The 110,074-nt window shown below is 65.3% G+C and carries 113 protein-coding genes and 4 tRNA genes (2 of these 117 only partly in view); 31 read left to right on the top strand and 86 right to left on the bottom strand.

Translation table 11 applies throughout. The annotated features are described in order from the left end of the window. Positions 1-261 carry the 5' end (the start) of an acetyl-CoA hydrolase/transferase family protein gene (locus RM190_RS08210; protein WP_311759060.1) on the bottom strand. Its footprint begins 1,242 nt before the window's first position, so only the first 261 of its 1,503 coding nucleotides appear in the window; it begins with the start codon at positions 259-261; its stop codon lies off the left edge, out of view. Between the two features lie 131 nt (positions 262-392). Continuing rightward, positions 393-818: a DoxX family protein gene (locus RM190_RS08205; RefSeq protein WP_311758930.1), complete on the bottom strand. Its 426-nt coding sequence runs from the start codon at positions 816-818 to the stop codon at positions 393-395. Positions 819-925: 107 nt separating this feature from the next. Between RM190_RS08205 and RM190_RS08200 the strand changes: the two genes are divergently transcribed. Further along, a complete protein-coding gene (locus RM190_RS08200; protein ID WP_311758929.1) occupies positions 926-1,840 on the top strand; it encodes a LysR family transcriptional regulator in 915 nt (304 codons plus the stop codon). On the opposite strand, the gene RM190_RS08195 is transcribed toward RM190_RS08200, so the two are convergent. The 10 genes from RM190_RS08195 to coxB form a co-directional block, all read right to left on the bottom strand. Then, positions 1,800-3,215, bottom strand: a complete 1,416-nt coding sequence (locus RM190_RS08195) for an FAD-binding oxidoreductase (RefSeq protein WP_311758928.1) — start codon at positions 3,213-3,215, stop codon at positions 1,800-1,802. The two genes, RM190_RS08200 and RM190_RS08195, sit on opposite strands and share 41 nt — an antisense overlap. 3 nt (positions 3,216-3,218) lie before the next feature. Beyond that, entirely contained in the window at positions 3,219-3,800 is a 582-nt protein-coding gene (locus RM190_RS08190; RefSeq protein WP_311758927.1) for a GNAT family N-acetyltransferase, read from the bottom strand. Then, entirely contained in the window at positions 3,800-5,065 is a 1,266-nt protein-coding gene (locus RM190_RS08185; protein WP_311758926.1) for a M16 family metallopeptidase, read from the bottom strand. The genes RM190_RS08190 and RM190_RS08185 overlap by 1 nt, the downstream gene beginning before the upstream one ends. Then, positions 5,062-6,450, bottom strand: a complete 1,389-nt coding sequence (thrC, locus tag RM190_RS08180) for a threonine synthase (protein ID WP_311758925.1) — start codon at positions 6,448-6,450, stop codon at positions 5,062-5,064. The genes RM190_RS08185 and thrC overlap by 4 nt, the downstream gene beginning before the upstream one ends. Before the next feature lie 9 nt (positions 6,451-6,459). Beyond that, positions 6,460-7,131, bottom strand: coding sequence for an SURF1 family protein (locus RM190_RS08175; protein ID WP_311758924.1), 672 nt, complete (start codon positions 7,129-7,131; stop codon positions 6,460-6,462). 65 nt (positions 7,132-7,196) lie between these two features. Continuing rightward, a complete protein-coding gene (locus tag RM190_RS08170; RefSeq protein WP_311758923.1) occupies positions 7,197-8,021 on the bottom strand; it encodes a cytochrome c oxidase subunit 3 in 825 nt (274 codons plus the stop codon). A gap of 33 nt (positions 8,022-8,054) precedes the next feature. Next, on the bottom strand, positions 8,055-8,639 hold the full coding sequence (locus RM190_RS08165) for a cytochrome c oxidase assembly protein (RefSeq protein WP_311758922.1): 585 nt from the start codon (positions 8,637-8,639) through the stop codon (positions 8,055-8,057). Next, positions 8,636-8,905, bottom strand: coding sequence for a hypothetical protein (locus RM190_RS08160; protein WP_311758921.1), 270 nt, complete (start codon positions 8,903-8,905; stop codon positions 8,636-8,638). The genes RM190_RS08165 and RM190_RS08160 overlap by 4 nt, the downstream gene beginning before the upstream one ends. Then, the gene (cyoE, locus tag RM190_RS08155; protein WP_311758920.1) at positions 8,905-9,822 is read right to left on the bottom strand and encodes a heme o synthase; all 918 of its coding nucleotides are present in this window, start codon (positions 9,820-9,822) and stop codon (positions 8,905-8,907) included. The genes RM190_RS08160 and cyoE overlap by 1 nt, the downstream gene beginning before the upstream one ends. 9 nt (positions 9,823-9,831) lie before the next feature. Next, entirely contained in the window at positions 9,832-10,728 is an 897-nt protein-coding gene (gene coxB, locus RM190_RS08150) for a cytochrome c oxidase subunit II (protein WP_311758919.1), read from the bottom strand. Between the two features lie 161 nt (positions 10,729-10,889). Between coxB and tldD the strand changes: the two genes are divergently transcribed. Further along, positions 10,890-12,311, top strand: coding sequence for a metalloprotease TldD (tldD, locus tag RM190_RS08145; protein ID WP_311758918.1), 1,422 nt, complete (start codon positions 10,890-10,892; stop codon positions 12,309-12,311). A gap of 92 nt (positions 12,312-12,403) precedes the next feature. Beyond that, positions 12,404-13,585, top strand: a complete 1,182-nt coding sequence (gene dprA / locus RM190_RS08140) for a DNA-processing protein DprA (protein WP_390908130.1) — start codon at positions 12,404-12,406, stop codon at positions 13,583-13,585. 165 nt (positions 13,586-13,750) lie between these two features. Here dprA and RM190_RS08135 read toward each other — a convergent pair whose 3' ends face one another. Further along, complete coding sequence (locus RM190_RS08135; protein WP_311758916.1) at positions 13,751-14,980, bottom strand: hypothetical protein; 1,230 nt, start codon at positions 14,978-14,980, stop codon at positions 13,751-13,753. Positions 14,981-14,998: 18 nt separating this feature from the next. On the opposite strand from RM190_RS08135, the gene RM190_RS08130 reads away from it, so the two are divergent. Then, entirely contained in the window at positions 14,999-16,093 is a 1,095-nt protein-coding gene (locus RM190_RS08130; RefSeq protein ID WP_311758915.1) for an OmpA family protein, read from the top strand. Between the two features lie 58 nt (positions 16,094-16,151). Here RM190_RS08130 and phoB read toward each other — a convergent pair whose 3' ends face one another. From phoB to RM190_RS08045, 17 genes are all read right to left on the bottom strand, one after another. After that, complete coding sequence (gene phoB / locus RM190_RS08125) at positions 16,152-16,841, bottom strand: phosphate regulon transcriptional regulator PhoB (RefSeq protein WP_311758914.1); 690 nt, start codon at positions 16,839-16,841, stop codon at positions 16,152-16,154. Positions 16,842-16,844: 3 nt separating this feature from the next. After that, entirely contained in the window at positions 16,845-17,567 is a 723-nt protein-coding gene (gene phoU, locus RM190_RS08120; protein ID WP_311758913.1) for a phosphate signaling complex protein PhoU, read from the bottom strand. 19 nt (positions 17,568-17,586) lie between these two features. Further along, on the bottom strand, positions 17,587-18,384 hold the full coding sequence (gene pstB, locus RM190_RS08115) for a phosphate ABC transporter ATP-binding protein PstB (protein WP_311758912.1): 798 nt from the start codon (positions 18,382-18,384) through the stop codon (positions 17,587-17,589). A gap of 20 nt (positions 18,385-18,404) precedes the next feature. Beyond that, positions 18,405-19,760 carry a phosphate ABC transporter permease PstA gene (gene pstA / locus RM190_RS08110; RefSeq protein WP_311758911.1) on the bottom strand — a complete coding sequence of 452 codons (1,356 nt, stop codon included), beginning with the start codon at positions 19,758-19,760 and terminating at the stop codon, positions 18,405-18,407. Further along, on the bottom strand, positions 19,757-20,947 hold the full coding sequence (gene pstC / locus RM190_RS08105; protein WP_311758910.1) for a phosphate ABC transporter permease subunit PstC: 1,191 nt from the start codon (positions 20,945-20,947) through the stop codon (positions 19,757-19,759). The genes pstA and pstC overlap by 4 nt, the downstream gene beginning before the upstream one ends. A 69-nt stretch (positions 20,948-21,016) precedes the next feature. Beyond that, complete coding sequence (locus RM190_RS08100; RefSeq protein ID WP_311758909.1) at positions 21,017-22,045, bottom strand: substrate-binding domain-containing protein; 1,029 nt, start codon at positions 22,043-22,045, stop codon at positions 21,017-21,019. A gap of 147 nt (positions 22,046-22,192) precedes the next feature. Next, on the bottom strand, positions 22,193-23,293 hold the full coding sequence (gene aroC / locus RM190_RS08095) for a chorismate synthase (RefSeq protein ID WP_311758908.1): 1,101 nt from the start codon (positions 23,291-23,293) through the stop codon (positions 22,193-22,195). 97 nt (positions 23,294-23,390) lie between these two features. Then, positions 23,391-23,558, bottom strand: a complete 168-nt coding sequence (locus RM190_RS08090; protein ID WP_311758907.1) for a hypothetical protein — start codon at positions 23,556-23,558, stop codon at positions 23,391-23,393. A 426-nt stretch (positions 23,559-23,984) separates the two neighbouring features. Continuing rightward, positions 23,985-24,353 (bottom strand): COG4315 family predicted lipoprotein, encoded by a 369-nt coding sequence (locus RM190_RS08085; protein WP_311758906.1) that lies wholly within the window; start codon positions 24,351-24,353, stop codon positions 23,985-23,987. Between the two features lie 256 nt (positions 24,354-24,609). Next, positions 24,610-27,942, bottom strand: coding sequence for a carbamoyl-phosphate synthase large subunit (gene carB, locus RM190_RS08080; RefSeq protein ID WP_311758905.1), 3,333 nt, complete (start codon positions 27,940-27,942; stop codon positions 24,610-24,612). 200 nt (positions 27,943-28,142) lie between these two features. Beyond that, positions 28,143-28,712, bottom strand: coding sequence for a hypothetical protein (locus RM190_RS08075; RefSeq protein ID WP_311758904.1), 570 nt, complete (start codon positions 28,710-28,712; stop codon positions 28,143-28,145). 174 nt (positions 28,713-28,886) lie between these two features. After that, entirely contained in the window at positions 28,887-29,606 is a 720-nt protein-coding gene (locus RM190_RS08070) for a sulfate/molybdate ABC transporter ATP-binding protein (RefSeq protein ID WP_311758903.1), read from the bottom strand. A 7-nt stretch (positions 29,607-29,613) separates the two neighbouring features. Continuing rightward, positions 29,614-30,513 (bottom strand): sulfate ABC transporter permease subunit CysW, encoded by a 900-nt coding sequence (cysW, locus tag RM190_RS08065; RefSeq protein ID WP_311758902.1) that lies wholly within the window; start codon positions 30,511-30,513, stop codon positions 29,614-29,616. Further along, positions 30,506-31,348, bottom strand: a complete 843-nt coding sequence (gene cysT, locus RM190_RS08060) for a sulfate ABC transporter permease subunit CysT (protein WP_311758901.1) — start codon at positions 31,346-31,348, stop codon at positions 30,506-30,508. The genes cysW and cysT overlap by 8 nt, the downstream gene beginning before the upstream one ends. A gap of 3 nt (positions 31,349-31,351) precedes the next feature. Then, on the bottom strand, positions 31,352-32,497 hold the full coding sequence (locus tag RM190_RS08055) for a sulfate ABC transporter substrate-binding protein (protein ID WP_311758900.1): 1,146 nt from the start codon (positions 32,495-32,497) through the stop codon (positions 31,352-31,354). Positions 32,498-32,762: 265 nt separating this feature from the next. Then, entirely contained in the window at positions 32,763-33,125 is a 363-nt protein-coding gene (locus RM190_RS08050; RefSeq protein ID WP_311758899.1) for a cell division protein ZapA, read from the bottom strand. A gap of 3 nt (positions 33,126-33,128) precedes the next feature. Next, complete coding sequence (locus RM190_RS08045) at positions 33,129-33,713, bottom strand: hypothetical protein (protein ID WP_311758898.1); 585 nt, start codon at positions 33,711-33,713, stop codon at positions 33,129-33,131. 255 nt (positions 33,714-33,968) lie between these two features. Here RM190_RS08045 and hisB point away from each other — a divergent pair, with 255 nt between their 5' ends. Beyond that, positions 33,969-34,556, top strand: coding sequence for an imidazoleglycerol-phosphate dehydratase HisB (gene hisB / locus RM190_RS08040; RefSeq protein ID WP_311758897.1), 588 nt, complete (start codon positions 33,969-33,971; stop codon positions 34,554-34,556). After that, positions 34,556-35,185: an imidazole glycerol phosphate synthase subunit HisH gene (gene hisH, locus RM190_RS08035; protein ID WP_311758896.1), complete on the top strand. Its 630-nt coding sequence runs from the start codon at positions 34,556-34,558 to the stop codon at positions 35,183-35,185. The genes hisB and hisH overlap by 1 nt, the downstream gene beginning before the upstream one ends. Positions 35,186-35,270: 85 nt before the next feature. Here the strand turns inward: hisH and RM190_RS08030 are convergent, their stop codons facing one another. Next, positions 35,271-35,657: a DUF2147 domain-containing protein gene (locus tag RM190_RS08030; protein ID WP_311758895.1), complete on the bottom strand. Its 387-nt coding sequence runs from the start codon at positions 35,655-35,657 to the stop codon at positions 35,271-35,273. Positions 35,658-35,824: 167 nt separating this feature from the next. Here RM190_RS08030 and hisA point away from each other — a divergent pair, with 167 nt between their 5' ends. Genes hisA through RM190_RS08010 form a run of 4 tightly spaced genes read left to right on the top strand, consistent with a single transcriptional unit; the run spans position 35,825 to position 38,124 of the window. Then, positions 35,825-36,541: a 1-(5-phosphoribosyl)-5-[(5-phosphoribosylamino)methylideneamino]imidazole-4-carboxamide isomerase gene (hisA, locus tag RM190_RS08025; protein WP_311758894.1), complete on the top strand. Its 717-nt coding sequence runs from the start codon at positions 35,825-35,827 to the stop codon at positions 36,539-36,541. Positions 36,542-36,555: 14 nt separating this feature from the next. Next, positions 36,556-37,317, top strand: coding sequence for an imidazole glycerol phosphate synthase subunit HisF (hisF, locus tag RM190_RS08020; protein ID WP_311758893.1), 762 nt, complete (start codon positions 36,556-36,558; stop codon positions 37,315-37,317). Next, complete coding sequence (locus RM190_RS08015; protein WP_311758892.1) at positions 37,314-37,625, top strand: phosphoribosyl-ATP diphosphatase; 312 nt, start codon at positions 37,314-37,316, stop codon at positions 37,623-37,625. Before hisF ends, RM190_RS08015 begins: the two co-directional genes overlap by 4 nt. Before the next feature lie 4 nt (positions 37,626-37,629). Then, positions 37,630-38,124, top strand: coding sequence for an MgtC/SapB family protein (locus RM190_RS08010; protein ID WP_311758891.1), 495 nt, complete (start codon positions 37,630-37,632; stop codon positions 38,122-38,124). Here the strand turns inward: RM190_RS08010 and rnd are convergent. From rnd to RM190_RS07995, 3 genes are all read right to left on the bottom strand, one after another. After that, complete coding sequence (gene rnd / locus RM190_RS08005) at positions 38,121-39,293, bottom strand: ribonuclease D (protein ID WP_311759059.1); 1,173 nt, start codon at positions 39,291-39,293, stop codon at positions 38,121-38,123. The two genes, RM190_RS08010 and rnd, sit on opposite strands and share 4 nt — an antisense overlap. A gap of 127 nt (positions 39,294-39,420) precedes the next feature. Further along, positions 39,421-40,551, bottom strand: a complete 1,131-nt coding sequence (gene tgt / locus RM190_RS08000) for a tRNA guanosine(34) transglycosylase Tgt (protein ID WP_311758890.1) — start codon at positions 40,549-40,551, stop codon at positions 39,421-39,423. A gap of 44 nt (positions 40,552-40,595) precedes the next feature. Then, positions 40,596-41,354 (bottom strand): GNAT family N-acetyltransferase, encoded by a 759-nt coding sequence (locus tag RM190_RS07995; RefSeq protein WP_311758889.1) that lies wholly within the window; start codon positions 41,352-41,354, stop codon positions 40,596-40,598. A gap of 110 nt (positions 41,355-41,464) precedes the next feature. Between RM190_RS07995 and msrB the strand changes: the two genes are divergently transcribed. Continuing rightward, positions 41,465-41,857, top strand: a complete 393-nt coding sequence (gene msrB / locus RM190_RS07990) for a peptide-methionine (R)-S-oxide reductase MsrB (protein ID WP_311758888.1) — start codon at positions 41,465-41,467, stop codon at positions 41,855-41,857. Positions 41,858-41,906: 49 nt separating this feature from the next. Here msrB and RM190_RS07985 read toward each other — a convergent pair whose 3' ends face one another. Next, positions 41,907-42,362 carry an outer membrane protein assembly factor BamE gene (locus RM190_RS07985; protein ID WP_311758887.1) on the bottom strand — a complete coding sequence of 152 codons (456 nt, stop codon included), beginning with the start codon at positions 42,360-42,362 and terminating at the stop codon, positions 41,907-41,909. A gap of 114 nt (positions 42,363-42,476) precedes the next feature. Between RM190_RS07985 and RM190_RS07980 the strand changes: the two genes are divergently transcribed. Further along, complete coding sequence (locus tag RM190_RS07980) at positions 42,477-42,992, top strand: YceD family protein (protein WP_311758886.1); 516 nt, start codon at positions 42,477-42,479, stop codon at positions 42,990-42,992. A 9-nt stretch (positions 42,993-43,001) separates the two neighbouring features. Here the strand turns inward: RM190_RS07980 and betA are convergent, their stop codons facing one another. The 3 genes from betA to betI form a co-directional block, all read right to left on the bottom strand. Next, positions 43,002-44,654, bottom strand: coding sequence for a choline dehydrogenase (gene betA, locus RM190_RS07975; protein ID WP_311758885.1), 1,653 nt, complete (start codon positions 44,652-44,654; stop codon positions 43,002-43,004). A 66-nt stretch (positions 44,655-44,720) separates the two neighbouring features. Next, on the bottom strand, positions 44,721-46,166 hold the full coding sequence (gene betB / locus RM190_RS07970; protein ID WP_311758884.1) for a betaine-aldehyde dehydrogenase: 1,446 nt from the start codon (positions 46,164-46,166) through the stop codon (positions 44,721-44,723). Further along, positions 46,163-46,732: a choline-binding transcriptional repressor BetI gene (gene betI / locus RM190_RS07965; RefSeq protein WP_311758883.1), complete on the bottom strand. Its 570-nt coding sequence runs from the start codon at positions 46,730-46,732 to the stop codon at positions 46,163-46,165. Before betI ends, betB begins: the two co-directional genes overlap by 4 nt. 118 nt (positions 46,733-46,850) lie before the next feature. On the opposite strand from betI, the gene RM190_RS07960 reads away from it, so the two are divergent. The 4 genes from RM190_RS07960 (at position 46,851) to RM190_RS07945 (ending at position 50,439) form a co-directional block, all read left to right on the top strand. After that, the gene (locus RM190_RS07960; RefSeq protein ID WP_311758882.1) at positions 46,851-47,804 is read left to right on the top strand and encodes a choline ABC transporter substrate-binding protein; all 954 of its coding nucleotides are present in this window, start codon (positions 46,851-46,853) and stop codon (positions 47,802-47,804) included. Positions 47,805-47,979: 175 nt separating this feature from the next. Then, positions 47,980-48,831: a choline ABC transporter permease subunit gene (gene choW, locus RM190_RS07955; protein ID WP_311758881.1), complete on the top strand. Its 852-nt coding sequence runs from the start codon at positions 47,980-47,982 to the stop codon at positions 48,829-48,831. After that, the gene (gene choV / locus RM190_RS07950; protein WP_311758880.1) at positions 48,824-49,867 is read left to right on the top strand and encodes a choline ABC transporter ATP-binding protein; all 1,044 of its coding nucleotides are present in this window, start codon (positions 48,824-48,826) and stop codon (positions 49,865-49,867) included. Before choW ends, choV begins: the two co-directional genes overlap by 8 nt. Positions 49,868-50,214: 347 nt before the next feature. Further along, positions 50,215-50,439: a hypothetical protein gene (locus RM190_RS07945; RefSeq protein ID WP_311758879.1), complete on the top strand. Its 225-nt coding sequence runs from the start codon at positions 50,215-50,217 to the stop codon at positions 50,437-50,439. 6 nt (positions 50,440-50,445) lie between these two features. Here the strand turns inward: RM190_RS07945 and RM190_RS07940 are convergent, their stop codons facing one another. Together RM190_RS07940 and RM190_RS07935 are read right to left on the bottom strand one after the other, a co-directional pair. Further along, entirely contained in the window at positions 50,446-51,360 is a 915-nt protein-coding gene (locus RM190_RS07940; protein ID WP_311758878.1) for a DMT family transporter, read from the bottom strand. A 40-nt stretch (positions 51,361-51,400) separates the two neighbouring features. Continuing rightward, positions 51,401-51,997, bottom strand: coding sequence for a LysE/ArgO family amino acid transporter (locus tag RM190_RS07935; RefSeq protein ID WP_311758877.1), 597 nt, complete (start codon positions 51,995-51,997; stop codon positions 51,401-51,403). 83 nt (positions 51,998-52,080) lie between these two features. On the opposite strand from RM190_RS07935, the gene RM190_RS07930 reads away from it, so the two are divergent. Next, complete coding sequence (locus RM190_RS07930) at positions 52,081-52,941, top strand: LysR family transcriptional regulator ArgP (protein ID WP_311758876.1); 861 nt, start codon at positions 52,081-52,083, stop codon at positions 52,939-52,941. A gap of 39 nt (positions 52,942-52,980) precedes the next feature. On the opposite strand, the gene RM190_RS07925 is transcribed toward RM190_RS07930, so the two are convergent. The 11 genes from RM190_RS07925 to RM190_RS07875 form a co-directional block, all read right to left on the bottom strand. Then, the gene (locus RM190_RS07925; RefSeq protein ID WP_311758875.1) at positions 52,981-53,721 is read right to left on the bottom strand and encodes a YebC/PmpR family DNA-binding transcriptional regulator; all 741 of its coding nucleotides are present in this window, start codon (positions 53,719-53,721) and stop codon (positions 52,981-52,983) included. 68 nt (positions 53,722-53,789) lie between these two features. Next, positions 53,790-54,035 (bottom strand): ribbon-helix-helix domain-containing protein, encoded by a 246-nt coding sequence (locus tag RM190_RS07920; protein WP_311758874.1) that lies wholly within the window; start codon positions 54,033-54,035, stop codon positions 53,790-53,792. After that, on the bottom strand, positions 54,028-54,237 hold the full coding sequence (locus RM190_RS07915) for a DUF4169 family protein (RefSeq protein WP_311758873.1): 210 nt from the start codon (positions 54,235-54,237) through the stop codon (positions 54,028-54,030). The genes RM190_RS07920 and RM190_RS07915 overlap by 8 nt, the downstream gene beginning before the upstream one ends. A gap of 1 nt (position 54,238) precedes the next feature. Beyond that, complete coding sequence (fumC, locus tag RM190_RS07910) at positions 54,239-55,633, bottom strand: class II fumarate hydratase (protein ID WP_311758872.1); 1,395 nt, start codon at positions 55,631-55,633, stop codon at positions 54,239-54,241. Between the two features lie 83 nt (positions 55,634-55,716). Then, positions 55,717-56,271 (bottom strand): class I SAM-dependent methyltransferase, encoded by a 555-nt coding sequence (locus RM190_RS07905; RefSeq protein ID WP_311758871.1) that lies wholly within the window; start codon positions 56,269-56,271, stop codon positions 55,717-55,719. A gap of 65 nt (positions 56,272-56,336) precedes the next feature. Then, a complete protein-coding gene (locus tag RM190_RS07900; RefSeq protein ID WP_311758870.1) occupies positions 56,337-56,816 on the bottom strand; it encodes an SspB family protein in 480 nt (159 codons plus the stop codon). A gap of 194 nt (positions 56,817-57,010) precedes the next feature. Beyond that, positions 57,011-57,087, bottom strand: a tRNA-Asp gene (locus tag RM190_RS07895). Positions 57,088-57,114: 27 nt separating this feature from the next. After that, positions 57,115-57,191: transfer RNA gene (locus RM190_RS07890), tRNA-Asp, on the bottom strand. Between the two features lie 27 nt (positions 57,192-57,218). Beyond that, positions 57,219-57,295: transfer RNA gene (locus tag RM190_RS07885), tRNA-Asp, on the bottom strand. Between the two features lie 170 nt (positions 57,296-57,465). Beyond that, entirely contained in the window at positions 57,466-58,227 is a 762-nt protein-coding gene (locus RM190_RS07880) for a PRC-barrel domain-containing protein (RefSeq protein ID WP_311758869.1), read from the bottom strand. Between the two features lie 164 nt (positions 58,228-58,391). Beyond that, the gene (locus RM190_RS07875; RefSeq protein ID WP_311758868.1) at positions 58,392-59,510 is read right to left on the bottom strand and encodes an anhydro-N-acetylmuramic acid kinase; all 1,119 of its coding nucleotides are present in this window, start codon (positions 59,508-59,510) and stop codon (positions 58,392-58,394) included. A 56-nt stretch (positions 59,511-59,566) separates the two neighbouring features. Between RM190_RS07875 and tyrS the strand changes: the two genes are divergently transcribed. Further along, the gene (gene tyrS, locus RM190_RS07870) at positions 59,567-60,811 is read left to right on the top strand and encodes a tyrosine--tRNA ligase (RefSeq protein ID WP_311758867.1); all 1,245 of its coding nucleotides are present in this window, start codon (positions 59,567-59,569) and stop codon (positions 60,809-60,811) included. Positions 60,812-60,842: 31 nt separating this feature from the next. Here the strand turns inward: tyrS and RM190_RS07865 are convergent, their stop codons facing one another. From RM190_RS07865 to RM190_RS07855, 3 genes are all read right to left on the bottom strand, one after another. Next, positions 60,843-61,412 carry a DUF2585 domain-containing protein gene (locus RM190_RS07865; RefSeq protein ID WP_311758866.1) on the bottom strand — a complete coding sequence of 190 codons (570 nt, stop codon included), beginning with the start codon at positions 61,410-61,412 and terminating at the stop codon, positions 60,843-60,845. Positions 61,413-61,521: 109 nt separating this feature from the next. Continuing rightward, on the bottom strand, positions 61,522-62,079 hold the full coding sequence (locus RM190_RS07860; protein ID WP_390908172.1) for a peptidylprolyl isomerase: 558 nt from the start codon (positions 62,077-62,079) through the stop codon (positions 61,522-61,524). Positions 62,080-62,104: 25 nt separating this feature from the next. Further along, entirely contained in the window at positions 62,105-62,614 is a 510-nt protein-coding gene (locus tag RM190_RS07855) for a peptidylprolyl isomerase (protein ID WP_311758864.1), read from the bottom strand. 164 nt (positions 62,615-62,778) lie between these two features. Between RM190_RS07855 and RM190_RS07850 the strand changes: the two genes are divergently transcribed. The 3 genes from RM190_RS07850 (at position 62,779) to ftsY (ending at position 66,554) form a co-directional block, all read left to right on the top strand. Further along, entirely contained in the window at positions 62,779-63,975 is a 1,197-nt protein-coding gene (locus tag RM190_RS07850) for a phosphoglycerate kinase (protein ID WP_311758863.1), read from the top strand. A 403-nt stretch (positions 63,976-64,378) separates the two neighbouring features. Beyond that, positions 64,379-65,308: a class I fructose-bisphosphate aldolase gene (locus RM190_RS07845; protein ID WP_311758862.1), complete on the top strand. Its 930-nt coding sequence runs from the start codon at positions 64,379-64,381 to the stop codon at positions 65,306-65,308. Between the two features lie 136 nt (positions 65,309-65,444). Beyond that, a complete protein-coding gene (gene ftsY, locus RM190_RS07840) occupies positions 65,445-66,554 on the top strand; it encodes a signal recognition particle-docking protein FtsY (RefSeq protein ID WP_311758861.1) in 1,110 nt (369 codons plus the stop codon). Between the two features lie 57 nt (positions 66,555-66,611). Here the strand turns inward: ftsY and RM190_RS07835 are convergent, their stop codons facing one another. The 4 genes from RM190_RS07835 to hisS are packed head-to-tail and all read right to left on the bottom strand — an operon-like array spanning position 66,612 to position 70,260. Next, positions 66,612-66,986, bottom strand: coding sequence for a hypothetical protein (locus tag RM190_RS07835; protein WP_311758860.1), 375 nt, complete (start codon positions 66,984-66,986; stop codon positions 66,612-66,614). A gap of 51 nt (positions 66,987-67,037) precedes the next feature. After that, positions 67,038-67,715, bottom strand: a complete 678-nt coding sequence (gene hisG / locus RM190_RS07830) for an ATP phosphoribosyltransferase (RefSeq protein WP_311758859.1) — start codon at positions 67,713-67,715, stop codon at positions 67,038-67,040. Next, a complete protein-coding gene (locus tag RM190_RS07825) occupies positions 67,712-68,779 on the bottom strand; it encodes an ATP phosphoribosyltransferase regulatory subunit (protein WP_311758858.1) in 1,068 nt (355 codons plus the stop codon). The genes hisG and RM190_RS07825 overlap by 4 nt, the downstream gene beginning before the upstream one ends. Beyond that, positions 68,776-70,260, bottom strand: coding sequence for a histidine--tRNA ligase (gene hisS / locus RM190_RS07820; RefSeq protein ID WP_311758857.1), 1,485 nt, complete (start codon positions 70,258-70,260; stop codon positions 68,776-68,778). Before hisS ends, RM190_RS07825 begins: the two co-directional genes overlap by 4 nt. A 48-nt stretch (positions 70,261-70,308) precedes the next feature. Here hisS and RM190_RS07815 point away from each other — a divergent pair, with 48 nt between their 5' ends. Then, entirely contained in the window at positions 70,309-70,524 is a 216-nt protein-coding gene (locus RM190_RS07815; RefSeq protein ID WP_311758856.1) for a SlyX family protein, read from the top strand. 55 nt (positions 70,525-70,579) lie between these two features. On the opposite strand, the gene RM190_RS07810 is transcribed toward RM190_RS07815, so the two are convergent. The 4 genes from RM190_RS07810 to RM190_RS07795 form a co-directional block, all read right to left on the bottom strand. Further along, entirely contained in the window at positions 70,580-71,122 is a 543-nt protein-coding gene (locus RM190_RS07810) for a DUF4177 domain-containing protein (protein WP_311758855.1), read from the bottom strand. A gap of 257 nt (positions 71,123-71,379) precedes the next feature. Continuing rightward, entirely contained in the window at positions 71,380-72,894 is a 1,515-nt protein-coding gene (gatB, locus tag RM190_RS07805) for an Asp-tRNA(Asn)/Glu-tRNA(Gln) amidotransferase subunit GatB (RefSeq protein ID WP_311758854.1), read from the bottom strand. Positions 72,895-72,964: 70 nt separating this feature from the next. Further along, entirely contained in the window at positions 72,965-74,866 is a 1,902-nt protein-coding gene (locus RM190_RS07800; protein WP_311758853.1) for a cation:proton antiporter domain-containing protein, read from the bottom strand. Then, the gene (locus tag RM190_RS07795) at positions 74,867-78,154 is read right to left on the bottom strand and encodes a hypothetical protein (protein WP_311758852.1); all 3,288 of its coding nucleotides are present in this window, start codon (positions 78,152-78,154) and stop codon (positions 74,867-74,869) included. It lies immediately after the preceding gene. 192 nt (positions 78,155-78,346) lie between these two features. Here RM190_RS07795 and RM190_RS07790 point away from each other — a divergent pair, with 192 nt between their 5' ends. Further along, positions 78,347-79,144 carry an SIMPL domain-containing protein gene (locus RM190_RS07790; RefSeq protein ID WP_311758851.1) on the top strand — a complete coding sequence of 266 codons (798 nt, stop codon included), beginning with the start codon at positions 78,347-78,349 and terminating at the stop codon, positions 79,142-79,144. Between the two features lie 158 nt (positions 79,145-79,302). Here the strand turns inward: RM190_RS07790 and pgi are convergent, their stop codons facing one another. The 5 genes from pgi to RM190_RS07765 form a co-directional block, all read right to left on the bottom strand. Beyond that, a complete protein-coding gene (pgi, locus tag RM190_RS07785) occupies positions 79,303-80,907 on the bottom strand; it encodes a glucose-6-phosphate isomerase (protein WP_311758850.1) in 1,605 nt (534 codons plus the stop codon). A gap of 6 nt (positions 80,908-80,913) precedes the next feature. Continuing rightward, positions 80,914-81,582 carry a 6-phosphogluconolactonase gene (gene pgl / locus RM190_RS07780; protein ID WP_311759058.1) on the bottom strand — a complete coding sequence of 223 codons (669 nt, stop codon included), beginning with the start codon at positions 81,580-81,582 and terminating at the stop codon, positions 80,914-80,916. A 2-nt stretch (positions 81,583-81,584) separates the two neighbouring features. Further along, positions 81,585-83,036 carry a glucose-6-phosphate dehydrogenase gene (gene zwf / locus RM190_RS07775; protein ID WP_311759057.1) on the bottom strand — a complete coding sequence of 484 codons (1,452 nt, stop codon included), beginning with the start codon at positions 83,034-83,036 and terminating at the stop codon, positions 81,585-81,587. Between the two features lie 68 nt (positions 83,037-83,104). Continuing rightward, the gene (locus tag RM190_RS07770) at positions 83,105-83,677 is read right to left on the bottom strand and encodes an RSP_2648 family PIN domain-containing protein (RefSeq protein WP_311758849.1); all 573 of its coding nucleotides are present in this window, start codon (positions 83,675-83,677) and stop codon (positions 83,105-83,107) included. After that, the gene (locus RM190_RS07765) at positions 83,674-84,870 is read right to left on the bottom strand and encodes an RSP_2647 family RNA methyltransferase (RefSeq protein ID WP_311758848.1); all 1,197 of its coding nucleotides are present in this window, start codon (positions 84,868-84,870) and stop codon (positions 83,674-83,676) included. Before RM190_RS07765 ends, RM190_RS07770 begins: the two co-directional genes overlap by 4 nt. A 115-nt stretch (positions 84,871-84,985) precedes the next feature. On the opposite strand from RM190_RS07765, the gene edd reads away from it, so the two are divergent. Continuing rightward, positions 84,986-86,788 (top strand): phosphogluconate dehydratase, encoded by a 1,803-nt coding sequence (edd, locus tag RM190_RS07760; RefSeq protein ID WP_311758847.1) that lies wholly within the window; start codon positions 84,986-84,988, stop codon positions 86,786-86,788. Positions 86,789-86,806: 18 nt separating this feature from the next. On the opposite strand, the gene RM190_RS07755 is transcribed toward edd, so the two are convergent. The 6 genes from RM190_RS07755 to RM190_RS07730 form a co-directional block, all read right to left on the bottom strand. Further along, the gene (locus tag RM190_RS07755; protein WP_311758846.1) at positions 86,807-87,286 is read right to left on the bottom strand and encodes an arsenate-mycothiol transferase ArsC; all 480 of its coding nucleotides are present in this window, start codon (positions 87,284-87,286) and stop codon (positions 86,807-86,809) included. 3 nt (positions 87,287-87,289) lie between these two features. Then, a complete protein-coding gene (locus RM190_RS07750) occupies positions 87,290-87,784 on the bottom strand; it encodes a UPF0262 family protein (protein WP_311758845.1) in 495 nt (164 codons plus the stop codon). Then, positions 87,781-89,091, bottom strand: coding sequence for a histidinol dehydrogenase (hisD, locus tag RM190_RS07745; RefSeq protein ID WP_311758844.1), 1,311 nt, complete (start codon positions 89,089-89,091; stop codon positions 87,781-87,783). Before hisD ends, RM190_RS07750 begins: the two co-directional genes overlap by 4 nt. A gap of 134 nt (positions 89,092-89,225) precedes the next feature. Beyond that, the gene (locus tag RM190_RS07740; protein WP_311758843.1) at positions 89,226-89,705 is read right to left on the bottom strand and encodes a DUF2948 family protein; all 480 of its coding nucleotides are present in this window, start codon (positions 89,703-89,705) and stop codon (positions 89,226-89,228) included. Beyond that, a complete protein-coding gene (murA, locus tag RM190_RS07735; RefSeq protein ID WP_311758842.1) occupies positions 89,698-90,981 on the bottom strand; it encodes a UDP-N-acetylglucosamine 1-carboxyvinyltransferase in 1,284 nt (427 codons plus the stop codon). The genes RM190_RS07740 and murA overlap by 8 nt, the downstream gene beginning before the upstream one ends. Continuing rightward, the gene (locus tag RM190_RS07730; protein WP_311758841.1) at positions 90,982-91,173 is read right to left on the bottom strand and encodes a hypothetical protein; all 192 of its coding nucleotides are present in this window, start codon (positions 91,171-91,173) and stop codon (positions 90,982-90,984) included. Between the two features lie 133 nt (positions 91,174-91,306). Here RM190_RS07730 and RM190_RS07725 point away from each other — a divergent pair. Beyond that, positions 91,307-91,381: transfer RNA gene (locus tag RM190_RS07725), tRNA-Thr, on the top strand. Positions 91,382-91,687: 306 nt separating this feature from the next. Then, complete coding sequence (locus tag RM190_RS07720) at positions 91,688-92,038, top strand: RidA family protein (RefSeq protein ID WP_311758840.1); 351 nt, start codon at positions 91,688-91,690, stop codon at positions 92,036-92,038. Here RM190_RS07720 and lpxB read toward each other — a convergent pair. The 9 genes from lpxB to RM190_RS07675 all read right to left on the bottom strand — a co-directional run bounded on the left by lpxB (position 92,013) and on the right by RM190_RS07675 (position 102,133). After that, positions 92,013-93,176 carry a lipid-A-disaccharide synthase gene (lpxB, locus tag RM190_RS07715; protein ID WP_311758839.1) on the bottom strand — a complete coding sequence of 388 codons (1,164 nt, stop codon included), beginning with the start codon at positions 93,174-93,176 and terminating at the stop codon, positions 92,013-92,015. The two genes, RM190_RS07720 and lpxB, sit on opposite strands and share 26 nt — an antisense overlap. Before the next feature lie 87 nt (positions 93,177-93,263). Continuing rightward, positions 93,264-94,061, bottom strand: coding sequence for an LpxI family protein (locus RM190_RS07710; RefSeq protein WP_311758838.1), 798 nt, complete (start codon positions 94,059-94,061; stop codon positions 93,264-93,266). Continuing rightward, a complete protein-coding gene (gene lpxA / locus RM190_RS07705) occupies positions 94,058-94,846 on the bottom strand; it encodes an acyl-ACP--UDP-N-acetylglucosamine O-acyltransferase (RefSeq protein ID WP_311759056.1) in 789 nt (262 codons plus the stop codon). Before lpxA ends, RM190_RS07710 begins: the two co-directional genes overlap by 4 nt. Next, positions 94,839-95,318, bottom strand: coding sequence for a 3-hydroxyacyl-ACP dehydratase FabZ (gene fabZ, locus RM190_RS07700; RefSeq protein WP_311758837.1), 480 nt, complete (start codon positions 95,316-95,318; stop codon positions 94,839-94,841). Before fabZ ends, lpxA begins: the two co-directional genes overlap by 8 nt. 66 nt (positions 95,319-95,384) lie before the next feature. Beyond that, entirely contained in the window at positions 95,385-97,493 is a 2,109-nt protein-coding gene (locus RM190_RS07695; RefSeq protein ID WP_311758836.1) for a hypothetical protein, read from the bottom strand. After that, on the bottom strand, positions 97,490-98,326 hold the full coding sequence (locus RM190_RS07690) for a DUF4159 domain-containing protein (protein ID WP_311758835.1): 837 nt from the start codon (positions 98,324-98,326) through the stop codon (positions 97,490-97,492). The genes RM190_RS07695 and RM190_RS07690 overlap by 4 nt, the downstream gene beginning before the upstream one ends. Then, entirely contained in the window at positions 98,323-100,266 is a 1,944-nt protein-coding gene (locus RM190_RS07685) for a BatA domain-containing protein (RefSeq protein ID WP_311758834.1), read from the bottom strand. Before RM190_RS07685 ends, RM190_RS07690 begins: the two co-directional genes overlap by 4 nt. Then, complete coding sequence (locus tag RM190_RS07680) at positions 100,266-101,135, bottom strand: DUF58 domain-containing protein (protein WP_311758833.1); 870 nt, start codon at positions 101,133-101,135, stop codon at positions 100,266-100,268. The genes RM190_RS07685 and RM190_RS07680 overlap by 1 nt, the downstream gene beginning before the upstream one ends. After that, a complete protein-coding gene (locus tag RM190_RS07675) occupies positions 101,132-102,133 on the bottom strand; it encodes an AAA family ATPase (protein ID WP_311758832.1) in 1,002 nt (333 codons plus the stop codon). Before RM190_RS07675 ends, RM190_RS07680 begins: the two co-directional genes overlap by 4 nt. A 62-nt stretch (positions 102,134-102,195) precedes the next feature. Between RM190_RS07675 and RM190_RS07670 the strand changes: the two genes are divergently transcribed. Together RM190_RS07670 and RM190_RS07665 are read left to right on the top strand one after the other, a co-directional pair. Then, positions 102,196-102,750: a DUF1285 domain-containing protein gene (locus RM190_RS07670; protein WP_311758831.1), complete on the top strand. Its 555-nt coding sequence runs from the start codon at positions 102,196-102,198 to the stop codon at positions 102,748-102,750. Position 102,751: 1 nt separating this feature from the next. Further along, the gene (locus RM190_RS07665) at positions 102,752-103,507 is read left to right on the top strand and encodes a hydroxypyruvate isomerase family protein (protein ID WP_311758830.1); all 756 of its coding nucleotides are present in this window, start codon (positions 102,752-102,754) and stop codon (positions 103,505-103,507) included. Here RM190_RS07665 and RM190_RS07660 read toward each other — a convergent pair. From RM190_RS07660 to RM190_RS07645, 4 genes are read right to left on the bottom strand one after another with little or no spacing between them, the layout of a single operon-like run. Further along, on the bottom strand, positions 103,504-105,825 hold the full coding sequence (locus RM190_RS07660) for an aldehyde dehydrogenase family protein (protein ID WP_311758829.1): 2,322 nt from the start codon (positions 105,823-105,825) through the stop codon (positions 103,504-103,506). The two genes, RM190_RS07665 and RM190_RS07660, sit on opposite strands and share 4 nt — an antisense overlap. Before the next feature lie 6 nt (positions 105,826-105,831). Continuing rightward, on the bottom strand, positions 105,832-106,791 hold the full coding sequence (gene deoC, locus RM190_RS07655; RefSeq protein ID WP_311758828.1) for a deoxyribose-phosphate aldolase: 960 nt from the start codon (positions 106,789-106,791) through the stop codon (positions 105,832-105,834). A gap of 59 nt (positions 106,792-106,850) precedes the next feature. Further along, on the bottom strand, positions 106,851-107,510 hold the full coding sequence (locus RM190_RS07650; RefSeq protein ID WP_311758827.1) for a DUF1523 family protein: 660 nt from the start codon (positions 107,508-107,510) through the stop codon (positions 106,851-106,853). An 11-nt stretch (positions 107,511-107,521) separates the two neighbouring features. Then, positions 107,522-107,803, bottom strand: a complete 282-nt coding sequence (locus RM190_RS07645; RefSeq protein ID WP_311758826.1) for a hypothetical protein — start codon at positions 107,801-107,803, stop codon at positions 107,522-107,524. A 135-nt stretch (positions 107,804-107,938) separates the two neighbouring features. Between RM190_RS07645 and RM190_RS07640 the strand changes: the two genes are divergently transcribed. The 3 genes from RM190_RS07640 to RM190_RS07630 form a co-directional block, all read left to right on the top strand. Continuing rightward, positions 107,939-108,232 carry an FtsB family cell division protein gene (locus tag RM190_RS07640; protein WP_311758825.1) on the top strand — a complete coding sequence of 98 codons (294 nt, stop codon included), beginning with the start codon at positions 107,939-107,941 and terminating at the stop codon, positions 108,230-108,232. A gap of 130 nt (positions 108,233-108,362) precedes the next feature. Then, complete coding sequence (pdhA, locus tag RM190_RS07635; protein ID WP_311758824.1) at positions 108,363-109,394, top strand: pyruvate dehydrogenase (acetyl-transferring) E1 component subunit alpha; 1,032 nt, start codon at positions 108,363-108,365, stop codon at positions 109,392-109,394. A 15-nt stretch (positions 109,395-109,409) separates the two neighbouring features. After that, a protein-coding gene (locus RM190_RS07630) for a pyruvate dehydrogenase complex E1 component subunit beta (RefSeq protein WP_311758823.1) crosses the window boundary here: on the top strand, positions 109,410-110,074 show its beginning. 700 nt of this gene lie beyond the right edge of the window; only the first 665 of its 1,365 coding nucleotides appear in the window; its start codon is at positions 109,410-109,412; its stop codon lies beyond the right edge, outside the window.

Here is a 110,074-nt window from a genome sequence, read left to right as displayed (position 1 = left end):
GCGCGCAGTCACATGCGCCTCGGCCAACTGCTTGTCCAGGTCATTGCCCAGTGAAGCCCCGGTCATCAGCGTGACCTTCAGCGGCGCACGCCGCGCCCGTTCGGCCAAGGCCAGCGGAACCGCCTTGGCCTCGCCCGCGCGGGTGAAACCGCTCATCCCCAGGACCATCCCGTCCCGGATCAGGTCGGCGGCCTTCTCGGCCGTCACCACCCGCTCGCGCAGGGCCTTGTTGCGGATGCGGTGAAGATAGTCCTCGGCCATGTTCGCGTCCTCCGTCGCCAGTTCCCGCGTGATTATGGTCAAGCCGTGTGACTGACAAATCAAGGCAGCCATGCACGCAGGGAAAAGCCGGCCCTGAGGCCGGCTTTTCCGTCACGATCATAAGGGTCAGGTCAGCGGCGACGCGCCAGCGACCAGGCGCCGTCACCCAACAGGGACAGGGCGAACATCACCACCGCCCAAAGCACGGGGTATTCCCAACCGCCGCCCTGGTTGCTGAAAGTGAAGCCATTGCCGCCATGGCCAAAGACCGCGGCGCCCAGCAGCACCGGCACAGTCAGCAGCGCGACCCAGCGGGTATACAGGCCCGCGATCAGGGCAAGCCCGCCCAGAACCTCGATCAGGATCGTCAGGTAGCCAAGTGCCCCCGGCAGCCCAATCGATTCGAAATATCCGGCCGTGCCCGCCGGGGTGAAGATGAAGACCTTGATCAGGCCGTGGACCAGGAAGAACAGGCCCGTCGAGACGCGAAGAACGAAGGCGGCGATGTCGGCGCGATTTTCCGCGGTCGCCGTTCCGGAAAGTGAAAGATCGGACATTTGGGAGACTCCCTTGAACAAGCTGTCGATGTCCGGGATATGGCGCTTTCCTCTTATCGCGGAAACGGACATTATCGACGAAATATTGTCGCCACTTTGGGGATAGAATGGATCGACTGGACGGAATCCGCGCCTTCGTCGCGGTGGTGGATGCCGCCTCGTTCACGCGGGCGGGCAATCGGCTGGGCATCTCGAACAAGTTGGTCAGCAAGTATGTCGCGGCGCTCGAGGCGCAGCAGGGCATCACGCTGCTCAACCGCACGACCCGTGCCCTGTCGTTGACGCCTGCGGGGGAACGTTTCCTGGTCGCAGCGCGGCGCGTGCTTTCGGCGGTCGAGGAGCTGGACGCGCAGGCCCGCGCCGATGAAGGTGTGCTCAGCGGGCGGTTGCGCGTCACTGCCCCCGTCACCTTCGGCGAGATGTTCGCCCCTGTCCTAACACGGGACTTCATCGAGGCGCATCCTGGCATCTCGATCGATCTGCGATTGACCGACCGCTATGTCGATCTGGCGGCCGAGGGGTTCGACCTGGCCCTGCGCATCGGGGTGCTGGGCGATTCCAGCCTGATCGGGCGCAGGCTGGGGCGCACGGAATCCTTTGCCGTGGCCAGTCCAGCGTATCTCGCCACGCATGGCCGTCCGAAACATCCCGACGATCTGCGCGACCATGCCAATGTCCGCGACAGCAACGCGGCCTCGCCCAACCGTGCGACCTTCGTGGTCGACGGCAGGGCCATCAGCGTGCCCCTGCCCGGCCGCATTACGATGAACAGCCCGCAAGCGGTGCGCAAGCTGGCGTTGGAGGGTGCAGGGATCGCCCTGATCCCGCGTTTCGTCATCGACCATGACATTGTCGAGGGCCGGCTGGAGCGGGTGCTGGCGGACTTCCCAGGACCGCAGCTGGACATCCAGGCGCTTTACCTGCCGCAGCCCTTCATTCCCCCGCGGCTGACCGCCTATCTTGAGCATCTGCGGGCAAAGCTTAGCCCGTTGCTTGGGAAAGCACCGCCCCAGGGTTCATGATCCCCAACGGATCAAGAGCCGCCTTGATCGCCCGCATGGCCTGAAGGCGGCCGGGATCGCCCCAACGCTCCAGCTCGGCCACCTTCAAGCGACCGACGCCGTGTTCGGCCGAAAACGATCCACCACGCGCCACCGCCATTTCATGGACCAGCAGCGAAAGAGCGGCACGCTGGTCGTCGTATTCGGCGCGATGGCGACCCGGCGCGGGGAACAGGTTGTAATGCAGATTGCCGTCGCCCAGATGGCCGAAGCAGTTCACCCGGACATTGGCCCGCGCGGCCAGCGCCTGCCCGGCATCACGGATGAAACCCGCGATTTCCGACAGAGGCAGGCTGATGTCATGGCTTGCGACCGCGCCGATGCGGCGGTTCGCCTCGGGGATGTTTTCGCGCAGGTGCCAAAAGGTCGCCGCCTGCTGCCCGGACTGGGCAATGACGCCGTCGATCACCAGATCCTGCTGCAAGGCCGCCTCGAACAACTCTTCCAGCGCGGCATCGGCTGGCAGGCCCTGCGGCAAGCCGACCTCGATCAGGACGGACCACGCCGCCCCCGGCAGCGGTTGTCGGATCTCGGGCAGGGTTTCCGCCAGAAAGGCCAGCCCCTCGCCCCCGATCAGTTCGAACGCGGTGACACCCCCGGCCATGTGCCGCTCGGCCAGCGCGAGCAGGCTTAGCGCGGCTTCGGGTGACGACACCTGCAACATGGCAACGCCGGTATTCGGCGGCGGCAGGACCAGCTTCAGACTGGCCGCGGTGATGATCCCCAGCGAGCCTTCGGCCCCGATCAGCAGGTCGCGCAAATCGTAGCCGGTATTGTCCTTGCGCAGCCGCTTGAGATCATGGACCACGCTGCCATCCGGCAGCACGGCCTCGACCCCAAGGCAAAGAGCGCGTGCGGTGCCATAGCGCAGCGCGGTCACACCGCCCGCGTTGGTGGACAGGCACCCCCCGATTGCCGCGGTTCCCTGACTGGCAAGGGACAGCGGAAACAGGCGCCCCTGCGCCTCTGCCGCGTCCCGCACGGCCTGAAGCGTCATCCCCGCCTCGGCCACCAGCACGTTTTCCTCGGGCCAGATGCCGCGCAGGGCTGTCATCCGCTCAAGCGACAATACCAGCGGAGCGGGCCCGTCGGGCATCACCTGCCCCGCGACCAGCCCCGTTCCCCCTCCCCGCGTCACGATCCCGACCCGTGCCGCGCCACAGGCCCGGACGATCTGGGCGACCTCCTCGGTCGTGCGGGGGGCGGCGACCAATCCCGCCTGCCCCTGATAGCGGGCGCGCGGCTCTTCAAGATAGGCGGGGGTGACGGGTCGCAGGACACCCGGCGGCAACCGGTCCGCAAGCGCCTGATCCGCAGGGTTCAGGGGCGACGCCATGGGTCAGCGGACCTCGGTCTTGCCGCGCCGGTCATGGCGCAGGTTCGCGTAAAGGACGTGGTTCCGCCAGCGCCCGTTGATCTGCAGATAGCTTTGTGCGACCCCTTCATATTTGAAGCCCGCCTTTTCCAGCACCCCGCGAGAGGCTGCATTCTCGGGCAGGCAGGCCGCCTCGATCCGGCTGAGGTCCATGACGGAAAACGCATGACCGACCAGCCCTGCGATGGCCTCGCGCATGTAACCCTGCCGGGCATGAGGCTCGCCGATCCAATAGCCGATGGTTGCGGATTGGGCAGGACCACGGCGGATATTGTCCAGCGTGATCGCCCCCAGCAGCACATCGTCGTTCCGGATCAGGAACAGCGGAAGTGCATTGCCATTCCGATTCGCCCGCTGCGCCCAATAGACACGGTTGGTGAAGCTTTTCTTGGACAGGTGATCTGGCGCCCAAACGGGTTCCCAAGGGGTCAGGAAATCCCGGCTGTGGACCCGAAGCGCGGCCCATGCCTCGAAATCGGCATGGACCGGCAGGCGCAGCACCATCCGCTCGGTTTCAAGACGAGGCGGACGGCGGCGGTTGAACATCAGGCAGCAAGCCTTTGACTGAGCTTCTCTCTGGACGGAGCAGAGCGCACCGGGCCGTAGAGTGCAAGAGCCGGTCTTGCATTCTGGATCAGACGCTCGGCATGGGCGCGGACATCTGCCACAGTCACCGCGTCGATACGCTCGGCGACTTCGGCAGGTTCCGAAATGCGACCCCAGATCGCCAGCGACCGGGCCATCCGTTCGGCCTGCCCGGTCGGGCTTTCCAGCCCCATCAGCAACCCGGCCTTGAGTTGCGCGCGGGCGCGCGCGATCTCGGTCTCGGTCATATCCTCGGCGGCGCGTTTCATCTCGTCGATGGTCAGGTTCGCAAGATCCGCGACCTGTTCGCCGGAGGTCCCGGCATAGATCGTGACCATGCCGGTATCGTCATGGAAACCCGATTGCGCGAAGATCGAATAGCAAAGGCCCCGCTCCTCGCGGATCTTCTGGAACAGGCGCGACGACATTCCGCCCCCCAGCGCCGAAGTCCAGATTTGCGCGGCATAGAAATCCGGGTCCATGTAACCCGGCCCCTCGAAGGCCAGCGCGAAATGGGCCTGTTCCAGTTTCTTGACGCGCCGCGTCTCGGCACCCTGCCAGCGGGCAGGCTCGCGCGAAGTCAGCGGGCGGGCCGGAGAATGCGAAAAGATCGTTTCGACCTGACGCAGGATGCGGTCGTGATCCACCGCACCGGCAGCGGCCACGATCATCCGTTCGGGGCCGTAATGCTCGGTGATGAAGCCAGACAGATCCTCGCGGCTGAAATTGCTGACACGCTCGGCCGGGCCAAGGATCGTGCGCCCCATGGGCTGGTCCGGATAGGCCGCTTCTTGCAGCCAGTCGAAGATCACGTCATCGGGCGTGTCCAGGGACTGCCCGATTTCCTGCAGAATCACCCCACGCTCGACCTCGATCTCGCGCTGGTCAAAGATCGGGTTCAGCACGATATCCGAGATCACGTCCAGCGCCAGTTCGACATCGCCCGCCAGAACACGCGCGTAATACGAGGTCACGTCACGCGAGGTATAGGCGTTGATATAGCCGCCGACATTCTCGATCGCCTCGGCGATCTGCAGCGCACTGCGCGTCGGCGTGCCCTTGAACGCCATATGCTCAAGGAAATGGGCAATGCCGTTCTGCTCGGCGCGTTCGTCGCGGCAGCCGGCACCGACCCAGATCCCGATGGTGGCCGAATGCAGGCCAGGCATGTCGCGCGTCACGACGCGCAATCCGTTGGGCAGGGTGCTGATGCGGGTTTGGTTCACACTGTTCTCCGTTCAAGGATCAGCGACTTAATCTTGTCGGCATCGTTTTCAACCCGCGTGATCCGTTCGTCGCGGTCGAACAGGTCGGCCATATGCGCCGGAAGCGCCGGACGAACGGCGATGGCCGCCTCGACCGCATCCGGGAATTTGGCGGGATGGGCCGTCGACAGCGAGATCATCGGCACGCCCGGCCGCAGGTGTTCGCGCGCGACCTTGATCGCGACGGCGGTATGCGGGCAGATCACCTCGGCCGTTTCGGCATGGATGGTGGCGATCATCTCGGTCGTCTCATCCTCGGAGGCGCGGCCCGAGACATAGGTTTCGCGCAAGTGCTGTAGCGCGCCCTGGCTGACGGCGAAGCCCCCGGATTTCAGTTCGTCCATCAGCTGGTTGACAGCGGCGCCGTCGCGGCCATAGGCCAGCCACAGCGCGCGTTCGAAATTCGAACTGACCTGAATATCCATCGACGGGCTGATCGAGGGTTCAACCGTGCCGACGCGGTATTCGCCGGTCGAAAGCGCGCGGTGCAGGATGTCGTTCTGGTTCGTCGCAACCACCAGTTTGCCGATCGGCAGGCCCATCGCCTTGGCAATGGAACCGGCAAAGATGTCGCCGAAATTCCCGGTCGGAACGGTGAAGTCGATCTCGCGCAGCGGCGCGCCAAGGCTGGCAGCAGCCGTGAAGTAATAGACGATCTGCGCAAGAACACGCGCCCAGTTGATCGAGTTGACGCCGGCCAGCCCGACCGCATCACGGAATTCGTGGTCGTTGAACAGGTCCTTCAGCCGTGCCTGGCAATCATCGAACGTACCGTCGACGGCCAGCGCATGGACATTCGCATCGGCGGGCGTCGACATCTGCCGGCGCTGCACCTCGCTGACGCGCCCATGCGGGTACATGATGAAGACATCGACATTCGAAAGCCCGCGAAACGCCTCGATCGCGGCCGAACCGGTATCGCCCGAAGTCGCGCCAAGGATCGCCACCCGATCCCCGGATTTCGCAAGCGCCAGCTGGAATAGCTGGCCGATCAACTGCATCGCGAAGTCCTTGAAGGCCAGCGTCGGCCCGTGGAACAGTTCAAGCAGGAAATGCCCCGGGGCCAGCTGGACCATCGGCGCGCGGGCGACATGGTCGAACCCCTGATAGGCGCGGGCAATGGCCCCCTTGAGTTCGTCCTGCGAAAAGCTGGTGCCGACGAACGGCGTGATCACGCGCAGCGCGACTTCCTCGTAAGGCAGCCCGTCCAACGCGGCTATGTCTTCGCGGGTGAAGGTCGGGATTGTCTCGGGAAGATACAGCCCCCCGTCACGGGCAAGCCCGGTCATCATGGCCTGCGCGAAATCCAGAACCTCTGCCCGGCCGCGGGTCGAAACGTAGCGCATCGTGATCCTCTAGAATTGACGTTGCCTGATACGCCAGATCAGCGCAACTGTCATCCCTGCCCAAACCGCAGCGATCATGAACCATTGCACCGCATAGCTCAGGTGGTTGTTCGGGATGCCCTGAATCGCGACCGGAATCGGCTCGATCCCCTGCGCGTCGCCCGAGACCTGGGCCGCGACGACCAGCAGCGGCTCGGTCCCCAGTTTCTCGGCCATGGCGGGCACGTCGCGGGCGAACCAGATATTCTCGGACAGGTTCGGCGCGGGCGTCGATGAGCTTTTTTCCTCGGGCCAATGCAGGTTACCGATGACGGCAAGATCGACCGGGGGGCGTGGCGCGTGGCGGTGATCCTGATCGACGAAGCCGCGGTCCAGAAGGATGCGCCGCCCGTCGCCGGTGACGAAGGCCGAGACGATCTGATAGCCGCCCCCGCTTTCACGCGTCCCCGACAGGACGTCGATTTCATCACCGGTGGTGCGACCCGACAGCGTGACCGGCGTGTATTTCATCTCGGGCTCGTACCGGGCGGGCAGTGGCCGGGGTGGCCCCTCGATCCGGCTTTGGATCTGGGCCAGCATGTCCTCTTTCCATTCAAGGCGGCCAAGCTGCCAGACACCCAGGGAAATCAGGATCGCCGTGCCAAGCACACCGATGATCAGCGGAAAAAGATAGCGGCGCATCAGCCCATCCAAAAGAAAGACGGCGCGAGGGTGCTTCCCCGCGCCGCCATGAATTCCTGCGGGGTTCAGCGGCCCCAGATATAGATCACGACGAACAGGAACAGCCAGACAACATCGACGAAGTGCCAGTACCACGCCGCCGCCTCGAAGCCGATATGCTGCTTCTGGGTCATCTGGCCGCGCAGCAGGCGGATCAGGCAGACGAACAGGAAGATCGTACCGATGATGACGTGGACGCCGTGGAAGCCCGTGGCCATGAAGAAGGTGCCGGCATAGACCGTGTCGGCCAGCCCAAAGGCGGCGTGGCTGTATTCATAGGCCTGCAGCGCGGTGAAGCAGAGGCCAAGGATCACGGCGACGATCAGGCCGTTGATCGTGGTCTTGCGATCACCATCGTGGACAAAGGCGTGGTGCGCCCAAGTCACGGCGACGCCCGAAAGCAGCAGGATCAGCGTGTTGATCAGCGGCAGGTGCCAAGGGTCGAAGGTGGTGATCCCTTCCGGCGGCCAGACGCCGTCCTTGATCGGGCTGTCCGGTCCCATCGGGTAAAGCGCGTTCTTGATGAAGGCCCAGAACCAGGCGACGAAGAACATCACCTCGGACATGATGAACAGGATGAAGCCGTATTGCAGGCCGATCCGCACGACAGGGGTATGTTCGCCCGTCTCACCCTCGGTGATGACATCCGACCACCAGCCGAACATGACGTAAAGAACCCCGACAAAGCCGATCAGGAACATCCAGGGCCCTTCGATCGGGGCACCGAAAAAGGTGATCCCTTTCATCCAGGCCACAGCGCCGGACAACATGATAAAGGCGCCGATCGCGCCCAAGAGCGGCCAGATCGAAGGCGGAAGGATCTGATAGTCGTGGTTCTTTACATGGGCCATGGCTGCGTTCCGCTGTTGCTGCGTCTTGTTGCTTTAGTTGAACTTCTGGTCGGTCCCCTGCGTCAGCGCCGCCTGTTTCGGCGCCGCGGACTCGGTCCGGTGGAAAGTATAGGAAAGCGTGATATCGCGAATGCGGCTTGCGTCCCGGTCATCCACGATCCCCGCATCGACGAAGAAGCTGACGGGCATCTCGACCCGCTCGCCCGGTTGCAGGGTCTGCTCGGTAAAGCAGAAACACTCGATCTTGTTGAAGAAATAGCCGGCCGCGTCGGGTGCCACGTTGTAGCTGGCCGTGCCCGTGATCGGCTGGTCGGTGTTGTTGATCGCCTCGTAGAAGGCGATGGCGTTCTCGCCAATGCGCAGCTGCATGTCGCGCTGCATCGGTCGGAAGGTCCAGCCCATATTGGGATCGACATTGGCGTCGAAGCGGACACGGACCTTTTCATCCAGGATGACGTCCGAGCTTTGCTCGGCGACGTTGGTCGTCCCGCCATAGCCGGTGACGCGGCAGAACCAGTCGTAAAAGGGAACGGCAGCCCAGGCCAACGCCCCCATGGTGACGACGACGCCGACCAGCATCCCCGCGGTGCGACCATGCGAGCGTGGGTTCTGCGTCATTGCTCCACCTTTGGTTGCGACAGGGCGGCCGCGCCGGGCGTGCCGGGGGCTGCGATCGGGCCGGAATTGCGTGCCGGCGGGTTGGGATCCTTGGGCAGCATCGACGAACGAGGGCGGTGGTCAAACCCCTCCATCTGGTCGCCGTTGGTGATCTTGACGATCGAGAGTCCGAAGACCAGCGCCACAAAGGCCAGAAGGACGACCAGAAGGCCAAGGTTCCGGCCGCGTCGACGCTTGTGAAGTTCGTGTTCAACCTGCGGAAACATCACCATGCCCCCACCCAATGCTGCGCAAGAAGCGCAAGGAAATGCAGGAACAGGTAATACAGCGACAGGCGGAAATACTTCTTCTCGACACGATAGCCATCGGCAATCGCCTGGTCTTCACTGCGGCGCAGGATGCGCCAGCCGCCCGCGATGAACAGCAGGTTCAGCAAGGCGGAGACAGACAGATAAAGCCAGCCGCCGACCGAGGTGAAGCCCAGCCAGATCGCAAAGGGCGCAAGCACCAGCGTATAGCCGAAGACGTGACGGCGGGTCGCCGCACGGCCATGGGTCACCGTCAGCATGGGGATCCCGGCCTTGTGGTAGTCTTCCTTCATGAACAGCGCCAGCGCCCAGAAATGGGGCGGCGTCCAGAAGAAGACCAGCGCAAACATCAGCAGCGATTCCAGCCCGATACCGCCGGTGGCGCAGGCCCAGCCGATCATGGGCGGGAAGGCCCCCGCCGCACCTCCGATGACGATGTTCTGCGGGGTCGAGCGTTTCAGCCAGATCGTATAGACCACGGCATAGAAGAAGATGGTGAAGGCCAGGAAACCCGCGGCGAACCAGTTCGCAGCCAGCCCCAGCATCATGACCGACAGCAGCGACAGCCCAAGGCCAAGCGCCAGGGCGTCCTGCTTGGGCACCAATCCGGCCGGGATCGGCCGGTTGGCAGTGCGTTTCATCACCGCGTCGATATCCGCGTCATACCACATGTTCAGCGCGCCGGATGCCCCGCCCCCCAGCGCGATGAACAGCACCGCGCAGAAGGCCACGAACGGGTTCATCGGCTGTGGCGCGATCCACAGGCCGACAAAGGCCGTGAACACCACGAGGGACATCACCCTCGGCTTGAGCAGGGCGACATAGTCGCCAAAGCCAGCCTCGGCCGGCCCGTGATATGCGTCGATATCCGTCACGTCCTGTCCTTATTCCGCCCGGGCCAGCCTGATCGGCTGGGCGGGCAGGTAATCAGAGGCGTCGGCCGCGAACTCTTCTTTCGCGCCGGCCAGCCATGCATCGTACTTCTCCTGGCTCACGGCCTTCACGACGATCGGCATATAGGCGTGGTTGATGCCGCAAAGTTCGGAGCACTGACCGAAATACACGCCTTCTTGATCGACTTCGAACCACAGTTGCGCGATCCGGCCGGGAACGGCGTCCTGTTTGACGGCAAAGGCGGGCACGGTCCAGGCGTGGATCACGTCGGTCGCAGTGACCTGAACCAGGACCTTCTTGCCCACGGGAACCACGACGGGGTTGTCCGCGGCAAGCAGATATTCATCCTCGGTATAGCCTGCGTCCGCAAGCGCGTCCTTTTCCAGCAGCATCGCGTCAAAGGCGATCCCGTCATTCGGATATTCATAGGACCAGTACCACTGGTGGCCGATGGCCTTGATCACCAGATCCGGATCGTTTGGCATTTCCTGGCTGCGGAACAGGATCGGCAGCGAGAAGGCGCCAATCGCCACCAGGATCAGCACCGGGATCAGGGTCCAGGTGATTTCCAGGGGCGTGTTGTGCGTGAAGCGCGCCGGGACCGGGTTCGCGCGGTGATTGTAGCGCACGATGCAGATCAGAAGCAGCAGGCAGACGAAGATCGTCACCGCGGTAATGATATACAGGGTGAAGTGGTCCAGCCATTGCTGGTCATGGGCCAGAGGGCTGGAAGCCGGCTGGAATCCCATGCCGCCATTATGCGGCTTGCCGATCACAGGCAGGTCGCCAAGTACCTCCTGTGCCGCAGCAGGAAGCCCCGCCACTGCCGTCAGTCCAAGGCCAAGTCCCACCGCAGCAGCGCGGCGCATCGTCGCAATTGCCATCATCCCATCCCGTTGCCTACGTCCCGCCGGCGGGCTCAGGTCCTCCTGCCCGGCCGACATTGGTATCGTTTGACAAGCATATCTTCCCATCACGGGCAAGTCATACCTATCGACTTGCGACCAAAAAACCCCTAGTCGATGCCTTCTGGCACAAGGACTTTCGCATGACCGACTCGCCGTTTTCACCCTTCGAAACCCACCTTGACCGCAACCGCGCGTTGCGGATCCTCAAGGATGCGCTGGATGGTGCGGACGATGGCGAGCTGTTCCTTGAGCGTTCGCGCGCCGAGACCCTTGCCTTTGACGACGGTCGCCTGCGCACCGCAAGTTATGATGCCGAGCAGGGATTCGGCCTGCGTGCCGTGCGTGGCGAAGTCACCGGCTATGCCCATTCGACCGAGATCGAGGAGAGCGCGCTGAAGCAGGCAGCGCAGACGGTCCGCCTTGCCGTGGGCGATGGCGGCGGCACCCTTGCCCTGCCCCCCAGCGGCGCCATCACCCCGCTTTACCAACCGATCGACCCGGCCGGAAATGTCAGCTTCGCCGCGCGCGTTGCGCTTTTGCGTGAAATCGACGCCTTCGCGCGCGATCTTGACCCCCGCGTCGTTCAGGTTTCGGCCAGCGTCTCGACCTCGGTGCAGGAAGTCGCGATCCTTCGTCCGGAGGGCGGGCTTGCGACCGACATCCGCCCGATGGCGCGACTGAACGTCTCGGTCATCGTGGAATCGAACAGCCGCCGCGAATCGGGCAATGCCGGCGGTGGCGGGCGTGTCGCGCTGGACGGGCTGATCGCGCCCGAGCAGTGGCAGGCACAGGTACGCGAGGCCCTGCGGATCGCCCTGGTCAACCTGCGCTCGGTCCCGGCCCCGGCGGGTGTCATGGATATCGTCCTTGGTCCCGGCTGGCCCGGCATCCTGCTGCACGAGGCCGTGGGTCATGGGCTTGAAGGCGACTTCAACCGCAAGGGACATTCCGCCTTTGCCGGGCTTTTGGGCCAACGCGTCGCCGCACCCGGCGTGACCGTGATCGACGACGGCACCATTCCCGACCGCCGCGGATCGATCTCGGTCGATGACGAGGGCTCGGCCCCCGGCCGCAATGTCCTGATCGAGGACGGCGTCCTTGTCGGTTACATGCAGGACCGCCAGAACGCGCGGCTGATGGGGGTCGAACCTACCGGCAACGGGCGACGCCAAAGCTATGCTCATGCGCCGATGCCGCGCATGACCAATACCTTCATGCTGCCGGGCGCTGACGACCCTGCTGCGATCCTGTCGGATCTCAAGGACGGGATCTATGCCGTTGGATTCGGCGGCGGTCAGGTCGATATCACCAACGGCAAGTTCGTCTTTTCCTGCACCGAGGCCTATCGCGTGAAGAACGGTCAGGTCGGCGATCCGATCCGGGGCGCAACGCTGATCGGGGACGGAGCGACCGCGCTGCATCAGATCCGCGCCATCGGCAACGATCTCGCGCTGGATCCGGGGATCGGCAACTGCGGCAAACAGGGCCAATGGGTTCCGGTGGGCGTCGGCCTGCCCAGCCTGATGATCGGCGGTCTGACGGTCGGCGGCTCGGCCTCGTGATCCTGCCGGGCTGGTTCGTCCTGGCACGCTAACCCGTTGTTAACCTTTTCCATGTCATCACCTGCGGGCGGATGAGGCTGAGGCGTGGAACAATGGCAGGACGGCTTCCCTTCGACCCCCACCACGGATGCGCCATACCTCCGGACGATGGAGGACTTGCCGTGCTGCGTCTCATCCGCTCGCGCAAGGTCGGCCCCGCGACCTTCCACCGCCTGCTGGCCGAACACGGATCTGCCTCAGCCGCGCTGGACGCCCTGCCGGAAGTCGCGCGGATGGCCGGGATCAGCGACTATGCCCCCTTCTCCATCGCCGAGGCAGAGGCCGAGATCGCAGCAGGCCAACGGGCCCGAGCTCAACTGTTGACCTGGGACCACCCCGCCTATCCCCCAGCCCTGCGCGACATCCCCGAGGCCCCGCCGATCCTGTGGATCAGGGGCCGGACCGAGACGCTGGACCCGCCATGCGTCGCGGTCGTGGGGGCGCGCAATGCCTCCTCGTTGGGTTTGCGCATGGCGCGCGGGCTTTCGCTGGGGCTGGCCGAGGCAGGTGTCACGGTGATTGCCGGGCTGGCCCGCGGCATTGACACCGTCGCCCATGAAGCCGCGCTTGGCCCCGGCACGGTCGCGGTCATGGCAGGCGGCATCGACCGCATCTATCCGGCCGAGAATAGCGCGCTGGCCGAGGCGATCTGCCAGACAGGCCTGCTTGTCTCGGAACAGCCGCCGGGAACCGATCCGGTGGCCCGTCATTTTCCCGCACGGAACCGAATCATCTCGGGCCTGTCGCGCGCGGTGGTGGTGATCGAGGCCGCGCATCGCTCGGGCAGCCTGATCACGGCCCGCGCCGCACTGGACCAGGGGCGCGAGGTGATGGCGGTGCCGGGCCATCCGATGGATGCCCGCGCCGCTGGCTGCAATGCGCTGCTGCGCGACGGCGCGCTGCTGATTCGCAATTCGCAGGACGTGCTTGCGGCGCTGGGGACCGAGGCGGTCCCAACGCGGCCGGTGACTGCCCCCGATGCGGCGGCACCCGTCCTGCCCCCGCCTTCCACCCAGCCAGATCGGCCTTTGCCAATGCGGGGGCGCGATCAGGGCGGCCCGGTCGGCCTTGAAGGGCGGATCCTCGCCATGCTGGGGCCCAGCCCGACCGAGGAGAACCTGTTGATTCGGGACCTTGGCATTCCTGCCGCGACGATGGCCCCGGTGGTGCTGCAACTGGAACTGGCAGGCCGCATCCAACGCCTCAGCGGCGGACGGATCGTGCGGCTGGCCTGAACCGTCAGCCCCGCCGCCGACAAAACGCTCAAATTTCCCAGAGATATGCATTTCGGCCAGCTATTCCTGCCGATGCGCCATCGGCGGGATATGGCCCGTCGACGCCAGGTAACGGGTTTGTTGGGGAACTGGGCATCCGCAACAGTGGTTTTTCATGCAATCCCATCAGGCGTCATCGGAAGAGGAACCGACATGCGTCGCATCTTGAAAACTACCACCGCCATCGTGGCGAGCCTGTCCCTGATCGCGCCGCAGATTGCCCCCGCATTCGCGCAGGGCGCTCCGGCGCAGGAACAGGTCATCCTGCCCCAGAAAGCGCTGCAGGAGCGCCAGCAGCAACAGCAACGCAAGCAGCAAGAGCAGAAGCAGAAAGAGCAGAAGGCGCGGGCCGAGCAGCAGCGCCAACAGCAGCAACGCCAGCAGCAGCGCAAGCAGCAAGAGCAGAAGGCTCATGCAGAACAGCAGCAGCAACAGCGCAAGCAGCAGGAACAGCAGCAGCAGCAGCAGCAGCAGCGACGCGAACGCGCCGAGCAGCAGGAAAAACAGCAGCGTCCCAAGCCTCAGGTCCAGCAGGCGCAGCAGGAACAGCCGCGCAAGCCGAAGCCCGCCGAGCAACAAAAGCAGGCGCAGCCCGAACAGCGCCGGCCCCAACCGCAGCGTGAACAGCGCCAGCCCGAACAGGCCAAGCCGCGTCCGCAGCCCAAGGACCAACCGGGGGCACCGGACCGCGCGCGCGATTCGCGTGACGCGGCACGCAACGCGGTGATGGGCGACGAAGGTCAACGCCCGCAGCGCAATACCCAGCAGCAGCCCCCGCGCGCCGAACCGGGTCGCCAGCAGAAGGCGCCGCCAGCAAACGCGGACGAACTTCGCCGCGCGATGGAAGAAAAGCAGCGGCCGCGGCAAAATCCCGATCAACAGCGCATGGATCAACAGCGCCGCGCCGGTCAGCGGGGCGATGCGCAGCGCGCGGACGAGGCGCGGCGCCGACAGCAGCAGGCCAATCAGCAGCGCCCGAACCCGCCGCGCCCCGATGGCCAGCGCGCGGTTCAGCCGGGCAATAACGCCCAGCCCCGCCCGTTGACTGCTGAGCAGCTGCGCCAGCGACAAGAACAGCAGCGCGCGGCCAATCAGAACACCCGGCCCCAGCCCCAGCAGTTGACCTCCAAGGAGATGTTCCGCAAGATCCAGACGGGTGAGGGCAAGGCCGCCCTGCCCGCGCCCGAGGCCCGTCACACGCCTCCGAACGCATTGGCGCGCCAGGCTGCGGAACGCAACCGCGCACCCGCTGCAGCCGCTCTCACCGCGGCCGCCGCAGGCAACCAGGCGCGTGGCGAGGTCAGGGAACGCCGGATCACGCAGGAGAATGCACGCCGCTCGAACCAGGATTTCCATAACCGGATCGAGGACGGGATGCAGGCCCGCGACGCACGCCGCAATGAGCAGATCCGCCGCAATCTGGACCGTCGGGAGCAGGAATTGCGGCAGGACGAACGTCGGGTCGACCGGCGCGAACGCCAGCTGGATCGTCGCGACGACTACCGTGACGACCGCTACTATCGCGACAACCGCTATTATGACGACGATTACTGGAACGACCGTGACGACGATGATGATGATGACGACCACGGCAGCGACATCGCCAAGCTGCTTCTGGCGGGCGTCGCAGGCTATGCCGTCGGCAGTATGTTGAGCGGCAACCGTCAGGTTGCCCTGAACACCGGCGACCGGGCCGTGCTGACCCTGCCTGACGGCAGCCAGCAGATCGTGCGCGATGACAATGCGCTGCTGTATCAGCCGGGTTCGGACGTGCAGACCGAGACCTTCAACGACGGCTCGACCCGGACCACGGTGCTGCGTGCGGACGGCAGCCGTGTGGTGACGATCCGCGACGCCGACACGAATGTCTTGCAACGCACGCTGATCCGGCCGGACGGCACGGCCACGCGCCTGATGGACAACACCAATGTCCGCCCCGTCCAGGTTTCGACCCTGCCGGCGCCGCAGCCGGTGGAATACAGCAGTCAGCCTTGGAACGAGGATGACCTGCGGACCGCGCTTCTGCGCGAATCCGGAACGGACCGTCGCTTTACCCTGGGCCAGATCCGCGACATCCCCGAGGTCCGCTCGCTGGTTGCGCCGGTCAACGTGCCCGACGTGACCTTCGACACCGGCTCGGCTGCGCTGTCCTCGGATCAGGCCGAGCAACTGGCGACGCTCGGCAAGGTGATCCGCGACTCGATCGATCAGAACCCGAACGAGGTCTACATGATCGAGGGCTATACCGACGCCGTCGGCTCGAATGCCGCGAACCTTGCCCTGTCGGACCGCCGCGCCGAATCCGTCGCGCTGGCCCTGACAGAGTATTACCAGGTGCCGCCGGAAAACATGGTGGTGCAGGGCTATGGTGAAGAGTTCCTGCTGGTTCCGACCGAAGGCGACACCCGCGACAACCGCCGCGTCGCCATCCGCCGGATCACTGATCTGCTGGAACAAAGCGGGTCGTGACGGCATGTGAAAAGACCGCGGGCGTTCAGCCCGCGGTCTTCAGGGTTTCCCCGGTCTTTCAACCTAGCGCATAGCCGGTTCCCCGGACGGTGCGCACGGGATTGTCACCCCCGTTCACCATCAGCGCCTTGCGCAACCGCCCGACATGCACGTCGATCGTGCGCGTGTCGACATAGATGTCCCGTCCCCAGACCCGGTCCAGAAGCTGCTCGCGCGTCCAGACGCGGCCGGGCTTTTCCATCAGCGTCGACAGAAGCCGAAATTCGGTCGGGCCAAGGTGCAGCGCGGTTCCGGCGCGAAAGACGCGATGCTCGCCCGCATCCAGAATGATATCCGCAAAGCTCAGCCTTTCGCCCATCGAGGCGGGCCGCGTGCGGCGCAGCTGCGTGCGCAGGCGGGCCATCAGCTCGACCACCGAATAGGGCTTGATGACATAGTCATCGGCGCCGGTTTCCAGCCCCCGGACGCGGTCGACCTCTTCCGAGCGGGCCGACAGCATGATGATCGGGATCTGGCGGGTGTTGGGGTCCGCCTTGACGCGGCGGCAGACCTCGATCCCGCTGACATTCGGCAGCATCCAGTCCAGGACGATCAGATCAGGCTGTTCCTCGGCGACAAGAAGCATCGCCTCATCGCCATTCTCGGCCAGAACGACCGAGAAGCCCTCTGCCTCGAGATTGTATTTCAGGACTTCCCGCTGCGCGCCCTCGTCCTCGACCACCAGAACGCAGGGTTGTGCCTGGGCCATGTCTCAGTCCTCTCCCTGGTTCAGGGTGGCGCGGGTGACGCTTTCGCTTTTCGGGCGCGCGTCATCGGGCAGCTCGCCCGTCGCGAGGTAGATCACCTGCTCGGCAATGCCGGTGGCGTGGTCGCCCATGCGTTCGATGTTCTTGGCGATGAAATGCAGGTGCATGCAGGCCGTGATGTTGCGCGGGTCTTCCATCATGTAGGTCAGGAACTCGCGGAACAGCGCGTTATACATCTGGTCGACTTCAAGGTCGCGCTTGCGCACGTCCGCGGCCAGTTCCGGGTCGCGCTGGATATAGGCGTCCAGAGCGTCCTTCATCATGCCCTCGACCGTGCCCGACATGCGGCGCAGCGCCATGCCCGAGCTTTCGACCGCGGGCATGTGGACCAGCACATGGCTGCGCTTGGCGATGTTCTTGGCGTAATCGCCGACCCGCTCGAGGATGGCCGAGATCTTGATCACGGTCAGCGCGGTGCGCAGGTCGGTCGCGCGAGGCGCGCGCAGGGCGATCAGGCGGGCGGCCTCTTCGTTGATCTGGTGCTCCAGCGCGTCGATCGCGGCATCGCGGCGGCGCACTTCCTCGGCCAGTTCCTCGTCGCGGGTTTCAAGCGCGATGGCGGCGTCGTGGATGGCAGTCTCGACCATGCCGCCCATCTTGACGACCAGCGCCTGGACGGTCTCCAGATCGCGGTCGAATGCCGACATGATATGGCGTTCGCTGTTCATGATAATATCCTTTTCCGGCTCAGCCGATGCGGCCAGAGATATAGCTTTCCGTGCGCGGATCGCGCGGCCGGGTGAAAATGTCATCGGTGTCGCCGTATTCGACCAGGTTGCCCAGGTGGAAGAACGCGGTCTTCTGGCTGACGCGCGCGGCCTGCTGCATCGAGTGGGTGACGATCACCACCGAATATTCCGAGCGAAGCTGGTCGATCAGATCCTCAACCTGGCTGGTGGCAATCGGGTCAAGGGCTGAACAGGGTTCGTCCATCAGCAGCACTTCCGGCTGGGTGGCCACGGCACGCGCGATGCAAAGACGTTGCTGTTGGCCGCCGGAAAGGCCGGTGCCGGGTTCGTTCAGGCGGTCCTTGACTTCATTCCACAGCGCGGCGCCGCGCAGCGACTTCTCGACGATCTCGTCAAGCTCGGCCCGGTTGCGGGCCAGGCCGTGGATGCGCGGGCCATAGGCCACGTTCTCATAGATCGATTTCGGAAAGGGGTTCGGCTTCTGGAAGACCATGCCGATCCGGGCGCGCAGCTGCACCGGGTCGACGCGCTTGTCGTAGATATCCTCGCCGTCCAGCGTGATCTTGCCTTCGACCCGGCTGCTGTCGATGGTGTCGTTCATCCGGTTCAGGCAGCGCAGGAAGGTCGACTTGCCGCAGCCCGAGGGTCCGATGAAGGCCGTGACCGTCTTGTCGAGGATGTCGACATCCACGTCCTTGATGGCCTGCTTTTCACCGTAATAGACCTGCACCTTGCGGGCGGAAATCTTGATATCGGTCTGCTGCACGGCGCGCTCCAGAATTCTCATGTCGTTCATATTGGCAACTCCTTCTGGATTTACCACCGCCGCTCGAACTTGCGACGCAGGAAGATGGCGAAAAGGTTCATGCAAAGCAGGAAGATCAGCAGCACGATGATCGCGCCCGATGCCCGCTCCATGAAGGCGGGGTCGGCGCGCTGGGTCCAGTTGTAGACCTGGACCGGCAGGGCCGATGCGGGATCGAAAAGCCCTGCGGGCGGGGCCGCCGGGAAGTTCTTGACGAAAGCGACCATGCCGATCAGCAGCAGGGGCGCGGTTTCACCCAGCGCCTGTGCCAGCCCCAGGATGACGCCGGTCAGGATGCCGGGCGTCGCCAGCGGCAGGACGTGGTGAAAGACCGACTGCATCTTCGAGGCCCCGACCCCCAGCGCCGCGTCGCGGATCGAGGGGGGGACCGACTTCAGTGCCGCGCGGGCGGGAATGATGATGCGCGGCAGCGTCATCAGCACCAGCACCAGCCCGCCCACGATCGGCGCCGATTGCGGCAGGTGGGCAAAGTTGATGAAGGCAGCAAGGCCAAGGATACCGAAAACGATCGAGGGCACCGCCGCAAGGTTCGAGATGTTCACCTCGATTATGTCGGTCAGGCGGTTCTTCGGCGCGAATTCCTCAAGATAGATCGCGGCGGCCGTACCGATCGGGACGGCAAGGAAAAGCACCACCAGCATCATGTAAAGCGAGCCGAGAATGGCCACGCCCACGCCTGCGGCCTCGGGGCGCTGGTCCGATGCGTCGGGATTGGTCAGGAATGACCAGTTCCACTTGGTCGCCAGCATCCCCTTGTCCTTCAGCGCCTCGGCCAGTTGCAGCTGCGCCGGCGAGGTATTGCTGTCACGTGCGGCCGACTCCATCGTCACCCGGCCCTTGTAGAAACCGTCGACGCGGCCGTTCACCAGGACGCGCGCCTGGATGGTCTGGCCGATCAGTTCCGGGTCGGCCAGCACCTGCGCGCGCAGCTGGGCCGAGGCTTCTTTCGAAATCAGGTTCGAAACATCCTTGTCGGCGATCCCCTCGATCGCGATGCCGTTCTGCGCGATGACTGCCTGAAGCGACTGGTCAAGGATCTTGCCATAGGCCAGCGTCAGGACTTTCTTGATCTCTTCGGGGTCGCGGTTGCCTGACTTGTCAAGCTGCGCCGCGTCCAGCGTGACGGGGATCGTCAGATAGGTCTGGCGGAACGCGCCGATGCCACCGCCGAAGATGGTGAACAGCAGCACCACCAGCGCCAGAAGCGAGATGATGATCGCGCCAAGCCCATAGGCCCGGAAACGCGCTTCGGCGGCATTGCGCTTGCGGGTGCGGGCGTCCGGGACCAGCAGCGAGGCCCTGGGTTGGGAAGCCGGGGCGCCGGCCGAAATGGTGGCGTCGCTCATTCGTATTGCTCCCGGTATTTGCGCACGATGTAGAGCGCGAAGATGTTCAGCCCCAGCGTCAGGACGAACAGGGTCAGGCCAAGCGCAAAGGCGACCAGCGTTTCAGGCGCGGCGAAGTCGGTGTCGCCGGTCAGCTGGCTGACGATCTTGACGGTGATGGTGGTCATCGCCTCGAACGGGTTCAGCCCCATCTGGGCCGAGGCGCCTGCCCCCAGCACCACGATCATCGTCTCGCCGATGGCGCGGCTGGCGGCCAAAAGGATAGCGCCCACGATGCCCGGAAGGGCTGCGGGCAGCACGACCTTGCGCACGGTCTCGGACTTGGTCGAACCAAGGCCAAGCGCGCCGTCGCGCAGCGATTGCGGGACGGCGTTGATGATGTCATCGGAAAGCGAGCTGACGAACGGGATCAGCATGATCCCCATGACCAGTCCCGCGGTCATCACTGACGACCCCGAACTGCCCAGCCCCAGCGGCTGCGCGAAATAGTCGCGAAGCAGCGGCCCGACGATGGTCAGCGCGAAAAGGCCATAGACGATGGTCGGGATCCCGGCCAGCACCTCGATCAGCGGCTTCACGATGCCGCGCATGCGGGGCGTCGCGTATTCGGACATGTAGACTGCCGCGAAAAGCCCGATCGGGATCGAGACAGCCAGCGCGATCATCGAGATGTAAAGCGTGCCCCAAAGCAGCGGCAACATCCCCAGTTGCGACCCACCACCAAAGCGCGGCGACCAGGTCGTGCCGAAGAAGAAATCGCTCCACGAATATTGGCGGAAGAATTGCCCCGTCTCGAACAGCATCGACAGGACGATGCCGGCGGTGGTCAGGATCGCGATGCTGGAGCACAGGATCAGCAGGCCGCGCACAACCGCTTCGACCGCGATGCGGGCGCGGAACTCGGGCGTGCTGCGGCCCAGCGTCATCACAAGACCCGCGATGGCCAGGACCAGCGCCACGCCCGCGAGCAGCGTGCGATTCACGTCCGGTTGCGCAAATATCCATATCGCGATCAGGAACAGGGCAGGCAAAACGGTAAACAGCGCGACGTTCCAGCCGTAATAGCTGGTGCGCGAATGCAGCCGACGGGAATCGCCACCGGCCGCCGCGAGAACACGCGAACGGCCCATGAAGAATCCCGCAACTGCCATGGCCAGGACGATCAGCAGGGTCCAGGAGACAGGCATGTGAGCCTCGGGGCGTTGGGAAAGGAAGAAGGGCGGCGCGGGGCGTCATCGCACCCCGCGCCGACCGGATCAGTTGGTCAGGACGGTTTCAGCCGAAACCGCAGCCTGGGTCGCGGCCAGTTCGGGGTCCGAGACAAGGCCATAGGCAGCCAGCGGCCCGTCAGGACCGGCCAGTTCGTCCGAGACGAAGAATTCCACGAATTCCTTCAGGCCTTGGATTTCACCGATATGGGCCTTCTTCACATAGAAGAACAGCGGGCGCGACACGGCGTATTCACCCGTCGAGATGCTCTCGGTCGAGGGGGTGACGCCGGCGAAGGTTGCGACCTTCAGCTTGTCGGTGTTGTTCTCGTAGAAGGACAGGCCGAAGACGCCGATGCCGTTCTTGGCCGACTGGATGCGGGCCAGGGTCTCGGTATAGTCGCCGTCGATGTCGACCGACTTGCCGTCGGTGCGCAGCGCCATGCACGCCTCGCCGGCCTTCTCTTCGCCCAGCTCGGCCTTGAAGGCATCGGCAGCGCCCGATTCCTTGCAGCCCGCCGCGATCACCTTTTCCTCGAACACTTCACGGGTGCCGTGCTTGGTGCCCGGAACGAAGGCCAGGATGTCCTGCTCGGGCAGATCGGCGCGGATCTCGTTCCACTTGGTATAGGGGTTGGCGACGACCTTGCCGTCCTTGACGACCTGTGCGGCCAGCGCGTTGAACCAGTCCTGCGCGGTGAACTGGAAGTCATTGCCGGAAATGTCGCTGGCAAAGACGATCCCGTCATAGCCGATGCGGACTTCCATGATGTCGGTGACGCCCGCGCCCTTGCAAGCCGCGATTTCCGATTCCTTGATCGGCCGCGACGAGTTCGCGATGTCGATGGTGTTTTCACCCACGCCCTCGCAGAATTTCTTCAGGCCGGCCGAAGAGCCACCCGATTCCACGACCGGGGTCGGGAAGTCGGTGTTCTCGCCGAAAGCCTCGGCAACGATGGTGGCATAGGGCAGAACGGTCGACGAACCGGCGACTTGGATCTGGTCACGGGCAGAGGCGATGGTCGCCGAAGCGGCGATCATTGCAAGGGCCGAAACAGCGAGTTTCGCGGATTTCATAGGATGACTCCTGACATTTCCTGGGGGCCGTGAAGGGCCTGCGCGATCCCTAGTGTCGAGATGCGACGCTTATGCAAAGGAAGTGTGACGGCTATGTGACAATAACCCGGAAAACCGCATCGCCGCAAGAATCCCGTGGATAACCCGTCAGCCGATGGTGCCGCGGACACCACCGGTCTGGGCGCGATCCAGCATCAGGTGATCCAGGATCACGCAGGCGGTCATGGCCTCGGCGATCGGAACGGCGCGGATGCCGACGCAGGGATCGTGCCGCCCCTTGGTGATCAGCTCGATTTCCTCGCCCTGCTGGTTGATGGTCCGGCGAGGCGTCAGAATCGAGCTGGTCGGCTTCACCGCAAAGCGCAGGACAATGTCCTGCCCGGTCGAGATGCCGCCCAGGATGCCGCCCGCGTGGTTCGACAGAAAGCGCGGCCCGTCATTGCCCATGCGGATCTCGTCCGCGTTCTCGGTCCCGGTTAGCGCGGCGGCGCCCATGCCTTCGCCGATCTCGACGCCCTTGACCGCGTTGATCGACATCATGGCCGCGGCCAGATCCGTGTCGAGCTTGCCATAGACCGGTGCGCCAAGGCCGGGCGGGCAACCCTGGATCAGCACCTCGATCGCGGCGCCGACGCTGTTCTGGTCCTTGCGGATGCCGTTCAGGTACTCCTCCCACGCGGGCACGGCTGTCGCATCGGGCAGGAAGAACGGGTTGTTCGGGATTTCGGACGGATCGAAATTCGCCCGATCAAGGTGAAGCGCACCCATCTGGACCATGTAGCCGGTGATCTTCAGCCCCGGCACAAGCGCCAGCAACGCCGCCTGCGCGACGCCCCCCGCCGCGACCCGTGCCGCGGTTTCGCGCGCGCTGGAGCGTCCCCCGCCGCGATAATCGCGGATCCCGTATTTCAGGTGATAGGCAATGTCGGCATGACCGGGACGGAAGGCCTGGGCAATGTCGCCATAATCCTTGCTGCGCTGGTCGGTATTCTCGATCATCAGCTGGATCGGGGTGCCGGTGGTCTTGCCCTCGAACAGGCCGGACAGGATGCGGACCTGATCCGGCTCTTGCCGCTGCGTGGTGAATTTCGAGGTTCCGGGACGCCGGCGATCCAGAAATTGCTGCACGAAGGCTTCATCCAGCGAGACACCCGGCGGGCAGCCGTCCACGGTGACGCCAAGCGCCGGTCCGTGGCTTTCGCCCCAGGTGGTGAAGGTGAAGACGCGGCCGAAACTGTTGACGCTCATGGGATCCCGAACCTTTTGGACTGCGATAGCGGCGCGAGGCGGCGCGGGCAACGGGAAATGCCGTCCTTATCCACCTGTACAAGGTCCAGACGAATCACTATTCGGCGCCAATCCCGGCTTTTATCAGTTCTTTATTCGATTTCACGTCGCGTTCACGACCGAATGTGACTATCCTGATCGCAATGAGATCGGGACGAAAGGACGCGCGGTTGCCGCAGAAGATCGGCAGGATTCGGGCAAGTTCCTTCAACCCACGGTCGTGCATTGCAGTTCCCGTTAGAAGTTTAACGAGTATTTGGTATCATCCCTTCTGCTCCGTGGCCCTGCGCGAAGGTTCTGGCGCAATGCTCGACTGCGACAGGGTTGCAGGGCATGATGCGGTGATCGATTCCTTTACGAGACAGTCGCTCTTTCGTGCTTGTGGTGGGGTGCGCTCGAGCGACGAGGGAGGGCGCGGGCCGGAGACACCCGCGCCCTTTCCCCATTCAAGCCTTTGAATCCGCGATAGTGGGCGCCATCCGATGGATGGGATGTGCCCGGTCCTTTCCGGTGAACGCCCAGGCGCCGCGCCGGTTCCCTTGCCGACACGACAGGCAGAAGCGGCCGAAGACCCGCGTCCCCGGCCGTTCTTCATGTGCACCGGTCAGGTCAGGTGGGACGGGCCACAATCGCCGGCCAGCCCCTGCCCCCTTCAGGGTCGAGCAAGGTGCCAGACCTCCTTCACGCCATCGCCGGTAATGTCGCCGGGCGCCTTGTCCTTGATCCAGGTATAAAGCGGCTTGCCCTTGTAGGCCCATTGGGCCGAACCGTCGGCCCGCGCGACGGGAGCGAAGTCACCCTCGGCCTTTGCGTCGGATGCGGCGGGCAGCGGCGGCCAGTTCACCGCGCATTCGCCCACACAGGCCGAGGCGCCGCCGCCGTCCTTGTCAAAAGTGTAAAGCGTCATGCCCTTGGCATCGACCAGCACCTCGCCGCTGGCGGTCTTGGCGACCATCGTGGGCTGGGCCAGCGCCGGGGCGGCAGACAGCGCCAGCGCAGCCAGGATCATCAGGGTCTTCATCGGTCATCCTCCTGAGTTGGGCGGGATTTCTGGTCCCAGCCATCCCCATCTGGCGCCGCGCCCTGCGATTGCTCCAGCCTGTCCGGACCCCTGCGCGGGGTCGTCAGACCTGATGCGCAGTGTCCCTGACCCCAAGGTCTGAAAATACCTGAGACCAAGGTCCGAAAACGCGATTGCCCCAACGCAAGAGGCAAATGGCAAGGGGCCCCGCTTGCGCGGGGCCCCCAAGGAATTTCAATCGGATCCGGCGTGCGGATCAGGCTTGCAGCGAACGGACGCTGACCTCTCCCTCTTCGCGCGACTTGATCGCTGCCACCGCCGCGATGCTTCCGGCAGCGGTGGTGAAGTAGGGGATCTTGTCGTTCAGCGCGACGGCCCGAATGTCGCGCGAGTCGGCAATGGCCTGCGCGCCCTCGGTGGTGTTCAGGACCATGACGATCTCACCGTTCTTCAGACGGTCGACAATGTTCGGGCGGCCCTCATAGACCTTGTTCACCAGTTCCGTCTCGACCCCTGCCCCGCGCAGGAATTCCGCGGTGCCGCTGGTCGCCAGCAGCCGGAAGCCCATTCCGGTCAGATCGCGGGCCGCCTCGGCCAGCGCATCGGACTTGTCGGCGTCCTTGACCGAGACGAAGACCAGACCTTCGGTCGGCAGGTGCGTGCCCGCGCCCATCTGCGCCTTCAGGAAGGCGCGTGCAAAGGTGCGATCCCAGCCCATGACTTCGCCCGTCGAGCGCATCTCGGGGCCAAGCAGCGTGTCGACACCGGGGAAGCGCGCGAATGGCAGCACCGCTTCCTTGACCGAGAACCAGGGCGTGTTCGGGTCGGCCAGCGTCAGCGGGTCGGCAAAAGGCAGCGCGGTTTCGGGGCCGACATTCGCCGGATATGCCTCGCGCGCGGGGAAGTTCGACATCGGCTCGCCCGCCATCAGGCGCGCCGCGATCGAGGCGATGGCGCTGTCGGTGGCCTTGGCCACAAAAGGCACGGTGCGCGAAGCCCGCGGGTTCACCTCGAGAACGTAGATCGTGCCGTCCTTGATCGCGAATTGCACGTTCATCAGGCCGACGACGTTCAGCGCCTTGGCCATGGCCACGGTCTGGGACTTGATCTCGGCAATGGTGGCAGCATCCAGCGTATGCGGCGGCAGCGAGCAGGCACTGTCGCCGGAATGGACCCCGGCTTCCTCGATATGCTCCATGATGCCCGCGACATGGACGGTCTTGCCGTCGGACAGCGCGTCCACATCGACCTCGATCGCGCCGGACAGGTAGCTGTCGAGCAGCACGGGGCTGTCGCCCGACACCTTCACGGCCTCGCGGATATAGCGGTTCAGCTGATCCATGTCGCGCACGATCTCCATCGCGCGGCCGCCCAGCACGTAAGACGGGCGGATGACCAGCGGGAAGCCGATCCGGCCCGCGATCTCCAGCGCCTCGGCATCGCTGCGGGCGATGCCGTTGATCGGCTGGCGCAGATCCAGATCGTTCAGCAGCTTCTGGAACCGCTCGCGGTCCTCGGCCAGGTCGATGGCGTCGGGGCTGGTGCCCAGGATCGGGATGCCCTCGGCCTCAAGCGCGTTGGCAAGTTTCAGGGGTGTCTGGCCACCGAACTGGACGATGACCCCGTGCAGCGTGCCGTTTTCCTGTTCGATGCGCAGGATCTCAAGCACATGTTCCAGCGTCAGCGGTTCGAAGTACAGCCGGTCCGAGGTGTCGTAGTCGGTCGACACGGTCTCGGGGTTGCAGTTGATCATGATCGTCTCGAAGCCGGCCTTGGTCAACGAGAAACAGGCATGACAGCAGCAATAATCGAACTCGATCCCCTGACCGATACGGTTCGGACCACCACCAAGGATCACGACCTTCTTGCGGTCGCTGGGACGAGCCTCGTTTTCGACATCGCCCATCGCGGGCGCTTCATAGGTCGAATACATATAGGGGGTCTGTGCCTCGAACTCGGCGGCGCAGGTGTCGATGCGCTTGAAGACCGGATGCAGTTCCAGCGCGCGGCGGGCATGGCGTACGGCCGTTTCCGAGCGCCCCGAAAGCGCCGCAAGGCGGGCATCGGTGAAGCCCATCATCTTCAGCTTGCGCAGCCCGTCCAGATCGGCGGGCAGGCCCGAGGCGCGGACCACGTCTTCGGCATCGACGATCTCGCGCAGGCGGGCCAGGAACCAGGGATCAAAAGCGGTCGCATGTCCGATCTCGTCATCGGTCAAGCCGTGGCGCATGGCTTGCGCGATCAGGCGCACACGGTCGGGGGTCTGGGCGCTGATCGCCTTGACGATGGCCGATTTCTCGGGCGCGCCGACGATCTCGATCTCGTCAAGACCGGTCAGCCCATTCTCCATCGAGGTCAGTGCCTTCTGCAGCGACTCGTGGAACGTCCGGCCAATCGCCATGACCTCGCCCACGGATTTCATCGCCGTGGTCAGTTCCGGCTTCGATCCGGGGAATTTCTCGAAGGCAAAGCGCGGGATCTTGGTCACGACATAGTCGATCGAGGGCTCGAATGAGGCCGGCGTCACCTTGGTGATGTCGTTGTCCAGCTCGTCCAGCGTATAGCCGACGGCCAGCTTCGCCGCGACCTTCGCAATCGGGAAGCCCGTCGCCTTCGAGGCCAGAGCCGAGCTGCGCGAGACCCGCGGGTTCATCTCGATCACGACCATGCGGCCGTCCTTGGGGTTCACCGCCCATTGCACGTTCGAGCCGCCGGTTTCCACGCCGATCTCGCGCAGCACGGCGATGCTGCCGTTCCGCATGCGCTGGTATTCGCGGTCGGTCAGGGTCAACGCCGGAGCGACGGTGATCGAGTCGCCGGTATGCACGCCCATCGGATCGACGTTCTCGATCGAGCAGACGATGATGGCGTTGTCGGCGCGGTCGCGGACGACCTCAAATTCGTACTCTTTCCAGCCCAGTAGCGATTCATCGACCAGCACCTGCGCCACGGGCGAGGCTTCCAATCCCGAGCGCACGATGCGTTCGTAATCGTCGCGGTTATAGGCCACGCCGCCACCAGTGCCGCCAAGGGTAAAGGCGGGGCGGATGATCGCGGGCAGGCCGATTTCTTCAAGATCGGCCAGCGCCTGCGCGATGCCCGACTGGATGTCGTATTTGCCATTGGCCAGTTTCGGTGCGGCGACGATGGTCGCGCGCGGGTTCTCCAGCCCGATGCGGTCCATCGCCTCGCGGAACAGTTTGCGGTCCTCGGCCATCTCGATGGCTGCGCGCTGCGCGCCGATCAGCTCGACACCATAGCGGTTCAGCACGCCCATGTCAGCCAGTGCCAGCGCCGTGTTCAGGCCGGTCTGCCCGCCCATCGTCGGCAAAAGCGCGTCGGGGCGTTCCTTGGCGATGATCTTTTCGACAACCTCGGGCGTGATCGGTTCGATATAGGTGGCATCGGCCATTTCCGGATCGGTCATGATCGTCGCCGGGTTCGAGTTCACCAGGATGACCCGGTAGCCTTCTTCCCGCAGCGCCTTGCAGGCCTGGGCGCCGGAATAGTCGAATTCGCAAGCCTGCCCGATGACGATGGGGCCGGCGCCGATGATCAGGATGGATTTGATATCGGTTCTTTTCGGCATGATGTCCTCGGGCTGGCGGCTGATAAATCGTCCGGGGTTATAGCGGTGGCAAGCCAAGGCGCAAGGGTCCGAGACGGTCCTGCGCGAAATTTCCCCGCTCCGAAGCTGTCGGACGGGCTGGGCTGGGCGACATGCCGGAGACCGGCCTCGCAGATGCGCAGCCTAGATGCGGGCCGCGCCGGACTGCAAGCGGAAAGGCGTCAGTCAAGCCCGTCATAGCGCCGGATGATCCAGCTGAGGTCATAGACCAGCCAGGCCAGCCCGATCAGCCCGACCGCACGCGAGCTGCGCGCACGCAGTGCCAGGATTGCGGCCAGCACCCCAAGCCCAAGCCGGATCGGATATTCCGGCCCCAGACCCTGCAGATGCGCCGTGCCCTTCAGCAGGGTGTCCCCCAGGTCGAAGGCAAAGGACAGGCCAAACAGCCCAAAGAACAACCCGCGGCGGCGCATGAAGAAACGCTCGCTTTCGGCATGGTCGGGCAGCGCATCGGGGTAAAGCAGCGTCGCCATCAGGAAATGCAGCGAGGCATAGGACAGCACGAAGACATAGGCGCCGAAATGCCAGGTATCGACACGACGCAGCGCGAATTCCCACCACCAGAAATGCACCGCCCCCAGCAGCAGCACCAGCGACCAGACGATCTGGGAAAACATGCCCTCGGTCCAGGCAGGTTGCTGGACGCGACGCGACAGCCCCGACAGCACGCGGGTGATCGCAAGCCCAAGGATCAGGCTGATCAGGATCTTGAGATGGGGATAGGCATCCATGCCGCCGCTCCGGTCGCTTCCCGCGACCAGCCTAGGCAGCGGCGCGCGCCCTGCAAACAGGAAATCGACGACGCCACCCGGCAACGAAAGACCGGGACGCGTCGCCGCCTCCCGGTTTCACCGTTTTTCAAACACCCCTGCGCCATCGCGGTCAGGCGCGGCGCGCGAGGCGGGTCACGCCTCGATGAATTCGCGCACAAAGGGCGTAGCCGGGCGGGCGCGAATGTCCTGCGGGCGACCGACCTGCTCGATCTTGCCCATGGACATGACGACGACCAGGTCGGCCAGTTCCATTGCCTCGTCCTGGTCATGGGTGACGAAAACGGTGGTCAGGCCGGTGGTGTCGTGGATCTCGCGCAGGCCGTGGCGCAATTCCTTGCGGACGCGGGCATCCAGCGCGCCAAAGGGTTCGTCCAGCAGGAGCATCCGCGGCTCGATCGCCAGCGCGCGGGCCAGGGCGACCCGTTGGCGCTGGCCGCCCGAAAGCTGGTTCGGAAAGCGCTTGGCGATCTGCGGCAACTGGATCAGGTCCAGCAGCTTCGTCACCCGGCGCTCGATCTCGGCCTCGGGCGGGCGGGTGCGACGGGGCCGCGCACGCAGGCCATAGGCGATGTTCTCGAACACGGTCATGTGGCGGAACAGCGCGTAGCTTTGAAAGACGAAACCCGCGCGGCGTTCCTGCACGGAAAGGCCGGTCGCGTCCTGCCCGTCGAACAGCACGCGGCCCGAGGTCGGAAATTCCAACCCGCCCAGAATGCGAAGCAGCGTCGTCTTGCCCGACCCGGATGGTCCAAGCAGCGCGACCAGCGCCCCAGAGGGGATGGCCAGGCTGACCGGGCGCAGCGCATTGGTGTTGCCGAAGCTCTTGGCGATTTCGTCGATTTCGATATGCATGGGAACCTCAATGGCGACGGGTTGCGGCAAGCTGGTCGGCATGGCGCCATTCCAGCCCGGTCTTCAACACCAGCGTCAGCAACGCCAGCGCGGCCAGGACACCCGCCAGGGTGAAGGCGGCCACCGAAAGATACTCGTTATAGAGCATCTCGATGGTGATCGGCATGGTCGCGGTCTGGCCACGGATCTTGCCAGAAACGACCGCCACCGCGCCGAATTCGCCCATGGCGCGGGCATTGCACAGTAGGACACCATACAGCAGCGCCCATTTGATGTTGGGCAGCGTCACGGTCAGAAAGACCCGCCATCCCGAGGCGCCCAGCGTCAGCGCGGCCTCTTCCTCGGCACGGCCTTGCTCGATCATGACCGGGATCAGTTCGCGCGCCACAAAGGGGAAGGTCACGAAGACCGAGGCGAGAACGATCCCTGGCAGCGCAAAGATGATCGGGAAACCCGAAGCGACCAGCCAGCCGCCCAGCAGACTGTTACTGCCGAACAGCAGCACCAGAGCCAGCCCCGCCACCACCGGCGAAACCGAAAATGGCAGGTCGATCAGGGTGATCAGAAAGGCCTTGCCGCGGAAATCGAACTTGGTGATGACCCAGGCGGCGGCGACGCCGAAGACTGCGTTGACCGGGACCGAGATCCCCGCGACCAGCAGCGTCAGCTTGATCGCCGAAAGCGCCTCGGGCTGCGCGAGCGAGGCAATGGCCGCGCCTGCGCCCTTGGCCAAGGCCTCGGCAAAGACCACGGCCAGCGGCGCAAGGACCAGCACCGCAAGTCCGCCCAGCGCTACCGCGATCAGGATCCAGCGGGTCAGCGGGCTTTCCTCGGTCACCGGGCGCCACTTCGAAGCGGGACGTTCGGCTGGCCGGACGAAGGACTCGTTGAGTGTGCTGTCAAACATGACCAATCCTCCGGCGGCTCCAGATCTGGATGAGGTTGATGACGAGAAGCATCGAGAAGCTGATAAGCAGCATGGCGATGCCGATGGCTGCCGCGCCGTTATAATCGAACTCTTCAAGCTTGATGACGATCAGCAGCGGCGCGATTTCGGTCTTCATCGGCAGGTTGCCCGCGATGAAGATGACCGAACCGTATTCGCCGACCGCGCGGGCAAGCGACAGCGCAAAGCCGGTCAGCGCCGCCGGCAGCAGCAGCGGCAGGATCACCCGGCGCAGCGTATAGAGCCGACCCGCCCCCAAGGTTGCCGAGGCCTCCTCGACCTCGCTCTCGATCTCGGCGATGACGGGCTGGACCGTGCGGGTGACGAAGGGCAGCCCGACGAAGATCAGCGCGATCAGGATGCCCCATTCGGTATAGGCGATCTTCTGGCCCAGCGATTTCGCGATGCTGCCAAATGCGCCGTTGGGGGCGTAAAGGGCGGTCAATGCAATCCCCGCAACCGCGGTCGGCAGGGCAAAGGGCAGGTCCACCACCGCATCGACGATACGGCGGCCGGGGAATTCGTAACGGGCCAGCACCCAGGCCAGCAGCGTCCCGAAGACCAGGTTGAAGACCGCTGCGACAAAGGCCAGGCGGAAGGACAGGTATAGCGCCGCCCAGACCCGCGGCGTGTTGACCGTGGCCCAGACGCCTTCGGGACCATAGCTGATGCCCTTGGCCAGCAGCGCCCCGATCGGCAGGATCACGATCAGCGACAGCATGGTCATGGTAATGCCCATGCCGAGCCCGAAGCCCGGCATGGGGGATTTCTGCGAGCGAAGAAGCGCCAGCGCCATCCGTTACATCCCCGTATAGATCTGATCGAAGATGCCGCCGTCACCGAAATGCTCGGGCTGGGCTTTCTGCCAGCCGCCGAAATCGGCAATGGTGACGAGGTCCAGTTTCGGGAAGCGCTTCACATCCTCGGGGTTCGCGGCGCTGTCGTCCCATGCACGGTAGAAGTGCTTGAAGGCCAGCGCCTGCCCTTCGGGCGAATACAGGAAGTTCAGATAGCCCTCCGCCAGCGCCTTCTGTTCGTCATCCGCGATGTTCTTGTCGACCAGCGCGACCGGCGGCTCGGCCAGGATCGAGACCGAGGGGACCACGATGTCGAACTGATCGTCGCCCAGCTCGTTCAGCGCAAGATACGCCTCGTTTTCCCAAGCCAGCAGCACATCGCCGATCTCGCGTTGGGTGAAGGTCGTGGTCGAACCGCGCGCACCCGAGTCGAGCACAGGCACATGCTTGTAAAGATCGGCCACGAACTGTTTCGGGTCCTTGCCGTTCTTCTGCGCCCAAGCCCAGGCCGCCAGATAGTTCCAGCGCGCTCCGCCCGAGGTCTTCGGGTTCGGCGTGATGACCTCGATGTCATCCTTGACGAGATCGCCCCAGTCCTTGATGCCCTTGGGGTTCCCTTCGCGCACCAGGAAGACGATGGTCGAAGTATAGGGCGAGCTGTTATGCGGCAGGCGAGCCTGCCAATCCGCGGGCAGAAGGCCCTTTTCGGCGATCTTGTCGATGTCCGATGCCAGTGCCAGCGTCACGACCTGTGCCTTCAGCCCGTCGATCACCGATCGTGCCTGCGCGCCCGAACCGCCATGCGAGGCTTCGATGGTGGGGGCCTTGTGTCCCTCGGCCTCCCACTTGGCGGCGAAGGCAGCGTTCACGTCGCGGTAAAGTTCGCGCGTCGGGTCATAGCTGACATTCAGCAATGAGTTGGCGGCCTGCGCCGTTCCCGAGACCACGGCCAGCCCGGCCACCGTCAGCATGACCGCGAATGCCCGACGCCCCGTCACCCCCAGGCAACGCCGCAGCAGGCCGGGGCGCAGGGGAAAGCCTGTCAGGCGCTTAGTGCCGTCTTCGACGGTCATGCGACCGTCGAGATGCCGGCGGACGACGCGGCCGTGGGCCAGCTGAGTGTCGTTGACGCGGATGGTGCGGATCATGGCGACATTACCTCGTTATCGAATCCTTCAGGGCACGCGCCCTTAACGGCAATTACGACAGGGTTAGTCGTTAATTTCAAGAAAAAAGACGAATAAATCTGTCGTTTTTAATATAACGTTATTTCAATAACTTATTAGCGCTAATGCGACATGTGACGCAGGAAAAATCGGGCCATTGCGCCGGCCTCACCCCGGAATCGCCGCCATTTTCGCATGAAAAAACCGCGCCTCGACGGGCGCGGTTCCTTTACGATTGGTGCTGCGATCAGCCGCGAAGCTGGTCTTCGGCCTTCTGGGCCAGGGCCTCTGCGCGGGCAGCGATCTCGGCCATCCCCTCGGCCAGGCTGGGGGGCAGGATCGGAACCTCGACACGTTGCGGATTGGACTTCAGCCGCCCCAATTCGCGCTCGGCCGAGATAGCGCGATCCTCGAAGGTAGAGGTCCGGTCGGCAAGCATCAGCCCCGCCAGCAGCAGCAGGCGCGGTTCGGGCATCCGCCCTGCCTGTTGCAAGATCGCCTGCGCCTCGGTGTCAAGAAGGGCTGCGGCGCGCTTCAGAAGACGCTCTTCCCCCGGCTGACAGCTGAGCGTGTAGGATTTGTTTCCTACGGTGAATTCGACCTGTGCCATGTCTCAGCCCCTGTTCTCGTCAGCTGCCTGGGTTTCGCGCGCGTCGGACAGCGTGTCGCCGCCCAGGTCAAGATCGCCGGCGTCATCCGGAGATACCGGCGTCTCGATAACCGCGGGAGCGCTGGCCTTGGCTTGCGCGGGCTTTCGCTCGACTGCTGTCGGCGCGCCCAGCATCCGGTCAAGCGTCCCGGCAATGTCGGACATCTGCCCGATTTCGGCTGCGCGCGCGGCGCGCAGCGAATCAAGTTCAGCCTGCAGCGCATCGCGAATGTCGTCGCGGGCCGAGGCGGGCTGCGCCGCGATCAGCGCGCGATTGGCGCTGACCAGCGCTTCGTTTGCGGCGGCAAGGCGGGCAATTTCCTCTCCGGCCGAGTCGAGCCGTTCATTCGTCGCCGCCAGCCTCTCCTCAAGCTGGGTCAATTCCTCGGCCTGCTCGTCGAAGCGCGCCGCAAGATCGGGATCCGGAGCATCCTGCCCGCTGTCCGGGCCGGGCGCAGCGGCGCGATCCGCCATGCGGTCGATGAAACTGTCAAGGCGGTCCAAAGCGGCGATCAACCGCTTTTCGCTGGCATTCAGGTCGTCTTTCATCCGCCGGAATTCCTTTTCGGGTCGATCATCACACGCACAGATTTGTGACTTTTTCGCATCGCTTGCCCCTTATGACAAGGACGGGGATGCGACGACGCCGCAAATCCGCGCAATCATGCCAACAGCCGGGGTCGGGAACCCCATCCGGCGCAGCCTTGGGGCGAGTTTGCACCGATTGTGCCCCCTGCCCCTTGTCCGGCTTTTCAGTCGAAGCCTGCTTGCCTATAAGGCCATTGGTCCTGAACGGAGATCCATATGCGCCGCGCCACAATCACCCGCGACACGTCCGAGACCCAGATCGAGGTCGAGCTGAATCTGGACGGGACTGGGAAATACGACAACCAGACCGGCGTCGGCTTTTTCGACCACATGCTGGACCAGTTGTCGCGCCACGCGCTGATCGATCTGACCGTTCGCGCCAAGGGCGATCTGCATATCGACGACCACCACACGGTCGAGGATACCGGCATCGCAATCGGTCAGGCCCTCACCCGCGCTCTTGGCGACAAGAAGGGCATCCGCCGCTATGGCAGCTTTCACCTGGCCATGGATGACGCGCTGGTGCGCGCCGCGCTTGACCTGTCGGCCCGACCTTTCCTGGTCTGGAACGTCGATTTCCCGACCCAGAAGATCGGCACCTTCGATACCGAGCTGGTGCGTGAGTTCTTTCAGGCGCTGTCGACCCACGGCGGGATCACCCTGCATGTGGACCGTCTGCACGGCGTGAACAGCCATCACATCGCCGAAGCCGCCTTCAAGGCGGTGGCCCGCGCATTGCGCGAGGCGGTAGAGCCCGACCCGCGCATGGCAGGCGTCCTGCCCTCGACCAAAGGGGCGCTTTGATGCGCGTCGCTCTGGTCGATTACGACAGCGGAAACCTGCATTCCGCCGAAAAGGCCTTTGCCCTGATGGGACGCGAGGCCGGGGCCGATGTCATCGTGACCAGCGACCCGGCAGTGGTGGCGGCGGCCGACCGGATCGTCCTGCCGGGCGATGGTGCCTTTCCCGCCTGCCGCGCGGCGCTGGACGCGGTCCCCGGCATGGTCGAGGCGCTTTGCGATGCGGTCCTTGAGCGCGGCGTTCCATTTCTTGGCATCTGCGTCGGCATGCAGATGCTGGCGGATATCGGCCATGAATACCGCGACACCAAGGGACTGGGCTGGATCGGCGGCGAAATCGACGCCATCAAGGGTCGGGACCTGAAGGTGCCTCATATGGGGTGGAACGATCTGTCGATCCTGCACCCGCACCCTCTGCTGGAGGGGATCAGCACGGGCGACCACGCCTACTTCGTGCACAGCTGGCAGTTCCGGGTCGCGGACCCGGCGCATCTGCTGGCGACTGCGGATTATGGCGGCCCTGTCACCGCCATCGTCGGGCGCGACAATATCGCCGGCACCCAGTTCCACCCCGAAAAGTCGCAGGATGTCGGCCTGCGCCTGATCGCGAACTTCCTGCGCTGGAAACCCTGACGCCCTAGGGGTTGCTGGCGCATGGACCGGGGGCGCTGCCCCCGGACCCCCGGGGTATTTCAGAAACGGTGAAACTGGCGGCCTGTCACTGGGCGCGGGTCCATTTCTGGGTCTTGCAGAAAATCGCGACGCAGCCGGACACATCGAGCGTCTTTCCGTTCAACTGCATCTTCGACTTGTAGGTCTTGTCCGAGCCGGGATCCCAGATTGTGCCGCCGCCGAACTTGCCGTCGCCCTGGTCGGTCATGTTCGAGACGATGTTCTTGCCGATGTTCTTCGACGGGATCTCCTTGCCGGAACTGTCGAACGAACGGACCAGCTTGCCGCAGTATTTTCCGCCGCAGTCAAAGAACTGCACCATGCCGATCTGGCCCTGGTCGTTCGGCTGGGTCTGGAAGACCCCCTCGATGCCCTGTGCCTGCGCGGCGGTCGCGCCCGCCACGAAAAGCGCAGCGAGTATTGCTGATTTCATTCCCATATCCTCCCTTCGGCCGTCCCGGCCGTTGGCCAAGCTTCGAACGGCTCCACGTGAGCGATCAAGCCTGACGTGGCGTTGCGCCTGCTTTGCCGCCAGGCGCCCTGCCCCTTTCGATTGTCGCAGGTCTGTGGCAAAGGGGCGCCAACTACAGGAGAGACGCAATGATCCTTTATCCCGCCATCGATCTCAAGGACGGCAATTGCGTGCGCCTGCTGCGCGGCGACATGGAGGCGGCGACCGTCTTCGGTTCCGATCCCGCAGCGCAGGCGAAAGCCTTTCAGGATGCGGGTGCGCAATGGCTGCATCTGGTCGACCTGAACGGCGCCTTCGCCGGTCGCCCCGTCAATGCCGACGCGGTGGAGGCGATCCTCGCCGCCACGGATATCCCCGCCCAGCTGGGCGGCGGCATCCGTGACATGGAGACGATCGAGCATTGGCTGGACCGGGGCCTGGCCCGCGTGATCCTGGGCACCGTCGCGGTCGAGAACGCAGCCCTCGTCCGCGAAGCGGCACTGGCATTCCCCGGCAAGATCGCAGTCGGCATCGACGCCCGTGGCGGCCGTGTCGCCACCCGCGGCTGGGCCGAGGAGACCGATGTGCTGGCCACCGACCTTGCGCGGCAATTCGAGGACGCTGGCGTGGCGGCAATTATCTATACCGATATCGACCGCGACGGCGCGATGCAGGGGCCGAACATCTCTGGCACCGAGACGCTTGCGCGGGCGGTCAATATTCCCGTCATTGCCTCGGGCGGGGTCAGCTCGATGCAGGACCTGCTGGCGCTGCGCGATGCGCGGGTGATTGCGGGTGCGATTTCGGGCCGGGCGCTTTACGATGGTGCGATCAACCTGGGCGAGGCGCTGCGCGCGCTGGCCTGAACGAAGGTGGCAGGATGCTGAAAACGCGGGTGATCCCTTGCCTTGACGTGGCCGATGGCCGCGTCGTCAAGGGGGTGAATTTCGTCGATCTGATCGATGCCGGCGATCCGGTCGAGGCCGCGCGCGCCTATGACGCGGCCGGCGCGGACGAGATCTGCTTTCTCGACATCCATGCCACGCATGAAAATCGCGGCACCATGTTCGACCTGGTGACGCGCACCGCCGAAGCCTGCTTCGTGCCCCTGACCGTGGGCGGCGGCGTGCGCAGCCACAAGGATGTGCGCGACCTGCTGCTGGCCGGCGCGGACAAGGTCAGCTTCAACTCGGCCGCCGTGGCCAATCCCGATGTCATCGCCGAGGCCGCCGACCGCTTCGGCAGCCAATGCATCGTCTGCGCCATCGACGCCAAGACTGTCGCCCCCGGCAAGTGGGAGATCTTCACCCATGGCGGGCGCAAGCCGACGGGCATCGACGCGGTCGAGTTCGCGCGCACAGTTGCCGCCAAGGGCGCGGGGGAAATCCTGCTGACCAGCATGGACCGGGACGGCACCAAGTCGGGTTTCAACATCCCGCTGACGCGGGCCGTGTCGGACGCGGTCAGCGTGCCCGTCATCGCCTCAGGCGGGGTCGGCGCGCTGGAACATCTGGCCGAAGGCGTGATCGAGGGGCATGCCTCGGCCGTGCTGGCCGCCTCGATCTTCCATTTCGGAACCTTCACCGTGCGCGAGGCCAAAGAGCACATGGCCGCCGCCGGCATCCCCGTGAGGCTGACATGACCGGATTGCAGCGCCTGGCCGAAACCATCGAATCCCGCAAGGGCGCCGATCCTGACACCAGCTGGACCGCCAAGCTTCTGTCCCGCGGCCCCGAGAAGTGCGCCGAGAAATTCGGCGAAGAGGCCGTCGAGGCGATCATTGAGGCCGTTAAGGGCGACCGTGACAGGTTGGTTTCCGAGGCTGCGGATACGCTTTACCACCTGCTCGTCATGCTGGCGGCGCGCGACGTGACGCTGGCCGATGTCGAAAATGAACTGGATCGTCGCGAAGGACGTTCGGGGATCGAGGAAAAGGCTTCACGGAAGTGACCGCATGCTTGATCAGCTGGCTGGGGAATTCTCGCGCCCGATGAGCCTGCCCTTTGGGGTGGTGCTGCTGCGGCTGTTCATGGCCGTGGTGCTGGGTGGAATCGTCGGCTGGGAGCGCGAGGTCAAGAGCCGCGAGGCCGGCCTGCGCACGCATATGCTGATCTCGCTGGCTGCGGCCAGCTTTACCCTGGTCGCGCTGGAGCTGGTCGACTTTTCAGACGTGAACGAGGATCGGCAGCGCACAGATCCCTTGCGGCTGATCGAGGCAGTCACAGCGGGCGTGGCCTTCCTGGCCGCCGGGTCGATCGTGATCAACCACGGCAATGTCCGCGGGATCACCACCGGTGCCTCGATGTGGCTGTGCGGGGCCATCGGCCTGTGCTGCGGGACCGGTGACCTGCGCCTTGCCATGATCGCGACGGCAATGGCGCTGGTCGTGCTTTACCTTGTCCGGGTGCTGGTCACGCCCGTCCTGCGCGGCGGGGACGATTCCGACTAGCCCGCGACCGGGACCACCTTGACCGATCCGTTATGGGCGGACAGTGCGATTTCGCCTGCGGCAAGCCGCAGCGCATCCTGGCCGAACACCTCGGCCCGCCAGCCATGCAGTGCGGGCAGATCGCGCGCGCCCGAGGCGATTGCGTCAAGATCCGCGGCCGAGGCGATCAGCCGCGAGGCGACCCCCGCCTCGTCCGACTTGGCCTTCAACAGGACGCGCAGCAGTTCCGAAAGCGCGGCGTTCCCGGGGCGTCCGGGTTCGTCCGGCGCGGGTTTCGGCAGGTCCTTGGTCTCGGTCCCGACCTTGACCGCGTTCAGAATGCCATTCGCGATATCGCCACGCCGGGCGTCGCGCAACAACAGCCGCGACTTGCCAAGATCGGCCTCGGACAGTGGCTTGGTCGAGGCCAGCTCGATCAGCGCATCGTCCTTGAACACGCGGGCGCGCGGAATGTCGCGTTCCTGCGCAAAGGTTTCGCGAAAGCGCGCCAGTTCACGGACCACCGCCAGGAACCGGGGCGAGCCCGAGCGCGTGCGGACACGCATCCATGCTTCATCCGGGCGGGTGATATAGGTTTCGGGGTTCAGCAGAACCGCCACCTCTTCCGCAAGCCAGGGGGCGCGGCCGGTCTTGTTCAGCTGCTCGACCAGGAATTCATAGATAGCCCGCAGATGGGTCACGTCGGCCAGCGCATAGGCGGCCTGTGCATCCGAAAGCGGGCGGATCGACCAGTCGGTAAAGCGAGAGGATTTGTCGAGCGGCTGGCGCGCGATTTTCTTGACCAGGGTTTCATACCCCACCTGCTCGCCAAAGCCGCAGACCATCGCGGCAATTTGGGTATCGAACAGCGGATCGGGCAGGACACCGGCGTCGTGGAAGAAGATTTCCAGATCCTGCCGTGCGGCGTGGAAAACCTTGACCGTCGCGGTATGGCGGAACAGGTCGTAAAGCGGCTCCAGCGACAGATCCCCGCCCAGCGGGTCGATCAGCACTGCGGGTCCGCCCTCGGCCTTGGTTCCCGATGCCGGCGGCAGCGCCGCCTGAATCAGGCAAAGCTTCGAATAATAGGTCCGCTCGCGCAGGAATTCCGTATCGAGTGTGACATAAGGCTGCGCCTTGGCCAATTCACAGAACTCGGCCAGTTCGGCAGTCGTCGTGATGGTGCGAATATCTTCTCGGCGGGCGGGTTTCGGGCTGGCGGACATTGATCGCTTTCGGTCATGGGCGGGGCATCCGCCGTATGTTTCCCCGGCCTTCCATCAGTGACAGGGGAAAATCAAGGCACGACGTGACGAATCACAACGGTTCTATGTCACCCTGTGCTCGCTGCGCCTCGAATTCGGCGACAAAACCCGCCAGATCACCCGCAGCAATTGCCGCGCGCATCCCTGCCATCAACTCCTGGAAGTAATGCAGGTTATGCCATGTCAGCAGCATCCCCGAGATCATCTCTCCGGCGCGGAAAACGTGGTGGAGATAGGCGCGGGAATAGCCGGTGCAGGCCGGGCAGGTGCAATGCTCGTCCAGCGGGCGCGGGTCATCGGCATGGCGGGCGTTCTTGATGTTGACCTGGCCGCGGCGGGTCCAGGCCTGTCCGGTCCGGCCCGAGCGTGAAGGCAGGACGCAATCCATCATGTCGACGCCGCGTACCACCGCGCCGACGATGTCGTCGGGCTTGCCGACGCCCATCAGATAGCGCGGCTTGTCTGCGGGCAGGAACCCCGGCGCGTGGTCAAGCACGCCAAACATCGCCTCTTGCCCCTCGCCCACGGCAAGGCCGCCGATGGCATAGCCCTCGAAGCCGATGGCCTTCAGGGCCTCGGCCGATTCCTCGCGCAATTCGCGGTTCACCCCACCCTGCATGATCCCGAACAGCGCATGACCGGGGCGGTCGCCAAAGGCGTCGCGCGACCGCTGCGCCCAGCGCATCGACATGCGCATGGATTTCGCGACCACCTCGTCCGTTGCAGGCAAGGCCGGGCATTCGTCGAAGCACATGACGATGTCCGAACCAAGCAGTCGCTGGATTTCCATACTGGTTTCAGGCGACAGGAAGTGCTTGCTGCCGTCGACATGGCTGGCAAAGGTCACACCCTCTTCGCTCAACTTGCGCAGGCTCGACAGGCTCATCACCTGGAACCCGCCCGAATCGGTCAGGATGGGACGTTCCCAGTTCATGAATTTGTGCAAACCGCCCAGGCGGGCCACCCGCTCGGCGCCGGGGCGCAGCATGAGGTGATAGGTATTGCCCAGCAGGATGTCCGCGCCGGTTGCGCGGACCGATTCGGGCATCATCGCCTTGACCGTGGCGGCGGTGCCGACGGGCATGAAGGCGGGGGTGCGGATCTCGCCCCGCGGGGTCTGGATCACGCCCGTGCGGGCACGGCCATCGGTGGCCGAGACGGAAAACTGGAATCTGTCGCTCATGGCCGGGCCTCATAGGCGCTTTGCGCCGCCAATGCAAAGGCGGCTTATGCGCCTGCCGCGCGCAGCAGTTTCGCGCGCGCCGGGGGAATTGCCCGCACCTCGAGCCCGGTAAAGACATGCAGCGTGTCCAACTGCCGATCAACGACGGCATGGTCGCTGACCCACCCCCCCATCGCGAGGTAAGAGCGCAGCAAGGGCGGCATCGCGGCCATGGCCCGGCGCGGATCGGCCTTTCGCAGGTGCAGCGCACGGGCAAAGCGGAAGACATTGGGCGCCTTCACCCGCGGCAGCCAGCGCTTGGGCGCAAGATGGCGTTCGCGCAGCATGGCAAAGGCATCCTCGTAGCTATGCGTATCCGTGCCCGTGAAGCTGGAGCAGCCGAACAGCATCTCGACCCCCTGCTCATCCACGTGACGGGCGAGCGCTCCCCAGGCAAGGCGCAGGATGTCGGGATCCTGGCGTTCGGGATGGATGCAGAAGCGCCCGATCTCGACCATCTTGCCCTGGAAATCGCGCAAACGTGACAGGTTGTAGTAGCGCGCTGAATAGCTGTCGCCGATCTCGGCCCCGCCCGATAGCGCAAGCATGCGGAAGCAGGCCACAAGCTGGCCGGATGCCACGTCGCGAATCAGCACATGCGTGCAGCGGCTGTCGTAATCATCCGCATCCAGCGCCTGCTGGACCGGGGATGGATCGCCCCGACGACCGACAAAGCACAGCCACCGCAGGCGCTGCGCTTCACGGATATCATCAAGACACTCGGCAACCAGGACTTCGTAACGGCCTTTGCGCAATGCCATCATGGCACCTCTGCCCAATCCGGAAGACCGGAGGCGGGCGACCACCCCCCGTCTTGTTCCCGTCCTCCCTGCACCTATCTTGTAACACGGGCGCAACATTATGAAGGGCAAAGATGACGGATCGCGTGATCAAATCCGATGCGGAATGGCAGGCCGAGCTTGATGCCGAAACCTATCGCGTGACGCGGCAGGCCGGTACCGAGCGCCCGTTTTCGCATCCCGGGTTCCCCAAGGGACCGGGCCATTACGAATGCGTCTGCTGCGGGGCGCGCCTGTTCGACGGCGATGCCAAGTTCGAAAGCTTCTGCGGCTGGCCCAGCTTTTCGCGCCCGGGCGGTGCAATCGACGAACACCGCGACTCCAGCCACGGTATGGTCCGGACCGAGGTGCGCTGCCATGGCTGCGACGCGCATCTGGGCCACGTCTTCCCCGATGGTCCGCCCCCGACGGGCCTGCGTTACTGTATCAACGGCGTCTCACTTCGCTTCGTTCCAGACGCCGTATGATGAAAGGGGCGCCCGATGCGGCGCCCCTTTCGCTTGATCGCATACCGCGTCAGTCGCGAAGGATATCGTCGGCGGACACCCGGCCCACGTTGCCCATAAGCTGGTGCACGACGCTCATGCTGGGAATGCCGGAATCGGTCACGCGGCGCGACAGGACCACGACCTTGCCGCGCTCAAGCCCGAAGCGTTCCACATTGGCCACCGTGCCCCCTTCGGAGAAGCTGATTGCCACAACCTGCCGGTCGATCTCGCGAGGTTCGCGGGCACCGAACGTCTCCCAGCGCGAGCCGACGTAATACCATGCCGATCCGGTCAGCAGCCCCTGCGAGCTGGGCCGGCCGATCAGCCCCTCCAATTCGGTCTGGTTGGTCTTTCCGACCACAACCTGCATAAGCTCGTCTTCTGCCGGCACATAGCCGTGATTTCGATAGATGGGCGTGCAGGCGGCAAGCACAACTGGAACAGTCAACGCGAAGCCCATGATCCGTCGCCGGGAAATCTTCATCTTTCACCTGTCCCTTACGCGCCTGTTGACGCCGCGCGACCGACTTAGCAAACTCATGCCCCGCGCTCAAGAATATCCCAGCAACGGCAGCGCGCGCATCGGAAAGGCCCCATCATGTCGCAAACTCCCCGCAGCCAGAACCGATTCCGCGTCGCGCAGCTCAATCCCCGGCAGCCAACGCCGTTCGAGCTTGCCCCCGATGCCGAGGGTCGCGCCGCCATCGCAGCCGAGCTTGGGCTGAGCGCATTGCCCGCCCTGCGCCTGACCGGCGAGATCCGCCCCGCCCCCAGCGACGCCTGGGAGGTCGTGGCGCGCCTTTCGGCCAAGGTTGTCCAACCCTGCGTCGTGACCCTTGCCCCGGTCAAGACTACGCTGTCCGAACAGGTGCACCGTGTCTTTTCGCCCCATGCCGCCCAGCCCGAGGGGGACGAGACCGAGATGGGCGACGAAGAAATGGAGCCTCTGGGCCAGTTCATCGACGTCGAGGCGATGATGATCGAGGCCCTGTCCCTGGCCCTGCCGCTTTACCCGCGCGCGCAGGGTGCCGCGCTTGACGAGCCGGAATCCGAGACCGAGGAGGAAACCCGCAAGCCCTTCGCCGGGCTCGCGGATCTGCTGAAGAAGGAATAGGTCGGGCGTTCAGGATGGGCGCTGCTGGCTTTCCCAGTCGGCGCCTATTTCAGGACCAAGGTTCAAGGGGGCCAGCATCCCCTGCCCCAGCACATGGTCGGCCGCCTTTTCGCCAGTCATGATCGACGGTCCGTTCAGATTGCCGTTGGTAATGCGCGGAAAGATCGAGCTGTCGGCGACGCGCAGCCCTTCGACCCCGATCACCCGCAACTCGGGATCGACCACTGCCATCGGATCGTCCGCCCGCCCCATCCGCGCCGTTCCGCAGGGATGGAAGGCCGATTCCGCGTGATCGCGGATGAAGGCGTCGATCTGTTCGTCGGACACCACGCCATCGCCAGGCTGGATCTCATATCCCTTGTATTCCGTGAAAGCGGGCTGGTCGAAGATCTCGCGCGTCAGCCGCACGCAGGCGCGGAACTCTGCCCAGTCATCGGCATGGGACATGTAGTTGAAGCGGATCTCGGGCGCTTCCTTGGGGTCGGCGGAACGCAGGCGCACCGTGCCTCGCGACTTTGATCTCATCGGCCCGACATGGACCTGGAAGCCATGCCCCTCGGCCGCGGCCTTGCCATCATAACGCACGGCCAATGGCAGGAAATGATACTGGATGTCGGGATATTCGACGCCCGCGCGCGACCGGATGAACCCGCAGCTTTCGAACTGGTTCGAGGCGCCAAGCCCGGTCCCCGTCGCCATCCACTGCGCCCCGATCGAGCCCTTCCCCCAAAGGTTCCAATGCTTGTACAGCGTGATCGGCTGGGTCGCGCTGTATTGCATGTAGATCTCAAGATGATCCTGCAGGTTTGCGCCGACCCCCGGCCGATCCGCCCGGACCTCGATCCCGTTTTCGGCCAGATGCCCTCCCGGACCGATCCCGGACAGCATCAACAGCTTCGGGGTATTGATCGAGCTGGCCGAAAGAATGACTTCATGTTTCGCACGAAACACATTGACTCCGCGCGTATTTTTCACCTCCACCCCAACCGCTCGGCCATCTTCGAAGACCACGCGCTGCGCCAGCCCCCGCCGAAGCCGCAGCAGCCCGGTTTCCTGCGCCGGGCGCAGATAGGCATTGGCCGCCGACCAGCGGCGTCCCTCCCAGATCGTCGCCTCCATCGCGCCAAAGCCTTCCTGACGCGCCCCGTTGTAATCCTCGGTGACCGGATAGCCCGCCTCGCGACCGGCCCGGATGAAGGCGTTGAACAGCGGATTCTTGCGCGAGCCCCGCGTGACGTGCAGCGGCCCCTCGGTCCCGCGATAATCGCTGACCGCGCCATGCGACGTCTCCATGCGCCGGTAATAGGGCAGCACATCGGCATAGGACCAGCCGTTGGCCCCCATCTCGGCCCACGTGTCGAAATCCCGCGCATGGCCCCGCACGAAGACCATCCCGTTGATCGAGGACGAGCCACCGATCACCTTGCCGCGAGGAGTAACCAACCGCCGCCCGCCCAGGTTCGGCTCTGGCTCAGACGAAAAGCCCCAGTCATAGCGCCGCATGTTCATGGGATAGCTCAGCGCGGCGGGCATCTGGATGAACGGCCCGACGTCAGAGCCGCCATATTCGATGATATCGACGCGCTTGCCCGCCATGACCAGCCGATAGGCCAGTGCACACCCCGCCGAACCCGCACCGACGATGACGTAATCGGGGATCATGCACGGCCCCGCATTTTCACCGCTTTCGAAATACCCACCGCGTCCCTCGAAGCCACGCGGCGATGGTCAATAGGGCGCATCGACCGCCCCCATTCCGACATAGACGGATTTCAGCTGTGAATAGTGATCTATCGCGGCGGCCGAGTTCTCGCGCCCGATGCCCGACATCTTTACCCCGCCGAAGGGTGCCTCGACCGGCGTCAGGTTATAGGCGTTGATCCAGGTCGTGCCCGCCTGCAGGCCGGCAGCCATCCGGTGCCCGCGCGCAAGGTCGCGTGTGAACACCCCCGCCGCCAGCCCATAGGGCGTGGCATTGGCACGGGCGAGAACCTCGGCCTCGGTCTCGAAGGCAAGGACCGACATGACCGGGCCAAAAATCTCTTCGCGCGCGATCCACATCGCATCCGCGACATCCGCAAAGACCGTCGGCGGCACGAAGGCACCGTCGCCGGCCCCGCCGCAGACCAGCCGCGCCCCCTCTGCCTGCCCCTTGGCGATGGCGGCGCGGATCTTATTCGCCTGCGCAGCGCTGACGATGGGGCCATGCTGGGTCGCCTCGTCCAAGGGGTCGCCGATCCGCACTTCGGCGGCGCGTTCCGACAGCCGCTTCAGGAATTCTGGCAGGATGCCCCGCTGGACAAAGACCCTCGTCCCGTTCGAACAGATCTGGCCCGAGGAATAGAAATTCGCAAGAATCGCGGCCCCCACCGCATCCTCGACCGAGGCATCGTCAAAGACGATCAGCGGCGACTTTCCACCCAGCTCCATCGTGACATGGCGCATCCCCGCGGCAGCGGCGGCATAGACCTTCTGTCCCGTCGCGACCGAGCCGGTGAGCGAGACCTTGGCCACGCGCGGATCACTGACCAGCGCGGCGCCGACCGCACCCCGCCCCTGCACGACGTTGAAGATCCCGGCAGGCAATCCCGCCTCTGTCAGGATCTCGGCCAGCTTCAACGCGCCAAGCGGGGTTTCCTCGCTGGGCTTGAACACCATCGCATTGCCCATCGCCAGCGCCGGCGCTGCTTTCCAGCAGGCGATCTGGCTGGGATAGTTCCAGGCCCCGATCCCCGCGCAGACGCCCAGAGCCTCGCGGATGGTATAGACAAAATCGCTACCCAGCGGAATCGTCTGGCCAGTCACGGTGGGTGCAAGACCGCCGAAATACTCCAGTGCGTCCGCCCCCGAGGGCCAATCTGCGACGCGCGTTTCCTGGATGGGCTTGCCGGTATCCAGCGTTTCAAGCCGGGCCAGCTCCTCGGCACGTTCCCGGATGATCTGCGCGGCGCGGATCAGGACGCGTCCGCGCTCGACCGGGCGAAGGGCGGCCCAGGCGGGCTGCGCGGCAGCCGCGGCAGCCGTGGCCTGGGCGACCTGCGCCACGTCCGCTTCGCGCAACCTGGCGATCACCTCGCCGGTAAAGGGATATAGCACGTCCAGGTCCGGTCCCCGCCCCTCGACCGGCGCGCCGTTGATGTAAAGGCTCGCGCCGGGTTGCGCGTCATGGGTCATGGCAGCACCTTTTCAAGATAGGCAAGGATCAGCCCTTCGGCTGCGTCGGCATCTGCCTCGTCCGACAGGGCCGCACGCAGATAGACGCCGTCAATCAGCGCGCCCAGCGTGCGCGCCGTCGCCTCGGCCTCGGCCCCCACCAGCGGACGCAGTGCCACCAGCAGGTTCGAGCGCAGGCGGCGGTGATAGACGCGCAAAAGGCGCGCCGCCTCGGAATCGACAAGCGCAAGGGCATAGAAATTCAGCCAGGCCGCAATTGTCTCGCGCTCGAAATTGGCCTGTCCGAAATTCGCTCGGATCAGCGCCATCAGGCGCGAATGCGGACTGTCCACATCTTTTAGCTCGCGCGCTGTTGTCTCTCGATACTGGGTCAGGATATGCCGCATCGCGGCAAGGAAGATCCGTTCTTTCGAGCCGAAATAATGATGGGCAAGAGCCGTGGACATTCCTGCTTCGCGCGCAATCTGCGCGACCGTCACATCAAGCGATCCGGCCCGGCCGATGGTCGCTATGGTGGCGTTGATTAATGCGGCCTTTCGGATAGGCTCTGCACCAAGTCTGGGCATATGGAGACACCGGTCTTTTCAACGGCTCGATACATCTGGAGCTAGCCGTCTTTTGATTGACTCGTCAATCAATAAAAGCCTTAATTCCTTCCAACAACAATACAGGGAGAAGAACGAGATGACATTTTGTCGCACCCCCGCGCTCGTCGCTGCCGCTCTGGCGATCACCGTATCTGGCGTCGGCGCCGCAATTGCGGAAGAGCCTGCATCCTGCCGCGACGTGGTGTTTTCGGACGTGGGCTGGACCGACATCTCCTCGACCACGGCGCTGGCCTCGACCACGCTTCAGGCGCTTGGCTACAAGACCGAGACCAAGATCCTGTCGCTGCCCGTGACCTATACCGCGATGGCCAAGAACGACGTCGACATCTTCCTGGGCAACTGGATGCCCAGCCAGGAGGCCGACCTGAAACCCTATCGGGATTCCGGCACGGTCGAGGTCGCGCGCACGAACCTGACCGGCGCAAAATACACGCTGGCCACCAACGAGGCCGGGGCCAAACTGGGCATTGACGATTTCGCCAAAATCGCCGCGCAAAAGGACGCGCTGGACGGCAAGATCTATGGCATCGAGCCCGGCAATGACGGCAACCGCCTGCTGCTTGAAATGGTCGCGGGAAATAAATTCGACCTTGGCACTTTCGAGATCGTCGAAAGCTCGGAACAGGGGATGCTGGCGCAGGTCGCCCGCGCCGACGGGGCGGACAAGCCGATCGTGTTCCTGGGCTGGGAACCGCATCCGATGAATACCCAGTTCAAGATGACATATCTGGGTGGCGGCGATGACGTTTTCGGACCGGATTTCGGCGGCGCTCGCGTCGATACCAATATCCGCGCCGGCTATGCGACCGAATGCCCGAATATCGGCAAGTTCCTGCAAAACCTGGAATTCACCCTGCCCATGGAAAACGAAGTCATGGGCAAGATCCTGAATGACGGTGAAGAGCCGGCGAAAGCGGCCAAGGAATGGCTGAAGGCCAATCCCGAGGCGGCCAAGCCCTGGCTGGCAGGCGTGACCACCTTCGACGGCGGCGATGCCGTCGCGGCCCTCGACAAGGCGCTTTCGGAATGATGAAGGGCGGGCAGACGGGATCATCCTCTGCCCGTTTCTCGTCGCGCGTGCCTGACGAATTGATCCACCTTTGCCGGGATCCCCGGATCCGCTGCGCCCCCGCCTTTGCCGTCCCCGGCAGACGCGGGACCGCAGGCGCGTCCGCATCTCCCGAACGGCAGAAAGTAATGGACGCATGGACCAACTGACCGATCTTTTGACCGGGACCAAGATCCCGGTCGGCAAGACAGCGAAAGCGATCTTCGACTGGCTGAACGCCCATGCCGCGTTCATCTTCAACGCGATCTCCAAGGGCCTCGAATGGCTGATCAACGGGATCCTTGCGGTGCTGGAGTTTCCACATCCGCTGGTCTTCACGCTGGTCATGGTGGCAATCGCCTGGGCGCTGCAGCGCAACTGGAGGGTCTGCCTGCTGATCGGTCTTGGCTTCCTGTTCATCCTGAACCAGGGCTACTGGGACGAGACGATGCAGACGCTGACGCTGGTGCTTGCGGCTTGCGTCGTCTGCATGGCGATCGGCGTGCCGATGGGCATCGCCGCGGCGCACCGGCCCCGGCTTTATGCCTGGATGCGTCCGATCCTGGACCTGATGCAGACCTTGCCGACCTTCGTCTATCTGATCCCGGCCATCGTGTTCTTCGGGATCGGCACGGTTCCGGGCCTGATCGCGACCGTCATCTTCGTGCTGCCCGCCCCGATCCGGCTGACCCACCTGGGCATCAGCTCGGCCCCACAGGCCCTGGTCGAAGCCGCGACCGCCTTTGGTGCGACGCCCCGCCAGCTTCTGTGGAAGGTCGAGCTGCCCTCGGCCGCGCCGCAGATCATGGCCGGCCTCAACCAGACCATCATGCTGTCGCTGTCGATGGTGGTGATCGCGGCCCTTGTCGGCGCATCGGGCCTAGGGGTTCCGGTCGTGCGGGCACTGAACAGCGTGAACACGGCGCTGGGTTTCGAAAGCGGTTTCATCATCGTGGTTGTCGCGATCATGCTGGACCGGATGCTACGGGTGGGGAAGCGCAATGATTGAACGCAACGCCGTCGAATTCGACAATGTGAACATCGTTTTCGGGGACGAACCCGATGCCGCCCTGCCGTTGATGGATCAGGGGTTGGAGCGGGGGCCGATCAAGGCTGAAACCGGGCAGGTCTTGGGCGTCCACAACTGTTCGCTGACCGTGCGCGAGGGCGAGATCCTGGTCCTGATGGGTCTCTCCGGTTCGGGCAAGTCGACATTGCTGCGTGCGGTCAACGGGCTCAACTCGGTCTGTCGGGGCGAGGTGCGGATCTGGGACGGAGACCACATGGCCTCGGTCACAAGGGCCGCAGAGCCGGAACTGCGGCGGCTGCGGCGCAGCCGCGTCGCCATGGTTTTCCAGCAATTCGGCCTGCTGCCCTGGCGCAGCGTACGCGAGAATGTGGGGCTGGGCCTGGAACTGGCGGGCGTTCCCGCCCCCGAACGCCAGAAACGTGTCGAGGCGCAGCTTGCCACCGTGGGCCTTTCCGATTGGGCCGACCGTAAGGTGGGCGATCTGTCAGGCGGAATGCAGCAGCGCGTGGGCCTGGCCCGCGCCTTTGCGACCGAGGCGCCGATCCTGCTGATGGACGAGCCCTTTTCGGCGCTGGACCCGCTGATCCGCAACCGGCTTCAGGGCGAATTGCTCGAGTTGCAGAAGCAGGCGCAGCGCACCATCATCTTCGTCAGCCACGATCTGGACGAGGCATTCCGCATCGGCAATCGCATCGCGCTGATGGAGGGCGGGCGCATCGTCCAGATCGGCACCGCGCGTGAAATCATCGCCCAGCCCGCGAATGCCTATGTCGAGGATTTCGTCGCGCACATGAACCCGCTTGGCGTGCTGATGGCCGAAGACATGGCCGAACCCGAGGATGCCCCCGGCGCCCCCATCGACCGCCAGATGCCGATCCGGCAGGTCATGCGGATCATGACCGAAACCGGGGTCGAGATCCTGCCCCTGTCCGGCGGCGGGCGGGTGACGCAGCAAGGGATCATGCAGCGCCTGATCGATCCGGGCCCGCGCGCGGGCGGTGCCGTCGAACACTAGGCTGCCAACCCCATTGCGGGCCTGTCACAGCCTGTTTCGCGACAATCGCGAAACAGGCTTGCCACGAATCATTTTCCATGCCTATCAATCCCTTGTTCCGTAACCACAGCGAAAGGGCCCTGGCATGACCAATATCTCCGCCATTCCGGCTGCCTTTTCCGGCGTCACTCGACGCGACCGACGCCTTTCGCGTCGGGGCTGACGGAACGCGATCAGATCCGCCCAAGGGGCATTTTTCCGATCATTCCTGACGCTCGCCCGCCGCGCTGACACGCGTCGGTCCGCGTCCTTCTGACTTCAATCCACAATACAGGAGCCGCCCTGCCTTGCAGGCGGCGGACACAGATATGAGTGTTATATCACTGCGCCCCGCGCGGGATCTTCGCGCACCTTTGGACGAACTGATCCGGGACCACGGGCTTCTCTCGGTCACGCTCGCGCTGATGCGCGCGGCGCTGCGGCGGGGCAAAAACCGCCCTCCGCCAGCCGAGGGGCTGTCGGAATACCTGCGCCGGGATATCGGCCTTGGGCCGGGCCGGCACAAGGGACCGCGCGATTGGGACCGGCTCTGACTTCTGTCAGGCCGTCTCGGGCGGCGGGGTGACCATGCCCCGCCGCAGCCGGGCCTCTCGCCAGGTGATGTAGCAGATCGCGCCAATCATCAGCGCGCCCCCGATCAGCACCCAGATATCGACCGGCTCGGCAAAGACCAGCGCGCCCAGCAGGCTGGCCCAGATCAGTTGCAGGAAGACGACCGGCTGCGTCACTGTCAGCGGCGCGGCGGCAAAGGCCCGCGTCATGGCATAATGCCCGGCCGTCGCGAAAAAGGCGGTGCAGGCCAGGACGCCGCATTGCGTCACTGTCGGCGGAACCCAATTCAGCGCGGCGACTGGCGCAAGGCCAATGCACACGGTCAAGGACATCATCCCGACGACCACGCTTGCGGGCACCTGCTCGGACAGGCGCTTTGCCAGCAGATAGGACGCCCCGAACGTGACCGAGGCGCCAAGCTGCGCCAGATGCCCCGGCTCCAGCGCGCGCAGTCCGGGTCGCAGCACCACCATGGCACCGATCAGCGCGACCAGGATGGCCAGCGCCCGGCGCCACGAGATGCGCTCGCCCATCAGCAGCGCGGCGCCGATCGTCACCACGATGGGGTTGAGAAAGCCGATGGCCGTGACCTCGGCGACGGTGATCCGCGCCATGGCAAAAAACCACAGGATCACGGCCACCGAATGCAGCGCGCCCCGCAGCGCGAACATCCCCCAGATCCGGGGGGCAAAGCCGCGACGCAGCGCAGGCAGCAGCGCCGGGATCAGGAAGATCAGCCCGAAAGCGAACCGGATGAACGCCCCCTCGGGTGCAGGCAGCGCCTGACCCAGCCAGCGGACCGAGCCATTCACGGCGACGAAGCTCAGGCCTGCGCCCAGCATCCAGAAGATGCCGGCAAGGTCCTGCCGAGAGGATGGGTTGATGGTGCTCGCGCTTGTCATGACCCAAAGCCATGACCTGTTGCCCGCGCTTGCGCAAGGCTCAGCCGGCAAGCATCAGCCCGACGGCGATGGCGATCATGACAATCCCGACACACAGGTCCAGCACCCGCCATGCGGCGGGCCGCGCAAACAGCGGCCCCAGAAGCCGCGCACCATAGCCAAGCGCAAAGAAGAACAGGACCGAACCGCTGATCGCGCCAATGGCAAAGCCCGCCCTGTCCCCGAAACCGGTCGCGACCGATCCGATCAGCACGACCGTATCCAGCCACACATGGGGGTTCAGCCAGGTCAGCGCCGCAAGAATCGCCAGCGTCCCCCGCAGACCTGCCGAATCCGCGCCGGTGGGCATCCCCGCCCCTCCCCGCCAGGCCGCGCGCAGCGCCCGACCGCCATAGACGATCAGAAAGGCCGCCCCACCCCAGCGCATGACCTCCATCAGCCAAGGCGCGCGCGCGGCCAGCGTACCGGCGCCCAGGACACCCGCCACGATCAGCACCGCATCCGACAGGGCACAAAAGGCGCAGGTGACGAAAACATGCCGCCGCAGCAGTCCCTGTCGCAGCACGAAGGCGTTCTGAGCACCGATCGCGACGATCAGCGACATCGTGGTTGCGAACCCGGCAAGATAGGCCTGCATGATCATTCTCCTTTTGCGGCTCTCTTGCGGCATGAGGCGACATCAGGCAAATTCATAATTCTGATCGCAGTTAAGATTCTCTAATGCTCGACTACCCCGCCCTTGCCGCCTTGTCCGAGATCATTCGCCGCGGTTCGTTCGAAGCCGCGGCCGCAGCACTTGGGGTCACGCCTTCGGCCGTGTCACAGCGGATCAAGGGACTTGAGGAGCGGCTTGGCCAGGTCCTGATCCATCGCGGACCACCGGCGCGCGGCACCCCGCACGGAATGCGCCTGATGCAGCATCTGGACCAGGTGCGCCTGCTCGAACAAACCCTTGGGACAGAGGGGACGGATCGCGCGGCCACGCTGCGGATCGCCGTCAATGCCGACAGCCTTGCCACCTGGTTCCCGCCGGTAATGACAGCGCTCGACGTGATTTATGATCTCGTGGTCGATGATCAGGACCATGCCCGCGACTGGCTCGGCAAGGGGCAGGTTTCGGCTGCGATCTCGTCGGACGCAGACGCGGTGCCGGGCTGTGACGTTCACGCCCTTGGACACATGCGCTATCACGCATTGGCGACGCCGGAATTTATCGCACGACATTTCCCCGACGGCGTGACCCGCACCGCGCTGAACCATGCCCCAGCGGTGATCTTCAACAGCAAGGATGCCGCTCAGACCCGTTGGGCCACCACCCTGACGGGCCGACGACCGCAGCTGTCCGGTCACCACGTTCCCGCGTCCGAAGCCTTCGCAAGGGTCGTGGAACTGGGACTGGGCTGGGGCATGATCCCCGAATGCATGTCCAACGTCACGCGTACATCGGGAAAGCTGGCGCTGCTGGACCCACTGCCGCTGGACATTCCGCTGTTCTGGCATGTCCAGCGCGCCATGGCTCCCGCGCTGGCCCCGCTGACGCAGGCGATACGAAAAAGGGCCGCATCGGAATTGCGGCCCTGATTTCATCGTTTTTGAAATACCCCCGCCGGAGGCGGATCTTCAAAGCTGCGCCGCAACCTCTTCGGGGATGTCGAAGTTTCCGGTGACGTTCTGGACGTCGTCATCATCCTCCAGCGCATCCAGCAACTTCATCAGCTTCTGCGCGGTCTCAAGGTCGATCTCGGTCGGTGCCTGCGGCTTCCAGATCAGCTTGGCATGCTCGGATTCGCCAAGGCTCGCTTCCAGCGCGGTCGAGACCTCGGCCAGATCGGTGTCCGAAGTATAGATCCAGTGGCCGTCCTCGTCGCTTTCGACATCCTCGGCACCGGCCTCCAGCGCGGCCATCATGACGGTATCCGCATCGCCGGCGCTGGCGGCGTACATGATCTCGCCCTTGCGGTCGAACATGAAGTTCACCGAGCCGGTCTGACCCAGATCGCCGCCATGCTTGGTGAAATAGCTGCGCACGTTCGACGCGGTGCGGTTGCGATTGTCGGTCATCGCCTCGACGATGATCGCGATGCCGTTCGGGCCATAGCCCTCATAGCGGATCTCGTCATAGTTCTCGGCATCACCGCCCTGCGACTTCTTGATCGCGCGGTCGATCACGTCCTTCGGAACCGAGCTCGACTTGGCTTCCTTGACCGCAAGGCGAAGGCGGGGGTTCTTGTCGGGATCGGGATCGCCCATCTTCGCGGCGACGGTGATTTCTTTGGCCAGTTTGGAGAACAGCTTGGAACGGAGCTTGTCCTGCTTGCCCTTCCGGTGCTGGATGTTGGCCCACTTGGAATGGCCTGCCATGGTTCTACCCAATATCTGCTGTGGATTGTTGCACGGCTTTTAGTCACCCAGACCCGCCGCCGCAAGCACTACGCCAGCGATTGGCGTTTCAGGACTTCGGACAGGACGTAAAGGCGAAGCGCGGTGGCAAGCCCTACCTCGGGCGGGCGAGCCGCGTCTATGGCCGCGATCAGGGCCGCAGTGGTCTCTGCCCTGCCCTTCGCGATCTCGCGCAACTCCCGCCAGAACGCATCCTCCAGACTGACCGAGGTGCGATGGCCGCCGATGGTGACCGAGCGTTTCACCGGGTGGGACATCGCGGGAAGGTCAGGCATCGCCATCCTCGGGCAGATCGCGCCGATGCTGGTCAAGATGGCGGCTGGCGCGGGCCTTGGCATCCTGATCGGAAAGCTTCTCGGCCTTGCTGCGGCCGAACTTGGCGGCATTCGCGTCGCCTTCGCGGCGGGCGACGTCGCGGGCGGCGCTTTTGCGCGCCGTCCGCAGGTTGATGATCTTTCCAGATCCGGTTCCGGTCAACTCAGTCCTCCGGGCCGACCATCAGTTCCGGGCGCACGACCCGGTCGAAGGTCTCACCATCGACAAGACCCAGGGCGATCGCCTCTTCGCGCAGCGTTGTGCCGTTCTTGTGCGCCGTCTTGGCCACCTTGGTCGCATTGTCGTAACCGATGGTGGGCGCCAGCGCCGTCACCAGCATCAGCGATTCTTTCATTAGCTTGTCGATGCGCGGCAGGTTGGCCTGCGTGCCGACGACCATGTTGTCGGTGAAGGAACCCGCCGCATCGCCCAGAAGCTGCATCGATTGCAGCACGTTGTAGGACATCATCGGGTTATAGACGTTCAGCTCGAAATGGCCCTGCGAACCGGCGAAACCGATGGCCGCGTCATTGCCCATGACATGGGCGCAAACCATGGTCAGCGCCTCGGCCTGGGTCGGGTTGACCTTGCCCGGCATGATCGACGAACCCGGCTCGTTTTCCGGCAGGATCAGTTCGCCCAGACCCGAGCGCGGACCCGAACCCAGCAGGCGCATGTCGTTCGCAATCTTGAAAAGCGAAGCCGCGACCGTTTTCAGCGCACCCGAGAAGAAGACCATCGCGTCATGCGCGGCCAGAGCCTCGAACTTGTTCGGCGCGGTGACGAAGGGAAGCCCCGAGATCTTGGCGATTTCCGCCGCAATCGCCGTGTCCCAGCCTTTTTTCGTGTTCAGCCCAGTGCCGACGGCGGTGCCGCCCTGCGCCAATTCATAGATGTCACCCAGCGCGAGCTTCACACGCTCGATGCCCTTGGCGACCTGATGGGCATAGCCGCCGAATTCCTGACCCAGCGTCAGCGGCGTCGCGTCCTGGGTGTGGGTGCGGCCGATCTTGATGATGTCCTTGAATTCTGCGGATTTCGCGACCAGCGCGGCGTGCAGTTTTTCAAGGCCGGGGATCAGGACGTCGCGCGCCAGCATCCCGATCGCGACGTGCATCGCCGTCGGGAAGGTGTCGTTGGACGATTGGCCCATGTTCACGTGATCATTCGGGTGAACCGGCTTTTTCGAGCCCAGTTCGCCGCCAAGGATCTCGATCGCGCGGTTCGAAATGACTTCGTTCGCGTTCATGTTGGACTGGGTGCCCGAGCCGGTCTGCCAGACGACCAGCGGGAAGTTGTCGTCGAACTTGCCGGCCACGACTTCCGAGGCAGCCTGCACCATCGCGTTGCCCAGCGCCGCATCCAGGTTGCCGGTCGCCATGTTCACCTGCGCGGCCGCCTGCTTGATGATGCCCAGCGCCCGGATGATCGGCACCGGCTGCTTTTCCCAGCCGATCGGGAAGTTCTGGATCGAGCGCTGCGTCTGCGCGCCCCAGTACTTGTCGGACGGAACCTGAAGCGGGCCGAAGCTGTCGGTCTCGGTGCGGAAATCGGTCATGTCATATCCCTCGCGGTTTCGCGGGCGTTCTACCGCCAGCGCACCGGATTCGCAAATGGTATGCGAATGTATGCCGTTAGCGATCACAGGTTCTGGCGAAAGACATAGACCCGCGCCGGGGGCAGGTTCGCCCAGATGCGCCGGCTTTTGCGATGCACCAGACCAAAGCGCGCCCGCACGGCTTCCGAGAGGGGCGCGACCGGACCGTAGGTGATCTGCACGAAAGGCGCGCCCGGCTTCATCATCGCAAGCGCGGCGCCGACGATCGCCGATTGCAGCTCGTCAGGCATCGGCAAGGTCGGCACACCTGAAATCACCGCATCCAGCCCCGCATGACCGACATTCACCATTTCCTGCGCAGGCAGGTTGTGAACCTCGGTCCCCGGAAAACGCTGCCGCAAACGGTCGCAAAAGGCGGCGTTCAATTCGTAAAGCTGCAATCGCTCGGGCGGAAGGCCGCGCGCCAGAATGGCCCGCGTGATCGTACCGGTTCCGGCCCCGATCTCGGCCACCGCCTGCATGTCCGGGGTGACAAGCCGCGCCATTTCGCGCGCGACGGCCTGCCCCGTGGGTGCAATGGCACGGATTTCCGAGGGGCGGCGCAGGAACTGACCAAGGAACAGCGACAGATCGGACAAGGCGGCCTCCAGCTTATTCGCCGAGACCGCCTCTAGTGTTTGCCGGTGACAGGGTTATGACGACCTTACTTGCGCCACTTGTCCAGACTGACGACCTCGGCCCCGCCCTTGGGCGCGTCATCGCCGCCGTCATCGTCGTCGTCGGTATCGTCTTCGTCCTCGACGTCTTCCTCGTCATCCTCGTCATCGTCATCCTGGTTTTCGAAACGCAGGCCGAATTCGACCGAGGGATCGACGAAGGTGCGGACCGCGTCGAAGGGAATGTAAAGCGGTTCGGGCGAATTGCCGAAGTTCAGCGTGATGGTGAACCCGTTCGGCCTGACGTCAAGATTGTCGAACCAGTGCTGGATCACGATCGTCATCTCTTCGGGATAACGCTCGCGCAGCCAATCGGCCATTTCGACATCCGCATCGCGGGTATCGAAGGTGATGAAGAAATGATGTTCGCCGGGTAGACCTTCGTCGGCCACGGCCCGAAGGACGTCAGCAATCAGCCGTTGCATGGCCCGATGCATCATCCCGCCGTAATCTATTCCTCGCGCCATCGGCATCCCCCTTCGTTCTCGGGTCAGCATAGGGAATTGCGTCCCGATGAAAAGGCCCTAACACCTGTCCCACGGGGTCCGACAGGCAACTGCCCGCCACCTTTGCGGCCGATTGCACGACAGCACCACGACAGCGCAAACATCCGCCAGATGCGCCCGAAGGCATTGAATTTTCTGGATCAAAAAAGAGAAGATGGCGCGGTTGACGGGGCTCGAACCCGCGACCCCCGGCGTGACAGGCCGGTACTCTAACCAACTGAGCTACAACCGCGCATCATCTTGGCGATATTGAAAGTGTTGGCGCGGTTGACGGGGCTCGAACCCGCGACCCCCGGCGTGACAGGCCGGTACTCTAACCAACTGAGCTACAACCGCGCATCATCTTGGCGATATTGAAAGTGTTGGCGCGGTTGACGGGGCTCGAACCCGCGACCCCCGGCGTGACAGGCCGGTACTCTAACCAACTGAGCTACAACCGCGCAGAACACTTTCTCCAGATCGCCTCTGGAGTGCGGGCGGTTTACGCACGGCGGCAGCGCGCGTCAAGGGCAGTTTTCACGAAAAATGCGGCCGCCCGAAAAACTTTACAAAAGCAAAGGGGCGCCCGTGCGGCGCCCCCTGTCTTTCATCCCATGAACGCTGGGCCAGATCACTTGCGAACGGTCTTCTCGTCAAAATCAGGCAGCGCCTTCAGTTCTTCCTTGGTGTAGTTCGTCGCAAAGAAGGTGTCGTTGCCCACGGCGGTCATGTGGATCGCGTCGACGCCCAACAGCACCTTCTTGGCCCCGATGCCAAGGAAGCCGCCAATATCGGCGATATAGCCCACGACTTGCCCCGAATCATCCAGCACAATGTCATTGACCTTGGCGATGTCCTGCCATTCAGCCGGACGCTCATCCAGTTCGGCGGGCTGGTTCCATTCGATCGACGACGGCTCGTTCGTGGTGAAAATCCGGCGGCTGGTGATCCAGGACCCCAGAAGCCCCGGATCAGCCTCCGAGATCATCGGCGGGTTCACGTCGGGCGGAGTGACCGGGGTCTGCTCCGCGGCGTCGGCCGCCGCATCTGCCGCCTGGGATGCGGCATCCTCGGCGCTGTCTGCGGCATCGGCGGCGTTCTCGGCCGCAGCATCCCCCATGCCCTGCGCGGCATTGGCGGCATCGTCCGCGGCGGTGGCCGCGGCATCGGCGGCATTGTCTGCGGCATTGGCGGCCTCATCCGCGGCCTGCTCGGCGGCCGCGCCCGCCTGATCTGCGGCGGTATCGGCAGCCTGCTCGGCGCTTTCAGCCGCGGTTTTGGCGGTGTCGGCTGCCTGCTCGGCGGATTGGGCCGGCGGCGTCGGCGGCGCGACCTGCGCATAGGCCGGAGCAACAAGGGCAAGCGCCGTCGCGGCGATGACAAGGGATTTCATGGACGATGTCCTTTCCGGTTGCGTTGCGGGAAACGGCCAGCGCCGTCTGATGGCTTGGAAACGCCGCGAAATCGCGCTTCGTTCCGTTGAAAATTTGCGAAGGTGGTTCACGAAAACGTAGGAGCAACAAGGGATTGGCGAAAAATCACGGGTAAGGAGGTCGGTTAGCGCCTGCGCGGATGGCTGATGCGTCCGCCACAGACCGGAGCGGGCGCGCCCGTCGTTCCCGGCCCCGATGTCGGAAGCCCGCGCAGCACCCGCACCGCAAGCCAACCAAAGGCCTGCGCCTCAAGCATGTCACCGTCCAGTCCGGCTTCTTCGACCGGAACGACGCGGCTGGGCACGCGCGCGGACAGCGCGGCCATCATCGCCGCGTTATGCCGGCCACCGCCGCAGACCAGCACCCGTTCGGGAAGATCTGGCAACAGGGCCATGCCTGCCGCGACCGCCGCCGCCGCCGCGTGGGTCAGCGTGGCCGCCGCGTCCGCGTCCGGCAATGCCGCGACCTTCTCCAGAAGGTCGGGAAAGGCATCGCGGTCCAGCGATTTCGGTGCGGACCGCGCGAAATGCGGATGGCGCAGGAAATGCGCGATGACGTCTTCGTCGGGCTGGCCCCGCAGGGCCAGGTTGCCGCCTTCGTCGCGCAGGATGCCACGCCGCTGCCGCATCAGGTCGTTCACCGGCGCATTGGCGGGACCGGTGTCGAAGGCGATGCAGGCCCCCGTTGCCTCTGGGGCGGGCGCGGTCGGGTCGGTCCAGGTCAGATTGCCGACGCCGCCAAGATTCAGGAAGGCGACCGGGGCGGCGGGCAGGAGCCCCTGCCCCATCGCCCATTCGGCGCAGGCCCAATGGAAAAAGGGGGCAAGGGGCGCGCCCTCTCCGCCTTGGCGCACGTCCTCGCTGCGGAAATCCCAGACGACGGGGCGATCCAACCTGCGGGCCAGCGCCGCGCCGTCGCCGGCCTGATGGGTGCCGCGCCCGTGCGGATCATGCGCGAGCGTCTGGCCGTGATAGCCGACCACCTCAGCCTCGGGGAAAGCCTCGGCCAGCGCGGCATGGGCGACAACGGACAGCTCCGCCGCCTCGGTGACGTCCGGCCCGCCCTGCCATTGGCCCAGCGCCGCATGAAGCATGGCGGATTCGTTGCCCGAATAGGCGCGATAGGCACTGCGCCCGAACCCCGAGACGCGGATGCCGTCCGTTTCGATCAGCGCCGCGTCCACGCCGTCCAGCGACGTGCCCGACATCATCCCCAATGCGCGAATCGTTCCGCCCGCTGTCATCGCTTTCCCTTTGCCTCATTGCCCGGTATATCCGCGCCATTCGAAAGGAAAAGCTCATGACCTACCATGCCAAATCCGACTTCCTCCATATCATGATGGAACGCGGTTATCTGGCGGACTGCACCGACCTGCAGTCGCTGGATGACGCGCTGATCGAAGGACCGGTCACGGCATATATCGGTTATGACGCCACGGCGGCCAGCCTGCATGTCGGGCACCTGCTGAACATCATGATGCTGCGCTGGTTTCAGAAGACCGGCAACCGCCCGATCACCCTGATGGGCGGCGGCACCACCAAGGTCGGCGACCCCTCCTTCCGCAGCGAGGAGCGCCCGCTGCTGACCCCGGATGCGATCCAGTCGAATATCCACGGGATGGGGCAGGTCTTTGCCCGCTACCTCGATTACGGGGATGGCAAGGCCAAGATGCTGAACAACGCCGAATGGCTGGACAACCTGAACTACCTTGATTTCCTGCGCGACATCGGGCGGCATTTCTCGGTCAACCGGATGCTGTCGTTTGAATCGGTGAAATCGCGGCTGGATCGCGAGCAATCGCTCAGCTTCCTTGAATTCAACTACATGATCCTGCAGGCCTACGACTTCCTTGAACTCTACCGCCGCTATGACTGCCGGCTGCAGATGGGCGGGTCCGACCAGTGGGGCAACATCATCAACGGGATCGACCTGACGCGGCGCGTGCTGGACGGGGAAATCTTCGGCCTGACCTCGCCGCTGCTGACCACCTCGGACGGGCGCAAGATGGGCAAGTCCGCGGGGGGTGCTGTCTGGCTGAACGGTGCGATGCTGTCGCCCTATGAGTTCTGGCAGTTCTGGCGCAATTCGACCGATGCCGATGTCGGTCGCTTCCTGAAGCTTTATACCGATCTGCCGGTCGATGAATGCGACCGTCTGGGCAAGCTGCAAGGGTCCGAGATCAACGCGGCCAAGATCATCCTCGCGAACGAGGTCACGACACTGCTCCACGGCGCCGAAGCTGCCGCCAGCGCCGAGGCGACAGCGCGCGATGTCTTCGAACAGGGCGGCGCGGGCGGCGATCTGGAAATCGCGCGGGTCAGTGCCGATGCACTGGCATCTGGTCTGTCGGTTGTTCAATTGTTGGTCCAGACCGGCATCGCGCCGTCAGGGAAAGAGGCCAAGCGCCTGATTGCCGAAGGCGGCCTGCGCCTTAACAACGAAGCCGTCAGCGACCCGCAGCTTTCCGTGGACGCGGCGCTGATCGGGGACGGGCTGAAAGTCTCGGTCGGGAAAAAGAAGCACCGGATGGTGCAGATCGGATAAGCCAAGGGCCGGGGGAAACCCCGGCCTTTTCCTATCGGACCAGCGCCGCCTGCCAGTCGCGCACCGCGTCCAGCGGCCAGAACAGCATCAGCACGTTCAGCGTCAGCCCGTCGCGGATCAGCCATGTCGTCAGGATCTCGAACCCGACCGCCAGCGCGACCGACACCCAGACCGGCAGGCGCGAGGCCAGAAAAAACCCCAGCACCATCGCCAGAATGTCCGAGACAGAGTTGATGACGCTGTCGCCATAGTAATCCAGTGAAATCGTCACCTCGCGATAGCGCTGGATGATCGCATCCGAATTCTCGATGACCTCCCAGCTCGCCTCGACCAGCGTGGCGATGGCCAGCCGCCAGCCAAAGCTGATACGCCGCGCCACCAGCCACAGGGCGGCATAGAACAGCAGCCCGTGGATGATGTGCGAGGGCGTGTACCAGTCGGTGAGGTGCTGCGAATTCTCGGAACTCATGGTCTGGCCGTGCCAGAGCTTCACATATCCGCATTTGCAGATCGGTTCGCGCCCGATCGACAAAAGCCAGCCCGCGGCCGCGAGGATGATGAGAAGCGTGACCCAATAGGGCAAGGATCTGCGGGTGAACATGACGGATGACAAAGCATCCCGCCGCGCCGGTGTCCACGCTCTTGCCGGAATTCCGCAATGAAAAAGGCCCCGCGTTGCGCGGGGCCCTGGGTCGCGGCTTGGCGCAGGATCACTCCTGAACCGTGACCTTGACCATGTAGTCGGGCTCGGCCACCGCGCCGTTCGCGGCGGGATCGCCCTTCTTCAGCGCGTTCAGCACGTCCCAGCCGTCGATCAGCTGACCGACGACCGTGTATTGCCCGTCCAGGAACTCGGCCGGGGCCAGGTCGATGAAGAACTGGCTGTTGGCGCTGTTCGGGTCCTGGGCGCGGGCCATGCCGACGGTGCCACGCTGGAAGCTGACATCGTTGAACTCGGCCGGCAGGTCGGGCATCGAGGATCCGCCCATGCCCGCGCGCGCGGTATCCGCGCCATGCTTGCCGAATTCCACGTCGCCGGTCTGGGCCATGAAGCCGTCGATCACGCGGTGGAAAACCACGCCGTCATAGGTGCCCGCCTTGGCCAGCGTCACCAGACGCTCGACATGTTTCTGGGCCTTGTCGGTGTAAAGGTCCAGCACGATCTTGCCCTTGGCCGCGCCGGTTGCATCGGCGACCTCGATCACAAGGTTCGGCCCCGGCCCGTCGGTCACGCCCGGCAGGCCCTCGGCCTGGGCAGCGCCAGCCATCAGCAGCAGGGCCGGGACAAGCGCCTTATTCAGCATCGGCCGCCACCTTGACCGACACCATGCGGTCGGGGGACGCCGGCGGCTCGCCGCGGACGATCTTGTCGACATGCTCCATCCCCGAGATCACGCGGCCATAGACCGTGTATTGACCGTTCAGGAAATGGTTGTCGCCAAAGTTGATGAAGAACTGGCTGTTGGCCGAGTTCGGGTTCATCGAGCGCGCCGCGCCCAGCGTGCCGCGGTCATGCGGCAGGCGCGAAAATTCCGCCGGCAGGTCCGGCAGGTCCGAACCACCCGTGCCCGCGCGGCCGGGATTGTAGTTGTTTTCCATGTTCGCGTGTTCCACGTCGCCGGTCTGGGCCATGAAGCCCTCGATCACGCGGTGGAAGGCGACATTGTCGTATTTCCCGGCACGGGCCAGTTCCTTCATGCGCTCGACATGCTTCGGGGCGACGTCGGGCAGCAGCTCGATCACCACCGGGCCGTCCTTCAGCTCGATGATGACCGTGTTTTCCGGATCCTTGATCTCGGCCATGGGGGGTCTCCTTCTGATGGCTCGGGCAACAGGAATAAGCATTTCGTGTCGCACGCACAACGCCGCCATTGCCGAGCGGTTCGTCGCCGGTGCAGGTTGACGAAAATATCAAGTTGCGTGACAACCCGCTCGGCGGCGTGAACGGCACAAGAAAGGGACATGAAATGACGGATTTCAACACGATCGACGATCTCGACCTTGACGGCAAGGTTGTGCTCACTCGCGTGGACGTGAACGTTCCGGTCGAAAATGGACAGGTTACCGACGCGACGCGGATCGAGAAGATCGTCGAAACCGTCAAGGACATCCAGGCCAAGGGCGGCATTCCCGTACTGCTGGCGCATTTCGACCGCCCCAAGGGCCAGCGCGTCGAAAGCATGAGCCTGAAGATCGTAGTGCCCGCGCTGGAAAAGGCGCTGGGGCAGCATGTGAAATTCTCTGACGAGGCCATCGGCGGACCGGCAAAGCGCGCGGTTGCCGACCTGAAGCGGGGCGATGTCCTGCTGCTTGAGAACACCCGCTTCTATCCCGGCGAAGAAACGAATGACGCGACCTTTGCCGCCTCGATCGCGGCCCTGGGCCAGGTCTATGTGAACGACGCGTTTTCGGCCGCGCATCGCGCCCATGCCTCGACCGAAGGCATCGCGCGCCTGCTGCCCGCCGCCGCGGGCCGCCTGATGGAAGCAGAGTTGAAGGCGCTGGATGCTGCCCTGGGCAGCCCCCAGCGTCCGGTGGTGGCGGTGGTCGGCGGGGCCAAGGTCTCGACCAAGCTGGACCTGCTGGGCAACCTGATCGAGAAAGTCGATCACCTGATCATCGGTGGCGGCATGGCCAACACCTTCCTGGTCGCGCAGGGCATCGAGGTCGGCAAGTCGCTGGCCGAACGCGACATGGCGGGAACCGCGCGCGAGATCATTGAAAAGGCCAAGGGCGCGGGCTGCACCATCCACCTGCCGGTCGATGTCGTCGTCGCGCGCGAGTTCAAGGCAGGGGCCGAGAACGCCACCGTGGCCGCAAACGCCTGCCCCGAGGATGCGATGATCCTGGACGCGGGTCCCGCGACGGTTGCGAAGATCCGCGAGGTCTTTGCCCAGTCCCGCACCCTGATCTGGAATGGCCCGCTGGGCGCATTCGAGATCGCGCCCTTCGACGCCGCGACCAATGCTGCCGCGCAAGAGGCCGCGCGCCTTACCCGCGAAGGCAAGCTGATCTCGGTTGCGGGCGGGGGCGATACCGTGGCCGCACTGAACAAGGCCGGGGTCTCGGGCGATTTCACCTTCATTTCGACTGCGGGCGGGGCCTTCCTGGAATGGATGGAAGGCAAGGATCTGCCCGGCGTCCTGGCGCTGCAAAAGCGCTGACGCATGGGTCCCGACGGACAGAGGGGGCCTTGCGGCCCCCTTTTTCATTTCGGCCTCTAGTTCGTCGCGGGTGTGCCCGTGGCGCCAGTACCCGGGGCGGGTGTGCCCGTGCTGGACGCGCCCCCGTCGGTCGCGGGGGCGGTTGCCACATTGTGCCGGAACTGTTCGGGAATGCTGTCGGGGTCTTCATTGGCCGTGGATCATCTATCCCATCTCCAAGCCATTGACGGGAACGTCCTTCCGGCGGCGCCGGTTCCGCTCATGCCTTGCCAGTCGGCAGAATTTCACCGAACTGTAAACTTATCCGCTTAACCACTGAAAAGTCAGGCGCCTGTTAGCGCAACCCGAATTGCCCTTGGCGGTGGGTTTGCTAAGTGACGGCCAAACTGGATTGGAGTTTCAGATGCAGATGACCGATACTGTCCGCAAGATCCTCGCCAATTACGAAGGCGAAACCCCCGGCGTGAAGGCCCAACTGGCCCGCATGCTGATGACCGGCAAGCTTGCGGGTACCGGCAAGATGATCATCCTGCCCGTGGACCAAGGCTTCGAGCATGGCCCCGCGCGCAGCTTCGCTCCGAATCCGGCGGGCTACGACCCCCACTACCACTACCAGCTGGCGATCGACGCGGGGCTGAACGCCTATGCGGCGCCGCTGGGCATGATCGAGGCGGGTGCGGACACCTTTGCCGGCCAGATCCCGACCATCCTCAAGGTGAACTCGGCCAACTCGCTGATGTCGGACACCGCCGGCAAGAACCAGGCGATCACCGCCTCGGTCGATGACGCGCTGCGTCTGGGCTGCGCCGCCATCGGCTTTACCATCTATCCGGGTTCGGACATGGCGCTCGACATGTTCGAAGAGATCGTCGAGATGCGCAAGGAAGCCGCCGCCAAGGGCGTCGCGACCGTCATCTGGTCCTATCCGCGTGGCGAGGCGATCACCAAGGACGGCGAAACCGCGATCGACATCGCGGCCTATGCCGCCCAGATCGCGGCCCTGATCGGCGCGCATATCATCAAGATCAAGCTGTCGACCGACCACCTGATGCTGCCCGAGGCGAAAAAGGTCTACGAGGCGAAGGAAATCGACATCGCGACCCAAGCCAAGCGCGTCGAGCACTGCATGCAGGCCAGCTTCAACGGCCGCCGCATCGTCGTCTTCTCGGGCGGCGCTGCAAAAGGCGCGGACGCGGTCTTTGACGACGCCCGTGCGATCCGCGACGGTGGCGGCAACGGCTCGATCATCGGTCGCAACAGCTTCCAGCGCTCGCGCGAAGACGCGCTGGAGATGCTGGGCAAGCTGGTCGACATCTATCTGGGCAAGGCCTGATCCGTTGCCGGTGGGGCTCTGCCCCACAGCTCGGGGTATTTCCCAAACGATGAAGCAGAAGGGGCGTCCGCCGGGCGCCCTTTTCCTTTGGTCCGATAAGCCCTAGGTTCTGCGCCAAAGAATGAAGGATGGGTGCATGTCGTTTTTCTCGAAGCTGCGCGACCGGCTGACGCGGTCCTCGTCGAAGATCGGCGAGGGACTTGACGATATCGTCGCCGAGGGTGGCAGCGCGCAGGACGTGGCGCCGACGCCGGAACCTGCGCCCCCGACAACGCCGGTCGCCGACACTCCCAGCTCTGCCCCAGCAGCGCCTGTTGCCCCGGCGCCAGCACCTGCGCAAGCAACGACACCCGAGGCCGCACGCCCGGGAATGTTGGGCCGGCTGTTCGGTCGCAGCGACGCGGACGAGCCGCGGCGCGAGCTGGACGACGCCATGCTGGAGGATCTCGAAGAGATGCTGATCCAGGCCGACATGGGTGTCGAGACATCCTTGCGCGTCACCGCCAATATCGCCGAAGGCCGGATGGGTCGGCGCATCTCGTCGACCGAGCTTAAGGAACTGCTGGCGGCCGAGATCACCAGGATCATGACCCCCGTGGCCCGCCCGTTGCCCATCTATCCCAAGCGCCCGCAGGTCGTGCTGGTCGTCGGCGTCAATGGCTCTGGCAAGACCACCACCATCGGCAAGCTTGCCAGCCAGTTCAAGGCGGCGGGCAAGAATGTGGTGATCGCCGCCGGCGACACCTTCCGCGCCGCCGCGGTCGAACAATTGCAGGTCTGGGGAAAGCGCGCCGGGGTTCCGGTCATGACCGCGCCCGAGGGCTCCGATCCCGCAAGCCTGGCCTTTGACGCAATGACGCGCGCCGAGGCAGAAGGCGCGGACCTGCTGATGATCGACACTGCAGGCCGCCTGCAGAATCGTCAGGACCTGATGGAGGAACTGGCCAAGATCGTCCGCGTCATCCGCAAGAAGGATGAAACTGCGCCCCATAACACCCTTCTCGTGCTGGATGCGACCACCGGCCAGAACGCGCTGAGCCAGGTCGAGACCTTCCAGAAATTGGCAGATGTCTCGGGCCTGGTGATGACCAAGCTGGACGGAACCGCGCGCGGCGGGGTGCTGGTCGCGCTGGCCGATCGCTTCGGGCTGCCGATCCATGCGATCGGCGTCGGCGAACAGATCGACGACCTAGACGCCTTCGATGCACGCGACTTCGCCCGTGCGCTTGTCGGGCTGGGCGACTAGGCCCGGCCCTTCACCGTTTTTCAAATACCCACTGCAACGCCGACACCTGCACTGCGATCAGGGTTTGACCAGATGGGATTCCGTCTTGGTCGTCTCCTCCGACGCGGTGCTGCCGTCATCCTCGGTCGCGGGCATGGACACGTCCTGTGGTGGGGTGAAGGGCGCGGTCAGTTCGGCCTTCTTCGTCTGTTTGTCATAAATGCAGACATAGCGATCGGCCCCGCCATCGGCCAGAGTGGTGATCAGCAGCGCGGCGCCATAGCTTTCCGAACCGAAGGGATTGACCTCCATCGCGGTCTCTCCCTCGGTCGGGGCCAGCGCGGTGCAGGCCTTTTCGACTTCGGCTCGGAACTCGGTCCAGGCTTCTTCGGACGAAGCCAGTGCAGGCGTCGCGGCAAGGGTGGCAACCAGCAGGATGGGCAGGCGCATCATCATTTCTCCCCTAACTATCGCGACCCAACGCCCTGAAAGGGCAGCGGGTTTCTAAAGACCCAGACGGTGGGCGAATTCCCGCACGCAGGCCTCGTCCCCTGCCGCGACCGAGCGCAGCAGCGTCGCCTGTGATCGCAGGATGGGTTCGCCCCCGATGATCTTCAGATGGTTCGCACGCAGCGTCTCGCCTGACGAGGTGATGTCGGCGATGGCCTCGGCTGTCAGGTTCGCCACCGTGCCTTCGGTTGCGCCCTGGCTGTCGACAAGCTGGTAATCGGCGACCTCGTGCTCCGATAGCCAGGCCCTGACAAGGCGGTGATACTTGGTCGCGATGCGCAGGCGGAAGCCGTGCTCGGCGCGGAAGTCGCGCGTGATTGTCGCCAGGTCGTCTAGGTCGTCACAATCGGCCCAGCAGGCCGGTACCGCCAGGATCAGGTCGGCATGGCCAAACCCCATGGGCGCAAGCTCTTCGACATGGCTGCGCCATCCGGCCAGCTTCTCGCGGATCAGGTCGGTGCCGGTCACGCCCAAATGGATACGCCCGGACTTAAGCTCGCGCGGGATCTCGCCAGCGGACAGCAGGACCAGAGCGACATTCTCGGCGCCCTCGACCCGACCGGCGTATTCGCGTTCTGACCCGGCCCGCGACAGGCGTACGCCACGTTCGGCGAACCAGTCGAAGGTCTGCTCCATCAGCCGCCCCTTGGATGGCACGCCCAGCCGGATCATGCCAGCCCCCCGAGTTCGAAGACAAGGCCGGGACGGATGATGCCGCCGACCGCCGGGATCGAGCGTCCTTGCGCTTGCCCAAGCACCGCAGCAAGCGCGTCATAGCGCCCGCCGGTCGCGACGGGCGGCCAGTCCGCATGACCGGCCGCGGCAAAGCTGAAGGTCATGCCGTCGTAATATTCCATCGTGTGCCGACCGTGGCTTGCATCGAAATGGATTCGTTCGATATCGATCCCGCGGCGCGACAGGTCGGCCAGATTGCGTTCCAGCCGGTCCACGGCCTCGGCAATGTCGGGGATTTCCTGCACAAGCTGGCGCAATTGCTGAAGCGCGCGGGGCGCTGGGGCCTGAACGGCGAACAACCGTCCCAGCCGGTCGACCCATTGCGGCGACAGCGGCGTCTCGGCCGCATCGGCCTGCAGCCTGTCGATGCGGGCCTGCATCTCGTCCGGAGACCGCAGGCCGGTCCAGACCGTGGGCGCTTCAGCAAAGTTGCGGGGTGAAGTTTCGGCGGAAAACCGGGCAAGAAGGCGGGCGAAACGCTTCGGCCGCCAGATATGATGCAGCAGCGCGGCGCGGCGTGCGCCCGACAGCGGCAGGGCGCGGACCGCGTCCATCAGCAGGTCCATGTCGCCCATCGTCGCCTGCAGGCCCAGCGGAGCAAGGATGCCGTGGAACAGCGCAAAGACCTCGGCATCCGCCCCTGGGTCGCGGGCAAAAAGCTCGAAGCCGGCCTGCAGGTATTCGTTGTCACGCGGATGTTCCGGCGGTAGCTCGCCGTGGTCCTGTTTGCGGAAGACCTCGCCCAGATAGCAGTATCGCGCCGGTTCCGCGCCGTTTTCCATGTGCATCTGCACAACCGGCACGGTGAAATCGGGGCGCAGCATCATTTCGCCGCGGATCGGGTCCTGCGTGACATAGGCGCGGGCGCGGATGTCCTCGCCGTAAAGCTCCAGCAGCGTTTCGGCAGGCAGCAGGATGTCGGGGGCGACTTCCTCGGCCCCGGCGGCGCGGAAGGCCGCCAGGATCTTCTGGCCAATGGCCTGTTTCGCGCGCTTGGTCATCCCAGGATGCGCCGCACTTCCGCGACAAGATCTGTGCGCGGGACTTCGGTCTGGGCGGGCTGAGCCTTCCATTCCTCGTGACTGGCCTCTGCCGCGATCTTTGCGCCCAGGATCAGATCCTTGACCTGAATCACGCCACGCGCCGCCTCGTCCCCGCCCTGGATGATCGCGACCGGAGAGTTGCGCTTGTCCGCATATTTGAGCTGGTTGCCGAAGTTCTTGGGATTGCCCAGATAGACCTCGGCCCGGATGCCCGCCGCGCGCAGCTCCGAGGCCATCGCATAGTAATCGGCCATGCGGTCGCGGTCCATGACGGTAACGACCACCGGACCCTCGTCCTCGCCCCCCATCAGGCCCTTGGCACGCAAGGCGGCCAGCAGGCGGTCGACACCGATCGAGACGCCGGTTGCCGGAACCTTCTGGCCGGTGAACCGCTCGACCAGGCCGTCATAGCGCCCGCCCCCGGCAACGCTGCCGAATTGGCGTTTGCGACCCTTTTCGTCCAGGATCTCGAAGGTCAGCTCGGCCTCGAACACCGGGCCGGTGTAATAGCCCAGCCCGCGCACGATCGAGGGGTCGATGATCGCCCGATCCTCGCCCACGCCCATTGCGGCCAGCATGTCGGAAATCTGGGCCAGTTCCTCGACACCCTCGGCGCCGGCTTCCGAGCCGCCCACGGCCGCGCGCAGGTTGTCCAGCGTCGCCGCATTGTCAGCGCCTTTCGAGGTCAGGAAGGCGATGACCGGATCGGCCTGTTCGGGACGCAGTCCCACGCCCTCGATCTCGGCCCCGGATTCGTCCTTGCGGCCGGTGGTCAGAAGCTGACGCACGCCTGCCTCGCCCACCTTGTCGAACTTGTCGATGGTGCGCAGCACGTCGTCGGCGGGTTTGCCCGCCTCGACGCCCATCGCCTCAAGGATGCCGTTCAGAACCTTGCGGTTGTTGATGCGGATCAGGTAATCGCCGCGCTGGATCCCGGCATGTTCCAGCGCCGCGGCCAGCATCCCGCAGATTTCCGCATCCGCCGCGACCGAAGCACTGCCGACAGTATCGGCGTCGCATTGATAGAACTGGCGGAAGCGACCGGGACCGGGTTTTTCATTGCGCCAGACCGGACCCATCGCATAGCGGCGATACGGAGATGGCAGATCGTTGCGGAACTGCGCCGCGACGCGCGCCAGTGGCGCGGTCAGATCATAGCGCAACGCAAGCCAGTCCCCTGCCCCGCCCCCCGGAACCTCGGCCTCTTGCCAGGCAAAGACGCCGGCATTGGGTCGATCCACGTCGGGCAGGAATTTTCCCAGCGCCTCGACCGTCTCGACGGCGCTGGTCTCCAGCGGTTCGAAACCGTGGCGATGATAGATTTCGGCGATGCGGTCCAGCATCTGCTTGCGCTCGGTCACGTCCGCGCCGAAATAGTCACGGAACCCCTTGGGCGTCTCTGCCTTGGGTCGGGGCTGTTTTTTCTGATCTTTCGCCATGGTATGCCTCGGGCTTTTCCATGCGGGGGTCTAACGGATGGAGGATGCATGGACAAGCAGGCGCTGGAGAGAACCGAGCGGCTTGAAGAGGCTGTCGCGCATCTGACGCGCATCACCGACGACCTTTCGGGCATCGTCGCCCGTCAGGAGGGCGAAATCGCCCGCCTGCTGAGGCGTCTGGACCTGCTGATGGAACGCGAGGCCGAGCGCGAGGCCGAAGGCGGGACCATCCCGCTGGCCGACCAGCGACCGCCACACTGGTAGGGTCAGGAAGCGGCCCTGCCCCTCGGCCCTGGGTATTTGAGAAGCGGCGAAGCGGTCAGCGGCTGGCCGGTCCCAGACGCGGCGTGACCGGGGCCGGGGCTTCCGGCGCGGTCAGGGGCGGTTCGGCCATGCGGACCTGCGCCGCACGCTGACTTGCGGCCCGCATCGGCTGGCTGAAGGGCGCGCGGATCGGCGTATCGGCCGGAAGATCGACATGGGATTGCAGGGGCTCCGGCGGAACGGGCGCTGGCGCGGCCTGCGGCGCGGGAGCCGCGACCGGGGCCGGAGCGGCTGGAGCCGGGGCGACCGGGGCCGGTTGCTGGAGGGTCGCGGCGGTCGGAACCGGCTCGCGCAGCGGCTCTGGCGCGGTCGAGCGGCGGAAGACCAGCAGGTTGTGATAGATGGTCGTGCGGCTGGTCAGGCCCGAGCGTTCCTCGGCCGGGAGAACCTCGGCGCGGACATATTCCCAGCCGTCGCGCGCCATCTCGTTCAGGACCTCGCCGAGCGTGGCGGCGAAACGTTCGATCCCGGCCTTCGCGCCCTTGGTCTTTTCGCCGCGGGCGGGTGCGGGGATGACGGTATATTCGTAGCTGCTCATGCGACTGCCTTTCCTTTGGCGCAGAGGTTAGGCGAGATGCGCCGCCAATGGAAGCGGGGCACGCCGAGGCGGGATATCCCGGCGCCTGCACAAGTTCGGGAGCATTGGCGAAACCTCCGGAGTTTTGCGGGGCTTGCAACGGAACATCGCGCGGGCCGCGCCCATGATAACGTCCGCGGGGCGGCACGGTCGGGTAAGCAAAAGCCGCCCCCTGCGCTGCATTGGGGCGGCTTTCCGCGGTAACGGGTAAACGGCGTTTACTGGCCCAGTTTCTTCGCCACCAGTTCGTTCACCGCGGCCGGGTTCGCCTTGCCGCCCGTGGCCTTCAGCACCTGTCCGACGAACCAGCCCGCAAGCTTGGGATTCGCCTTGGCCTTTTCGACCTGGGCCGGGTTCGCGGCAATGATCTCGTCCACCGCGGCCTCGATCGCGCCGAGGTCGGTGACCTGTTTCATGCCGCGCGATTCCACGATCTGGGCCGGCTCGCCGCCTTCGGTCCACAGGATCTCGAACAGGTCCTTGGCGATCTTGCCCGAGATGTCGCCCTTGGCGATCAGGTCGATCACGCCGCCAAGCTGACGGGCCGAAACGGGCGAGGTCTCGACGCTGAGCCCTTCCTTGTTCAGGCGGCCGAACAGTTCGTTGATGACCCAGTTCGCCGCCATCTTGCCGTCGCGACCGGTGGCCACCGCCTCGAAGTAATTGGCGTTCTCGACCTCGGCCGTCAGCACACCGGCATCATATTCCGACAGGCCAAGATCGTTGACGAAGCGCGCCTTCTTTTCATCCGGCAGTTCGGGCATTTCCGCGGCGATGCCGTCGACCCAAGCCTGCTCGATTTCAAGCGGCAGCAGGTCGGGATCGGGGAAATAGCGATAGTCGTGGGCTTCTTCCTTCGACCGCATCGACCGCGTCTCGCCCTTGTCGGGATCGTAAAGACGGGTTTCCTGCACGATCGTGCCGCCATCCTCGATGATGGCAATCTGGCGCCGGGCCTCGTATTCGATGGCAGCCTGGATGAAGCGCAGCGAGTTCATGTTCTTGATCTCGCAGCGGGTGCCCAGATGGCTGAAATCCTGGGTTTCCTGATAACGCTCGTAGGCGCCCGGCGCGCAGACAGAAACGTTCACGTCGGCGCGCAGGTTGCCGTTCTGCATGTTGCCGTCGCAGGTGCCCAGATAGCGCATGATCTGGCGGATCTTGGCGACATAGGCGGCAGCCTCCTCGGGGCCGCGAATGTCGGGGCGGCTGACGATCTCCATCAGCGCGACGCCAGTGCGGTTCAGGTCGACGAAGGACATGTTCGGATCCATGTCGTGGATCGACTTGCCGGCATCCTGTTCCAGATGGATGCGTTCAATGCGGACGCGGCGGGCGACGCCGGGGGCCATGTCCACGATCACCTCGCCCTCGCCCACGATCGGGTGGTAGAGCTGGCTGATCTGATAGCCCTGCGGCAGGTCCGGGTAGAAATAGTTCTTGCGATCGAAAGCCGAGCGCAGGTTGATCCCGGCCTTCAGGCCAAGGCCGGTCTTGACCGCCTGGGCCACGCAGAATTCGTTGATGACCGGCAGCATCCCCGGCATCGCCGCATCGACGAAGGCGACATGGCTGTTCGGTTCGGCACCAAAGCCCGTCGAGGCGCCGGAAAACAGCTTGGCGTTCGAGGCGACCTGGGCATGGACCTCAAGCCCGATGACCAGTTCCCAGTCCTGTTTCGCGCCCTGGATGACTTTGGGTTCCGGCGCGGTATAGGTCAGATGGTCGAGCATGGCGTTTCCCTTGGCATTTTGCGGGACGTTCTAGGCCCTCGGGGCGCGGCTCGCAAGTGTCGCGGCCGGGTCAGCGTCCGCCGGGGCGGCCCCGCGCCGCATAGTTCGGCAGGTCGTCTTCGTTCACCGAGATGGGGCCGGCGCTTGGGCCCTGGGAAAACCGCTCGACCAGGGCCGATTCAAGCTGGCGGTTCAACTCGCGGCTGCGCTCGATATATTCGGCGTTCGAGGCCAGAGCAACGCCGGGTTTCCAGACCTCGGCCAGCTGACGCAGCCCGGCGCGGTCCATCTGGTAATAGATCCGCTCAAGCTCGGCAGCCTCGTATTCCGACAGCCCCGCGCGTTCCAGCACATAGCGCCCGGCGCGGAGCGAGCTGTCAAAGGTCTCGCGCACGATATGGTCGACCTTGGCGCCGTAAAGCTGGAAAACGTTCACCCTGTCATAAGCCCGCGCGATGATGACGATGTCCGGCCGGATCTCGCGCGCATGATGGATCAGGCGCAGGTTCGCCTCGGGGTCGTCCAAGGCCGCGACCAGGATCCGGGCCTTGTCGATGCCCGCCGCGCGCAGGATCTCGGGCCGGGTCGGGTCGCCGTAATAGCCCTTGAAGCCGAAGCGGCGCATGACCTGGATCACCTCAAGGTCATGGTCCAGAACGATGGTGGGGAAGCCCGACATGGTGACAAGCCGGTTCACCACCTGGCCGAAGCGGCCGATCCCCGCGATGATGATGGGCTGCTGTTCCTCGATCACGTCGGGCGGGTCCGACGCGCGTTCCTCGGCGATGCGGCGCGAGATGTAGTCCGACAGCATGAACAGCAGCGGCGTCGCCAGCATCGACAGCGCGACGACCAGCAGCAGGGTCTGCGCCAGCGGTCGTGGAAAGATCGCCAGCGAAACGGCAAAGGCGATCAGCACGAAGGCGAATTCACCCGCCTGCGCCAGCGACAGGGTGAACAGCGTGCGGTCCCGCCCTCCCAGCCCGGTGGTGCGCGCAGTGGCATAAAGCACCAGCGACTTCACCGCGATCAGGGTGACGGTGGCCCCCAGAACGACAACCGGGCGATCGAACAGGATGTCGAAATTCATCCCGGCACCAACCGTGATGAAGAAAAGCCCCAGCAACAGCCCCTTGAAGGGCGCGATCTGGCCTTCAAGGTCGTGGCGGAACTCGGACCCGGCCAGCACCACCCCGGCAAGGAAGGTGCCAAGCGCAGGGGAAAGACCCACCATTTCCATCAGCGAGGCGATGCCGACGACGATCAGCAACGCCAGCGCGGTATCGAGTTCACCGATGCGCGAGGCGTTCACATAGCGGAATGCAGGGCGGACAAGATATTGCCCGATCGCGATGACGGCGGCGACGGCACCCAGCGTGACGGGGGCCAGCGCCCAGCCGGGCAGGTTGTTGAGCAGGTTGGCCGCCCCCTCTTCGGTCGCGCCGGGCACAGCGCGGGTCGCCAATAGCGGCAGAACTGCGATCATGGGGATGACGGCAATATCCTGCGTCAGCAGGACCGCAAAGGCGCTGCGCCCGCCCGCCGTCTGCATCAGCGACTTCTCGGACAGGGTCTGCAGGACGATGGCGGTCGAACTCAGCGACAGGATCATGCCGATCGCCAGCGCAACCTGCCAGCTTTGCCCAAGCGCAAGCGCCGCCAGCGCCAGCAACGCAACCGTTCCCAGGATCTGCATCCCGGCAAGCCCCAGCAGCTTGTGCCGCATCTGCCATAGGGTGCGGGGATCCAGTTCCAGCCCGATCAGGAACAGCATCATGACGACGCCGAATTCCGCAAAATGCTGCAGGTCGGCGCGCTCGCCCTCGCTTCCGGCAAGGCCCAGGACCGGCCCGATCAGGATGCCCGAGACCAGATAGCCAAGGACCGATCCCAACCCCAGCCGCGCCGACAACGGCACGGCAACGACCATCGTCAGCAGGTAAAGCGTCGCAACCGGCAGCAGGGCTTCCATCTATCGCCCGTCCAGCATCCTGAGTTCGCGGACCCGACCGGCCTTGACATAGGTAAGGCGGCCATCGCCGATCGAGTTGATGGTGCCGCCGTCGATCTTGTCGCCCAGCCGGACGGTCACGACCTTGCCATTGCGCAGACGGATCAGCGCGCGGCTGGCATTGCCCGCGCCAATGATGCCGATGATCGTGGTCCGGCCGGTGTCCAGCGCGCGCGACTGCGTTGCCGCCTTGGCGACACTGGCCGTCGTCGCGCCGCCGCGCGCGGCATTGCTGGCGATTTCGGGTTCGTCATCGACCTCTGGCGGCTTGTATTGCTGCTGGCGGGCGCGGGCCGTGCGCTCTTCGGCGGCGGCCTGGGCACGGGCACGAGCCTCGGCCTGGGCGCGGGCCTGCGCCTCGGCGGCGGCATCGGCCTGGGCGCGGGCGCGGATGCGCGCCTCGGCCTGGGACTGCAACTGCTCATCCAGCGCACGGCGGGCGGCCAGCTCGGCCTCGTCGGGGCCGGGGGCGGCTGCGGCGGCGACCGCAGCGGCACCGGCACCCGCGGCAGCGGGCGTATCCGGCTTGTCGTCATCGGCGGCGCGCGCCGGCCCATCCTCGGTCCGCCGGGGCGGCAAGGGCGAAGAGTTCAGCGCTGACAGCTTGATCGCGTTCGGGATGGCGGGCGAGGCATCGACCGCTGCCGCAATCGCCTTTTCGACCGCCTCTTCCGAAATGCGGTGAGTGCCGCCCGGCCGGGCCGCCGGACGCATCGAGCCGCGCAGCGAAGCTGGCGCAGCCGCCGTGGTCTGGTCAGGCGCGGTGTCTGCTGCCCTGGCGGTTTTACCCGATGCCTTTGTTGCGGCCTTGGCCGGACGCTCTGGCGGGGCGGCCGTGGCCGAACGCAGGGCATCCTCGACGGCCGAGGGCGAAACCGCATCCGTGACGGTCTTCGCGTCCTTCGGCTTGCGCAGCGGGCGCGCCTCGGCCAGCCGGACGGCGGGACGGGTCACAGTCGGCTGCGGCAGGGCCAGCCCGTGGCGGCGCAGATCCTGCACCAGCGCATCAAGCTGAAGCCGGTCCGCGTCGTCCAGAAGCTGGGCATCCGTTTCCGGCTGGATGATCTCTGGCACCGAGCCTTCGGGGCGCTGCGGCGGCCGCGCCCTGTGGGTCGGAGCCGTCACCGGGATCTCGCGCGTATCCGCGGCGCTGGACACCTTCTCGCGGGTATGCGCGGGCGCGGAACTCCGCACGGGCGGACGGGCGCTGGCCGTGGGCCGCGTCGATTTCTGGCTGGCCGCATATGGCAGCGGATCCGATGGGACGCGCGGCGCCGTGTCCATCCGCGGCGTCGAGGTCTGGGGGGTGCTGCGGCGCGGGGAAAGCTGCGGGCGGGCCGAGCTGCTCAGCTGCGGTTTGGCGGCAGCAGGAGCGTCCGCTTCCGATGCAGCCTGCGCAGGCGCGGGCGCGGCGACCTTGCGGTTCGCGCTGGCCGGGCGTCCGGTCCCGACCGTGCTGCGGGTCGGGGCTGGCGCCGCGCTGCGGGTCTGGCTGGACGCAGGCGGCTGGACCGCCGCAGGTTTCACAGCTGGAACCGTCGCCGCCGGCTTGGCCGGGGCGGGCTGAGCGGTCGCGGCTTCGGGGGTGGGAGCGGAAGGAGTGTCCGCCACCGCGGGAACAGGATCAGAGACAGCGGCGGTGGTTTCGGCAGGTGCTGCGGCAGGCGGCGGAACCACGGCGGCGGCCACCGCGGCGGCGGCCACGACAACGCGGCGCGCATCCCTATCGCTCATTTCGTGCAGCATCAGCGGCGGCAGCGCCTCTGGTTCGGTCACTGTGCTGTCAGCAGTGACGGAAGCGGCAGCGGTATCTTCGCGCAAAGTGGCCGGAGCTGCGGACAGATCCGTGGTCGGGGAAACGGCCTGCGCCGCGTCGGCAGCGGGCATCTCGGCCGCGGGATCTTCGGCGGAAAGCGCCTGGGCAGCGGGGTCCGTGACGGCCTCGTCGCTGGCCTGATATTCTTCGACCGGATCTTCTGCCGTTGGATCGGCTGCGTTCGGATCCTCGACCACGGGCGCATCCGCCGCGGGCAGATCGACGGCAGCGACCTGCACCGGGGTGGGATCCGGGGCGATCTGTGCGACAGGCTTGTCCTGCGCAAGGAAGGCCCAGGCAATCGCCAGCCCGACCACCAGCACGGCAAGCATCACGAACAGGCCGGAATGACGACGCATGGAGGTCCGGGCCGAAGCCGGACGAACGGGGGCCGATGGCGCCGCGCCGGGAACGCGGTTCTGCCGCGCCTCGGCAGCGCGCTGGTGCACTGCCCGGGCGCGCGGATTCAACGGATCAGCCGGGGCCGCCTCGGATTGGGGCGGATGGCGCAGGATCGCGGCCGCCTCGGGGGACATGTCAGGCCGTTCGGCATCTTCGAAAGCCGTATCGGGATCCTGCTCGTCCCTTTCGGCAAGGGGTGGCAAAGGCTGGAAGCTGGTTTCCGCCACCGAACCGGCGTCGCTCGCGGTCCCCGAGGGGTGCCCGGCCGGTTCCTCGTCCTCGGCGGGGCTGTCCGGGGGCACTGTGTCAAGGTCATCCGCGGCCTCGGCCAGGGGTGCATCCCCGGCCGCTTCCGCAGCGTCCTGCAACGCCTCGTCTGGGGCGTCTTCGGCCGCTTGCGGCACGAACTCGTCCTGGGTCGGGTCGTCCTTTGCCACCTCGACATCGTCCGAAAACATCAGCGCGGCAGCGGTCACGCCCGCCTGCGCAGGGTCGATGACGGGGCGCTGGCGCCCGGGCGCGGCCAGGGCGAAATCGGGCTCGCCAACGAACTGGTCATGCTCGGGATCGGCCGAGAAGCGCTGCCCCTCGAACCCGTATTCACGGGCGAACTCCAGCGCCTCGCGCAGGGTCTGGCGCGCAACCGCGGCGACGCGCACGCTGTCCCCCTCGCCCTCCCAGTCGAAGGAAAGCTCGTCGATGGGATAGGGGGTCAGCCCGTCCAGCGATTTTGCCACCGCCCTTTCGCGGTCGCCCGAAGGCGCGATGGTCAGGGTCGTGTAAAGGATCTGGTCGTCTGGGATCACCAGCGTCACCGCCAACGGAACCTCTGCCCCTTCGCCCGTCGCCATCGTCCGCAATTCGGTCAGCATGTCGTGAAAATCGGGTTCGTCGAAATCTACCGAGCCGAGATGACGCCATGCAGGCTTGCGCTCATGCGGTCGCGACGGCGTGAAAGGGTCACGCTTCTGCAGGTGCACGGCGTCCCCGCTGAAAGTCAGGGCGTATTCGGTAACGGAATCAAGCGACATCTATCGGCTTTGCCTTGCAGATCCGGGCGCCGCGGCGCGACTTCAAATTGTATGCATGAACTACCTCAGATCACGCCGCGTGAAAAGCGGAACACCCTTTTGTGAGGGATCGGAAGCGATGGTTTCGCGTTAGACCGTTTCGACTGCAACACCTGCGGCCGGGACGCCCGACCGCACCAAGGAGAACCAGAGATGACCCCTTTCCGACCGTTCCTGACGGCTGTCTCGCTTGCGGCGCTGCTGGCCGCGCCTGCCATGGCGCAGTCCCCCGCGCCCGGCCCGAACGAAGCGCCGTCGGCCGGGATGGGCCACAAGATGCCGCATCACGCCGCCAAGCTGACCGTCACCGGGCAAGGACGATCGAGCGCGGCCCCGGATCTTGCGCTGATCACCCTGGGTGTCAGCACCGAGGCCGCAACCGCTGAAGAGGCGATGACCCAGAACTCCAGCCGCCAGAAGGCCGTGATTGACGCGCTGACCGCCGAGGGCGTCGAGGCGCGCGACATCCAGACCGCCGGGCTGAGCCTGTCGCCGAAGATGGTCTATGATAACAACCAGCCGCCGAAGATGGTGGGCTATGTCGCGCAGAACACCGTGAACGTCCGCGTCCGGGATCTTGACGGCCTAGGCGCAGTGCTGGACCGGCTGGTTTCGACCGGTGCGAACGAGATCAGCGGGATCAGCTTCGCCCGTGAGGACATGGCCGAGGCCGAGGACAAGGCCCGTGCCGACGCCGTGGTCGATGCCCGCCGCCGCGCCGAATTGATGGCCGAGGCGGCCGGGATGCGGCTTGGCCAGATCCGGATGCTGTCCGACGCGGCCATCCCCGAAGGCCCGCGCCCGCTGATGGCGATGCGCGCCGAGGCCAAGGCGGATTCCTCGGTCCCGATCGCCGCGGGTGAGCTTGAAGTCAGCGCGCAGGTCACCGCGGTCTTCGATCTTCTGCCCGCTGAAGGTGCCCCTGACGCCCCGAAGGCACCTGCCGAGTAAGGCCTGAAACTGGATGAGAAAGGCGGCGGAACCCATTCCGCCGCCTTTGTTATTTTCAGATGCTCGGCGGTGGTGAGCATTGCGGAAATGCGATCGCCGCCGGGCCCGTGGCACCGGCGGCGAATGGGTATTTGGAAAACGGTGAAGACCGCGATGGGTCAGCCGCGCAACTCTCGGATCAGTGCCGCGAGATGTTCGGTCGATGGGTCATGGCCGGGCGATGCCACACCGTCCAGAAGCGGTGCCACCTGCAGCGCAAGTTCCTTGCCCAGCTCCACGCCCCATTGATCGAAGCTGTTGATCCCAAGGATCACGCCTTCGACAAAGACGCGATGTTCGTAAAGCGCCACGATCTGCCCAAGAACGAAGGGCGTGAGTTCGGGAAAGACCAGTGTCGTCGATGGCCGGTTGCCCGGAAAGACCCGGTGGCGGGCCTGGCGTTCAAGTTCCGCCCCCTCAAGGCCCTTCGCCCGCATTAGCCCGCGCGCCTCGTCAAGCGAGCGGCCGCGCATCAGCGCCTCGGACTGGGCAAGGCAGTTCGCGGCCAGAAGCAGGTGGTGATGGGCAAGGTCCGACTCATGCCCACGCGCCGCCAGCATGAATTCGCAGGGGATGACCTGCGTGCCCTGATGGATCAGTTGATAGAAGGCGTGCTGGCCATTCGTCCCCGGCTCTCCCCAGATCACCGGGCCCGAGGGCAGGGTCAGGTCGCTGCCATCCATCGCCACCCGCTTGCCGTTCGATTCCATCTCGAGCTGCTGGAGATAGGCCGGCAGGCGTGCAAGCCGATTGTCATAGGGCAGGACGGCGCGGGTGCCATAGCCGCAGACCTGATTGTGCCACAGGCCGACCAGCGCGAGCAGCACCGGCAGGTTCTGCCCGTCCGGCGCGGAACGGAAATGGCGGTCCATCGCCAGCCCGCCGGCAAGGAATTCGTCGAAGGCATCCGGGCCGATGGCGATCATCAGAGACAGGCCGATCGGACCCCACATGGAATAGCGCCCGCCGACCCAGTCCTCGAACCCGAAGACACGGTCCGCATCGATGCCCCATTGAGCGGTCTTGCCCTGGGCCGAACTCAGCGCCGCGAATTGGGTGGCCGGGGTCGTCACCGATCCGGCCATCCAGTCCCGGGCGGTCGCGGCATTGGTCATCGTCTCGATCGTGGTGAAGGTCTTGGAGGCGACGATCACCAGCGTCGTCGCGGGATCAAGACCCTTCAGCGCGTCCGCGATATCCGCCCCGTCCACGTTCGAAACGAAATGCACCCGCGGCCCGTCATGCCAGGGCGACAAGGCCCGCGTCGCCATGGCCGGGCCAAGGTCGGAACCGCCGATGCCGATGTTCACGACATCGGTGAAGCGCCCGCCCTGCCCCGAAAACGCGCCGCTGCGCACGCGCGCGGCAAAATCGCGCATGTGCTGATGGGTCTCGCGCACCTGAGGCATGACGTCCTTGCCGTCGACGGTCACGCTGCCGTCAAGGTTGCGCAAGGCGGTGTGCAGGACGGCCCGATCCTCGGTTTCGTTGATGCGCTGGCCTGCGAACATCGCGTCACGACGGGCGGCGACGGGGGCCGCCAGTTGCAACAGCAGGTCGCGCGCCGTGGCGTCGATCGCCGTCTTCGACCAGTCGAAGACCAGCCCGTCGGCCGAGGTCGCAAAGCCTGTCGCGCGACCGGGATCGGCGGCAAACAGATCCTCGATCCGCAGGTCGCCCTGCTGCCGGTGGTGTTCGGCCAAGCGCTTCCAGATGTCGTTCATGTCAGGTTACTCTGCCCAGTGCACGGTAATATCGCCCAGAAAGGCGCGGATCGGCGCGTCGCGCGCATCAAGCGTCTGGGCACGTTCCAGCGCCTCGCGCTTGTCGGCGCCGGTGATCATCAGATGCGGGCAAATCGCCTTTTGCAGCGCCGAGGCGGTCAGCGTGATCCGGGGTTCGTCCTTGATGCTGCGCACCGCCATCACCGGGGGCGCATGGGGGGCAAGGGCCTGCGCCGTCTCGGGGGCGCCGGGAAACAGGCTTGCGGTATGCATGTCCGTGCCCATGCCCAAAAGCAGCACCGTGATCGGCAGCAGAGGCTGGATCTGGGCGGCAAGTGTGTCGACCGCCTGCTCGGGCTCGGGGTCGCCCGTATAAAGGTCGATATAGCGGGCTGCGGCCGCATTGTTCGTCAGAAGGTGGCGATGCAGCAGGCGGCTGTTCGAACGCACATGTTCGCCGTCCACCCAGCGTTCGTCGTTCAGAAAGACCGTGACCCGCGACCAATCCAGATCGCCACCCGACAGCGTGTCGAAAAGAGGGCCGGGCGTCGTTCCCCCCGGAACGCAAAGGGTTGCCGTCTCGTTCACGCGCAGATGCTGGGCCAGTTCGCCCGAGATCTTGCGGGCCAGCGACAGGGCCATCATCTCGCGGTCGGGGTATTCGACGAATTCCATGGTCACGGCCTGATCTCCCTCCAGCGGCGGTTGTCGCGATGCAGAAGGCGCAGCGCCTCCTCGGGTCCGCTTGAGCCCGCATCATAAGGCTCGGGGCGTTTCGATCCAGCCTCCCATTCGGCGATGATGGGATCGGTCCAGGCCCAGGCCGCCTCGACCTCGTCGCCGCGCATGAACAGGGTCTGGTTGCCGCGGATCACATCCATGATAAGCCGTTCATAGGCATCGGGCATGTCGGTGCCGTTCGCCCCCAGCGCGTCGGCAAAGCTCATGTCCAGGGGCACCTGCACCAGGCGCATCCCGCCCGGCCCCGGCTCCTTGATCATCACCGTCAGGTCCATGCCTTCGTTCGGCTGCAGCTTGATGACAAGCTGGTTCGAACGCGGGCCGTCCACCTCGTCAAAGATCGAATGCGGCGGCGCCTTGAACGTCACCACGATTTCGCTGGTCCGGGCGCGAAGCCTTTTGCCCGTGCGCAGATAGAAGGGCGTGCCAGTCCAGCGCCAGTTGGCGATGTTCACCTTCAGCGCGACATAGCTTTCGGTGCGTGAGGCGGGGTTGTCGACGTCGCGCAGGTAATCCGAACCGTCCGGCCCGCCGTGATACTGCCCGCGCACGATGTCCCCCGGCGTCAAGGGCTCCAGCGCGCGGATGACCTTCAGCTTTTCGTCGCGGACCGCGTCCGGATCGAAGTGATAGGGCGGCTCCATCGCGATCAGGCACAGAAGCTGCATCATGTGGTTCTGGACCATGTCGCGGATCGCGCCGGAATGATCGTAATATTCGCCACGCCCGCCGACGCCCACCGTTTCGGCCACGGTGATCTGGACGTGATCGACGTATTGCGCGTTCCACAGCGGCTCGAAGAGCATGTTGGCGAAGCGCACGGCCATCAGGTTCTGGACGGTTTCCTTGCCCAGATAATGGTCGATCCGATAGATCTGGTTTTCCGCGAAATGCCGGGCCAGCGTGGCATTCAGCTCGCGCGCCGTGGCAAGGTCGCGGCCAAAGGGCTTCTCGACCACGATGCGGCTGTTTGCATCGGCGATGCCGTGATCGGCAAGGCGCTGCGCAATGTCGCCGAACAATGCGGGGGCAACCGAGAAGTAGAAAGCATGCACCACGCCCTGCCGGATGCGGGCCTTGAGTTCCTGCCACCCATCGGTTCCGCGCGCATCGATGGCGACGTAACCAAGATGCGACAGGAAATCGTCAAGCTGGGACAGGTCTTCGGTCGGACCGGCGAACTCCCGGATCGCGTTGCGCGCTTCCTCGCGGAAGGCGGCGTCGTCCTGACGTGTGCGCGCCGCGCCGATGATCTGGGCCGAGGGCGGGATCTGGCCCGCCACATAGCGCCGGTAAAGCCCCGGCAGGATCTTGCGATGCGCAAGATCGCCAGTCGCGCCAAAGACCACCAGGTCGAATTCTTCCACCGGAATGATGCGCGAAACCATCAGGCCCTCCTCGTCCATGGGAATGGGACTAGCGTCTGTTAGCGATAACATCAACCCTGCCCTCATCTTTACCTACCCTCGCCCGATCCGCGCTGCGCCGCAACATCCGACCCTGCCAGCCGGTCGATCGCCTTGGCAAGACGTGGCAAGCGGGCGCGGCGCATCAACTCCTTGCGAGCGAGTTCGCCGCCAGCGCGCCGCGCGCGATCCTGCGTCGCCGCGACCGCGCCCAGCACGGGATCGGGGTGATTGAGGAAAAAATCGCGAAGAAATTCATCGGGGTGAATGGCGGCAAGCCCTGCCGCCGCCAGGGCACTGCGGGGAAAATCGCGCAGGTTCGCCGTCACGATCAATCCCGCCCCCGACGCCAGAGCAGCCTCGACCACATGGCGGTCGGCGGGATCGGGCAGATCAAGCCCCTCTGCCCCGCCAGAGGGCAGGGTCATCGCCTGCGGGAACCGATCCTGCAGCAGCGCAATTTCGACCCCGGCGGGGACGCCTTGCCGGTCTGCGGCATATCGCCATTCGTCAAGGATGCGCTGCGACCAGACCGGCTGGAACAATCCCGCCGCCGCCACGTCGCACAAAATCTCGCGCAGGACGGTGGGATAAAGAACGCAGGCGTCCAGGACCGCCTTCATCCGTCCAGCCGGAAGAACAGGGCCTTCAGGTACCCCGTTTCGGCCAGTTGCGGCAGCGTCGGGTGATCGGGTCCGGCCTGCCCGGTATGGATCAGCTGGCTGCGACGTCCGCCCCGGCCGATACCGCGGGCGCTGGCATTGCGGAACGAGGTCAGGTCGGCCGCATGGCTGCACGAGCAAAGGCCCAGATAGCCGCCCGGCGCGACCAGCGGGGCCGCCAGCTTCGCCACGCGTTCATAGGCCCGCAGCCCCGCCTCCAGCGCCTGTTTCGAAGGGGCGAAGGCCGGTGGGTCGCAGATCACCACGTCGAATTGCGCGCCCTCGGCCGCCAGCGCCTCCATCTGCGTAAAGGCATCACCCTGCCGGATCACAAGCCGGTCGGCCGCGCCCATCGCCTTTGCCCCGCCCTGCGCCAGTTGCAGCGCCGGCGCCGAGCCGTCGATGCAGGTCGCCTGCACGGCACCGCCGGCCAGCGCGGCAAGGCCAAAGCCGCCGACATGGGAAAACACGTCCAGAACGCGCGCGCCCTTGGCCAGACGCTGGGCAAAGGCGTGGTTGGGGCGCTGGTCATAGAACAGGCCCGTTTTTTGTCCCTGCATCAGGTCCGCAAGATAGATGGCGCCATTCATCGACACCTCGACCGGACCGGACATCTCGCCCGACAGGATCTCCAGCCGCTCGTCCAGTCCCTCAAGGCCGCGCGCCCGTCCCTGTCCGTTCAGGATCACGGTGCGCACGCCCGTCACCTCGCGCAGCGCGGCGGCGATCTCGGTCGACATGCGCTCGGCCCAGGCGGCATTGGGCTGGATGACGGCGGCGTCGCCAAAGCGGTCGATGATGGTGCCGGGAAGCCCGTCCGACTCGGCATGGACAAGGCGGTAGAAGGGCTTGTCGAACAGCCGCTCGCGCAGCGCAAGTGCGCGCGACAGGCGCGCAGCAATCCAGTCACCGTCGATGCGCGCGCCGGGGTCGGCGTCCATCACTCGCGCGATGATCTTGGAGTTCGGATTGACCGTGCACAGGCCCAGCGGGCGATGTTCGGCATCCTGAAGCTCGGCGAAACTTCCGGGGGCAATCGCGCGGGTGCGGCGGTCGGTCACCAGTTCATCCGCAAAGACCCAAGGGAAACCATGTCGGATCGCCTGGGGTTTGGACTTGGGGCGCAGGCGGATGATGGGCAGGTCAGCGGTCATTTTGGGCCTCGTTCGAACGGCGCAGGATTGCCACGACCCGGCGCGCGGGGCAAGTGTGACGCGGTTGCGCCGTTATCGCTAACGGACTATATAACCGCTCAGGAGGACGCCAGCCATGACCTTGCACGCCACCGTCGACCGAGTGACCGACCGCATTCGCGAACGTTCGGCCAAGACCCGCTCGGACTATCAGACAAAGATCGCCCGCGCTGCCGAGGACGGCCCGCGCCGCGCACATCTGTCTTGTGGCAATCAGGCCCATGCCTATGCGGCCATGCCCGACAAAGATGATTTCGCCGCAGCGCGCAAGCCCAATGTCGGGATCATCACCGCTTATAATGACATGCTGTCCGCGCATCAGCCCTATGAACGCTATCCCGATCTGATCCGGCGCGCCGCCCATGCGGCAGGCGCGACCGCGCAGGTCGCGGGCGGGGTTCCGGCGATGTGCGACGGCGTTACGCAGGGCCGCGCCGGGATGGAGCTGTCGCTGTTTTCGCGCGATGTGATCGCGCTTGCCTCGGGCGTTGCGCTGTCCCATGACACCTTCGATTCAGCGCTTTATCTGGGCGTCTGCGACAAGATCGTGCCCGGCCTTGTGATCGCCGCCGCGACCTTCGGCCATATTCCCGCCGTCTTCATTCCGGCCGGGCCGATGCCCTCGGGCCTGCCCAATGACGAGAAGTCCAAGGTCCGCCAGCAATTCGCCGCAGGCGAAGTCGGGCGAGAGGCCCTGATGGCGGCCGAAATGGCCAGCTATCACAGCCCCGGCACCTGCACATTCTATGGCACCGCGAATTCGAACCAGATGCTGATGGAGTTCATGGGCCTGCACCTGCCGGGCTCAAGCTTCGTGAACCCCAACACGCCGCTGCGCGAGGCGCTGACGACGGCCGCCGTTACCCGAGCCGCCGCGATCACGCGACTGGGCAACGACTATCTGCCCGCGGGCGACGTGCTGGATGAACGCGCCTTCGTGAACGGGATCGTTGGGCTGATGGCGACGGGTGGATCCACCAACCTGATCATCCACCTGCCCGCGATGGCCCGCGCGGCGGGCGTCCTGCTTGATATCGAGGATTTCCACGACCTGTCGGAATGCGTCCCCCTGATGGCCCGTGTCTATCCGAACGGGCTGGCGGACGTGAACCACTTCCATGCCTCTGGCGGGCTGGGCTTCATGATCGGCCAACTGATCGAAGCGGGCCTGCTGCATCCCGACGTCAAGACCATCGCGGGTGGCGGGCTGGACCTTTACGCGCAGGAACCGAAATTGCACGACGGGCAGGTCCATTGGGTCGAGGGCGCGCGCGCATCGTTGAACGACAAGATCCTGCGCCCGGCCTCGGACCCCTTCGCGGCGACCGGCGGTCTGAAGCAGCTGGACGGCAACCTTGGCCGGGGCGTCATCAAGGTGTCCGCCGTTGCCCCCGAACGCCATGTCATCGAGGCCCCGGCCCGCGTCTTTTCGGACCAGGAAGAGGTCAAGGCCGCCTTCAAGCGCGGCGAGTTCACCCAGGATACGATCGTCGTAGTCCGTTTCCAGGGTCCGCGTGCCAACGGAATGCCTGAACTGCATTCGCTGACACCCACGCTGGCGGTGCTTCAGGATCGCGGGCTGCGGGTCGCGCTGGTGACGGACGGGCGCATGTCGGGCGCCTCCGGCAAGGTTCCCGCCGCGATCCACGTCTCGCCCGAGGCAGCGAATGGCGGTCCGCTTGCGCGGCTGCGTGACGGCGACCTTCTGCGCCTTGACGCCACGCGCGGGGTGTTGGAATGCCTGAGCGAGGATTTCGATGCGCGCGAGAATGCAAGCTTTGACCCCGCGCGTTCGGCCGAAGGCATGGGGCGCGAGCTGTTCGCGGCCTTCCGCGCCCATGTCGGCCCCGCGACCGAAGGGGCTGCGGTCGTCGTCTGACGGCTGCGCCGCCCTGCCCTAGATGCCTTCGGCGGCGGCCGAGGGCACGATCGGGGGACCAAAGCGGTCGATCATGCGGTGGCGGATCTGGTCGCGGATCTGGCGATAGATCGCCAGCTTCGCGTCGCGCGATTCCGCCAGCCCCGTCGGGTCCATGATCGGCCAGTACTCGACCTCAAGATGCGAAACCCGCGTCAGTTCCAGCGCCTGCCTTTGGCTGGCCGGCGACAACGCCACCACCAGGTCGAAACTGCCCAGGTCGTCGCCCCATTCCTTCATCTCGGCGAATGAACGAGAGCGGTGCTGCGAGATCTCGATCCCGAGTTCCTTGCAGACGGCGATGGCGAAGCCGTCCACCTCCATGTCGTTCTTGACGCCTGCCGACTGGACATAGGCTGCACGACCGTAGAAGTGCTTCATCATCCCCTCGGCGATCGGGGACCGAATCGCATTGTGGTCGCAGCAGAACAGCACCGAATGGGGGATCTGTCCTGCCACGGATTACTCCGGGATCAGCGCGCAGATCAGTGTGAACAGCCTGCGCGACGTGTCGATATCGACAACCGCCTTACCCTCAAGCCGTTCCTGCAGGGTGCGCGCGCCCTCGTTGTGAATGCCCCGGCGGGCCATGTCGATCGCCTCGATCTGGGCGGGAGGCAGGCGCTTCACCGCGTCGAAATAGCTTGCGCAGATCTGGAAGTAGTCCTTGACCGTCTGGCGGAATGGACCCATCGCAAGGTGGAATTCCGCCACCTTCTCGCCCCCCTCGGTCGAGATGTCGAAGACCAGCCGCTTTTCCCGCAGTGCAAGCACCAGCGCATAGGGCCCCGCAGGCACGGCTTGTCCTTCCCGGCCCGGCAGGCTGAAGCTGTTGTCTTCGAGCAAATCGAAAACGGCAACGCGGCGGTCCTGCTCCATCTCGGGAGAGGCCGGAGGCATGGCCCTGTCGTCGATCTCGACACGGCACAGCCGGGCCGTGGCCGCAATCGCGATCATCCCTGCCCTCCGTTCAGCGCGCGGATCCGCGAGGCAACGGAAAGCCCATGGGCCGAAAGCCCCTCCGAGGCGGCCAGCACCACCGCATCGGGGCCGATCTTCGCCAAAGCCTCGGGGGTCAGCCGCGCCATCGTCGTGCGCTTCATGAAGTCCATCACCGACAGTCCCGACGAAAAACGGGCCGAGCGCGCAGTCGGCAGGACGTGGTTCGGTCCGCTGACGTAATCGCCCACCGCCTCGGGGGTCCAACCGCCCAGGAAGATCGCGCCAGCATGGCGGGTCTTAGCGGCAAGTGCCTCCGGGTCGTCGACGCAAAGTTCAAGATGTTCGGGCGCAATGCGATCCGAAAGGGTCGCCGCCTCGTCCAGATCGCGGGTCAGGATCACGGTGCCATAATCGCGCCAGCTTGCCCCGGCGACCTTTGCGCGGGGCAATGTCGGCAAAATCCGCTCGACCTCAAGGACTACTGCATCGGCCAGCGCCTTGTCGGGGGTAATCAGGATCGACTGCGCATCGGCGTCATGTTCCGCCTGCGCCAACAGGTCCAGCGCCAGCCATTCCGGGTTCTGCGCGCCCTCGGCAATGATCAGCACCTCGGATGGACCGGCGATCATGTCGATCCCGACGCGACCAAAGACATGCCGCTTGGCCGCCGCGACATAGGCATTGCCGGGCCCGGTGATCTTGTCGACCGGTCGGATCGTCTCGGTGCCATAGGCCATTGCGGCGATGGCCTGGGCGCCCCCGATGCGATAGATTTCATCGACGCCCGCCAGTTGCGCGGCCAGCAGCACCAGCGGATTGACCTGCCCATTCGGCGTCGGCACGCAGATCACCAGCCGTTCGACACCCGCGACGCGCGCCGGAATCGCGTTCATGAGCACCGAAGAGGGATAGCTGGCCTGCCCGCCCGGCACATACAGGCCCGCCGCCGAAACCGGCGTCCAGCGCCAGCCCAGCGTCGCCCCCTCGGGGTCGGTCCATTCCATGTCCTCGGGCAATTGCCGCGCGTGATAGGCGCGGATGCGGTCGGCCGCCACAGTCAAGGCCGCCCGCTCTTCATCCGAAACAAGGGCGATCTGCGCCGCGATCTCGTCCTTGTCGAAGGCCAGCGTCTGCGGTGTCAGGGCCACCCGGTCGAAGCGTCCGCTCAAATCGACCAGAGCTTCGTCCCCGCGTTCCCGCACATCGGCGATGATCGAGGTCACGACGTCGTTCACATCGGCCGAATCCTCACGCTTCATGGAAAGCATGGCGGCAAAGCGCTGCTGGAAATCGGGTTCGGCGGTCGACAGATGGATGGGCATGGTCACACTCGTAATGGTTGGACCTTGTTAGCCGCTGCCGCCCGGCGGCTCAAGCGGCCTGCGCCTGCTTGCCGCCGGAGGAATCGCGGTGGATCGTCGCGCCCCGCAAGGGGCGCGGCGTGGCGCGGCCGCCGCTAGTCCTCGGGGTGTTCCGGCGCGCGGCGGGACGGCGCGACATAGGGTCGCGTCACATCGCGCAGTTCGACGTTCAGGCATTCCGCATCGACCGAAAGCGTGCCGTCGCCCGCGAATTCCAGCAGCAGTTGGCCGGTCCCATCCTCACCCGCCTGCCAGCGCAGCGCCAGCAGTTCCAGGATCAGGTCGGCATCCTCGCGGTCGATCCCGTCGCTTTGCACGCGGGTCACGTCCGAGATCAGCAGGACCGTCCGCACCCGTTCATAGGGCCGCTCTTCGCGGCGCGCACTGTCCGCGTCTTCCCAGCGAAAGCGGTTCAGCAGCAGCGCAAGCTGGCGGTGGCGCAGGTCATAGGAAATCTCGGTGATCGGCAGGATCGCATCCTGGACCAGGGCGGAAACAACCGTCAGATCCTCGACATCCCCCGCCATCAGCGCCAGGGGCGCGGGATCGGCATCGCTGAAACGCGCGTCATTCATCGGATGGTGTCCCCTTGATACGTTCGATATCGGCGCCCACGCCCCGCAGCTTGCGCACGACCTTCTCATAGCCGCGGTCAAGGTGATAGACGCGGCTGACCACGGTTTCACCCTCGGCCGCCAGTCCGGCGAGGATCAGGCTGACCGAGGCGCGCAGGTCCGTCGCCATGACCCGCGCCCCGCGCAGCTTGTCGACGCCGTGGACTGTCGCATGTCCGCCATGCACTTCGATACGCGCACCCATGCGGGTCAGTTCCGGCGCATGCATGAAGCGGTTCTCGAAAATCTTCTCCTCAAGCACCGAAGTCCCCTCGGCCATGCACAGCAGCGCCATCATCTGCGCCTGCAGGTCTGTCGGGAAGCCGGGGAAAGGCTCGGTCACGACATCGACCGCCCGGATGCGGCCGTTCTTGCGTGCAACCTTCAGCCCCCGGTCGGTTTCCGTCACCTCGATCCCAGCGGCATCCAGCTTCTCGCAGAAGGCCGAAACCAGGTCGATCCGGCCACCAAGGCATTCAACCTCGCCCCCGCAGATAGCGGGAGCCAGCATGTAGGTGCCAAGCTCGATCCGGTCCGTGACCACCGGATGGGTCGCCCCGGACAAGGCCTGCACCCCTTCGATCGTGATGGTCGAGGTGCCCTCGCCCTCGATATTCGCGCCCATGCGGCGCAGGCACTGCGCAAGATCGACGATCTCGGGCTCGCGGGCAGCGTTTTTCAGGACCGTCGTGCCCCGGGCAAGAGTCGCCGCCATCAGCGCATTTTCGGTTGCACCGACCGAGACGATCGGAAAATCGATCACCGCACCGCGAAGCCCGCCCACGGGCGCCTTGGCATGGACATAGCCATCGCGCAGATCCAGTTCCGCTCCCATGGCCTCAAACGCCTTCAGGTGCAGGTCCACCGGCCGCGCACCGATCGCACATCCGCCCGGCAACGAAACGATTGCCTGCCCGTCCCGCGACAGCATCGGTCCCAGAACCAGAATCGAGGCCCGCATCTTGCGCACGATGTCGTAATCGGCGGTATGGCTGTTCAGGTCGTGGCTGGACAGTGCCAGGACCTGTCCGTCCTGCAGGCTGGCGACCTCTGCCCCCAGCGAGCGCAGCAGGTCGGTCATGGTCCGGATGTCCGACAGACGCGGCGCATTGGTCAGCGTCAGCGGCTGGTCGGTCAGCAGGGTCGCGGGCATGAGCGTCAGGCAGGCATTCTTCGCACCGGCGATCGGAATTTCGCCGTGAAGCGGCCCGTTGCCCCTTACAATGATCTGATCCATCTATTCCTCGTCCTCGGGCATCGGCCCGTCCTGTATCGCCCGCGCCGCAGGCCCATCCTGATCGGGGGAATCGTCCTGTGCGGCGCGTGCCCGCCCCTGCGTCTTGCGACGGGCAAGATTCGCGCGCAACGCGGCTTTCAGCCTCGCTTCGCGGTCGTTCACAACATCCGGCTTGCGGGGTCCCTTTGTCATGGCCCCCTGTTACCGCCTGAGCAGCCTTGCGTCCAGCATCGGGCTTTCCGTGCGAGGCAACCGGAGATTTCATTTTTTCTTGCACCACCCCCTTGCACCCCCCGATCAGTCGGTCTAAACGCCCTCCACCGGCGCTGCGGTAGCTCAGTGGTAGAGCACACCCTTGGTAAGGGTGAGGTCGAGAGTTCAATCCTCTCTCGCAGCACCAGGAAAACCTCCTGAAATCGTTGGCCTAGTCGAAAAGGGGCACTTGCCGCGGATCGATATGGCCGTTCGCGCGCTTATGACCGGCGCCTTGCAGCTCTCGCCGTCATCTTCCTGTCGTCTGCCGCGCACATGATCGCAGGGCGATGCCCCCATCGGTGCGGTGGCGCCCGGCGGGTCCCCTCTGCCGGGCGCCTTTCGCTGGAATGGGCAGTTGATGGCATTGAACGCCGGCGCGCGCTTTGGCATGACGAACCGGCTTCGCCGGCGGCTCGATCCCCGACCACCGGCCCAACCCGAAAGGAATCCCATGTCCGATATCAAACGCATCGAGACCGGCGCCCGCATGAGCCAGGCCGTCATCCACAACGGCACCGTCTATCTGGCTGGCCAGGTCGGCAATCCGGGTGCAAGCGTGACCGAACAGACCCAGCAGGTGCTGGCCCAGATCGATCGCCTTCTGGCCGAATGCGGCTCGGACAAGACCCGCATCCTTTCGGCGCAGGTCTGGATGGCCGACATGAGCCAGTTCGCGGACATGAACGCAGTTTGGGACGCGTGGGTCCCCGCCGGCCACGCTCCGGCCCGCGCCACGGGCGAATCGGCCCTGGCGACGCCGGACTACAAGGTCGAAATCATCGTGGTTGCCGCGCAGAACTAAGCGCCGCCATGACGGAGCGCGCGGCGCGCAGGCCCGGAGCCTCGCCGCCGCGCCCCAGCCGCTCCATCGTCAGGGCCATAGCCTCATGCTGGGCGGCCCGCGCGGCCGGGTTTTCGATCAGCTCGTGCAGCGCCTTGAACATCGCGCCTGGCTGGCACTTGCGACCCAGAAACTCGGGAACCGTGCGCGTTTCGCTGACCAGGTTGACCAAGGTCACGGTGTCCGTCTTCAGCATCAAGCCGATGATCATCCGGCTGAGCGGAGCGACGTCATAGCCGATCACCATCGGCACGTCATTGGCTGCAAGGTCCAGGCTGACCGTCCCCGAGGCCGCAAGGGCAAGATTGGCGGCGGCGAATGCGGCGCGCTTGTCCTCGGGCGTCTCGACGACGATTGGGGCAGTGGGCCAGCGCTTCGCCATGTCGCGGACCAGGCCAGAGACCCCGCGCACCGTCGGAATGACGACGCGGATCTCGGGCAGGCGGTCGCGAAGCTGCATCAGGGCCTCGTCGAAACGGGGACCAAGCCGCGCCACCTCTCCGCGTCGCGAACCGGGCAGGCAAAGGATAAGGGGCGCATCCGCGGCAATATCATGCGCCTCGCGGAAGGCGATGCCTTCATCCGCGGTGCCGACGGGCTCGGCAGCGATCGGATGACCCACGAAATCGCAGCTCATGCCTGCGGCCTGCATATAGGGCGGCTCGAAGGGAAGGATCGCCAGCACATGGTCGATGACCTGCGCCATCTTCGCCGCACGTCCCGAACGCCACGCCCAGACCGAGGGCGCGACGTAATGAATTGTCCGCAGGTCGGGCATCATCTCCCGCGCCTCGCGCGCGACGCGAAGGCAGAAATCCGGGCTGTCGATGGTGATGAGCGCGTCCGGCCGCGCCTCGGCCACCGCTTTCGCGGTCTGGCGAATACGGGCCTTCAGCTGGCGGTATTTCGGCAGCACCTCGACGAGGCCCATGACCGAAAGCTCTTCCATGGGGAACAGGCTTTCCAGCCCCTCGGCACCCATAGAAGGGCCGCCGACGCCAAGAAAAGCGGCTTCCGGATCGAGGGTTTTCAGCCCGGCCATCAAGGGGCCGCCCAGATTGTCGCCCGAAGGCTCGCCCGCGATCAGGAAGAACTTCATCGCGTCACTCCGCTTGCGCCGTCGCTGATGGGTATTTGTGAAACGATGAATTGCCCGATGGTTTTCGCCGTTTTCCAAATACCCAATTCAAGCCCGCGCCCAAAGGAACAACCCCGCCTGATTGGCACAGTGGACAGCCTCGTCCCGTTCCAGCAGGATGACGCTCCCGGCTTCCCAGACGATGCCGCCAAGCCCGGCTTCGGCCGCCTGGCGGACCGTGTCGGGACCAATGGTCGGCAAATCGATCCGGCGGTCCTGTCCGGGCTTTGGCGCCTTGTAAAGGAGCCCCTTCGCCCCCTTGGGATCGGGTTTCAGCCCGGCATGAAGCTTTGCAAATTCAAGCATCGCCTGCGTGCCGGGCAGCGCCTCGATGGCAAGGCACAGGCCCTGGGCCACAACGGCACCCTGTCCCACGTCCAGGGGCCCAAGCCCATGCACGATCTCGGCCGCGCGGGCCGCGTCCTTCTGGTCGCGGGGGCTTGGCTCACCGGCCAGCACCCCTTCTCCCGGCACCAGCTCGGGCAGGATTTCATCGACCGAGACGATGTGGATCCCCGCCTCTTCGAAGACGTCTAGAACGGCGCGCAGTGCGGCGTCGTCGCCCGACTGCATCCCCATCAGGATACGGGGCACGATCGCCATCGTGCGCTGGTCGAACAGGTCGGGCTCGATCCGCGGACGCCGGATGGCGCCGGCAAAGACCGCGCGGGTGACGCCCTGCTCGGTCAATTCGTCCAGAAACGGCACCAGCCGTTCAAGCCGAAAGGGCTTGGCCTCGATCTCGGGGCGAAGATGGTCCAGCGCATAGATCACGGGGGTGTCCAGCGCGGCGGCAATGGCGGGGGCAAGGCGACCCTCGCCTGCGATCAGGGCGATGCGGCTCATGAATGCGGCGCCAGAAAGCTGCGGTCCGAGGGACCGAGGATGAAGTCCAGCACCTCGCGCACCATCGGCCCGGTTTCCTCTTCGGCCAGTTGGCGGGCCTTATCGCGGAAGCTGCCCTCGCCCAGACGCGCGAACATCTCGCGCAGCGCGTGGATTTCGTCGCGGGAAACGCCGCGGCGCTTCAGCCCGACCAGGTTCAACCCGTCCAGGTGGCCGCGCGGCCCCTGAACCAGACCGAACGGAATCACGTCTGCGGTGACCATGGTCAGCGCCCCGATCATTGCCCCGCGCCCGATGCGGACGAATTGGTGCACCCCGGCAAGCCCGCCGATGGTCACATCATCCTCGACGATGCAATGGCCAGCAAGCGCGGCATGGTTGACGATGGTGACGCGGTCGCCCACCCGGCAATCATGCGCGACGTGGCTGCCCGCAAGGAACAATCCGTCATCGCCGACGCGGGTGATGCCGCCACCGCCCTCGGTGCCGGGGTTCATCGTCACATGCTCGCGGATGCGGTTCCGGGCACCGATCACCAGCTTGGTGTGTTCGCCCCTGAACTTGCGATCCTGCGGCACCTCGCCGATCGAGGCGAAGGAATAGATCTCGGTCCCGTCGCCGATGACGGTATCGCCCGCCAGCACGACATGGGATTTCAGGACCACGCCCCGGCCAAGGACTACCTCGGGGCCGATGACACAGAACGGTCCGATCTCGCAGCCCTCGCCGATCTTCGCGGCGGGGTCCACGACGGCCGAGGGATGGATGATGATCGGATCAGCCATTGTCGCCACGGTTCAGCATGGCCATCACCTCGGCCTCGGCGGCAAGCTTGCCGTTGACCAGGGCACGGCCTTCGAATTTCCAGATCTTGCCGCCACCGCGCAGGGTCTTCATGTGCAGTTCCAGCACGTCGCCCGGCACGACCTTCTGGCGAAAGCGGCATTTGTCGATGGACATGAAATAGGTGCCCATTCCCTTGCCGGCCAGATCCAGCGACACGCCGACCAGCACGGCCGCGGCCTGGGCCATGGCCTCGATGATGAGGACGCCGGGCATGACCGGCTCCTGCGGGAAGTGGCCTTCGAAATGCGGTTCGTTCGCAGTCACGTTCTTGACGCCGACGCAGCTTTCGCCCGGCACGATATCACGCACGCGGTCGATCAGCAGGAAGGGGTAACGGTGCGGCAGGATGCTTTTGATCGTGACCAGATCGACTTCGGTCGGCGGAACATAGGCGGTCGCGTCGGTGGACATGGGCGGCCCTCAATAACTGTTTTCGATTGCCTAGCAACGGGGCGCGCGCTTGGCAAGTTTGCGGGATCAGGCCCGGCGGATACCCGACCAGCCGCGCCCCTCGCTTAGCCAGCCAGCAAGCGCCAACCCGGCCACCAGCAGAAGCCAACCCCAAGGCGGCAGGATCGGCTGGTGAGTGATCCCCGAGGTCGAGGCCGCACCCCGCGGCGTGATCGCGATCCAGTCACCCGCGACACCGCGCCCATGGGCGGGACGCCCCTCGCGGACGGTGCGCAGATCTGGAATTCCGGCGGACAGGTCCAGCACCGCGCCGCGGGTCTTTTCGGCCAGAGGACCCAGCGCGGCCGAGGATGCGACCGTCTCTTCAAACTCGCGCGGCGCGGCGGGGCCAAGCGCCATGACCCGGGTGATCTCTCCATCGGTCAGGCGGTAAAGGCCGGGTTCGGGGGCTGTCCAGCGGGCGGTGAAGCGTCCCGGCCCGGCCTCGGTCAGGTCCAGCGTCCGGGTGGTCCCATCGGGGCCGGTGATGCGGACGGGCTTTGCGCGCTCTGCCATCGTCCGGCGGGTGATCGTGACCGTCAGTCCCGAGGCGACATCGGCCAGCAGGGCCTCTTCCTCCAGTTCCGGTTCCTTCATCGACCAATGAGCGATGCGGCGCAGCAGTTCAAGCTGCGGCCCCCCGCCTTCGAACCCGCGCCCCCAAAGCCAGACCTGATCCGAGGTCAGCATCGCCACTCGGCCCTTGCCGACGCGGTCCATGATCAGCAGCGGTTCATCCCCCGCCCCGGTCATGACAACCTGCGCGCGCGGGTTAGGGATGACCTGAGACATCCGCAGCCAGCGGCCCCAATGCGTCTCGCTGCCTTCGGTCGGAGCGCCGGACAGGCCCGCCGTCACTGGATGGCGCAGCCCTTCCTCGGTCAGGCGAGGCAGGAAAGGCTCCTCGAAGATGCGGCCGGTCGGGCGACCGGGCAGGATCATGCCCATCGGGGACAGGTTGAGGCTTTCGACGGTCGACATCTCGGGGCCGGCCGATACCAGGACCGCCCCACCCTCTTCGACATAGCGGCGGATATTGTCGAAATATTGCGGCATCAGGATACCGCGCACGCGATAGCGGTCGAAGATGATCAGATCGAAGTCGCGGATCCGCTCCATGAACAGTTCCTGGGTCGGGAACGCGATCAACGACATCTCGTCGACCGGAACCGCATCCATCTTGTCCGGCGGACGCAGGATGGTGAAATGGATCAGGTCGACATTGGCATCCGATTTCAGAAGATTGCGCCAGGTGCGCTCGCCCGCATGGGGTTCCCCCGACACCAGCAAAACGCGCAGGCGGTCGCGCACGCCCTGGATCTGCAGGGCGACGGCATTGTTGCGGTCGGTCAGTTCGGGAACCGCGGCATCCGGCGCGTCGAAACCGATCGAGACCACGTTCTGGCCCGCATGTTCGGGCACCACCGGCAGGTCCAGCGGGACTCCCGGTGGCAGGTCCAGGCTGCGGTCCTCTTCTCCGTCGACCAGAACATGCAGTCGGGCCGGCGTCCCGGCGATCTCGGGCGGCACCGCGCCCTGATCCTCGACCCGCAGGCGGATCGTCACCGGCTGATCGATCAGCCCATAGGCCGGGGCCTCCTCGATCACCAACCTGCGGTCCCAGTCACCCGGCTGCCCGGTCTTGAGCAGATGGACCGGTGCCGGGGCATCGATCGGCAGCAGGGGCGCGTCATGGGCCAACCCATCCGTCACCGCGATCAAGCCCGCGACGCGGGCCTGCGGCTCGGCGGCAAGCGCCCGCGACAGGGCCGCACCGATCAGCGTGCCATCGGGATCGTCGGCCACGGTGACGCGGCGGATTTCGGTATCGGGCAGCGCTGAAAGCTGGCGGGTCAATTGCCCGATGGCCGCATCCGTCTGCTCGGTCCGGCCCGGCAGCGATTGGCTGGCGCTGCGGTCATCCAGCAGGATGACGATGTCCGAAAGCTTGTTGCGGATGCCGGATTCCAGCGCAGGGCCGGCCAGCGCAGCCGCCGCCGCAAGACCCGCAAGGCCGCGCCAGGCCCAGCCGCGCAGGCCCCGCCACAACGACCACAGCGCGATCAGCAGCGCGATCCCGGCGACCGCCGCCACCAACGACCAAGGCAATAGCGGATCGAAGCCCAGCCCGGTCATTGCATGACCTCTTCTCCGCGCAACCGCTCCAGCAGGGCGGGAACATGGACCTGATCGGATTTGTAGTTTCCGGTCAGGACATACATGATCAGGTTGACGCCAAAGCGATATGCCATCTCGCGCTGATGCTCGCCCTCAAGCCCGGAACCGACGCTGAACAGGGGCATGCCATTGTCGCCGATGGCCCAGGCCTCGGCCCAGGAATTGCCACCGATGATGACGGGCGAGACGCCGTCGTTCAGGCTGCGAAAGGGCACGCCCTCAGCCGCCTCGGCCCCGGCCGGCGGCGCTTCGGCCCAGACCTCCAGCCCCTGATAGCGGCCGGGGAAGTCATGCAGCAGATAGAAGCTGCGGGTCAGGACGTGATCTGTCGGGATCGGCGCCAGAGGCGGGATGTCCAATGGCGCGGCCAGCCGCTGCAACGCCGCCGATCCGTTCGGACCGCCAAGCCCGGCAATGTCACCGTCGCGGGTGTCAAACAGGATCATGCCGCCCGATCGCAGGAAGTGGTTCAGCCGCACATAGGCCTGTGGTCCGGGCATGGGCTGGCTGTCCGTGACCGGCCAGTACAGGAAGGTCAGCAGGGAAAGGTCGTCCCTGTCCAGATCGATTCCGATGGGTTCGCCCGGCTCGACGGTCGTGCGGTCCGTCATCACGCGCGAGATTCCCCGCAGCCCCGCGTCAGAGGCCTTGTCGACTTCGGCATCGCCGGTGACGACATAGGCCAGCGCGACCTCGTCCGCGGCGCGGATCAGGCGGGGATCGGGATCCTCCTGGGCCAGGGCCATCGTGGCGGCAAGGGATGCGATCAGCAAAACCAGCACCCTCATCATGCGCCGGCCCCTTTCCGGTCGCGGGGCGCAAGGCCACCGCGCGCCAGCCAGGCACTGCCAAGCGCGTCCAGCGCAAAGACCAGCGCGGCAAAGGCGATCAGCCAGCCCCGCAGGTCACGGCCCGGAGCTTCGGACGCGGCCTCGATCCGGGCGCCGGGCCAGGATGCGCGCGCAAAGGGGCCACCCGCGTTCAGCGCCGCCGCCCTTTCGCCCGAGCGGTAAAGCCCGGCGGGGGCCCCCGGCCCAGGTCCGCGCGCGAATTCTGCAGCCGGGACGGGAACCAGATCCTGCGGATCGCCCGCCCGGCCGAAACCGTCCAGCACCTGTGTCGGGGTCCAGAACATCTCGCCATCCATCTCGGGCTCGGGCGCCTGCGCGCTGGCGCGCGCGGTCTGCACCAGCCGGTCCAGCATTCTGACGAACAGCCCGGACAATGCAAGATTCGACCATTCCGCATTGGCGGTGGTGTGGAACAGCACGACCTGCCCCTGCCCCAAGGTCGCGCGCGTGATCAGGGGGGTTCCATCCGTCAGCTGCGCCAGCGTGCGTGACGCAAGATCCGGCGATGGCTCGGCCAGCAGCTGGGCCCGAACGGTCGCGTCCGGCGGGATCGCCAGCCCGGCAAACGGCCCCTCTGGCGGAAATGGGGCCACGCCTCGCGGATCGCCCCAACTGAGCGCACCGCCCACATCCCGTCCCCCGCTGCGCAGGCGGACGGGCAACAGAGCCTCGTCCCCAAGCCGTTCGGATGCAGCCATGCGCGGTCCAGAAAAGCGGATCAGCAAGCCGCCCTTGTCGACCCATTCCTGCAATGCCCCCGTCTCGGCCGGGGCAATCTGGTCGACCAGCACGATCACGTCCGCAGAGGCCTGCAGCACGTCGCCCAGCCCGCCCTCGATCAGGTCGGTGCGGGGGGCAAGCGCGCGACGCAGGTAATGCAGCGGCGACAGAAGGCGCTGACCCTCGTTCGCGCGATCGTCCCCGACCAAAGCCACCTTGCGGCGGCGCAGGCTGTCATCGGCCAGCACGACCGTGCCCGCCGATCCCTGCCCTTCGATTTCGAAGCGCGAAACGCGGTTGCGCAGTTCCGAGGGCAGCGCGATCGGGACAAGACGGCTGATCACGCCCGAGGTTCCCGCCTCTGCGGCCTCGGGCTCCAGCCGTGCCAGCTGCCGCGGCGTTCCCTGCGGATCGACCCCGATGGCCAGCACGCCCGGCGCGGGGCCATCGGTGTCGGAATGCATCCGCAATGCCGGCTGTTCGCCCTCGACCAGTTCCAGCGCCAGCCGCGGCCCCTGCGGCGGAACCACCGTCACCGTCGCGCGATCCCGCAGCGCCGAAAGCAGCGCCGTGCGGCCCGGATGGTCCAGCCCGTCGCTGAGCCAAAGCACCGAAGCCGAGCCAGGAACCTGGGACAGGGCTTCAGTCAGATCCTGCGGATAGCGGGTTTCCCATGCCACGGGCTGCTGGGCGCGCAGGCGGGCCGCAAGCTCGCTGGCGGGCTGGAAAGGCACCGCGCCTTCGGCCTGACCGTCCGCGACCAGCAGCGCGGCCGGCTGCCCGGCGCTGGCCGCGCGTTCCAGCGCACGCAGCGCGCGCGCCTGCCGCTGGGACCAGTCGGGCGCGGCGGCCCAGCCCGCATCCATCACGATCAGGACCGGCCCCTGCCCGGCCTGTTCGGGCGCGGGCTTCCAGATGGGCCCGGCAAAGGCAAGGATCAGGGCCGCGATCGCCAGAACGCGCAGCAACAGCAACCACCACGGCGTGTGCCGCGCGACGGGGCGCGGATCCTTCAAGCCCAGAAGCAGCCGCGTGCCCGGAAAGCGCAGCAAGCGGGGTGACGGGGGCATGGCCCGCAGGATCAGCCACAGCACCGGCAGGGTCGCCAGCGCGGCCAGAAGCCAGGGCGTCAGGAAACCTATCGGACCCAGGATCAGCATCAGCCCTCCAGCACCGACCACAGCCACATCAGCGCCTGCGCGGGCGGGACAGCGGTATCATGCGTGCCGAAATGCCAGCCCGCCTGAAGTGCCGCGCGGGACAACATCTCGCGCCGCTCGGCCAGCCGGGCCAGATAGGCCTCGCGCAGACCGGCCGCATCGCGGGTATCGTGCCTGAGCACCCCCGATCCCGAACGGAACAGCACGGCCCCGGAATAGGGAAAGCCCTGCTCGTCAGGGTCAAGCACCTGCAGCATCGCACCCTGCACCCCTAACCCCGCCGCGCGCTGCAGATAGGCCAGCGCCGGAGCGGGATCACCCAGGAAATCGTCGAACAGGATGACACGCTGGCCGGGACGCAGCGCCTCGGCCGGAGGCATGTCCTCGTCCACGTCAAGGCGGGTCCGCGCCACCAGCGCCTGCCCCATGCGTTCCGCCTGAAGCCTGCCGGTCCGGGGCGGCTGTCCCGCCAGAGCGACGCGTTCACCGCTGCCCAACAGCGCCAGCGCCAGCGCCAATGCCAGCAGGTTGGCACGGTCCGCCTTGCGCGGGCGCGTCGCCGCGCCCGAAAAATCCATCCCGGCCGCGCCCGACACCCAGATCACCGCCGATTGCGCAACCTCGGCCTCGCGGTCGCGAACGAATTGCGCATCCGACCGGGCCGAGCGCCGCCAGTCGATGCTGCGGGCCGTATCGCCCGGGGCGGCGGGGCGGTATTGCCAGAAATCCTCACCCGTGCCCGCGCGGCGCTTGCCATGCGCGCCGGGCGTCGCTGCTGCGGCAAGGCGCTCGGCCGAAAGCATCAGGGCCGGCACTCCGGTCAGGGCCGCCTCGGCCTCGGCACGAAGCTCGGCAGCGGTCCTGTTCACGCGGCGGCCTGCATCCGGTCGCCCAGCAGGCGCGAGATCAGCCCTTCGACCGTCTCGCCCCGCGCGCGGGCGGCAAAGCTCAGGGCCATTCGGTGGCGCAGCACCGGGGCGGCCATCGCCTCGACATCCTCCAGCGTGGGGGCGAACCGCCCTTTCAGCGCGGCGCGTGCACGAGTGACCAGGGTCAAAGCCTGCGCGGCGCGTGGCCCCGGACCCCAGACCAGCATGTCCGACATCCAGGCGGGCGCTTCAGCCGCACCGGGACGCGCGGCGCGCACAAGGTCCAGGATCGCGTTCAGCACTGTCTCTCCGACCGGCATCCGGCGGATCAGGGCCTGCGCATGGATCAGCCCCGCCGCATCGAAGACAGCATGGGCTGCGCCCTGCTCGACCCCGGTCGTGGCCAGAAGGATCGCGCGCTCGGTGTCGCGATCGGGGTAATCAACGTCGATCTGCAGCAGGAACCGGTCAAGCTGCGCTTCGGGCAAGGGATAGGTTCCCTCCTGCTCGATGGGGTTCTGGGTCGCAAGAACATGGAAGGGGCGACCAAGCGGGCGGTGTTCGCCGCTGATCGTCACCTCGCTCTCCTGCATCGCTTGCAGCAACGCGGATTGCGTCCGCGGACTGGCGCGGTTGATTTCATCCGCCATCAGAAGCTGGGTAAAAACCGGCCCCTCGATAAAGCGAAAGGCGCGGCTGCCATCGGGGCGCAGGTCCAGCACTTCGGACCCCAGAATGTCGGCGGGCATAAGGTCCGGGGTGAACTGGATGCGCGCACTGTCCAGTCCCAGCACCGTCGACAGGGTATCGACCAGCATCGTCTTGCCAAGGCCCGGCTGGCCCACCAGGAGCGCATGCCCGCCCGAGAGGATTGCGGCCAAAACTTGCTCAACTACGGCGTGCTGACCGACGAAACGCCGCTCAATGCTTGTATGGGCATCGGCAAGGCGTGCCGTCAGCGCCTGAATTTGGGAGACAAGTTGATCATCCTCGGTCATGACAATGCCTCTTTTCTGCTCTAGGACAGCATAGGATGAGGAACGACAAGGCTCCACTGGTAATGGGTCGCAAGACTGACAATCCCGTGAGCATCGCGGACGGACTGGCACAGGCGGCAACACTTGCCTCGAAAAAGGGCCCGCCTCCGGTCCATCTGTGGAACCCGCCCTTTTGCGGTGACATCGACATGGAGATCCGTGCGGACGGCACCTGGTTCTATCAGGGAACGCCGATCGGCAGACCAGCGATGGTGCGGCTTTTCGCCTCGATCCTGAAGCGCGAGGGGGACGCGCATTTTCTGGTGACGCCCGTGGAAAAGGTGGGAATCCGCGTCGTCGATGCACCCTTCCTGGCGGTCGACGCCGATGTCGACCCATCAACGGGTGCTGTGACATTCACAACCAATGTCGGCGATACCGTCACCGCCGGCGTCGACAATTCTGTCACCGTGCGGGGCAGCGCCGATGCGCCGCGGCCCTATCTGCATGTCCGCCGCGGGCTTGAAGCCCTGATCGACCGCAAGACCTTCTATCGCCTTGCCGAGCTGGCCACCCCCGACGATTCCTGTCGGCTGGTCCTGCATTCGGACGGGGCCATTTTTCCGCTGGAGCCCTGACATGGCCCGCTTTGCCGCGAACCTGACCTATCTGTTCACCGAATTGCCCATGCAGCAGCGATTCGCCGCTGCCCGGCGCGCCGGCTTCGACGGGATCGAGATCCTGTTTCCCTATGATCTGCCCAGCGACGATCTGGTCCAGGGCGCCGAATCGGCGGGGCTGGATTTTGTGCTTCTGAACACCCCGCCCCCGAACTGGTCCGGGGGACCACGGGGCTTTGCCGCGACGCCCGGAAACGAGGCGCGCTTCCGCAGCGATTTCGATCGCGCCGTCCAATTGGCGACGGCGCTGAAGGTCCGGCATGTCCATGTCATGGCCGGACGCGCGCAGGGCAGCGCCGCGCGCCGGACCCTGGTCGAGAACCTGACATGGGCCGCGAACCGCGCCCCCCATCTCAGCCTGACGATCGAGCCGATCAATACCAGCGACCATCCCGGCTATTATCTGAACAGCTTCGATCTTGCCGCCGAGATCCTGACCGAGGTCGGCGCCCCGAACCTGGGCCTGCAATTCGACGCCTATCAGGCCCAGATGATCCACGGCCGTTTGCTGTCGCTGTGGGAGCGCTTCGCCCCCCTGACGCGGCATGTGCAGGTCGCTGGCTGGCCCGGCCGTCACGAACCCAGCGCGGGCGAGATCGATTTCTCGCGCTTCTTCCGCGCGGTCGAGGCCAGCAACTACGACGGCTGGATCGGCGCGGAATACACCCCGCTCGCCTCGACCGAGATGGGCGTGGACTGGCTGCGCTCGGCCTAATAGGCCGAGTTGCCGGTACCGGCCGGAAGCGCCCCGTAAGGCAGCCAGATCGTCTTGGCCCGGCTCGCCGCCCGCAGGAAGCGGCGACCCTGCGCGTCCTCCGAACCCCAGTCCGAAACATCGGTCGACCAGACGGGTATCAGCGTCTCAGCCGCGGCGCGTTCGACGGCGGGATTGGGTTCTGGCTGCCAGATCGCGTTCACCCCGTCATGCGCGGCCAGCGCTTCGGCCAGCGCGTCGCGGGGGCCGGTGACGATATTGACCACCCCGCCCGGAACGTCCGAACAGGCCAGCACCTGCGCAAGGGTCAGCGCCGCCATGGGTCGATCCTGCGAGGGCACGACGATGGTCGCATTCCCCATCGCGATGGCGGGAAGCAGCAGGGACATCAGCCCTGCAAAGGGCGCGTTCTCGGGCGCGATGATGCCCATCACGCCCTGCGGTTCCGGCTGGACAAGGGTCAGCAGCCCGCCCTTGGCAGATACGGTCTGACCATCGTACTTGTCCGCGAAGCCCGCATAAAAGAAGCAGCGCCGGATCGCGGTCTCGACCTCGGCATCCGAGGCGAAGCGCGCGAACTCGGTCCGCCTCAGCGCAAGGTTCTCGGCCATGAAATACAGCACCTGCGCCCGACCATGCCCGCCCAGCGCCTGCCATTTCCCAAGGGCGCCCTGCGCGGCTTCGACGGCGTTGCGGATGTCCTTGCGCCCGCCCAGCGGGATCAGCTCTCCCTGCGCGGCATAGCTTGCCCCGCCGTCGGGACGCTTCTGTGCGCCGCCAATATACAGCTTGACGGTGCGGTCGATCTCTCCCGGCCCGACCTCGACGGGGTTGGCTGGGCGGGGTGCCGCGCCCTTGCCCGCAGGACGGGACTGCGGCACGGCCAGATAATCCAGCATCCCTTCGCGCCCGCCTTCGCGGCCATAACCGCTGTCGCGGACCCCGCCAAAAGGGGCCGCCGCATCGAACAGGTTTGCGCAGTTGATCCAGACCACCCCCGCCCTGATCCGCGCGGCAAGATCGGTCGCCACGGTCGCGCTTTCCGACCAGACCGAGGCCGCCAGCCCATAGGCGGTGTTGTTCGCAAGCTCGATCGCCTCATCGGGCGTGCGAAATGTCGAAAGCGTGGCGATGGGACCGAAGATTTCCTTCCGCATCCCCGGATTGGCGGGCGCAATTCGTCGCAGATAGCCCGGTGCGATAAAGCAGCCGCTACCTTCCTGCCCGCCGACCAGTTCGGCGCCTGCCGCCTGCGCCTCGGTCAGAATTTCAAGAATGCGCTGCTTTTGCACCGGATCGACGATCGCGCCGATATCGGTCGATTTGTCCAGCGGAGGTCCGACGCGCAGCTTTTCCATCCTGCGGCGCAGCAGCGTTTCGAACCGCTCGGCTATGGCCTCGGCGACCAGGATGCGGGAGCCGGCGCAGCAGACCTGACCCTGGTTGAACCAGATCGAATCGACGACGCCTTCGACTGCCGCGTCCAGATCGGCATCCGCCATGACGACAAAGGGCGACTTGCCGCCCAGTTCCAATGTCAGCCTCTTGCCCGTTCCCGCAAGCGCACGGGCAATGCCGCGCCCGACCTCGGTCGAGCCGGTGAAGGCGATCTTGTCGACGGGCGCCTGCACCAGCGCGGCACCGGTTGCGCCATCGCCCGTAACGATGTTCAGGACGCCGGGTGGCAGACCGACCTCGGCGCAGATCTCGGCAAAGGCCAGCGCGGTCAGCGGCGTATATTCGGCGGGCTTCAGGACCACGGTATTGCCTGCGGCAAGCGCGGGCGCGACCTTCCATGCCAGCATCAGCAGCGGAAAGTTCCACGGGATGATCTGGCCGCAGACGCCAAGGGGCGCATGGCCCGGAAACTCGGTTGTCGCGATCTCGGCCCAACCGGCATGGTGATAGAAGTGGCGTACGACCAGCGGAATGTCGATGTCGCGGCTTTCCCGGATCGGCTTGCCGTTGTCCAGCGTCTCAAGCACGGCCAGAAACCGCTCTCGCTTCTGGACTGTCCGGGCGATTGCGTAAAGGAAACGCGCGCGGTCATGGCCAGAGGTCGCGGCCCAACCTGGTGCTGCGCGGCGCGCGGCACGGACGGCCCGCGCGATGTCTTCTTCGCTACCCTGAGAAACCTGCGCCAGATCCTGCCCCGTCGCAGGATCGCGGGTCGCAAATGTCTTGGCCGGCTTCGTGAACTTGCCGTCGATGAAATGGCCAAGGCTGCCCTGCCGGGCCAGCCATTCGCGAACGGCCGAGGCATCCTCGGTCGCGGGGCCGTATTCCATGCTTTCCATGATCTCGCCTACGCTTGGCATCTTCACTTATCCTGCCGCCAGACGGTGCGAGGCGGCATAGCGCCCCGTCACGTGATGGGAAATCTGCCGCTCGATATCCCCCAGAAGAGAGGACGCGCCGATGCGGAACAGGTTGGGGCGCAGCCAGTCGCGGCCCAGTTCCTCGACCATGAGCACCTGCCAGTTCAGCGCGTCCTTGGCCGTCCGAAGCCCGCCCGCGGGCTTGAACCCGACCGCGAAGCCGGTCTGATCGCGATAATCGCGAATGGCGCGCAGCATGGTCAGGCTGACAGGCAGCGTGGCATTGACGGGCTCTTTCCCGGTCGAGGTCTTGATGAAATCGGAACCGGCCTGCATCGCGACATGGCTGGCCTTTGCGACGTTCTCCAGTGTCTTCAGCTCTCCGGTCGCAAGGATCGACTTCATCAGCGCGCCGCCACAGGCCTCGCGCATGGCGCAAAGCTCATCGTAAAGCGCGGACCAGTCACCCTGCAGGACATGGGCGCGACTGATGACGATGTCGATTTCGTCCGCGCCCTGGTCCAGCGCATAGCGGATCTCGGCCAAGCGAAGTTCCAGGGGCATCAGACCCGCGGGAAAGCCGGTCGCAACGGATGCGACCGGGACGCCCGAGCCATCCAGTGCACGCTTGGCCGCGGAAACCATCGTGGGATAGACGCAGACGGCGCCGGTGGTCAGCCCCTCGATCCCCAGAGCCGAAAGCTGACCGGCATCGATCGGCTGCCGCGCCTTGGCGCAAAGTCGCGCGACCCGGTCGGAAGTGTCATCACCCGACAGCGTGGTCAGGTCGATGCAGCGAACGGCGTTCAGCAGCCATGCCGCCTGCCATTCCTTCTTCAGGCTGCGCCTTTGAGGCAGGCTGGCTGCGCGACGCTCGCTTGCGGGCGTGTTGACGCGGATGGTCTCGAACCATTCCCGATGCAGGGCGGTGCCGGGATTTCGGCGTCCGGGTGCTTCGTCTTTCATGCGTCCCCCTTTTCGTGGACCCCGGCAAGCTAATCAGTGCCGCTCGCTGCGGCAAGCGGTCAGCGGCCGCGCAGCCCGCGCCACCAGCGTCCGACCCGCCCCGCCGCGCGATCCCGAGCAGCGTCGGCGCGCGCGTCGATGCGGTCCCAGGTTTCATCCGCCGAACGCAGGGCCGGATCGATGCTGCGTTCGCGGAACTGATTCCACATCCGCCAGATCATGAACAGGAACAGCCCCATCACCAGCAGGATGATGACCGCGGGCCAGTTGAAGGGCCTGACGTCCGGCCCCGCGACCGGGCGGACCGCGATCGCGTTGGGATAGATCGACAGCCACGACACCCGCCACCCGTACGAGGTGATGCTGACCCATTCCGGCGCAGCCGAGCTTGACTTCAGGTCGGTCGCCTTGGCGTGCAGGTTCGAACTGTCGTATTTGAAATAGGGCGGCCAGATCCAGCCGGTATCCTCGTTGCGATAGACATAGGGCTTGCCGTTGGGGCGCACCGTATCGATGAACCGCACGTCGCGCTGGCCCTGCGCGTTCTGGATCGTGCCGGTATCCGCCGCGGCATAGAAGATCGAGTTCGCCCCGATTTCGGTCAGGCGGTTATAGGTATTGGTGATCCGAACCGTCTGCTTGGAAGGCAGTGAATAATCCAGGAACAGAAAGACGGTGACGCCGAAAAGCACACCCAGAAAAGTCAGAAACCAGCGCATCGGCGCCCCCTTCAGTCATAGTTCACCAGGATCACGATCATCACGATCACGACCAGCGGAAGGACCAGCACCAATCCGACCAGTCGCGCGCGAAGGGTCTTCCCGAAACCGACCATGGAACGCCGGACGAACTCGCGCCGCGGGGCCGAGTTCCCTGCCGCCGACGGGTGACGCCTGTCCCATTCCTTTTCAAGCGCCTCGCGCCTCGTGCTGCGGATATAGATCGAAAGAAGGACATAGAAGATCAGTTCGATGACAAGCACCAGCCCGATCAGTCGCAAGAGGGCAATCATGGTCTTTCCCGAAGGCTCTGGTCGCTGGGCATGCCCCATGGAAAGACCGCGCGCAGGATCTGTCAATGACCCGCCTTTGGGATTCCCACCCGCCGCATGCTGTGGCATCATCCCGAAAAACGAGGAAACGCCTTGATGTCCGAACGCCTTTCGATCAGCGCCCTGGTCTTTTTCGTCGTGATGGCCCTGATGGGCACTTATTTCGCCTTTGCCGCGGTTCAGGGGCCGTCGGGGGTCCTCAGGCGGGAACAGATCAAGGCCGACACGCGCGAACTTGTCGCGCAGCGCGACCGGCTTCAGGCGGATGTCGACCGGATGCGGAACCTGACCCATCGCCTTTCGGACGATTACCTGGATATCGACCTGCTGGACGAACGGGCGCGGGACGTTCTGGGGTATCTGCGACCGGAAGAAATCATCATCCGCTGATCGTCCGGCAGGCAACCGGGCGCGGTCTGGCGCCGGAACCCGCGTGGCGGCAGATCGCAGGTTTACTTTCCCCGGAACTCCGTCCTAGAAGTAGTTTAACGCTGAACTATTCCTGCGCCGAGGAGGACCCATGGTCAAAAAGCCCACAGCTACGGAGAGCGCGTCCAACGTTTCCAAGGACGAGCTGCTGAAATACTACCGCGACATGCTGCTGATCCGCCGATTCGAGGAGAAGGCGGGCCAGCTTTACGGCATGGGCCTGATCGGGGGCTTCTGCCACCTGTATATCGGCCAGGAAGCCGTCGTCGTCGGCCTTGAGTCCGTGACGAAGGAAGGTGACAAGCGCATCACGTCCTATCGCGACCACGGCCACATGCTGGCCTGCGGCATGAGCGCGAACGGCGTCATGGCCGAGCTGACCGGACGCGAGGGAGGCTACTCCAAGGGCAAGGGCGGCTCGATGCACATGTTCAGCCGCGAGAAGCATTTCTACGGCGGCCACGGCATCGTCGCAGCGCAGGTGCCGCTGGGTGCCGGCTTGGCTTTCGCCGACAAGTATCTGGGCAATGACAACGTGACCTTCACCTATTTCGGTGACGGCGCGGCGAACCAGGGCCAGGTCTATGAAACCTACAACATGGCCGAACTCTGGAGCCTGCCGGTCGTTTTCGTGATCGAGAACAACCAGTATGCGATGGGCACCTCGGTCAAGCGTTCGACCCGCTCGACCACGCTGTTCGGCCGCGGCGCCGCGTTCGGCATCCAGGGCGAGCAAGTCGATGGCATGGACGTCCTGGCAGTCCGTGCTGCCGGTGAAAAGGCCGTCGCGCACTGCCGTGCGGGCAAGGGCCCCTATATCCTTGAGGTCATGACCTATCGCTATCGCGGTCACTCGATGTCGGACCCGGCGAAATACAGGACCCGCGAAGAAGTCCAGAAGATGCGCGACGAACGCGACGCCATCGAGCATGTCCGCGACCTGCTGCTGACCGGCAAGCACGCGACCGAGGAAGACCTGAAGGCGATCGACAAGGAAATCAAGGATATCGTCAACGAATCCGCCGAGTTCGCCAAGGAAAGCCCCGAGCCGGCGCTGGAGGAACTCTGGACCGATATCTATGCCGATGACCTGCCCCAGGGCGCGGTCAAGCAGAACGCCTGAGCGGGAGAAGACCATATGGCAACCGAGATTCTGATGCCCGCCCTGTCGCCGACCATGGAGGAAGGCACACTGGCGAAATGGCTGAAAAAGGAAGGCGACGAGGTCAAGGCCGGTGACATCATCGCCGAGATCGAGACCGACAAGGCCACGATGGAGTTCGAGGCCGTCGACGAAGGCATCCTGGGCAAGATCCTGATCGCCGAAGGCGAACAGGGCGTGAAGGTCAACACCCCGATCGCCGTACTGGTGGCCGAAGGCGAAAGCGCCGACGACATCAAGATCGACGCGCCCAAGGCCGAAGCCGCGCCCGCCGCCGCCAAGGCCGAGGCTCCTGCCGCCGCAAGCGTCCCCGCCGCGCCGAAAACCGACCGCTCGCCCGACTGGCCGGAAGGCACCAAGATGAAGACCATGACCGTGCGGGAAGCCCTGCGCGAAGCCATGGAAGAGGAAATGAACCGCGACGAGACCGTCTTCCTGATGGGCGAGGAAGTCGGGGAATACCAAGGCGCTTACAAGATCTCGCAGGGGTTGCTGGACAAGTTCGGTCCGCGCCGCGTGGTCGATACCCCGATCTCGGAAATCGGCTTTGCCGGCATCGGCACCGGCGCCGCCATGGCCGGTCTGCGCCCGATCGTCGAATTCATGACGTTCAACTTTGCCATGCAGGCGATCGACCATAT

It is taken from the genome of Paracoccus broussonetiae, assembly GCF_031854425.1.
Lineage (GTDB): Bacteria > Pseudomonadota > Alphaproteobacteria > Rhodobacterales > Rhodobacteraceae > Paracoccus > Paracoccus broussonetiae.
Note: the sequence above shows the minus strand (reverse complement) of the source record. Positions and strands in the feature narration are given on the sequence as shown.

Excerpts from the sequence above, each read along its gene's own strand:
- RM190_RS08205 (WP_311758930.1), bottom strand. The coding sequence starts at position 818 with ATGTCCGATCTTTCACTTTCCGGAACGGCGACCGCGGAAAATCGCGCC.
- RM190_RS08200 (WP_311758929.1), top strand. The coding sequence starts at position 926 with ATGGATCGACTGGACGGAATCCGCGCCTTCGTCGCGGTGGTGGATGCC.
- RM190_RS08195 (WP_311758928.1), bottom strand. The coding sequence starts at position 3,215 with ATGGCGTCGCCCCTGAACCCTGCGGATCAGGCGCTTGCGGACCGGTTG.
- RM190_RS08190 (WP_311758927.1), bottom strand. The coding sequence starts at position 3,800 with ATGTTCAACCGCCGCCGTCCGCCTCGTCTTGAAACCGAGCGGATGGTG.
- thrC (WP_311758925.1), bottom strand. The coding sequence starts at position 6,450 with ATGCGCTACGTTTCGACCCGCGGCCGGGCAGAGGTTCTGGATTTCGCG.
- RM190_RS08175 (WP_311758924.1), bottom strand. The coding sequence starts at position 7,131 with ATGCGCCGCTATCTTTTTCCGCTGATCATCGGTGTGCTTGGCACGGCG.
- RM190_RS08170 (WP_311758923.1), bottom strand. The coding sequence starts at position 8,021 with ATGGCCCATGTAAAGAACCACGACTATCAGATCCTTCCGCCTTCGATC.
- RM190_RS08165 (WP_311758922.1), bottom strand. The coding sequence starts at position 8,639 with ATGACGCAGAACCCACGCTCGCATGGTCGCACCGCGGGGATGCTGGTC.
- RM190_RS08160 (WP_311758921.1), bottom strand. The coding sequence starts at position 8,905 with ATGTTTCCGCAGGTTGAACACGAACTTCACAAGCGTCGACGCGGCCGG.
- coxB (WP_311758919.1), bottom strand. The coding sequence starts at position 10,728 with ATGATGGCAATTGCGACGATGCGCCGCGCTGCTGCGGTGGGACTTGGC.
- tldD (WP_311758918.1), top strand. The coding sequence starts at position 10,890 with ATGACCGACTCGCCGTTTTCACCCTTCGAAACCCACCTTGACCGCAAC.
- dprA (WP_390908130.1), top strand. The coding sequence starts at position 12,404 with ATGGCAGGACGGCTTCCCTTCGACCCCCACCACGGATGCGCCATACCT.
- RM190_RS08135 (WP_311758916.1), bottom strand. The coding sequence starts at position 14,980 with ATGGAAATCCTGGTTCGAGCGGCGTGCATTCTCCTGCGTGATCCGGCG.
- RM190_RS08130 (WP_311758915.1), top strand. The coding sequence starts at position 14,999 with ATGCAGGCCCGCGACGCACGCCGCAATGAGCAGATCCGCCGCAATCTG.
- phoB (WP_311758914.1), bottom strand. The coding sequence starts at position 16,841 with ATGGCCCAGGCACAACCCTGCGTTCTGGTGGTCGAGGACGAGGGCGCG.
- phoU (WP_311758913.1), bottom strand. The coding sequence starts at position 17,567 with ATGAACAGCGAACGCCATATCATGTCGGCATTCGACCGCGATCTGGAG.
- pstB (WP_311758912.1), bottom strand. The coding sequence starts at position 18,384 with ATGAACGACATGAGAATTCTGGAGCGCGCCGTGCAGCAGACCGATATC.
- pstA (WP_311758911.1), bottom strand. The coding sequence starts at position 19,760 with ATGAGCGACGCCACCATTTCGGCCGGCGCCCCGGCTTCCCAACCCAGG.
- pstC (WP_311758910.1), bottom strand. The coding sequence starts at position 20,947 with ATGCCTGTCTCCTGGACCCTGCTGATCGTCCTGGCCATGGCAGTTGCG.
- RM190_RS08100 (WP_311758909.1), bottom strand. The coding sequence starts at position 22,045 with ATGAAATCCGCGAAACTCGCTGTTTCGGCCCTTGCAATGATCGCCGCT.
- aroC (WP_311758908.1), bottom strand. The coding sequence starts at position 23,293 with ATGAGCGTCAACAGTTTCGGCCGCGTCTTCACCTTCACCACCTGGGGC.
- RM190_RS08090 (WP_311758907.1), bottom strand. The coding sequence starts at position 23,558 with ATGCACGACCGTGGGTTGAAGGAACTTGCCCGAATCCTGCCGATCTTC.
- RM190_RS08085 (WP_311758906.1), bottom strand. The coding sequence starts at position 24,353 with ATGAAGACCCTGATGATCCTGGCTGCGCTGGCGCTGTCTGCCGCCCCG.
- carB (WP_311758905.1), bottom strand. The coding sequence starts at position 27,942 with ATGCCGAAAAGAACCGATATCAAATCCATCCTGATCATCGGCGCCGGC.
- RM190_RS08075 (WP_311758904.1), bottom strand. The coding sequence starts at position 28,712 with ATGGATGCCTATCCCCATCTCAAGATCCTGATCAGCCTGATCCTTGGG.
- RM190_RS08070 (WP_311758903.1), bottom strand. The coding sequence starts at position 29,606 with ATGCATATCGAAATCGACGAAATCGCCAAGAGCTTCGGCAACACCAAT.
- cysW (WP_311758902.1), bottom strand. The coding sequence starts at position 30,513 with ATGTTTGACAGCACACTCAACGAGTCCTTCGTCCGGCCAGCCGAACGT.
- cysT (WP_311758901.1), bottom strand. The coding sequence starts at position 31,348 with ATGGCGCTGGCGCTTCTTCGCTCGCAGAAATCCCCCATGCCGGGCTTC.
- RM190_RS08055 (WP_311758900.1), bottom strand. The coding sequence starts at position 32,497 with ATGATCCGCACCATCCGCGTCAACGACACTCAGCTGGCCCACGGCCGC.
- RM190_RS08050 (WP_311758899.1), bottom strand. The coding sequence starts at position 33,125 with ATGGCACAGGTCGAATTCACCGTAGGAAACAAATCCTACACGCTCAGC.
- RM190_RS08045 (WP_311758898.1), bottom strand. The coding sequence starts at position 33,713 with ATGAAAGACGACCTGAATGCCAGCGAAAAGCGGTTGATCGCCGCTTTG.
- hisB (WP_311758897.1), top strand. The coding sequence starts at position 33,969 with ATGCGCCGCGCCACAATCACCCGCGACACGTCCGAGACCCAGATCGAG.
- hisH (WP_311758896.1), top strand. The coding sequence starts at position 34,556 with ATGCGCGTCGCTCTGGTCGATTACGACAGCGGAAACCTGCATTCCGCC.
- RM190_RS08030 (WP_311758895.1), bottom strand. The coding sequence starts at position 35,657 with ATGAAATCAGCAATACTCGCTGCGCTTTTCGTGGCGGGCGCGACCGCC.
- hisA (WP_311758894.1), top strand. The coding sequence starts at position 35,825 with ATGATCCTTTATCCCGCCATCGATCTCAAGGACGGCAATTGCGTGCGC.
- hisF (WP_311758893.1), top strand. The coding sequence starts at position 36,556 with ATGCTGAAAACGCGGGTGATCCCTTGCCTTGACGTGGCCGATGGCCGC.
- RM190_RS08015 (WP_311758892.1), top strand. The coding sequence starts at position 37,314 with ATGACCGGATTGCAGCGCCTGGCCGAAACCATCGAATCCCGCAAGGGC.
- RM190_RS08010 (WP_311758891.1), top strand. The coding sequence starts at position 37,630 with ATGCTTGATCAGCTGGCTGGGGAATTCTCGCGCCCGATGAGCCTGCCC.
- tgt (WP_311758890.1), bottom strand. The coding sequence starts at position 40,551 with ATGAGCGACAGATTCCAGTTTTCCGTCTCGGCCACCGATGGCCGTGCC.
- RM190_RS07995 (WP_311758889.1), bottom strand. The coding sequence starts at position 41,354 with ATGATGGCATTGCGCAAAGGCCGTTACGAAGTCCTGGTTGCCGAGTGT.
- msrB (WP_311758888.1), top strand. The coding sequence starts at position 41,465 with ATGACGGATCGCGTGATCAAATCCGATGCGGAATGGCAGGCCGAGCTT.
- RM190_RS07985 (WP_311758887.1), bottom strand. The coding sequence starts at position 42,362 with ATGAAGATTTCCCGGCGACGGATCATGGGCTTCGCGTTGACTGTTCCA.
- RM190_RS07980 (WP_311758886.1), top strand. The coding sequence starts at position 42,477 with ATGTCGCAAACTCCCCGCAGCCAGAACCGATTCCGCGTCGCGCAGCTC.
- betA (WP_311758885.1), bottom strand. The coding sequence starts at position 44,654 with ATGATCCCCGATTACGTCATCGTCGGTGCGGGTTCGGCGGGGTGTGCA.
- betB (WP_311758884.1), bottom strand. The coding sequence starts at position 46,166 with ATGACCCATGACGCGCAACCCGGCGCGAGCCTTTACATCAACGGCGCG.
- betI (WP_311758883.1), bottom strand. The coding sequence starts at position 46,732 with ATGCCCAGACTTGGTGCAGAGCCTATCCGAAAGGCCGCATTAATCAAC.
- RM190_RS07960 (WP_311758882.1), top strand. The coding sequence starts at position 46,851 with ATGACATTTTGTCGCACCCCCGCGCTCGTCGCTGCCGCTCTGGCGATC.
- choW (WP_311758881.1), top strand. The coding sequence starts at position 47,980 with ATGGACCAACTGACCGATCTTTTGACCGGGACCAAGATCCCGGTCGGC.
- choV (WP_311758880.1), top strand. The coding sequence starts at position 48,824 with ATGATTGAACGCAACGCCGTCGAATTCGACAATGTGAACATCGTTTTC.
- RM190_RS07945 (WP_311758879.1), top strand. The coding sequence starts at position 50,215 with ATGAGTGTTATATCACTGCGCCCCGCGCGGGATCTTCGCGCACCTTTG.
- RM190_RS07940 (WP_311758878.1), bottom strand. The coding sequence starts at position 51,360 with ATGACAAGCGCGAGCACCATCAACCCATCCTCTCGGCAGGACCTTGCC.
- RM190_RS07935 (WP_311758877.1), bottom strand. The coding sequence starts at position 51,997 with ATGCAGGCCTATCTTGCCGGGTTCGCAACCACGATGTCGCTGATCGTC.
- RM190_RS07930 (WP_311758876.1), top strand. The coding sequence starts at position 52,081 with ATGCTCGACTACCCCGCCCTTGCCGCCTTGTCCGAGATCATTCGCCGC.
- RM190_RS07925 (WP_311758875.1), bottom strand. The coding sequence starts at position 53,721 with ATGGCAGGCCATTCCAAGTGGGCCAACATCCAGCACCGGAAGGGCAAG.
- RM190_RS07920 (WP_311758874.1), bottom strand. The coding sequence starts at position 54,035 with ATGCCTGACCTTCCCGCGATGTCCCACCCGGTGAAACGCTCGGTCACC.
- fumC (WP_311758872.1), bottom strand. The coding sequence starts at position 55,633 with ATGACCGATTTCCGCACCGAGACCGACAGCTTCGGCCCGCTTCAGGTT.
- RM190_RS07900 (WP_311758870.1), bottom strand. The coding sequence starts at position 56,816 with ATGGCGCGAGGAATAGATTACGGCGGGATGATGCATCGGGCCATGCAA.
- RM190_RS07880 (WP_311758869.1), bottom strand. The coding sequence starts at position 58,227 with ATGAAATCCCTTGTCATCGCCGCGACGGCGCTTGCCCTTGTTGCTCCG.
- RM190_RS07875 (WP_311758868.1), bottom strand. The coding sequence starts at position 59,510 with ATGACAGCGGGCGGAACGATTCGCGCATTGGGGATGATGTCGGGCACG.
- tyrS (WP_311758867.1), top strand. The coding sequence starts at position 59,567 with ATGACCTACCATGCCAAATCCGACTTCCTCCATATCATGATGGAACGC.
- RM190_RS07865 (WP_311758866.1), bottom strand. The coding sequence starts at position 61,412 with ATGTTCACCCGCAGATCCTTGCCCTATTGGGTCACGCTTCTCATCATC.
- RM190_RS07860 (WP_390908172.1), bottom strand. The coding sequence starts at position 62,079 with ATGGCTGGCGCTGCCCAGGCCGAGGGCCTGCCGGGCGTGACCGACGGG.
- RM190_RS07855 (WP_311758864.1), bottom strand. The coding sequence starts at position 62,614 with ATGGCCGAGATCAAGGATCCGGAAAACACGGTCATCATCGAGCTGAAG.
- RM190_RS07850 (WP_311758863.1), top strand. The coding sequence starts at position 62,779 with ATGACGGATTTCAACACGATCGACGATCTCGACCTTGACGGCAAGGTT.
- RM190_RS07845 (WP_311758862.1), top strand. The coding sequence starts at position 64,379 with ATGCAGATGACCGATACTGTCCGCAAGATCCTCGCCAATTACGAAGGC.
- ftsY (WP_311758861.1), top strand. The coding sequence starts at position 65,445 with ATGTCGTTTTTCTCGAAGCTGCGCGACCGGCTGACGCGGTCCTCGTCG.
- RM190_RS07835 (WP_311758860.1), bottom strand. The coding sequence starts at position 66,986 with ATGATGCGCCTGCCCATCCTGCTGGTTGCCACCCTTGCCGCGACGCCT.
- hisG (WP_311758859.1), bottom strand. The coding sequence starts at position 67,715 with ATGATCCGGCTGGGCGTGCCATCCAAGGGGCGGCTGATGGAGCAGACC.
- RM190_RS07825 (WP_311758858.1), bottom strand. The coding sequence starts at position 68,779 with ATGACCAAGCGCGCGAAACAGGCCATTGGCCAGAAGATCCTGGCGGCC.
- hisS (WP_311758857.1), bottom strand. The coding sequence starts at position 70,260 with ATGGCGAAAGATCAGAAAAAACAGCCCCGACCCAAGGCAGAGACGCCC.
- RM190_RS07815 (WP_311758856.1), top strand. The coding sequence starts at position 70,309 with ATGGACAAGCAGGCGCTGGAGAGAACCGAGCGGCTTGAAGAGGCTGTC.
- RM190_RS07810 (WP_311758855.1), bottom strand. The coding sequence starts at position 71,122 with ATGAGCAGCTACGAATATACCGTCATCCCCGCACCCGCCCGCGGCGAA.
- gatB (WP_311758854.1), bottom strand. The coding sequence starts at position 72,894 with ATGCTCGACCATCTGACCTATACCGCGCCGGAACCCAAAGTCATCCAG.
- RM190_RS07800 (WP_311758853.1), bottom strand. The coding sequence starts at position 74,866 with ATGGAAGCCCTGCTGCCGGTTGCGACGCTTTACCTGCTGACGATGGTC.
- RM190_RS07795 (WP_311758852.1), bottom strand. The coding sequence starts at position 78,154 with ATGTCGCTTGATTCCGTTACCGAATACGCCCTGACTTTCAGCGGGGAC.
- RM190_RS07790 (WP_311758851.1), top strand. The coding sequence starts at position 78,347 with ATGACCCCTTTCCGACCGTTCCTGACGGCTGTCTCGCTTGCGGCGCTG.
- pgi (WP_311758850.1), bottom strand. The coding sequence starts at position 80,907 with ATGAACGACATCTGGAAGCGCTTGGCCGAACACCACCGGCAGCAGGGC.
- pgl (WP_311759058.1), bottom strand. The coding sequence starts at position 81,582 with ATGGAATTCGTCGAATACCCCGACCGCGAGATGATGGCCCTGTCGCTG.
- zwf (WP_311759057.1), bottom strand. The coding sequence starts at position 83,036 with ATGGTTTCGCGCATCATTCCGGTGGAAGAATTCGACCTGGTGGTCTTT.
- RM190_RS07770 (WP_311758849.1), bottom strand. The coding sequence starts at position 83,677 with ATGAAGGCGGTCCTGGACGCCTGCGTTCTTTATCCCACCGTCCTGCGC.
- RM190_RS07765 (WP_311758848.1), bottom strand. The coding sequence starts at position 84,870 with ATGACCGCTGACCTGCCCATCATCCGCCTGCGCCCCAAGTCCAAACCC.
- edd (WP_311758847.1), top strand. The coding sequence starts at position 84,986 with ATGACCTTGCACGCCACCGTCGACCGAGTGACCGACCGCATTCGCGAA.
- RM190_RS07750 (WP_311758845.1), bottom strand. The coding sequence starts at position 87,784 with ATGATCGCGATTGCGGCCACGGCCCGGCTGTGCCGTGTCGAGATCGAC.
- hisD (WP_311758844.1), bottom strand. The coding sequence starts at position 89,091 with ATGCCCATCCATCTGTCGACCGCCGAACCCGATTTCCAGCAGCGCTTT.
- RM190_RS07740 (WP_311758843.1), bottom strand. The coding sequence starts at position 89,705 with ATGAATGACGCGCGTTTCAGCGATGCCGATCCCGCGCCCCTGGCGCTG.
- murA (WP_311758842.1), bottom strand. The coding sequence starts at position 90,981 with ATGGATCAGATCATTGTAAGGGGCAACGGGCCGCTTCACGGCGAAATT.
- RM190_RS07730 (WP_311758841.1), bottom strand. The coding sequence starts at position 91,173 with ATGACAAAGGGACCCCGCAAGCCGGATGTTGTGAACGACCGCGAAGCG.
- RM190_RS07720 (WP_311758840.1), top strand. The coding sequence starts at position 91,688 with ATGTCCGATATCAAACGCATCGAGACCGGCGCCCGCATGAGCCAGGCC.
- lpxB (WP_311758839.1), bottom strand. The coding sequence starts at position 93,176 with ATGAAGTTCTTCCTGATCGCGGGCGAGCCTTCGGGCGACAATCTGGGC.
- RM190_RS07710 (WP_311758838.1), bottom strand. The coding sequence starts at position 94,061 with ATGAGCCGCATCGCCCTGATCGCAGGCGAGGGTCGCCTTGCCCCCGCC.
- lpxA (WP_311759056.1), bottom strand. The coding sequence starts at position 94,846 with ATGGCTGATCCGATCATCATCCATCCCTCGGCCGTCGTGGACCCCGCC.
- fabZ (WP_311758837.1), bottom strand. The coding sequence starts at position 95,318 with ATGTCCACCGACGCGACCGCCTATGTTCCGCCGACCGAAGTCGATCTG.
- RM190_RS07695 (WP_311758836.1), bottom strand. The coding sequence starts at position 97,493 with ATGACCGGGCTGGGCTTCGATCCGCTATTGCCTTGGTCGTTGGTGGCG.
- RM190_RS07690 (WP_311758835.1), bottom strand. The coding sequence starts at position 98,326 with ATGATGAGGGTGCTGGTTTTGCTGATCGCATCCCTTGCCGCCACGATG.
- RM190_RS07685 (WP_311758834.1), bottom strand. The coding sequence starts at position 100,266 with ATGCTGATCCTGGGTCCGATAGGTTTCCTGACGCCCTGGCTTCTGGCC.
- RM190_RS07675 (WP_311758832.1), bottom strand. The coding sequence starts at position 102,133 with ATGACCGAGGATGATCAACTTGTCTCCCAAATTCAGGCGCTGACGGCA.
- RM190_RS07670 (WP_311758831.1), top strand. The coding sequence starts at position 102,196 with ATGGGTCGCAAGACTGACAATCCCGTGAGCATCGCGGACGGACTGGCA.
- RM190_RS07665 (WP_311758830.1), top strand. The coding sequence starts at position 102,752 with ATGGCCCGCTTTGCCGCGAACCTGACCTATCTGTTCACCGAATTGCCC.
- RM190_RS07660 (WP_311758829.1), bottom strand. The coding sequence starts at position 105,825 with ATGCCAAGCGTAGGCGAGATCATGGAAAGCATGGAATACGGCCCCGCG.
- deoC (WP_311758828.1), bottom strand. The coding sequence starts at position 106,791 with ATGAAAGACGAAGCACCCGGACGCCGAAATCCCGGCACCGCCCTGCAT.
- RM190_RS07650 (WP_311758827.1), bottom strand. The coding sequence starts at position 107,510 with ATGCGCTGGTTTCTGACTTTTCTGGGTGTGCTTTTCGGCGTCACCGTC.
- RM190_RS07645 (WP_311758826.1), bottom strand. The coding sequence starts at position 107,803 with ATGATTGCCCTCTTGCGACTGATCGGGCTGGTGCTTGTCATCGAACTG.
- RM190_RS07640 (WP_311758825.1), top strand. The coding sequence starts at position 107,939 with ATGTCCGAACGCCTTTCGATCAGCGCCCTGGTCTTTTTCGTCGTGATG.
- pdhA (WP_311758824.1), top strand. The coding sequence starts at position 108,363 with ATGGTCAAAAAGCCCACAGCTACGGAGAGCGCGTCCAACGTTTCCAAG.